108 protein-coding genes and 6 pseudogenes (2 of these 114 only partly in view) are annotated in these 113,517 nt (G+C 71.0%); 67 read left to right on the forward strand and 47 right to left on the reverse strand.

Annotated features, from left to right (window positions below):
* Together DNK56_RS20690 and DNK56_RS35050 are read right to left on the reverse strand one after the other, a co-directional pair.
* Positions 1–5, reverse strand: the beginning of a protein-coding gene (locus DNK56_RS20690) for a hypothetical protein (protein WP_111336926.1). 1,411 nt of this gene lie to the left of the window's left edge; only the first 5 of its 1,416 coding nucleotides appear in the window; it begins with the start codon at positions 3–5; its stop codon lies beyond the left edge, outside the window.
* A gap of 69 nt (positions 6–74) precedes the next feature.
* Positions 75–224 carry a hypothetical protein gene (locus DNK56_RS35050; protein WP_158558496.1) on the reverse strand — a complete coding sequence of 50 codons (150 nt, stop codon included), beginning with the start codon at positions 222–224 and terminating at the stop codon, positions 75–77.
* Between the two features lie 516 nt (positions 225–740).
* Here DNK56_RS35050 and DNK56_RS20695 point away from each other — a divergent pair.
* A complete protein-coding gene (locus DNK56_RS20695; RefSeq protein WP_111336936.1) occupies positions 741–1,322 on the forward strand; it encodes a Uma2 family endonuclease in 582 nt (193 codons plus the stop codon).
* A gap of 29 nt (positions 1,323–1,351) precedes the next feature.
* Here the strand turns inward: DNK56_RS20695 and DNK56_RS20700 are convergent, their stop codons facing one another.
* Positions 1,352–1,765, reverse strand: coding sequence for a MerR family transcriptional regulator (locus DNK56_RS20700; protein WP_111336938.1), 414 nt, complete (start codon positions 1,763–1,765; stop codon positions 1,352–1,354).
* Between the two features lie 55 nt (positions 1,766–1,820).
* On the opposite strand from DNK56_RS20700, the gene DNK56_RS20705 reads away from it, so the two are divergent.
* Entirely contained in the window at positions 1,821–2,786 is a 966-nt protein-coding gene (locus DNK56_RS20705) for an oxidoreductase (RefSeq protein ID WP_111336940.1), read from the forward strand.
* Between the two features lie 23 nt (positions 2,787–2,809).
* Here DNK56_RS20705 and DNK56_RS20710 read toward each other — a convergent pair.
* From DNK56_RS20710 to DNK56_RS20720, 3 genes and pseudogenes are all read right to left on the reverse strand, one after another.
* Positions 2,810–3,956 (reverse strand): annotated as a pseudogene (locus DNK56_RS20710) (radical SAM protein).
* A gap of 67 nt (positions 3,957–4,023) precedes the next feature.
* The gene (locus tag DNK56_RS20715; RefSeq protein WP_111336942.1) at positions 4,024–4,563 is read right to left on the reverse strand and encodes a CYTH domain-containing protein; all 540 of its coding nucleotides are present in this window, start codon (positions 4,561–4,563) and stop codon (positions 4,024–4,026) included.
* Positions 4,564–4,600: 37 nt separating this feature from the next.
* The gene (locus tag DNK56_RS20720; RefSeq protein ID WP_111336944.1) at positions 4,601–5,062 is read right to left on the reverse strand and encodes an ATP-binding protein; all 462 of its coding nucleotides are present in this window, start codon (positions 5,060–5,062) and stop codon (positions 4,601–4,603) included.
* A gap of 251 nt (positions 5,063–5,313) precedes the next feature.
* Here DNK56_RS20720 and DNK56_RS20725 point away from each other — a divergent pair, with 251 nt between their 5' ends.
* Positions 5,314–6,201, forward strand: a complete 888-nt coding sequence (locus DNK56_RS20725) for a helix-turn-helix domain-containing protein (RefSeq protein WP_111336946.1) — start codon at positions 5,314–5,316, stop codon at positions 6,199–6,201.
* A complete protein-coding gene (locus DNK56_RS20730; protein ID WP_111336948.1) occupies positions 6,188–6,379 on the forward strand; it encodes a DUF397 domain-containing protein in 192 nt (63 codons plus the stop codon). The genes DNK56_RS20725 and DNK56_RS20730 overlap by 14 nt, the downstream gene beginning before the upstream one ends.
* Positions 6,380–6,402: 23 nt before the next feature.
* Here the strand turns inward: DNK56_RS20730 and DNK56_RS20735 are convergent, their stop codons facing one another.
* A complete protein-coding gene (locus DNK56_RS20735) occupies positions 6,403–7,020 on the reverse strand; it encodes a LysE family translocator (RefSeq protein ID WP_111336950.1) in 618 nt (205 codons plus the stop codon).
* 28 nt (positions 7,021–7,048) lie between these two features.
* Positions 7,049–7,789 (reverse strand): metallophosphoesterase, encoded by a 741-nt coding sequence (locus DNK56_RS20740; RefSeq protein WP_111336952.1) that lies wholly within the window; start codon positions 7,787–7,789, stop codon positions 7,049–7,051.
* Between the two features lie 149 nt (positions 7,790–7,938).
* Here DNK56_RS20740 and DNK56_RS20745 point away from each other — a divergent pair, with 149 nt between their 5' ends.
* The 7 genes from DNK56_RS20745 (at position 7,939) to DNK56_RS20775 (ending at position 13,068) form a co-directional block, all read left to right on the forward strand.
* The gene (locus DNK56_RS20745; protein WP_111336955.1) at positions 7,939–8,562 is read left to right on the forward strand and encodes an ABATE domain-containing protein; all 624 of its coding nucleotides are present in this window, start codon (positions 7,939–7,941) and stop codon (positions 8,560–8,562) included.
* Between the two features lie 49 nt (positions 8,563–8,611).
* A complete protein-coding gene (locus tag DNK56_RS20750; protein ID WP_111336958.1) occupies positions 8,612–9,169 on the forward strand; it encodes a GNAT family N-acetyltransferase in 558 nt (185 codons plus the stop codon).
* Between the two features lie 185 nt (positions 9,170–9,354).
* Positions 9,355–9,543, forward strand: coding sequence for a hypothetical protein (locus tag DNK56_RS20755; RefSeq protein WP_111336960.1), 189 nt, complete (start codon positions 9,355–9,357; stop codon positions 9,541–9,543).
* Between the two features lie 150 nt (positions 9,544–9,693).
* Positions 9,694–10,152, forward strand: a complete 459-nt coding sequence (locus DNK56_RS20760) for a type II toxin-antitoxin system Phd/YefM family antitoxin (protein ID WP_111336963.1) — start codon at positions 9,694–9,696, stop codon at positions 10,150–10,152.
* 2 nt (positions 10,153–10,154) lie between these two features.
* Complete coding sequence (locus DNK56_RS20765) at positions 10,155–10,508, forward strand: hypothetical protein (protein WP_111336965.1); 354 nt, start codon at positions 10,155–10,157, stop codon at positions 10,506–10,508.
* A gap of 166 nt (positions 10,509–10,674) precedes the next feature.
* Positions 10,675–12,375, forward strand: a complete 1,701-nt coding sequence (locus DNK56_RS20770; RefSeq protein ID WP_111336967.1) for a hypothetical protein — start codon at positions 10,675–10,677, stop codon at positions 12,373–12,375.
* Between the two features lie 174 nt (positions 12,376–12,549).
* Entirely contained in the window at positions 12,550–13,068 is a 519-nt protein-coding gene (locus DNK56_RS20775; protein ID WP_241990029.1) for a hypothetical protein, read from the forward strand.
* Here the strand turns inward: DNK56_RS20775 and DNK56_RS20780 are convergent.
* Positions 13,044–14,174, reverse strand: a complete 1,131-nt coding sequence (locus tag DNK56_RS20780) for a DUF4037 domain-containing protein (RefSeq protein ID WP_111336969.1) — start codon at positions 14,172–14,174, stop codon at positions 13,044–13,046. The genes DNK56_RS20775 and DNK56_RS20780 overlap by 25 nt on opposite strands.
* Positions 14,175–14,346: 172 nt before the next feature.
* On the opposite strand from DNK56_RS20780, the gene DNK56_RS20785 reads away from it, so the two are divergent.
* Together DNK56_RS20785 and DNK56_RS20790 are read left to right on the forward strand one after the other, a co-directional pair.
* Entirely contained in the window at positions 14,347–15,084 is a 738-nt protein-coding gene (locus tag DNK56_RS20785; RefSeq protein WP_111336971.1) for an enoyl-CoA hydratase family protein, read from the forward strand.
* Positions 15,072–15,668: a TetR/AcrR family transcriptional regulator gene (locus DNK56_RS20790; RefSeq protein ID WP_111336973.1), complete on the forward strand. Its 597-nt coding sequence runs from the start codon at positions 15,072–15,074 to the stop codon at positions 15,666–15,668. Before DNK56_RS20785 ends, DNK56_RS20790 begins: the two co-directional genes overlap by 13 nt.
* A 25-nt stretch (positions 15,669–15,693) precedes the next feature.
* On the opposite strand, the gene DNK56_RS20795 is transcribed toward DNK56_RS20790, so the two are convergent.
* Entirely contained in the window at positions 15,694–16,272 is a 579-nt protein-coding gene (locus DNK56_RS20795; RefSeq protein WP_241990030.1) for a hypothetical protein, read from the reverse strand.
* Between the two features lie 108 nt (positions 16,273–16,380).
* Between DNK56_RS20795 and DNK56_RS20800 the strand changes: the two genes are divergently transcribed.
* Together DNK56_RS20800 and DNK56_RS20805 are read left to right on the forward strand one after the other, a co-directional pair.
* The gene (locus DNK56_RS20800) at positions 16,381–16,932 is read left to right on the forward strand and encodes a GNAT family N-acetyltransferase (RefSeq protein ID WP_111336975.1); all 552 of its coding nucleotides are present in this window, start codon (positions 16,381–16,383) and stop codon (positions 16,930–16,932) included.
* 25 nt (positions 16,933–16,957) lie between these two features.
* Complete coding sequence (locus DNK56_RS20805) at positions 16,958–17,545, forward strand: hypothetical protein (RefSeq protein WP_111336977.1); 588 nt, start codon at positions 16,958–16,960, stop codon at positions 17,543–17,545.
* Between the two features lie 6 nt (positions 17,546–17,551).
* On the opposite strand, the gene DNK56_RS20810 is transcribed toward DNK56_RS20805, so the two are convergent.
* Together DNK56_RS20810 and DNK56_RS20815 are read right to left on the reverse strand one after the other, a co-directional pair.
* Positions 17,552–18,313: a thioesterase II family protein gene (locus tag DNK56_RS20810; RefSeq protein WP_111336979.1), complete on the reverse strand. Its 762-nt coding sequence runs from the start codon at positions 18,311–18,313 to the stop codon at positions 17,552–17,554.
* 116 nt (positions 18,314–18,429) lie between these two features.
* Positions 18,430–19,536 carry a citrate synthase 2 gene (locus tag DNK56_RS20815; protein ID WP_111336981.1) on the reverse strand — a complete coding sequence of 369 codons (1,107 nt, stop codon included), beginning with the start codon at positions 19,534–19,536 and terminating at the stop codon, positions 18,430–18,432.
* Positions 19,537–19,659: 123 nt separating this feature from the next.
* Here DNK56_RS20815 and pdxH point away from each other — a divergent pair, with 123 nt between their 5' ends.
* Positions 19,660–20,295, forward strand: coding sequence for a pyridoxamine 5'-phosphate oxidase (pdxH, locus tag DNK56_RS20820; protein ID WP_111339432.1), 636 nt, complete (start codon positions 19,660–19,662; stop codon positions 20,293–20,295).
* Positions 20,296–20,596: 301 nt separating this feature from the next.
* On the opposite strand, the gene DNK56_RS20825 is transcribed toward pdxH, so the two are convergent.
* Positions 20,597–21,352, reverse strand: coding sequence for an SIS domain-containing protein (locus tag DNK56_RS20825; RefSeq protein ID WP_111336983.1), 756 nt, complete (start codon positions 21,350–21,352; stop codon positions 20,597–20,599).
* A gap of 184 nt (positions 21,353–21,536) precedes the next feature.
* On the opposite strand from DNK56_RS20825, the gene DNK56_RS20830 reads away from it, so the two are divergent.
* Positions 21,537–22,229, forward strand: coding sequence for a metal-dependent transcriptional regulator (locus tag DNK56_RS20830; protein ID WP_111336985.1), 693 nt, complete (start codon positions 21,537–21,539; stop codon positions 22,227–22,229).
* A gap of 501 nt (positions 22,230–22,730) precedes the next feature.
* Positions 22,731–23,624, forward strand: a complete 894-nt coding sequence (locus DNK56_RS20835; protein WP_111336987.1) for an alpha/beta fold hydrolase — start codon at positions 22,731–22,733, stop codon at positions 23,622–23,624.
* A gap of 43 nt (positions 23,625–23,667) precedes the next feature.
* Here DNK56_RS20835 and DNK56_RS20840 read toward each other — a convergent pair whose 3' ends face one another.
* Genes DNK56_RS20840 through DNK56_RS20850 form a run of 3 tightly spaced genes read right to left on the reverse strand, consistent with a single transcriptional unit; the run spans position 23,668 to position 26,879 of the window.
* Entirely contained in the window at positions 23,668–25,329 is a 1,662-nt protein-coding gene (locus DNK56_RS20840; RefSeq protein WP_111336990.1) for a transporter, read from the reverse strand.
* Positions 25,326–26,156 carry an ABC transporter ATP-binding protein gene (locus tag DNK56_RS20845; protein WP_111336992.1) on the reverse strand — a complete coding sequence of 277 codons (831 nt, stop codon included), beginning with the start codon at positions 26,154–26,156 and terminating at the stop codon, positions 25,326–25,328. Before DNK56_RS20845 ends, DNK56_RS20840 begins: the two co-directional genes overlap by 4 nt.
* A gap of 45 nt (positions 26,157–26,201) precedes the next feature.
* Positions 26,202–26,879 carry a bifunctional DNA primase/polymerase gene (locus tag DNK56_RS20850; RefSeq protein ID WP_111336994.1) on the reverse strand — a complete coding sequence of 226 codons (678 nt, stop codon included), beginning with the start codon at positions 26,877–26,879 and terminating at the stop codon, positions 26,202–26,204.
* A gap of 293 nt (positions 26,880–27,172) precedes the next feature.
* On the opposite strand from DNK56_RS20850, the gene DNK56_RS20855 reads away from it, so the two are divergent.
* Positions 27,173–28,555, forward strand: coding sequence for a transcriptional regulator (locus DNK56_RS20855; RefSeq protein WP_111336996.1), 1,383 nt, complete (start codon positions 27,173–27,175; stop codon positions 28,553–28,555).
* A 121-nt stretch (positions 28,556–28,676) separates the two neighbouring features.
* Positions 28,677–30,050: a hypothetical protein gene (locus tag DNK56_RS20860; protein WP_111336998.1), complete on the forward strand. Its 1,374-nt coding sequence runs from the start codon at positions 28,677–28,679 to the stop codon at positions 30,048–30,050.
* An 81-nt stretch (positions 30,051–30,131) separates the two neighbouring features.
* On the opposite strand, the gene DNK56_RS20865 is transcribed toward DNK56_RS20860, so the two are convergent.
* Positions 30,132–31,415: an ABC transporter substrate-binding protein gene (locus DNK56_RS20865; RefSeq protein WP_111337000.1), complete on the reverse strand. Its 1,284-nt coding sequence runs from the start codon at positions 31,413–31,415 to the stop codon at positions 30,132–30,134.
* Between the two features lie 174 nt (positions 31,416–31,589).
* Here DNK56_RS20865 and DNK56_RS20870 point away from each other — a divergent pair, with 174 nt between their 5' ends.
* Entirely contained in the window at positions 31,590–32,036 is a 447-nt protein-coding gene (locus DNK56_RS20870) for an SCO4402 family protein (RefSeq protein ID WP_111337002.1), read from the forward strand.
* 28 nt (positions 32,037–32,064) lie between these two features.
* On the forward strand, positions 32,065–32,937 hold the full coding sequence (gene purU, locus DNK56_RS20875; protein WP_111337004.1) for a formyltetrahydrofolate deformylase: 873 nt from the start codon (positions 32,065–32,067) through the stop codon (positions 32,935–32,937).
* Between the two features lie 9 nt (positions 32,938–32,946).
* On the opposite strand, the gene DNK56_RS20880 is transcribed toward purU, so the two are convergent.
* Together DNK56_RS20880 and DNK56_RS20885 are read right to left on the reverse strand one after the other, a co-directional pair.
* Entirely contained in the window at positions 32,947–34,233 is a 1,287-nt protein-coding gene (locus DNK56_RS20880) for a zf-HC2 domain-containing protein (RefSeq protein WP_111337006.1), read from the reverse strand.
* Positions 34,230–34,796 carry an RNA polymerase sigma factor gene (locus tag DNK56_RS20885; protein WP_111337008.1) on the reverse strand — a complete coding sequence of 189 codons (567 nt, stop codon included), beginning with the start codon at positions 34,794–34,796 and terminating at the stop codon, positions 34,230–34,232. Before DNK56_RS20885 ends, DNK56_RS20880 begins: the two co-directional genes overlap by 4 nt.
* A gap of 312 nt (positions 34,797–35,108) precedes the next feature.
* Here DNK56_RS20885 and DNK56_RS20890 point away from each other — a divergent pair, with 312 nt between their 5' ends.
* From DNK56_RS20890 to DNK56_RS20900, 3 genes are all read left to right on the forward strand, one after another.
* Positions 35,109–35,483 carry an STAS domain-containing protein gene (locus DNK56_RS20890; protein WP_111337010.1) on the forward strand — a complete coding sequence of 125 codons (375 nt, stop codon included), beginning with the start codon at positions 35,109–35,111 and terminating at the stop codon, positions 35,481–35,483.
* 92 nt (positions 35,484–35,575) lie between these two features.
* Positions 35,576–36,097, forward strand: coding sequence for an EF-hand domain-containing protein (locus tag DNK56_RS20895; RefSeq protein ID WP_111337012.1), 522 nt, complete (start codon positions 35,576–35,578; stop codon positions 36,095–36,097).
* A gap of 473 nt (positions 36,098–36,570) precedes the next feature.
* Complete coding sequence (locus DNK56_RS20900) at positions 36,571–37,065, forward strand: ATP-binding protein (protein ID WP_111337014.1); 495 nt, start codon at positions 36,571–36,573, stop codon at positions 37,063–37,065.
* A 48-nt stretch (positions 37,066–37,113) separates the two neighbouring features.
* On the opposite strand, the gene DNK56_RS20905 is transcribed toward DNK56_RS20900, so the two are convergent.
* Positions 37,114–38,139 carry a GlxA family transcriptional regulator gene (locus tag DNK56_RS20905; protein WP_111337015.1) on the reverse strand — a complete coding sequence of 342 codons (1,026 nt, stop codon included), beginning with the start codon at positions 38,137–38,139 and terminating at the stop codon, positions 37,114–37,116.
* Positions 38,140–38,243: 104 nt separating this feature from the next.
* On the opposite strand from DNK56_RS20905, the gene DNK56_RS20910 reads away from it, so the two are divergent.
* Positions 38,244–39,509: an MFS transporter gene (locus DNK56_RS20910; protein WP_111337016.1), complete on the forward strand. Its 1,266-nt coding sequence runs from the start codon at positions 38,244–38,246 to the stop codon at positions 39,507–39,509.
* Positions 39,510–39,564: 55 nt separating this feature from the next.
* Here the strand turns inward: DNK56_RS20910 and DNK56_RS20915 are convergent, their stop codons facing one another.
* Positions 39,565–40,002 carry an HIT family protein gene (locus tag DNK56_RS20915; RefSeq protein WP_241990032.1) on the reverse strand — a complete coding sequence of 146 codons (438 nt, stop codon included), beginning with the start codon at positions 40,000–40,002 and terminating at the stop codon, positions 39,565–39,567.
* Between the two features lie 246 nt (positions 40,003–40,248).
* Here DNK56_RS20915 and DNK56_RS20920 point away from each other — a divergent pair, with 246 nt between their 5' ends.
* Positions 40,249–40,761 carry a DUF6879 family protein gene (locus DNK56_RS20920; RefSeq protein WP_111337018.1) on the forward strand — a complete coding sequence of 171 codons (513 nt, stop codon included), beginning with the start codon at positions 40,249–40,251 and terminating at the stop codon, positions 40,759–40,761.
* A gap of 65 nt (positions 40,762–40,826) precedes the next feature.
* On the opposite strand, the gene DNK56_RS20925 is transcribed toward DNK56_RS20920, so the two are convergent.
* Entirely contained in the window at positions 40,827–42,182 is a 1,356-nt protein-coding gene (locus DNK56_RS20925; protein ID WP_241990033.1) for an XRE family transcriptional regulator, read from the reverse strand.
* Positions 42,183–42,472: 290 nt separating this feature from the next.
* On the opposite strand from DNK56_RS20925, the gene DNK56_RS20930 reads away from it, so the two are divergent.
* The 11 genes from DNK56_RS20930 (at position 42,473) to DNK56_RS20980 (ending at position 53,112) form a co-directional block, all read left to right on the forward strand.
* Complete coding sequence (locus tag DNK56_RS20930; RefSeq protein ID WP_111337019.1) at positions 42,473–43,699, forward strand: Sir2 family NAD-dependent protein deacetylase; 1,227 nt, start codon at positions 42,473–42,475, stop codon at positions 43,697–43,699.
* Between the two features lie 55 nt (positions 43,700–43,754).
* Complete coding sequence (locus tag DNK56_RS20935; RefSeq protein ID WP_111337020.1) at positions 43,755–44,666, forward strand: aminotransferase class IV; 912 nt, start codon at positions 43,755–43,757, stop codon at positions 44,664–44,666.
* Positions 44,566–45,333 carry an HAD family hydrolase gene (locus DNK56_RS36490; RefSeq protein ID WP_111337021.1) on the forward strand — a complete coding sequence of 256 codons (768 nt, stop codon included), beginning with the start codon at positions 44,566–44,568 and terminating at the stop codon, positions 45,331–45,333. The genes DNK56_RS20935 and DNK56_RS36490 overlap by 101 nt, the downstream gene beginning before the upstream one ends.
* Positions 45,334–45,363: 30 nt before the next feature.
* Complete coding sequence (locus tag DNK56_RS20945) at positions 45,364–46,548, forward strand: glycosyltransferase family 4 protein (RefSeq protein WP_111337022.1); 1,185 nt, start codon at positions 45,364–45,366, stop codon at positions 46,546–46,548.
* Positions 46,541–47,641, forward strand: a complete 1,101-nt coding sequence (locus DNK56_RS20950) for a hypothetical protein (protein WP_111337023.1) — start codon at positions 46,541–46,543, stop codon at positions 47,639–47,641. The genes DNK56_RS20945 and DNK56_RS20950 overlap by 8 nt, the downstream gene beginning before the upstream one ends.
* Entirely contained in the window at positions 47,641–48,438 is a 798-nt protein-coding gene (locus DNK56_RS20955; protein WP_111337024.1) for an inositol monophosphatase family protein, read from the forward strand. Before DNK56_RS20950 ends, DNK56_RS20955 begins: the two co-directional genes overlap by 1 nt.
* A complete protein-coding gene (locus tag DNK56_RS36495) occupies positions 48,435–49,193 on the forward strand; it encodes a class I SAM-dependent methyltransferase (RefSeq protein ID WP_111337025.1) in 759 nt (252 codons plus the stop codon). Before DNK56_RS20955 ends, DNK56_RS36495 begins: the two co-directional genes overlap by 4 nt.
* Positions 49,190–50,137, forward strand: a complete 948-nt coding sequence (locus DNK56_RS20965) for a phosphotransferase family protein (RefSeq protein ID WP_111337026.1) — start codon at positions 49,190–49,192, stop codon at positions 50,135–50,137. Before DNK56_RS36495 ends, DNK56_RS20965 begins: the two co-directional genes overlap by 4 nt.
* Positions 50,134–50,685, forward strand: coding sequence for an NUDIX domain-containing protein (locus DNK56_RS20970; protein WP_158558494.1), 552 nt, complete (start codon positions 50,134–50,136; stop codon positions 50,683–50,685). The genes DNK56_RS20965 and DNK56_RS20970 overlap by 4 nt, the downstream gene beginning before the upstream one ends.
* 161 nt (positions 50,686–50,846) lie before the next feature.
* Positions 50,847–52,166, forward strand: a complete 1,320-nt coding sequence (locus DNK56_RS20975) for an MFS transporter (RefSeq protein ID WP_446750409.1) — start codon at positions 50,847–50,849, stop codon at positions 52,164–52,166.
* Positions 52,167–52,188: 22 nt separating this feature from the next.
* A complete protein-coding gene (locus DNK56_RS20980) occupies positions 52,189–53,112 on the forward strand; it encodes a hypothetical protein (protein WP_111337028.1) in 924 nt (307 codons plus the stop codon).
* A 3-nt stretch (positions 53,113–53,115) separates the two neighbouring features.
* Here the strand turns inward: DNK56_RS20980 and DNK56_RS20985 are convergent, their stop codons facing one another.
* Together DNK56_RS20985 and DNK56_RS20990 are read right to left on the reverse strand one after the other, a co-directional pair.
* Positions 53,116–54,294, reverse strand: coding sequence for a flavin-containing monooxygenase (locus DNK56_RS20985; RefSeq protein WP_111337030.1), 1,179 nt, complete (start codon positions 54,292–54,294; stop codon positions 53,116–53,118).
* A 284-nt stretch (positions 54,295–54,578) separates the two neighbouring features.
* On the reverse strand, positions 54,579–55,736 hold the full coding sequence (locus tag DNK56_RS20990) for an RNA-guided endonuclease InsQ/TnpB family protein (protein ID WP_111337032.1): 1,158 nt from the start codon (positions 55,734–55,736) through the stop codon (positions 54,579–54,581).
* Positions 55,737–55,760: 24 nt separating this feature from the next.
* Between DNK56_RS20990 and tnpA the strand changes: the two are divergent.
* Positions 55,761–56,114, forward strand: a pseudogene (gene tnpA / locus DNK56_RS20995) (IS200/IS605 family transposase); the annotation flags it as partial.
* Between the two features lie 19 nt (positions 56,115–56,133).
* On the opposite strand, the gene DNK56_RS21000 reads toward tnpA, so the two are convergent.
* From DNK56_RS21000 to DNK56_RS21015, 4 genes are all read right to left on the reverse strand, one after another.
* Complete coding sequence (locus tag DNK56_RS21000) at positions 56,134–58,320, reverse strand: ATP-binding protein (protein ID WP_111337033.1); 2,187 nt, start codon at positions 58,318–58,320, stop codon at positions 56,134–56,136.
* A 37-nt stretch (positions 58,321–58,357) separates the two neighbouring features.
* On the reverse strand, positions 58,358–59,086 hold the full coding sequence (locus DNK56_RS21005) for a DUF4255 domain-containing protein (RefSeq protein WP_111337035.1): 729 nt from the start codon (positions 59,084–59,086) through the stop codon (positions 58,358–58,360).
* Positions 59,083–62,274, reverse strand: a complete 3,192-nt coding sequence (locus DNK56_RS21010; RefSeq protein WP_111337037.1) for a DUF11 domain-containing protein — start codon at positions 62,272–62,274, stop codon at positions 59,083–59,085. The genes DNK56_RS21005 and DNK56_RS21010 overlap by 4 nt, the downstream gene beginning before the upstream one ends.
* 188 nt (positions 62,275–62,462) lie before the next feature.
* A complete protein-coding gene (locus tag DNK56_RS21015; protein ID WP_111339437.1) occupies positions 62,463–63,185 on the reverse strand; it encodes a helix-turn-helix transcriptional regulator in 723 nt (240 codons plus the stop codon).
* Positions 63,186–63,409: 224 nt separating this feature from the next.
* Here DNK56_RS21015 and DNK56_RS21020 point away from each other — a divergent pair, with 224 nt between their 5' ends.
* The 18 genes and pseudogenes from DNK56_RS21020 to DNK56_RS36820 all read left to right on the forward strand — a co-directional run.
* A complete protein-coding gene (locus DNK56_RS21020) occupies positions 63,410–64,738 on the forward strand; it encodes a COG1470 family protein (RefSeq protein WP_111337038.1) in 1,329 nt (442 codons plus the stop codon).
* Positions 64,739–65,217: 479 nt separating this feature from the next.
* Entirely contained in the window at positions 65,218–66,735 is a 1,518-nt protein-coding gene (locus tag DNK56_RS21025; RefSeq protein WP_111337040.1) for a phage tail sheath family protein, read from the forward strand.
* Positions 66,736–66,800: 65 nt separating this feature from the next.
* Complete coding sequence (locus DNK56_RS21030) at positions 66,801–67,241, forward strand: phage tail protein (RefSeq protein WP_111337042.1); 441 nt, start codon at positions 66,801–66,803, stop codon at positions 67,239–67,241.
* Positions 67,238–67,738, forward strand: a complete 501-nt coding sequence (locus tag DNK56_RS21035) for a hypothetical protein (RefSeq protein ID WP_111337043.1) — start codon at positions 67,238–67,240, stop codon at positions 67,736–67,738. Before DNK56_RS21030 ends, DNK56_RS21035 begins: the two co-directional genes overlap by 4 nt.
* Positions 67,735–67,893, forward strand: a complete 159-nt coding sequence (locus DNK56_RS35495; RefSeq protein WP_018553076.1) for a DUF6760 family protein — start codon at positions 67,735–67,737, stop codon at positions 67,891–67,893. The genes DNK56_RS21035 and DNK56_RS35495 overlap by 4 nt, the downstream gene beginning before the upstream one ends.
* 4 nt (positions 67,894–67,897) lie before the next feature.
* Positions 67,898–70,876, forward strand: coding sequence for a hypothetical protein (locus DNK56_RS21040; protein ID WP_111337045.1), 2,979 nt, complete (start codon positions 67,898–67,900; stop codon positions 70,874–70,876).
* A 17-nt stretch (positions 70,877–70,893) separates the two neighbouring features.
* On the forward strand, positions 70,894–71,319 hold the full coding sequence (locus DNK56_RS21045) for a phage tail protein (protein WP_111337046.1): 426 nt from the start codon (positions 70,894–70,896) through the stop codon (positions 71,317–71,319).
* A 112-nt stretch (positions 71,320–71,431) separates the two neighbouring features.
* A complete protein-coding gene (locus DNK56_RS21050; RefSeq protein WP_443064331.1) occupies positions 71,432–72,121 on the forward strand; it encodes a CIS tube protein in 690 nt (229 codons plus the stop codon).
* Positions 72,118–73,890 (forward strand): VgrG-related protein, encoded by a 1,773-nt coding sequence (locus DNK56_RS21055; protein WP_111337049.1) that lies wholly within the window; start codon positions 72,118–72,120, stop codon positions 73,888–73,890. The genes DNK56_RS21050 and DNK56_RS21055 overlap by 4 nt, the downstream gene beginning before the upstream one ends.
* Positions 73,891–73,961: 71 nt before the next feature.
* On the forward strand, positions 73,962–74,270 hold the full coding sequence (locus tag DNK56_RS21060) for a PAAR domain-containing protein (protein WP_111337051.1): 309 nt from the start codon (positions 73,962–73,964) through the stop codon (positions 74,268–74,270).
* Positions 74,267–74,671 (forward strand): GPW/gp25 family protein, encoded by a 405-nt coding sequence (locus DNK56_RS21065; RefSeq protein WP_111337054.1) that lies wholly within the window; start codon positions 74,267–74,269, stop codon positions 74,669–74,671. The genes DNK56_RS21060 and DNK56_RS21065 overlap by 4 nt, the downstream gene beginning before the upstream one ends.
* Positions 74,671–76,632, forward strand: a complete 1,962-nt coding sequence (locus DNK56_RS21070) for a putative baseplate assembly protein (RefSeq protein ID WP_111337057.1) — start codon at positions 74,671–74,673, stop codon at positions 76,630–76,632. Before DNK56_RS21065 ends, DNK56_RS21070 begins: the two co-directional genes overlap by 1 nt.
* Complete coding sequence (locus DNK56_RS21075) at positions 76,629–77,189, forward strand: phage tail protein (protein ID WP_111337059.1); 561 nt, start codon at positions 76,629–76,631, stop codon at positions 77,187–77,189. Before DNK56_RS21070 ends, DNK56_RS21075 begins: the two co-directional genes overlap by 4 nt.
* Positions 77,186–78,487 carry a zinc ribbon domain-containing protein gene (locus DNK56_RS36815; RefSeq protein WP_111337061.1) on the forward strand — a complete coding sequence of 434 codons (1,302 nt, stop codon included), beginning with the start codon at positions 77,186–77,188 and terminating at the stop codon, positions 78,485–78,487. The genes DNK56_RS21075 and DNK56_RS36815 overlap by 4 nt, the downstream gene beginning before the upstream one ends.
* Before the next feature lie 214 nt (positions 78,488–78,701).
* Positions 78,702–79,075, forward strand: a pseudogene (locus DNK56_RS36600) (replication initiator).
* Positions 79,076–79,234: 159 nt separating this feature from the next.
* Positions 79,235–80,611, forward strand: coding sequence for an IS1380 family transposase (locus tag DNK56_RS21090; RefSeq protein ID WP_111329981.1), 1,377 nt, complete (start codon positions 79,235–79,237; stop codon positions 80,609–80,611).
* Between the two features lie 188 nt (positions 80,612–80,799).
* A pseudogene (locus DNK56_RS36160) lies at positions 80,800–80,962 on the forward strand (site-specific integrase); the annotation flags it as partial.
* Positions 80,963–81,124: 162 nt separating this feature from the next.
* Positions 81,125–81,675, forward strand: a pseudogene (locus DNK56_RS36820) (tyrosine-type recombinase/integrase); the annotation flags it as partial.
* A gap of 166 nt (positions 81,676–81,841) precedes the next feature.
* Here the strand turns inward: DNK56_RS36820 and DNK56_RS21105 are convergent.
* The 5 genes from DNK56_RS21105 to DNK56_RS21125 all read right to left on the reverse strand — a co-directional run bounded on the left by DNK56_RS21105 (position 81,842) and on the right by DNK56_RS21125 (position 94,718).
* The gene (locus DNK56_RS21105) at positions 81,842–82,093 is read right to left on the reverse strand and encodes a hypothetical protein (protein WP_241990038.1); all 252 of its coding nucleotides are present in this window, start codon (positions 82,091–82,093) and stop codon (positions 81,842–81,844) included.
* A gap of 4 nt (positions 82,094–82,097) precedes the next feature.
* Positions 82,098–88,931, reverse strand: a complete 6,834-nt coding sequence (locus tag DNK56_RS21110) for a polymorphic toxin-type HINT domain-containing protein (RefSeq protein ID WP_111337067.1) — start codon at positions 88,929–88,931, stop codon at positions 82,098–82,100.
* 136 nt (positions 88,932–89,067) lie between these two features.
* Positions 89,068–92,562: a LamG-like jellyroll fold domain-containing protein gene (locus DNK56_RS21115; protein ID WP_241990039.1), complete on the reverse strand. Its 3,495-nt coding sequence runs from the start codon at positions 92,560–92,562 to the stop codon at positions 89,068–89,070.
* Positions 92,563–92,834: 272 nt separating this feature from the next.
* A complete protein-coding gene (locus DNK56_RS21120; RefSeq protein ID WP_111329449.1) occupies positions 92,835–93,998 on the reverse strand; it encodes an IS4 family transposase in 1,164 nt (387 codons plus the stop codon).
* 75 nt (positions 93,999–94,073) lie between these two features.
* Entirely contained in the window at positions 94,074–94,718 is a 645-nt protein-coding gene (locus tag DNK56_RS21125; protein ID WP_199563662.1) for a hypothetical protein, read from the reverse strand.
* Between the two features lie 601 nt (positions 94,719–95,319).
* Here DNK56_RS21125 and DNK56_RS21130 point away from each other — a divergent pair.
* The 3 genes from DNK56_RS21130 to DNK56_RS21140 all read left to right on the forward strand — a co-directional run bounded on the left by DNK56_RS21130 (position 95,320) and on the right by DNK56_RS21140 (position 96,153).
* Positions 95,320–95,472, forward strand: coding sequence for a hypothetical protein (locus tag DNK56_RS21130; protein ID WP_241990040.1), 153 nt, complete (start codon positions 95,320–95,322; stop codon positions 95,470–95,472).
* Positions 95,473–95,641: 169 nt separating this feature from the next.
* Positions 95,642–95,899 carry a type II toxin-antitoxin system Phd/YefM family antitoxin gene (locus tag DNK56_RS21135; protein ID WP_111337069.1) on the forward strand — a complete coding sequence of 86 codons (258 nt, stop codon included), beginning with the start codon at positions 95,642–95,644 and terminating at the stop codon, positions 95,897–95,899.
* Positions 95,896–96,153 carry a Txe/YoeB family addiction module toxin gene (locus DNK56_RS21140; RefSeq protein ID WP_111337071.1) on the forward strand — a complete coding sequence of 86 codons (258 nt, stop codon included), beginning with the start codon at positions 95,896–95,898 and terminating at the stop codon, positions 96,151–96,153. Before DNK56_RS21135 ends, DNK56_RS21140 begins: the two co-directional genes overlap by 4 nt.
* 151 nt (positions 96,154–96,304) lie before the next feature.
* Here the strand turns inward: DNK56_RS21140 and DNK56_RS21145 are convergent, their stop codons facing one another.
* From DNK56_RS21145 to DNK56_RS21155, 3 genes are read right to left on the reverse strand one after another with little or no spacing between them, the layout of a single operon-like run.
* The gene (locus tag DNK56_RS21145; RefSeq protein ID WP_241990041.1) at positions 96,305–96,556 is read right to left on the reverse strand and encodes a helix-turn-helix domain-containing protein; all 252 of its coding nucleotides are present in this window, start codon (positions 96,554–96,556) and stop codon (positions 96,305–96,307) included.
* A complete protein-coding gene (locus DNK56_RS21150; RefSeq protein ID WP_111337075.1) occupies positions 96,556–96,894 on the reverse strand; it encodes a helix-turn-helix domain-containing protein in 339 nt (112 codons plus the stop codon). The genes DNK56_RS21145 and DNK56_RS21150 overlap by 1 nt, the downstream gene beginning before the upstream one ends.
* On the reverse strand, positions 96,891–97,274 hold the full coding sequence (locus DNK56_RS21155; protein WP_111337077.1) for a type II toxin-antitoxin system RelE/ParE family toxin: 384 nt from the start codon (positions 97,272–97,274) through the stop codon (positions 96,891–96,893). Before DNK56_RS21155 ends, DNK56_RS21150 begins: the two co-directional genes overlap by 4 nt.
* A gap of 173 nt (positions 97,275–97,447) precedes the next feature.
* On the opposite strand from DNK56_RS21155, the gene DNK56_RS21160 reads away from it, so the two are divergent.
* Positions 97,448–98,536: a barstar family protein gene (locus DNK56_RS21160; protein ID WP_241990042.1), complete on the forward strand. Its 1,089-nt coding sequence runs from the start codon at positions 97,448–97,450 to the stop codon at positions 98,534–98,536.
* A 128-nt stretch (positions 98,537–98,664) separates the two neighbouring features.
* Here DNK56_RS21160 and DNK56_RS36500 read toward each other — a convergent pair whose 3' ends face one another.
* The 3 genes from DNK56_RS36500 to DNK56_RS34765 are packed head-to-tail and all read right to left on the reverse strand — an operon-like array spanning position 98,665 to position 99,566.
* Complete coding sequence (locus DNK56_RS36500) at positions 98,665–98,799, reverse strand: Imm7 family immunity protein (RefSeq protein ID WP_199563661.1); 135 nt, start codon at positions 98,797–98,799, stop codon at positions 98,665–98,667.
* A gap of 60 nt (positions 98,800–98,859) precedes the next feature.
* Positions 98,860–99,348: a hypothetical protein gene (locus DNK56_RS21170; protein WP_111337079.1), complete on the reverse strand. Its 489-nt coding sequence runs from the start codon at positions 99,346–99,348 to the stop codon at positions 98,860–98,862.
* Positions 99,349–99,368: 20 nt separating this feature from the next.
* Positions 99,369–99,566 carry a hypothetical protein gene (locus DNK56_RS34765; protein ID WP_146610446.1) on the reverse strand — a complete coding sequence of 66 codons (198 nt, stop codon included), beginning with the start codon at positions 99,564–99,566 and terminating at the stop codon, positions 99,369–99,371.
* Between the two features lie 296 nt (positions 99,567–99,862).
* Between DNK56_RS34765 and DNK56_RS21175 the strand changes: the two genes are divergently transcribed.
* A complete protein-coding gene (locus tag DNK56_RS21175; RefSeq protein ID WP_111337081.1) occupies positions 99,863–100,537 on the forward strand; it encodes a transposase family protein in 675 nt (224 codons plus the stop codon).
* Between the two features lie 281 nt (positions 100,538–100,818).
* Here the strand turns inward: DNK56_RS21175 and DNK56_RS21180 are convergent, their stop codons facing one another.
* From DNK56_RS21180 to DNK56_RS21210, 7 genes and pseudogenes are all read right to left on the reverse strand, one after another.
* A complete protein-coding gene (locus tag DNK56_RS21180) occupies positions 100,819–101,382 on the reverse strand; it encodes a hypothetical protein (protein ID WP_111337083.1) in 564 nt (187 codons plus the stop codon).
* Between the two features lie 10 nt (positions 101,383–101,392).
* Positions 101,393–106,177, reverse strand: coding sequence for a putative T7SS-secreted protein (locus DNK56_RS21185; protein WP_111337085.1), 4,785 nt, complete (start codon positions 106,175–106,177; stop codon positions 101,393–101,395).
* A gap of 3 nt (positions 106,178–106,180) precedes the next feature.
* Positions 106,181–106,831, reverse strand: coding sequence for a hypothetical protein (locus tag DNK56_RS21190; RefSeq protein ID WP_111337087.1), 651 nt, complete (start codon positions 106,829–106,831; stop codon positions 106,181–106,183).
* Complete coding sequence (locus tag DNK56_RS21195; RefSeq protein WP_111339442.1) at positions 106,828–107,277, reverse strand: hypothetical protein; 450 nt, start codon at positions 107,275–107,277, stop codon at positions 106,828–106,830. Before DNK56_RS21195 ends, DNK56_RS21190 begins: the two co-directional genes overlap by 4 nt.
* A 190-nt stretch (positions 107,278–107,467) precedes the next feature.
* Positions 107,468–108,033: pseudogene (locus tag DNK56_RS21200) on the reverse strand (transposase); the annotation flags it as partial.
* 179 nt (positions 108,034–108,212) lie between these two features.
* Entirely contained in the window at positions 108,213–108,815 is a 603-nt protein-coding gene (locus DNK56_RS21205; RefSeq protein WP_111337089.1) for a 3'-5' exonuclease, read from the reverse strand.
* 69 nt (positions 108,816–108,884) lie between these two features.
* Positions 108,885–109,289, reverse strand: coding sequence for a hypothetical protein (locus DNK56_RS21210; RefSeq protein ID WP_111337091.1), 405 nt, complete (start codon positions 109,287–109,289; stop codon positions 108,885–108,887).
* A 135-nt stretch (positions 109,290–109,424) separates the two neighbouring features.
* On the opposite strand from DNK56_RS21210, the gene DNK56_RS21215 reads away from it, so the two are divergent.
* Together DNK56_RS21215 and DNK56_RS21220 are read left to right on the forward strand one after the other, a co-directional pair.
* Complete coding sequence (locus tag DNK56_RS21215) at positions 109,425–110,189, forward strand: DUF5753 domain-containing protein (protein ID WP_111339444.1); 765 nt, start codon at positions 109,425–109,427, stop codon at positions 110,187–110,189.
* Positions 110,186–110,434, forward strand: coding sequence for a DUF397 domain-containing protein (locus DNK56_RS21220; protein WP_446750408.1), 249 nt, complete (start codon positions 110,186–110,188; stop codon positions 110,432–110,434). Before DNK56_RS21215 ends, DNK56_RS21220 begins: the two co-directional genes overlap by 4 nt.
* A gap of 82 nt (positions 110,435–110,516) precedes the next feature.
* Here DNK56_RS21220 and DNK56_RS21225 read toward each other — a convergent pair whose 3' ends face one another.
* Entirely contained in the window at positions 110,517–112,124 is a 1,608-nt protein-coding gene (locus tag DNK56_RS21225) for a transcriptional regulator (RefSeq protein ID WP_241990043.1), read from the reverse strand.
* A gap of 130 nt (positions 112,125–112,254) precedes the next feature.
* Between DNK56_RS21225 and tgmA the strand changes: the two genes are divergently transcribed.
* The 3 genes in view from tgmA to tgmC are tightly spaced (at most 11 nt apart) and all read left to right on the forward strand, a layout consistent with a single transcriptional unit that may run on beyond the window.
* The gene (gene tgmA / locus DNK56_RS21230) at positions 112,255–112,527 is read left to right on the forward strand and encodes a putative ATP-grasp-modified RiPP (RefSeq protein ID WP_274543559.1); all 273 of its coding nucleotides are present in this window, start codon (positions 112,255–112,257) and stop codon (positions 112,525–112,527) included.
* An 11-nt stretch (positions 112,528–112,538) separates the two neighbouring features.
* Complete coding sequence (gene tgmB, locus DNK56_RS21235; RefSeq protein WP_111337096.1) at positions 112,539–113,498, forward strand: ATP-grasp ribosomal peptide maturase; 960 nt, start codon at positions 112,539–112,541, stop codon at positions 113,496–113,498.
* On the forward strand, positions 113,491–113,517 hold the start of the coding sequence (gene tgmC, locus DNK56_RS21240) for an ATP-grasp peptide maturase system methyltransferase (RefSeq protein ID WP_111337098.1). 1,095 nt of this gene lie beyond the right edge of the window; 27 of the gene's 1,122 nt are visible here — the first part of the coding sequence; the start codon lies at positions 113,491–113,493; its stop codon lies off the right edge, out of view. Before tgmB ends, tgmC begins: the two co-directional genes overlap by 8 nt.

Consider the following 113,517-nt stretch of genomic DNA (forward strand, 5'->3'; position numbering starts at 1 on the left):
TCCAATTTGGCTCCCGGGAGCTACTTGGTAAGAAATGATGAGGGGCCGCCGCAGGGCGGCGGCCCCTCATCGCGCTACTGGTCGATGTTGTTAGACTTGAGGTGCTTTACGCAGACCTCGGTGACCACGGCGCAAATAATCGCCCATCCGAATTCTGCGGAGAAGGCGAAGGAAAGGGAAACCATCGTCACGAGGGTGATGATGGCGGTCCACTTGTCGTTCATAACGTACTCCAATGTCTGAAGGGATTTGGAGTGCGGATGTGAACGATGCGCGCTGCGAGTGGCGTGATGAGGGCTGAATGATGGATATGTTGAGAGATGATATTCGGAAGGATGTGCGATGCGTGATGCGCGGCGAAGCGATGGAAGATGAGGGCGGGAGGCTCCCGCCGTGCCGAAGTTTAAAGGCACATCGCTACGGTGAACAAGAGCGTCTAGCAATTTATCTGACTGGCAGTTAGTGACTCAGGTGGTGATCACTTACGGAGGAGGATCGCAGCCTTGTTGTGGAGCCACTTGGGCTTGCCATGGGCTGCCCCGCAATCGCAGGAAGCTGAAGGCCACCCGGGCGGGCAGCTCTGCTCCACAGGATGGGGAACAGGTCACCTCATCCTGATGGCTAGGGGAATTCCGGCCCCACGGCCCGCCCAGGGCATTTGACCTGTTCGGTCGAGGGTTCCCAGTTCCGCCGGGGCCGATCTCGTGGCCCGGACCCGGCTGAGTCGATACGGTTGAGGCATGACCGCACTGCCCGACTGGATGCGCCCGCCCCGCGCGGAAGGCTGGTACGCGGAGGATCTGGACCGCCTCCCGGAAGCGCCGCGCCACACCGAGCTGATCGACGGAGCACTCGTCTTCATGATGTCCCCGCAGCGGTGGTGGCACGGCCATCTCGTCACGATGCTCACCGTGGCTCTCATGGAGCAGGCACCGGCCGATGTGCGGGTCGGACGGGAGATGACCATCAAACTCGACCAGCGCAATCGGCCCGAGCCGGATCTGCTGGTGACGACGGCCGACTTCGACGGCGACCGCACCTGGTTCGCACCGGACGAAGTGCGACTGGCCGTAGAGGTCGTCTCCCCCGAGTCCGCACACAGGGACCGCACGGTGAAGCTACGGAAGTACGCGGAGGCCGGCATCCCGCACTACTGGTGCATCGAGGACGAGGACGGGGCACCCGTCGTGCACGTCTACGAGTTGGACGGACCGACCGCGACCTACGTACCCGTTGGCATCTTCAGGGGCTCACTCACCCGGCCGGTGCCCTTTGAGATCGTCCTCGACCTGGCGAAGCTCGCCCCGCCCCGCCGCGGCTGAGGCGACAGGGGCCCCGGGCGTGATCGCCGTCACGCCGTCGGGTCCCAGAGGCCGGTCGCCTCGCCCCGCGCCAGGTGGTCCGCGTAGACGCCGACCTTCCAGGTGATGACCGAGCGGCACTCCTCCAGGGCCGCGATTTGGGCGTCGACGCGCTGGCGGTGGGTGTCCAGGAGCCGGAGGCGTTCGGCCTCGTTGCCCGGGCCCTGGCGCACGAGTTCGGCGAACCGTTTCAGTTCGGCCAGGGGCATACCGGATTCCCGCAGCTTCACGCAGATGAGCAGCCATTCGACATCCGGCACGCTGTACCGGCGCCTGCCGCCGGAGGTGCGGTGCACCGGGCCCACGAGCAGGCCCTCGCGTTCGTAGAAGCGGAGGGCGTGGACGCTGAGGCCGGTGCGGTCGGACACCTCGCCGATACTCAGCGTGTCCGTGGTGGTTGCCATGCGGGGATGCGTAGGACTTGATCTAGAACGAGGTCCAGATCGTAGCTTCGCATCCATGACCGCCACTGAACAGCAGCCTCTCGGCTCTCCCTTTTCCGTCGCCAGCACCGCCCAGGACGTCATCGCGGGCCTCGACCTCTCCGGCCGGAACGCCGTCGTGACCGGCGGCTACTCCGGGCTCGGGCTCGAAACCACCCGGGCGCTCGTCGGCGCCGGGGCGCGGGTAGTCGTTCCGGCGCGGCGGCCCGACGCCGCCCGTGCCGCGCTCGCCGGGCTGGGCGGTGACGTGGAGGTCGTCCCCATGGACCTGTGCGACCTCGGAACCGTACGGGCGGCGGCCGCGCACCTGGGTGCGTCGCTGACCGCGCTCGACCTGCTCTTCGCCACCGCCGGAGTCATGGCCACCCCGGAGCGGCGCGTCGGGCCCGGGTGGGAGAGCCAGTTGGCTGCCAACCACTTCGGGCACTTTACCCTCGCCTGCGAGCTGTACCCGCTCCTGGCCGCCGCCGACGGAGCGCGGGTTGTGGCCTACAGCTCCGCCGGGCACGGGATCACCGGCATCCGCTGGCACGGCCCCCATTTCCGTACCGGATACGACAAGTGGCACGCGTACGGCCAGTCCAAGACCGCCAACGCGCTCTTCGCCGTCCACCTCGACGCCCTCGGCCGCGAGGACGGCGTCCGGGCCTTCTCGCTCCACCCGGGCAAGATCATCACCGCGCTGCAGCGGGAGATGACGCTCCAGGAGCAGATGGACAACGGATGGGTGGACGAGCACGGCAACGTGATCGGCGAGGACTTCAAGACCGCCTCGCAGGGCGCCGCCACCGGCCTGTGGGCAGCCACGTCACCGCTGTTGGCGGACCGGGGCGGCGTGTATCTGGAGGACTGCGAGATCGCCCCCGTCACCGGGCCCGAGGACGAAGCGGGCGTCCGTGCCTACGCGGTCGACCCCGACGCGGCGGCCCGCCTGTGGGACCTGTCCGTCGCGGCCACGGGGGTGGGGCCGGTCGGGGGGTAGGACGCGGGCGCGCCCTCTCGCATTCACCCCGCAGTAATCCCTCTGGGCGTTGTCGCGGAGTGCAGTCTCACGAGGCGCGCGGCTTCGTCGTCGCGGAAGGCCGCCACCTCGCGGCAGCGCGGGCTCATCACGAACTCGCCGAGGCTCATAACAGAGGTCCATGCGCTGGATGCACACCCCGACCATGAACGGCCCGTTCGTGGCCCGGTACAGCCGGACGCCGTAGTACCCCTCCTGGCAGTCCCGGTCGTTGTTGAAGCGGCACCCGGCGCAGGTCTCGGGCAGACGTACGGGCCGGATGCTCTTGGCGTACAGGGTGCGTCCGTCCGGGAGGCGGTAGCGCACGCGCTGGTCGGACGCACCGGCCGTGACGATACGGCGTACGGGGACGGCGCCCAGGTGGTCCACGACGGCCTGCATGGCGTCGAGGGACGCACCACCCGTCTCAAGGGACACGAGCATGCGGACGACGACGGAGTGCCCGTGCCGCTCGATGATGCGGAGCACGCGCTCGACGTGGCTCTGGTCCGGGATGACGATGTTCGCCGACACCTTCACCCCGTGCGCGACGGCGGTCTCGATCGTGGCGTCGAGCGCGGCCAGCTTGCGTGCGGCCAGCTTCGGGGACGCCAGGCGGGGCCCTTGGACGGCGGTCAGCTCCTCGGGTGTCGTACCGAAGACCGACAGGTTGATGCGGTCGAGCCCGGCGGCAGCGGCGGCGGGCAGCACCTCGGCGCTGGCCTCCCCGTTCGACGTGATGCCCACAGCGAGGCCCATGCGGCAGGCGATCGAGACAAGGCCCGGCAGGTCCGGATGGAGCGTGGGTTCGCCTCCCGTGAAGTGAACCTCGTTGGTCGGCAGAGCACCCCGTACGGCGGCGAGTGCCAGGGCGAAGTCGGCGTCGGCGGCGAGTGCCAGGGCGAAGTCGGCGTCGGCGGCGATCTGGGCGGGGATGAAGTCGGCGCCGTTGGTGCGCAGAAAGATGGAGACGCGCCCGGAGCGGCCGGGCGTACCCGTGAACGCCGCAGCAGGGCGATTCACGTTGTCGGTCGCCACAGGTGTGCCCTCGTTGTGGCAGAAGGAGCAAGCGAGTCCGCATGCGTCGATGATCTTCACGCGTAGCGTCCGGTCCGGTCGTACTTCGACCGGCAGGTTCGACAGGTCGTGCATGGGTGGGTGTCCCCTCTTCGAGGGGCCGGGGCCGCTGCCCCGGCCAGGAGGCGCAGGTGGCTTCGGCCTACTTGAACCGGAGGTCCGTGATCGTTTCGAGGTCGATGCCGTACAGGGCGTACACCTTCGTCGTGTTCAGCGACGTCAGCCGCTCGCGGTCCAGCCCGAGCGCTGCCGCCGCCTCCCATACCTGGCCCGCCTCGTCCGCCTCGATCTCCAGGTACGGCGGGATACCCGGCCACTCGTCGATCTCCAGGCGGGCCGCGCCGAGCGAGTAGGACGTGCGGCGGTTCTCCTGGTACCCGCGCGGCACGAGCCCGGCGAGGCGCAGCAGGGCGGCGGCCTCGCCGAAGTCGTCCACCGTCACCTCCGTCTCACGCGTGCCGTCGACGGCGTCGGTGGTGATCTCCTTGACGCACAGCGTGGTGGAGTCGCCCGTATCCCGCAGACGAACCCAGCGGCTGGGCACGGGCGGGACGGTGTCGTAGACGAAGCGGCGCATGAGCCGTCGGGGCGACACCTCGATGCCGCCCGCGTCGCAGATCCTGCGGGTGATGTCCTGCACGTCGATGTCGAGGGCCTTCGCCTCGTACTCGATGCTCGTCACAGCGATTGCTCCTTGCTCTTGGGGCCGGTCAGTTGGTTCAGCAGTCGTACGGCACCTCTGCCCAAACGAACTTGCCGAATGGCCGGTCACCGACGCCCCACCGCTGCGGGCAGAGCACGTCGAGGATGAGCAGGCCGCGTCCACGCGTGCGTTCGTGGCCGCATTCCTCCACGCCCGACCGTCGCCGGGGCGCACGCCGCACGGGGTCGTGCACCTCGATGCGGGTCCGGCCGCTGTCGATGTCCAGGACGACGGAGATCAGGTCACCGGGTTCGGTTCCGTACCGGTAGGCGTTGGTGACGAGTTCGCTGGTGATCAGGATGGCGATGTCCGTGTGGTGCTCCGTCGCGTGCGGGGCGTGGTGGGCGATGTGCTCACGGGTGAACGTCCGCGCATGGCGCACGGATTGCGGCTCGCTGGCGAGCAGCAGGGAGCGCGGCGGGCCGGCGGGGGGTGCGCAGGGGGTGGGGTCAAGGGGGGCCTGGGGGAGGTCGAGCACGAGTTGTCCTTACGGGAATGGCCGTACACGGCAGGCGAAGCGTGCGCGTCGGCACGGCTGCTTCACCCACTCGACGCTCACGGAGAGTGGTTCTCAGACTGCACAGCGATGCAATTTCCATGCAAGACTTCATGGCGATGTATCGCTGCTAAAGCATCGAACGGATGTCTTGTGCTGCGTAACGAGCATCAGCCTGCTTTCATCGCGAGGGGCAAAAGTCCTTCATACTGGGGCGTGTAAGGGGAGTTGAGATGGCTGAGGGTCCGACTGGATCGACCGTTCCGAGGCGTCAGCTGGGGAGAAACCTTCGAGAGTTGCGCAACCGCGCCCGCCTGACCGTGCGTGCGGCGGCGGCGAAGCTTGAGTGGTCCGAGGCGAAGATGTGGCGCATCGAGACGGGGCAGACGGCGTTAAGAAGTCTCGACGTCCAGGCCATGTGCCTTGTGTACGGAGCGCCCGCAGATCTCACTCAGGCATTGATGGGGCTGGCCAAGGAGACCAAGGCGCGCGGCTGGTGGCACGCCTATGGCGACCTGATCCCGGAAGGGTTCGACGTCTACGTGGGCCTGGAAGAGGCGGCCTCGTCGCTGTCGATGTACGAGAGCGACATCGTTCCGGGGCTGCTGCAGACGGAGGGGTACGCGCGCGAGGTCACCCGTACGCACATCCGTGACATCGGCGAGGCGGATCTCGACGGGCGTGTGAGGCTGCGCATCGAACGGCAGGCGCTGCTCACTCGCGTGACCGATCCGCCAGTGTTGCGAACGGTCCTGGGCGAAGCGGTGCTACGACGGCCTGTTGGCGGGCGCGACGTGATGGCACAGCAACTCGCGCACCTGATCTACGTCTCAGAGCGGGCGAACATCTCCATCAGGGTGGTCCCCTTCGAGGCCGGTATGCACGCCGGGGTGGTGACGGGATCGTTCGTCATCCTGCGATTCCCTTTGACAGGCGAGGGAGTTGCCACAGAGCCGCCGACGGTCTACGCGGACGGGTATACCGGCGGACTATATTTGGACAAGGAGCGGGAGGTGCAACAGTACGACGCAGCCTTCGACGACGTCTGGAACACATCGTTGGATGAGCAGGCGTCACGGCGCCTGATCGGTGAGGTAGCAGGGAGCTATGGAAAAGGTTGACGAAGCCCAGTGGTTCAAATCGAGCCACAGTAATGGAAACGGCAACTGCGTCGAAGTCGCGCACCTCGGTGCGGCGGTCGGCGTGCGGGACAGCAAGGTGCAGGCCGGTCCGGTGCTGACCTGTGCTGTACGCGGATGGCGCGCGTTCGTCGGAAGTGTGGTCCGGGACGCGCGGTAGTGCAGGACCAGGGCGGCCTTCGGTCAGGTCACTGCGGCTCGGATGCCGAGGGTTATCAGGATTGCCGAAGTCGCCCTGGTGGCCGTCCGCTTGAAGCGGGGGGTGTGCAGGAAGTGTGAGGCTCGGGCCAGGAGGAATGTCCAGGCGGTGAGCCAGAGGGTGATCAGGAGGGCGTGGGCGGTGGCCAGGGTGAGGATCTGGCCGCCCAACGGGTGTGCGGGCGTGATGAATTGAGGGACCAGCGTCAGGTAGATGGCGGCGGCCTTCGGGTTGAGGACGTTCGCGAGGAACGCCTGGGCGTACACGGAGTCCGTTCCCCTCGGGCGGCGGCGGGACGGGGCCGCCGCGCGCGGGGTCGCGGAGCGCCAGGTCCACAGGCCGAGACCGATCAGATAGACGGCGCCGACGAGTTTGATCACCGTGAAGGCCACGCTGGAGTGCATCACCAGGGCCGACAGGCCGGCGACGGCCAGGGCGGCGTGGACGTACAGGCCGGTGACCGTGCCCAGGACGACGGGGAGCGCCCGGCGGCGGCCGCCGCCGGTGACGTGCTGGACCAGCAGGGCCAGGCTCGCCCCGGGGGTGGCGATCAGCGGAAGGATCGCCACCAGGAAACCGGCGACGGCTACGGGATGGACCACGGTGCCTCCGGTGCGTACGGGCGGGGGATCAGAGCACGACCCGGTAGTGGGTGGTCAGGCGCCGGTCGTCGGACAGGACGTGGAACGCGAGGCCGGGCGGCTGGTCGCGGTCGGCGGCCTGGTCGCCTTCCCACGGCATGCGCAGGGTCCAGGTGATCGCCGGGCCGACGACCAGGGGGCGCCCGGCGAACACCGAGGCGGCCGCGGTGTGGGCGTGGCCGGTCAGGACGGCGACGACCTGCGGGTGCGCGGCGATCAAGTCGGCCAGGTCCCCCGGCTGTTCGAGCATGTGGGCGTCGGGCAGCGGGTGGTGGAGCTCGACGGGCGGCTGGTGGAAGGCGATCAGCGCGGCGGCGTCCTGCGGCAGCGCGGCCAGTGTGGCGTCGATCCAGGCGAGCGTTTCGGCGTCGAGCCGGCCCTCGTCGCGGCCGGGAACGGTGGAGTCGCACATCAGGACGGTGGTGCCGCCGACGCGGTGCACCCGGTTCACGGGGCCGTCGCCGGGCGCCTCACCGAGGAGGGCCTTGCGGTACGCCGGTCGCGCGTCGTGGTTGCCGGGGCACGTCAGTACGGGGAAGGGGGCGGCCAGGATCTGGGCCGCCTCCTCGTACTCGGCCTCCGCGCCGTGATCGGCGATGTCCCCGGTGACCAGGAGCGCGTCGACCGGGCGGGGCAGGGCGCGCAGGCAGTCCATGACGCGGATGGCGCGCCGGGTCGCCCGCGCGCTGCCGTCCAGGTGCAGATCGCTGATCTGTGCGAGCAGGGTCATTCCGCAGTCGCCTCCCCTGGCGGGGTCACCCGCCTCAGTCTCTAACGGAAGTTTTCAGTTTTACCGTTAGGGACTTTAGGGTGTGCGGAGCGGTGTGATCAAGTGGGTGGCGGCGGGGGGCCGGGCATCGAGAGGGGAAGGGGCGCGTTGTGGAACGCTGGCTGGCGCTGGAACTGGCGAGCACGATCCGCCACGACGGAGACGGCGGCGTCGCGGACGACCTCGCCACGGTCCAGGGGGTGACGCGCTGGCTCCGGGAACAGGCCGATCTGCTCACGGGCGTCGTCCCGGCCGAGGGTGAGGCCGAGGGCCTGGTCGCGGACGAACGCCTCCGGCTCGGCATCATCGAGCTGCGCCAGGCGGTCCGGGCCCTGTTCGCCCGAGCGGTCAGCCCCGCACCCGCCAGCCCGGCGGACGCCCACCGCCTGCTGCCGGCCCCCGAGGCGCTGGCCCGCGTCAACGCGGCTGCCGCGCGCGAACCGGTCGCCCCGCAGCTCGACTGGCCCGAGGGCGGCGACCCCGCCGCCGGTCCGCTGTCCGCCGAGAACGATCCGTACGTACGCCTGACGGCGGCCCTGGCCCGCGCCGCGATCGACTTCCTCACCGGCCCGCAACGCGCCCAGCTGCGCTCCTGCACGGCCCCCCGCTGCGTGCGCTACTTCGTCAAGAGCCACGGCCGCCAGGAATGGTGCAAACCCTCCTGCGGCAACCGCGCCCGCGCGGCCCGCCACTACCGGCGCAGCCAGGCGCGGGGCGAGGAGGTGGACGGCTGATCTCCGGTACCGGCCCGCTCCGGCCGGGCCCGGACGCTACAGTGCGCGCGTGGAAACAGAGGTCACCTACACGCGCTTCGAACCCGCCACCGACGCGGACGAGTTGGTCGCCTTTCTCTCCGGTGACACCTGGCCCTTTCACGGGCGCGATGTCGTCGAACCGGGCGTGGCCCGGCAGTGGGTCGACGAGGGGCGGTTCTGGGGCGAGGACAACCGGGCGTTCTGGGTCATGTGCTCAGGGGAACGCGTCGGGCTGGTACGCCTGATGGACCTGGGCGACAACGCGCCCCTCTTCGACCTGCGCATCCGCTCCGGGCACCGGGGCCGCGGCCTCGGCGGACAGGCTCTCGCCTGGCTCACGCGGTACGTGTACGACGCGTTCCCCGAGGTCCGGCGGATCGAGGGCCACACCCGGCAGGACAACGCGGCGATGCGCCGTACGTTCGAGCGGTGCGGCTACGTGAAGGAGGCGCACCACCGCGACGCCTGGCCGGCCGCCGACGGCACGGTCCACGACGCCGTGGGGTACGCGATCCTGCGCCGCGACTGGGCCTCGGGCACGACGACGATCCCGGACTGGAACGACGAGAACCTCGCGCGGCGCTGACCGCCCGGGTGGTCAGGCGAACGGGGTTTCCGGGAAGTCCAGTTCGTCCAGCAGCGCGGCGAACCGGTTCACCGTCAATCTCACACAGTAAGAGGTGAGCGAGCCGGCGTTCTGATGCACTGAGAGGGTGAGGGGCCGACCCGCACGGGTCGGCCCCTCACCCGGCGATCGGAGGGAGAAGCCCCGTGGGCTTTCTTTACCTGGCCTTCTTCGGCCTACTTCTCTACCTGGGCCCCGCGGTCCTGCTCTGCAGGAAGGTGGCGGCCAGGACGATCAAGCGGTTGGGCTGGCTGATGGCGGGCGCGCTGATCGCGGTTCCCGCCGTTCTTCTTATCGTTGGGGGATTGATCGACGCCCGGAATGCCGCGTCTTGACCCGTCCGTGATCAACTGCGACTTCGCTCAGCTCGACCGGCCGCCGGTCAGGTGAACGGAGTCTCCCAGGCTGGGCGCCGCCGCTGGCATCATCGCCCCTGACCGCGCCCTCCGCTGGACTTCCGAACACGTTCCGAATACGATCGATGCATGAGTATCACGGCTGACCTCTCCGCTGCCGTCCGGCGCTCCTCGGACCTGAGTAAGCACCCGGCCGAGGTCTTCGCCGAGGCGGAAAATCACCCCGTCACGGTGACCCGCCGCGACGGGGCGGCGCTGGTGCTGATGTCCCAGCGCGAGGCGGAGGGCCGCGCCCATCTGCTGGACTTCGCCGCTCAGCTCATCACCGTGACGCTCGACGAGAGCGGCACGCTGGCCGCTCGCATGGCCAAGGCGTTCCCCTGGATGCTCGCGCTGTCACCGTCCGACAGGGAGTCCTGCGCACGGGACCTCGTCGATGCCGCGCGCGCGTCGTTCTCCACCAACCAGCCGCATCTGGCGCTCGCCGAGCTGCGGTCCTGGCGGGAGACGGCGACAGCGCTGGCCGCCGGGCTCGGCAGCGCGGACGTCGAGTGGCTCGACGAGGACGAGACCGTGGAGCGTCCCTGACCGTGGTACCCGCGAAGAAGAAGGGTGAGTTGGTCCCCCGGCCGCCGAGGAAGGCCGAGTACGAGATCCGTTTCGCCACCACCGACGCGCAAAAGGGGTGGCGGGATCTCGTCGCCACGATCCGTAACCCGATGACGGAGACCTGGGACTTCCTCACCCGGACGCCCTTGTCCGCGACGTCCACCAACTACCGGCTGCGGGGCGCGCTCGGGACGATCCGGCGCGGTGAGGCGACGCACGACCGCTGGCAGCACAAGCCGACCGCGAAGGGTACCGCCCGCATCTGGTACTTCGTGGACGAGCGCACGGTGTACCTGGAGCAGGTGCACACGAGCCATCCGAACGAGACGAAGTAGCCACGCTCGCGGCGTCCGCGTGCAGGGGAGCGCACCGCCTCCGTCGACCCCGTACCTCAGCCCCCAGCCCCCCAGCCACAGCGAGTCGCTCGTCTCCGCGGACCCCCGTGTGTGGGCGGATTCGGGCGGGGGATCATGGGGTGTCGGGTTCTGCGGAGGGGCGTACGTGTTCGGCAAGGTGGCGCGGATGGTGGGGCATCTGGAGGCGACCGGGGTCGGGTTGGTGCCCGATCACGCGGTGGTGGTCGACGCGCCGGACGCGCGGGCCGTGGAAGCGTTGGCGGGGGTGCGCAGGGGCGCGTACGAGCAGGCCCGCAAGCTCCTCGCGGTCACCCGTGAGGAGGCCGACTGGGTGCTGCGCGACGAGCTCGTCGGCGCCCTCGCCAGGCACGCCGTGGACGACGCGGCCTGGCTGGAGGCATGGCTCGCCGAGGCGCCGGAGGACCCCGACGCCCTGGTCGTGGAGGCGTTCCGGCGGGTCAAGGAGGCGTGGGAGGTCCGTACGGCCGCGGCCGCGAAGGACGTGGGCCAGGAGCGGTTCCGCGCCTTCCACGCCCTGCTGGACGACGCGCTGCCGGTCATCGAGGCGGCCGTCACGGCGGACCCCGCCGACCCCGTGCCCTGGTCCGCCGCCCTCACGCACTGCCTCGGGGCCGCCGCCCCGCGCGACGTCTTCGACGGCTGCCTGCGCCGGGCGCTCGCCTGCGCGCCGCACCACCCGCCGACCCACCTGGACGCCCTCCAGTACGTCAGCGCCAAGTGGTACGGCAGCAACGAGGAGATGCTCGGCTACGCGGCCCGTGTCGCCGCCGAAGCGCCGGAGGACTCACCGCTGCGCGCCCTGGAGATCGTGGCGCTGACGGAGGCCGGGCTCGCCGCGCAGCGCCGCCCGCGCGGCAAGGGCGGCAGCGGCGCCCCCGACGACGCCCGGACCGACGAGATCATCGCCACCGCGCAGGCGTACTCCGTGTCGCGCCCGCCCGAGGACCGCGCCGCGCGGCTCGTCCGCAACCACCTGGTGTGGGCGCTGAACCGGCGGGAGCGCTGGGCCGAATCGCTGGACGTGTACCGGTCCATCGGCCGGTACGCCTCCGCGTACCCGTGGGCGTACGCGGAGGAGCCGCTGGAGGCGTTCGTGCGGTTCCGGGACCACGCCCGGTCGCGGCTCGCCGCCTCCATACCCCGTAACGGCACCGTCCCCGCCCCCGCCGTGCCGCTGCCCGAAGCGGCGCGGGAGCGGGCGGCCCACGAGATCGCGTACGTCCCCGCCCCGCCGCAGCGCGCCTCGCAGGAGTTGCTGCTGTGCGGCGCCACCGTCCGGCTCGCCCCGGCCGGGCGCTGGACGCTGATGGAGTCGGCGCCCTCGCAGGCGCCGCCCGGCAAACGCGGCCGCCGGGCCACGGTGCTGCGCCTCGGCGACCTGGCGAACGTAGCCGAGACGGCATTCGACGCCCCCGGCCTCACCACGCTGGTCGCCCGCTGCGAGGGCGGCGACGCCCGCGTCCTCGCCGTCGTGTCCAAGGGCCGCACGACCGCACGGCACCGGTGGGCGGGGCCCGGCTCGACGCCCGCCCAGGAGGCCGCCCGCCGGGACGCGGAGCTGCTGGTCGAGGCGGCCGGCGGCGGCGACGCCCACGAGGTGGCCCGGCTGCTGCGCGACCCGGGCGACCCCGCCGAACTCCTGGTCCGCACCCTGCACACGCTGGGCCTCCCGCCGCTCCCGCCCGGCTTCGGCGAGCGCCCGGAAGTCCTGGCGGACGCCCGCGGCGCCACCGTCCACCGCGCCCGCTCGCTGTGGCAGGGCATGAAGGACTTCATGAACGAGGACAACGACCCCAACCCGCCGCTGGAGCTGAACGGCCGGTGAACCCGCTCGCCCCCGAGGCGAGTTGACCGGAACGGCTCGGCTCCCGGGGGTTGCGGGTATACCCGTCACCGTGCCACTCTTTCGATAGTTCGCGGGGCGGGGAGCCCTGGGTATACGGCTATGCGGCCATTCGGTTGTTCAGGCCGTCCGGCATTCGTTCATTGGGGGCAGATCATGATTCACATCACCCTGGGCGCACGGCGTTACGTGAACCCGCAGGAGGACCAACTCGGGCGCAACATCGTCGGCTTCGACCCGGTCATGGACGACGACGCCCTCTTCCACGCCAACCGGGGCTGCTGGGTACTGGGCGAGCGTGCCGAGAAGGAGCGGTACGCGCTCCTCACGCACGAGGGCGAGGTCCGCATGGCCATCGAGATCGACCGGCTCGTCCCGGTCGCCGGTGGGCGCAAGGCGATCGAGGGGCGGTACCTCACGGCGGGTGAGGAGATCCACGACGCGTACGTGGGCAAGCCCACGCCCGTCGAGACGACCCGTAACCCGGTCACGTACTACGACTCCCCGCTGGGCGCCCGCACCTGTTACTGCGGCTGCGGCGAGACGGTGAACGGCGGCTGGTTCGTCATCGGCCACGACCAGCGCGCGCTGCACGCCCGGATCGCGAAGGTCGGCTCCGTACGGGAGTTCATCGACTGGTTCGACAGCGTCTACGTCGAGGAGCCGGGGGAGTAGCCGCCCACGCCGCCCCCCGCGCCCTCTACGCCGCCCCCTACGCCGTCCCCCGCGTCCGGGCCCAGCAGCCCCGCCGCCGCGCGGCAGCGGTCCGGCCGGGTCAGGATCTCCACCGAGTCCACGGCCTGGTCGATCGCGCCCGGCAGCGTGAGGCGGCCGTTGCCGAGGCGGACGACCAGAGCACGGACCGCGGGGTCGGTGACGCGGTCGGCCAGGGCGGCGGTGAAGCGGTCACCGAAGAGGACCCGGAGGTCGCGGGTGTGGAAGCGGCGCGGCTCCGGGTCCACCGCGTCGGCCAGGCCCAGCCGGTTGGTGGCCACCGCCAGCTCCCGCTGGGCGGCGCAGAGGGCGGCCTCGCGCTCGCGCCAGGCCGTCGCCCGCACGGCCGCCGTGAGATGCGGGCCGACCCGCCCGGCGAGCGGCAGACGGGCGAAGGCACTGCCGAGCCATTTGCTGTACGGGGCCCAGCGCCGCTCCACGAGGAAGGCGAGGCGGACCAGGTCGCGCGCGACCCGTGCCGTCACCAGGGCGCTGCCCAGGTCGTCGCCCACGGAGCCGGTCCGGCCCACGAACGCCTCCTCCTGCGACACGCGCAGCCAGGCCGCCGCCAGTACGTAGCGCCAGACGTCGTCCGGGTACCACTCCAGGGCCGTGCGGCGGGTCGCCAGGGCGCCCTCCGGGTCGTGGAAGACGGCGCCGCCGGTCAGGGTGGCCAGGCGCTGGGTCGGGGTGGTCAGCCAGTCCGTGACGGTCATGCCGTCCGCCGGGTCGCGGCCCATCAGGTCCGTGAAGAACCGGGGTGCCGTGACCACCTCCACCTGGTGGTGCGCGGCCCCGCCGTGAAGCGTGCCGCGCGTGAACGCGACGGGGAAGTCCTCGAAGCGGGGCGGCAGTTGCTCCAGGGCCCGGTGCGCGCGCTCCGCGTCCGCCGCCGCGGCCACGAACACCTGCGCGCGCGGCCCGAAGTCGTGGTCCGGGGAGACCGCGTCGTCGAAGCCGAGCACCTCGGAGCCGTCCCCGAGCAGACCGGCCGCATGCGGGACGCCGGTCAGCAGCGGGGCGACGGCCCGGTCGTAGAAGCGGTGGCAGAGCTGGAGTCCGGTCATGGTCACCAGGCTACGAAGCGCCTCAACCGGATTTTCGCCGCGTGCCGGGAGCCGCGTGCCGGGAGCCGGGCGCCGGGAGCCGCGTAAAATCATGCAAGCGTGCTTGATTGTTCTTGGGGCGGCTGCCACGCTCGATGCGTCCGCCGGCCCACCGCAGTCAGGAGCGCCTCCCATGAGCCAGCTCGCCCCGCCCGTCCACGCGCGCGGCATCACCACCCTGACGCTCGACTCGCCCGTGAACCGCAACGCCCTGAGCGCCGGGCTCGTCGCCGAACTGGCGGCGGCGCTGGACCACTGCGCGGCCGACGCGCGCGTACGGGCGGTCGTCCTCACCCACACCGGCACCACCTTCTGCGCCGGTGCCGACCTCCGGGCGCCCGCCGACCCGCACGACTTCGTCGCCCTGATGCGGCGCGTCGTCGCCCTGCCCAAGCCCGTCGTCGCGCGGGTCGACGGGCACGTCCGGGCCGGCGGGTTCGGGCTGCTCGGGGCGTGCGACATCGCCGCGGCCGGGCCGGGCGCCACCTTCGCCCTGACCGAGTCGCGGCTCGGGCTCGCCCCCGCCGTGATCTCGATGCCGCTGCTGCCCCGCATCGACCCCCGCGCCGCCGCCCGCTACTACCTCACCGGCGAGCGGTTCGACGCGGCGGAGGCCGCCCGCATCGGGCTGGTCACCCTGGCCGCCGAGGACGTGGACGCGGCCCTCGAACCCGTCCTGGACGGGCTGCGCCGGGCCTCCCCGCAGGGGCTGGCCGCGTCCAAGGCCCTGGTCACGGCTACTGTGCTCCAGAGCTTCGACCAGCACGCCGAAGACCTCGTCGCCCGCTCCGCCCGGCTGTTCGCCTCCGCCGAGGCCCGCGAGGGGATGACGGCCTTCCTCGAACGACGGGACCCCGCATGGGCGTTGTGAGTACGGGCAGCGGCAGCCCCGGCCCCAAGCAGGACCGCAGCCGCGCCACCCGGCGGCGCCTCCTGGAGGCCGCGGTGGCCTGCCTCGCCGAGCACGGCTGGGCCGGGTCCACCGTCGCCGTCGTCGCGGAACGGGCCGGCGTCTCGCGGGGGGCCGCCCAGCACCACTTCCCCACCCGCGAGGACCTGTTCACCGCCGCCGTCGAGTACGTCGCCGAGGAGCGCTCCGCCGCCCTGCGCGCCGTGCCCGACCAGGACCGGGCCGCCGTCGTCGCCGCCCTGGTCGACCTCTACACCGGACCCCTCTTCCGCGCCGCGCTCCAGCTCTGGGTGGCCGCGTCCAACGAGGAGCAACTGCGGCCCCGCGTCACGGAACTGGAGGCGCGGGTGGGCCGCGAGACGCATCGCATCGCCGTGCACCTCCTGCGCGCCGACGAGACGAGGCCCGGGGTGCGCGAGACCGTGCAGGGGCTGCTCGACATGGCCCGCGGGCTGGGCCTCGCCAACGTGCTCACCGACGACACCGCGCGCCGCCGCCGGGTGGTGTCCCAGTGGGCGGCGCTGGTCGACGCCGCGCTGGGGTAGGACCCACCCCTCGGGCCCGTGCCTCTCAGGCCCGTACCGCCGTGATCAGCAGCCCGTCCGCCGCCTCGATCCGCAGCTTTCCGCCGTCCCACACCACCGGCATCGGGGTGGCCGTCGTGTCGACCGGGGAGCCGGGATCGACCTCGCCGGACTCCGCGCTCAGCCCCCACCGAAGCGTCAGCGAGGCCCGCTTGCCGACCGTGGCGGGCAGTCCGGAGGCCGCCCACACGTTGTCCGTGTCCCGGCCGTCGAACCGGACCACCAGACCGCTCCCGTCCAGCTCGTACGACCCCGTCTCGTCGTCGCCGTCCAGGCTCCAGCGGCGGCCGGTGAACTCGATCCGCCGGTACTCGTCGTTGACCTGGCCCCGCGGCTCGTACGAGAGGTTCCAGGCGCCGCTCACGAACGCTTCGAGCGCCGCGCCCGTGACGGTCGGCTTGGCCGCCGGGCGGCCTGCCGAGCCCGGCGCCTCCAGCGAACCGTCCGCGCGCTTCTTGTCCCTGCCGCAGGCCGCCGGCGCGACCGTGAGCAGGCCGATGCCCCCGTATCTGAGCACGTCCCGTCTTCGGACGATCTTCCGCAACTGCCGTATGTCGTTGAGCATGTGTATGCCGTCTTCCCTGATACGACCCGGTCTGTCATGGTCCGGGAGCCAGAGTGTGGCGCAGGAAACGCCTTGGTGTCAGCCGATCGCGCGGATAGGGTCCGCGCCATGACGACGAGCGCCACACCTCCTTTTCCCGAGCACATCGAACTCACCGGAGAGGGGCTCGTGCTGCGCGACTGGCGCGAGGACGACACCGCCGCGATGCCGGCCCTGTTCGACCACCCGGACATCGCGTACTGGACGCCGATCGTCTCGCCCTTCGACGACGCGGCCGCCCGCCACCGCCTGGTCCGGGCCCGCCGGCTGCGGGCCGAGGGGACGGCCGTCCTGCTCGCCATCACCCTGGACGGCGGGGCGCCGCTCGGCGAGGTGATGCTGCGGCGCTCACCCGAGGGCACCGAGCTGGGTTACGCGGTCGGGCCCGCCCACCGCGGACAGGGGCTCGCCGGGCGCGCGGTACGGGTGATGGCCGCGTACGCCTTCGGGGAACTGGGCGCGGACCGGGTCATCCTGGAGCTGGAGGCCGAGAACGCGGCCAGCGTCGCCGTGGCCACCGCAACCGGCTTCCGGCTGCTCGGCGTCCCCCTCATCGAGGGCGAGGAGAAGGGGCGCTCGTACGCCCTCCAGACCTGGGCGCTCGACCGCCCCGGCGCCTGACGGACCGAGGGGGAGCGGAGCGGACATGGGTGACTGGTTCCAGACCGTCGTCGATCTCGACGCCACCGAGCAGGAGGCGGCCGGGCTCGCCGACCGCGTCCTGGACCGGCTGATCGCCGACGGCATCGTGGCGGCCGACGCGACGGACTGCGTCCTGGGCGGCGGCGGACAGGGGCACGCGCCCGGCCCGCACTACGCGAAGGCCGTCGACGACCCCGCCCCCGTCGACCTCTGGACCAACGGCCTGCACATCCTGACCGGGCGCACCGTCTTCGACAGCGGCCAGGGGGACCCGGCCGCCGCCGGCTGCCCGCTGTGCGCGGCGGAGGTCCGGCTGCTGGACGAGGACACCTGGGAGGAGATCGACGGGGCCTGGGAGCCGTTCGCCGGGAAGTTCGACGCGTGGGCGGAGGGCGGCGAGGACCTCGTGCGCTGCCCGGCCTGCGCCCGCGAGAGCTCCATCGCGCGGTGGAGCTGGGAGGACGACTACTTCGCCTGCGGCCTGCTCGGCCTCACCTTCTGGAACTGGGCGGAGCTGACCCCGGCCTTCGTCCGCGACCTCGGCCGGCACCTCGGCGGCCACCGCACGGCGGTACTGCGGGGAAAGCTGTAGTACCGGTTACGGGGTCGGCGCCAGGGCGTTCGTCAGCGCGGCCACCATGGCGGCCGGGTCCTCGTGCGGATAGTTGTGGCCGCCGGGCAGCAGCGTCAGCGAGAACGACGCCCCCGCGCAGTCCCGCCACCCCGGCAGCACGTCGGCCCGCGTCACTTGGTCGTCCGCGCCGCCGAACACGTGCAACGGGCCGGGCAGCGGGTCGGGCGCGGCGAGCAGATAGCTCTCCGCCAGCCGCAGATCGGCGCGCATGACCCGCATGATCTGCTCCAGGAACGTGCGGAACGCCAGCAGTTCGTCGGGCAGGCCCCCGTTGCGCCGCAGCCAGTCGACCAGTTCGGCGTCGGAGGCCAGACCCATCGGCGAGGTGGGCGCGACGTGCGGGGGCCGGAAGCCGGAGACGACGGTCGCGACCGGGGCGGGCAGCCCCCGCGTCGCGATCCGGCGGCTCAGCTCGTAGACCAGCGCCCCGCCGAAGCTGTGCCCGAACAGGACGTACGGCATGGAGAATTCGGGGGTCAGCCCGGCCAGCAGCCGGCCGGCCAGCGCGTCGAAACCGTCCGGCATCGGCTCGGCCTCCCGGGCGCCCCGGCCGGGCAGTTCGACGGGGGCCAGCTCCCAGCCCGCCGGTATGTGCTTGCGCCACCCCGCGAAGGCCCCGGCCCCGGCACCCGCCTGCGGGACGCAGATCAGCCGCGTGCGCACCGCGCCCACCGGCAGCCGGCCGAAGACCCAGCGTTCCTCCTGCGGCTGTGCCGTCGCACCCATGCGCTCCCCCTCTGCTCCGCCGCCGGACCTGGCGGCCTCCTGCCCGGACACGGTCGGACAGGATTGTGGCAGCCGCGCACCCGCCCCCGCGAGGCCCTGCGCGGGGGCGGGCCCGCTCAGGGCCTGTCCGGCAGCTCCCCGTACCCGTCGATCTCCTCCGGGCCGCGCGCGGCCGGGCCCACGTACCGCGCCGACGGGCGCACCAGGCGGCCCGTCCGCTTCTGCTCCAGGATGTGCGCGGACCAGCCCGCCGTCCGGGCGCAGGTGAACATCGACGTGAACATGTGCGCCGGGACCTCGGCGAAGTCCAGCATGATCGCCGCCCAGAACTCGACGTTCGTCGCCAGGACCCGGTCCGGGCGGCGCGCGTGCAGCTCCTCCAGGGCGGCCACCTCCAGCGCCCGCGCCACCTCGTAGCGGGGCGCGCCCAGCTCCTCGGCGGTGCGCCGCAGCACCCGGGCACGCGGGTCCTCGGCGCGGTAGACGCGGTGGCCGAAGCCCATCAGCCGCTCGCCCCGGTCCAGGGTCCGCCGCACGTACGCCGCGGCGTCGCCGGTCCGCTCGATCTCCTCGATCATGCCGAGGACGCGGGACGGGGCGCCGCCGTGCAGCGGGCCCGACATCGCGCCCACCGCGCCGGACAGCGCGGCGGCCACGTCGGCGCCGGTCGAGGCGATGACGCGGGCGGTGAACGTCGAGGCGTTCATGCCGTGCTCGGCGGCCGACGTCCAGTACGCGTCCACGGCCTTCACATGCCGGGGGTCCGGCTCGCCGCGCCAGCGGATCATGAACCGCTCCACGACGGACTCCGCCCGGTCGATCTCGCGCTGCGGGACCATCGGCACCCCCTGCCCGCGCGCCGACTGCGCCACGTACGACAGCGCCATCACGGCGGCCCGCGCCAGATTCTCGCGGGCCGTCGCCGCGTCGATGTCCAGCAGCGGTTTCAGCCCCCACACCGGGGCGAGCATCGCCAGCGCGGCCTGCACGTCGACGCGGACGTCACCGGAGTGCACCGGGATCGGGAACGGCTCGGCCGGCGGCAGACCGGGCTCGAACGCCCCGTCCACCAGCAGCCCCCACACATTGCCGAACGAGACGTGACCGACCAGCTCCTCGATGTCGACGCCCCGGTACCGGAGCGAACCGCCCTCCTTGTCGGGCTCGGCGATTTCCGTCTCGAACGCGACGACTCCTTCGAGTCCGGGTACGAAGTCGGACATCAGGCGGCTCCCTCGGATCGACGGTTGCGCCGGGCGGGCCTCCTGCCCGTCCGGCCACTGCGGCAGGATGGCACCGTGCCCACCCCAGACTCCTCCTTCGATTCCACCACCGATCCGGCCGCGATGCGCGAGCAATACCGATCCGAGAGCTTCACCGAGGACTCGCTCGCGCCCGATCCCATGGACCAGTTCGCGCTCTGGTTCCGTCAGGTCGCCGCCGGCGGCACGCTCCACGAGCCGAACGCCATGGTGGTGTCCACGGCGACCCCGGACGGCCGCCCCTCCTCCCGTACGGTGCTGCTGAAGATGTACGACGCGCGCGGCTTCGTCTTCTTCACCAACTACGGCTCCCGCAAGGGCCGCGAACTGGCCGCCAACCCGTACGTCTCGCTGCTCTTCCCCTGGCACCCGCTGGCCCGCCAGGTCATCGTCACCGGCACCGCGTCGCGGGTCGCCCGCGAGGAGACCGTCGCCTACTTCCGTACCCGCCCGCACGGCTCCCAGCTCGGAGCCTGGGCCAGCGACCAGTCGGCGGTGGTCACCGGCCGCGACGAGCTGGTCCGGCGTTACGAGGAGTTGTCGGCCCGCTACCCGGAGGGCGAGAAGGTCCCGGCCCCGCCGCACTGGGGCGGCTTCCGCGTCGTCCCCGACACGATCGAGTTCTGGCAGGGCCACGAGAACCGCCTCCACGACCGGCTGCGTTACGTCCGCGAGGGCGGCGACGACACCGGGTGGCGGGTGGAGCGGCTCTGCCCGTGACGCGGTACGCGTAGTACGGGGCCCGTGCGCGTACGGGCCCCGTACACGCGGAAACCCGCAGGCTCTGGGTCCCCCCTCGCGGAGGGAGCCGGCCGGATTCACCGGCGAGCCTGCGGGTCGGTGGCTGCTTGGGTTTCGGCGGACAGCCCGCCGAGGTGCACGAAGTGCGACGACGGGCTGTCAGCCCGCAGCCACCTCACGAATCCGATAAGACTGCACTTTTCGGATCACCTCCTTTCGCGTGTGACACCAGCGTAGGAATCGGCCGGAGCCCGTACAAGCGAATTATTGGGAGACGGGGTCAGTGCCGGTAGAAGATGCGGTCCGCGTACTGGGTCATCACGCGGCCGTTCCACTCGTGGCCGCCGTCCACGTTGCCGGAGCGCAGCAGCGGCGGCTCGATGCCGCGGGCCAGCAGGTTCTCGGCGGCGGCGGCCATCACGCCCTGCATGATCGCGCTGGTGACCACGGTGGACGCGGGGGCGAACGGCGCCTCGATGCCGTCCACCTCCAACTCCGCGTCGCCGATGGCGATCTTGCTGTCCAGGACGATGTCGCAGTGGTCGCGCAGGAACCCGCCCGAGCTGTGCCGGGAACGGGTGTTCTCCGCGTACGCGACCGAGGTGACGCCGATGACCTTGAGGCCCAGCGCACGGGCGTTGAGCGCCATCTCGACGGGCAGCGCGTTGCGCCCGGAGAGCGAGATGATCACGAGGACGTCGCCGGCCTTCGCGGGGCTGGAGTCGAGGACCGCGCCCGCCAGGCCGTCCACCCGCTCCAGCGCCGAGCCGAGCGTCGCCGGCATGACGTCCACACCGAGGGCGCCGGGCACGACCATCAGGTTCATCAGGGCCAGGCCGCCCGCCCGGTAGACGACGTCCTGGGCGGGGAGCGAGGAGTGTCCCGCGCCGAAGGCGAAGAGCCTGCCGCCCGCCTCGACGGTGTCGGCGATCGCGGCGCCGGCGGCCGCGATGTTCCCGGCCTCCTCGTCGCGTACTCGCCCCAGCAGGCCGATCGCCGCGTCGAAGAACTGACCGGCCAGCTTGCTTTCGCTCATCGATGAGGGCCTTTCCGGCGGGGGTGAGATGTCCAGGGGGCGTCCGTACCGCGATCACGGTGCGGTCTGGACCTGTGACCTGTCAATACCGCGGCGTGCACGGCGCGACCGGCGAGGCACGGTTCTCGCCACGATGAGTCAGAATTGGTTGAGGGCCAGCGCACGACTGCATCGAGGGGCACGAATGTCCGGACTGATCGACACCACGGAGATGTATCTCCGCACCATCCTCGAACTCGAAGAGGAAGGTGTGGTCCCCATGCGCGCCCGGATCGCGGAGCGGCTGGACCAGAGCGGTCCGACCGTGAGCCAGACGGTGGCGCGCATGGAGCGCGACGGCCTGGTCCAGGTCGCGGGCGACCGCCACCTGGAGCTGACGGAGGAGGGCCGCCGGCTGGCGACCCGCGTGATGCGCAAGCACCGGCTGGCCGAGTGCCTGCTGGTGGACGTGATCGGCCTGGAATGGGAGCAGGTCCACGCCGAGGCGTGCCGGTGGGAGCACGTCATGAGTGAGGCGGTCGAACGCCGGGTGATGGAGCTGCTGCGCCACCCGACGGAGTCGCCGTACGGGAACCCGATTCCGGGGCTGGAGGAGCTGGGCGAGAACGCCGAAGCCGATCCGTTCCTGGACGAGGGCATGGTGAGCCTGTCCGAGCTCGACCCGGGCAGCGACGGGAAGACGGTGGTGGTCCGCCGGATCGGGGAGCCGATCCAGACGGACGCCCAGCTGATGTACACGCTGCGGCGGGCGGGCGTGCAGCCCGGTTCGGTGGTCAGCGTGACCCAGTCGCCCGGTGGCGTGCTCGTCGGCAGCAGCGGCGAGGCGGCGGAGCTGGACTCCGAGATCGCCTCGCACGTCTTCGTCGCCAAGCGGTAGACACCGGACGTCCAGAGCTAGGACGTCTTTTCGAAGGCCGGGTGTCGGCGGTCGAGGCCGCGGACGTCCGGTCTTCGCCTTTTCCGGTCGGAACCGCAGCGCTCCGCCGCCGTACGTGCCACGCTGTGGCGGAAGGGTAGCCGTGCGTGTCGGCCGCCGGTCCGTCCGGCCGGGGAGGGGAGTGCGATGCGCCCGTCGTACGGGAGCGCGGCCGTCGTCCGTGAACATGCGGGCGGCCCCGGCGCCGCAAGGCACCGGGGCCTGTCCTCCCCTGTGTCCGACCTGGAGCCCCGAGCTCTCGAGGTCGGTCCCGCGGGCCCTCATCCCCGAGTGGCCCGCCTCCCGGTGAACATCTCCCCGCGGCTGCCGCCGTCAATCCTGGGAAGCAGTCACTCGTACGAGCGGTGTTGTCCGCCGCACCCCGGTGTTCGAATAGGAGTTCGATAGTCTGGCCGAGATGACCGACCGGTGACCCAGGGAGAGAAGGGGGTGCCAGCAGCTATGGCGCGGCGCATCGATGTGACCGGAACGGACGGCGTACGCCTCGCGGCCTGGGAGTTCGCCGGGCCGCCCGAGGCGGGCGCGGACGGCCCTCGGGCCCCCGCCGTCTTACTGCTGCACGGCCTGATGGGCCGGGCCTCGCACTGGGCGTCCACCGCCGCCTGGCTCGCCGGGCGCCACCGCACGGTCGGCCTCGACCAGCGCGGCCACGGCGACAGCGGGAAGCCCGCCGACGGCCCCTACACCCGTGACGCCTACGTGGCGGACGCGGAAGCGGTGATCGAACAACTGGACCTCGGGCCGGTCACCCTCGTCGGCCACTCCATGGGCGCGCTCACCGCCTGGCAGCTCGCCGCCAAGCGCCCCGACCTGGTCCGCGCCCTGGTCATCTGCGACATGCGCGCCTCCGCGCTCGGCGCGGCCTCGCAGCGCGAGTGGGAGGACTGGTTCCGGACCTGGCCGCTCCCGTTCGAGTCCCGGGAGGCCGCCCGGCGCTGGTTCGGCGAGGAGGACCCCTGGGTGGAGCAGCCCAACCCCTCGCGCGGCGCCTTCTACGCCGCGGTGATGGAGGAGGCGGCGGACGGCTGGCGGCCGGTGTTCTCCCGCCGCCAGATGCTCGCGTCCCGCGCCACCTGGGTGTACGACGCGCACTGGGAGGAGCTGGCCCAGGTCCGCTGCCCGACGCTCGTGCTGCGCGGGCTCGACGGCGAGCTGGGGCGGGCGGAGGCGCAGGAGATGGTCCGGGTGCTGCCGCGCGGGCAGTACGCGGAGGTGGCCGACGCCGGCCACCTCGTGCACTTCGACCGGCCGGAGGACTGGCGCGCCGCGGTCGAACCGTTCCTGGAGCAGTCGGCGGAGGACAGCCGGGACGACCGCGAACCGGTCGCCCCGTAACGGCCCCGCCTCCGCCTCCCCGTAAAAGCCCGCCGCCCGGCGGTCAGCCCTTGCTGACCGCCCACAGGATCTCCGGCAGCCGTCCCGCCATGCGTGGGGCCGCCAGCCGCAGCCCGGCCCAGGCGATCAGCGCGCCGTACCCGCCGCCCACCGGCAGCAGCACCCACAGCCAGTCCGTGCGCCCCGTCACGTGCAGCGTGACGGTCAGCGCGATCACCGGCGCGCTCAGCACCGCCGCCGAGACCATCCCGCCCAGGATCGAGATCCAGGCGATCCCGGCCTGCCCCGGCGCCACGTTCTTGAACGCGCCCTCCTGCGGCACCGAGTACGGGAAGCTCACCGACGCCAGCGCGCCCGTCGCCAGCATCGCGCCGAGCAGCGCGAACGACAGCCCCACCACCCCCGGCAGCACCGGCCAGTCCGCGAGCAGCGCCGCCGTCACCACCGCCACCAGCACCGTGTACGGCAGCGTGATCAGCAGCAGCGCCAGCGCCCGCGCCCGCAGCTCCAGATACGCGTCCCGCGTCGAGGACACCGTCTGCGCCACCATCCAGAACGCCGAGGTGTCCTGGCCGAACTGGTTGTACATCTGGATGCCGAGCATCCCGGACGCGAAGCAGGCGAAGTACACCGAGCCCTGCCCCTGCACGGCGTTGATCAGCGGCACGATCAGCCCGACCGCCAGCGCGGTCACCCAGGCCGCCTTGGTCTTCGGATCGCGCGCCACATAGCGCAGGGACCGCTGCATCACCGTGCCGGTCCGGCCCTGCGGGAGCAGCGCCCACAGCCCGGCCCCGGTCCGGCCGGTCCGCTCGCGGCCCGGCTCGGCGGCGGCGGTCGTGGAACCGTCCGGCGCGGTCATCAGCCGGGTCAGCGTGCGCTGCCACAGCCACAGCAGCGCCACCAGCGCCGCCGCCGCGAGCAGCAGTTGGGCGGCGGCCCGTCCATACGCCTCCTCGGCGGCGGAGCCCACCGCGCCCACGGCCGACGCGGGCGGCAGCCAGCGCACCACGTCCGCCGCCGGTTCGAGCGCGGACAGCCCGCCGGCCCGGCCGAGCCGCTGGATGCCGAAGTTGACGACCTGGATGCCCACCGCGATCAGCAGGCCGCTCAGGACCGCCAGGTCGCGGCCCTTGCGCGAGGTGAGCAGCCGGGTGTTGGCGGCGGCGACCGTACGCGCCAGCGCCACGCAGACCAGCAGCGTCAGCGGCACCGCGAGCACCGCGCAGAACACCGTGGCCGCCCCGCCCGCCAGCGCCGCCACCCCGCCGGCCGCCAGGCACAGCGTGAACAGGGGACCCAGCCCGATCAGCGACGACACCAGCAGCGCGGTGATCAGCGGCCGGGGCCGCAGCGGCAGCATGACGAGCCGGGTCGGGTCCAGGGTCTCGTCCCCGGCCGCGAAGAACAGCGGCATCACCGCCCAGCCCACCGCCACCACGGCGACGAGCAGCACCACCAGCGCCTCGGCGTGCGCGTGTCCGCGCAGCAGGACCAGCCCGAACACCTGGCCCGCCGCGACCAGCAGCGCGGCGACGACCGACACCACGTAGACGGCCCGGCGCCCGGCGGACTGGCGCAGCCCGTTGCGCAGCAGCGCCAGTTTGAGCCGCGCGAAGACGGGAACCAGCGCCGCGGCCCCGCCCGCCCCACCGGCAACCCTCGTGCCACCGGCTCCCCCCGCCGGGGCGTCGAGCACGCTCATCGGTCGCCGCCCAGCCAGTCAAGCCCCTCACCGGTGTCGCGGTCGCCCGCGCCCACCAGCTCCAGGAAGGCGCTCTGCAACGACGGCGCCTGACCGCGCACCTCGGCCAGCGGGCCCTGCGCCCGGATAATGCCGGCGGCCATCACGGCCACCCAGTCGCACAGCGACTCCACCAGCTCCATCACATGGCTGGAGAACACCACGGTCGCCCCGGACCGCGTATAGCGCTCCAGGACCTTGCGGATGGTCTGCGCCGAGACCGGGTCCACGCCCTCGAACGGCTCGTCCAGGAAGAGGACTTCGGGATTGTGCAGCAGCGCGGCGGCCAGCCCGATCTTCTTCCGCATCCCGGTCGAGTAGTCGATGACGAGCTTGTGCTGCGAGCCCGCCAGATCCAGCACGTCGAGCAGCTGGGTGGCCCTGCTGTCCACCTCCTGCCCCGGCAGCCCGCGCAACCGGCCGGTGTACGCGAGGAGTTCGCGGCCGGAGAGCCGTTCGAACAGCCGCAGCCCCTCCGGCAGCACCCCGATCCGGGACTTCACCGCGACCGGGTCGCGCCAGACGTCGCGCCCGCCGATCTCGATGCTGCCCCCGTCCGGCCGGAGCAGCCCGGTGACCATGGACAACGTGGTGGTCTTCCCCGCCCCGTTGGGCCCCACGAGCCCGACGAACCGGCCCGCCGGCAACACCAGATCGATGCCGGCGACCGCCGTCTGCTCACCGAACCGCTTCCACAACCCCTCGACGCGCACCGCGGGCGGCGTCGCCCGCGGTGCGCCGGCCTCCGCGTCCCGGCCCGTCTCCCCGTGTGCTGCCCGGTCCGCCATGTACACGCCCTTCGAAGCCGGCCCCGTACGTACGTGGGGACCAGCCTACGAAAGGCCGTCGCGGGCGTCCGCCGCCACCCGGCCGCAGGCGTACGCCAGCGGGCCGATCAGCTCCTCCACCTCGGGCAGCCAGCGGTTGGCGGTGGTGGGGCAGCGGGCCCACTGCACCGCGCCCGCGCCGCCGATCCGGGTGGGCGGCGCCACCACGTACGCGCCCTCGCCGACCCCGCGCAGCCCGATCGCCGGCGCGTTCCAGCCGACCCGGCGCGCCAGGTCCTCCGTCTTGGCGGCGGCGCCCGGCAGCACGAAGAACTGCATCCGGCGGTCCGGGGTGCGGGTGACCGGGCCCAGCGGCAGGCTCATCCGCTCCAGCCGGGCGAGCGCCAGGAAGCCCGCCGACTCCGGCACGTCCACCGCGTCGAAGGCGCGCCCGGTCGGCAGCAGCACGGCCGCGTCCGGCTGCCGCGACCACATCCGGCGGGCCGCCGCGCCACTGCCGGTGGCCCCGCCCGCCCAGTCGTCCCCGACGGGATGGCCGCCCGGCGCGGCGCACCCGTCGTCGCCGCACGAGCACCGCCGGCCGGAGCCGGCCGGCTCCAGCCAGGTGCCGGGGCAGACCTCCCAGTGCCGCTCCTCCGCGTACCGCACGGCGGCTTCGAGTAACGATTCGGCGCGCTGGCGCGGGACCTGCGCCGCTTCCCTGACTCCGATGGGCTCTTCCACGCCCGGCTCAACTACGGGCTTCACGAAGAGTTACGGCCCGGTCTCCCACGGTTCCGCACGCGGGGCGCACGGATGCATGGGCGGGGGCGCGCGGGAGAGGGCCGCCCTCCGGGTGGGTAGCTGGATACGGGACATCCGGGCGGGGGCGATGCGGCGCGGCATTTTAGTGACCGCACGTGACGAATCGAGGCGAGTCGCGCGGAAAGTGACCAACACGATGAATCAGCGCATTTCTCAGTCATATGTCGGGCAGTGATCCGCCATCGATCACCGCGGCCCCAGGGGGATACACCATGGCAGCCAGGCCACTTGTCGCACGCCAGCCGAACGAACGGCTCCAGGCGCTCATCCAGGAAGCCGGATGCTCCAACGCGGGCCTCGCCCGCCGCGTCAACATGGTCGGGGCCGAACGCGGCCTCGACCTGCGCTACGACAAGACGTCCGTCGCCCGCTGGCTGCGCGGCCAGCAGCCGCGCGGCCGGGCCCCCGGCACCATCGCCGAGGCGCTGGGCCGCAAGCTCGGCCGTACGGTCACGATCGACGAGATCGGCATGGCCAACGGCAAGAACCTCGCCTCCGGCGTCGGCCTCCAGTTCGCCCCCACGGTCATCGGGGCGATCGAGCAGGTCTGCGAACTGTGGCGCAGCGACGTCGGCCGCCGCGACTTCCTGACCGGCTCCTCCGTCGCCTCCTCCGCACTGGTGGAACCCAGCCGTGACTGGCTCATCACCGGCGCCGACCCGCAGGTCGAGCGCACGGCCGGCTCCCGCGTCGGCATGCCCGACGTCGAGGCGGTGCGCGCGACGACCGCCGCGCTGGTCGACCTCGACCACCGCTTCGGCAGCGGCCATGTGCGCCCGGTCCTCGTCCACTACCTCAACAGCGTGGTCTCCGGCCTGCTTTCGGGCGCCTACCGCGAATCGACCGGCCGTCAGCTCTTCGGGGCCGTCGCGCGGCTCACCGAACTCGCCGGATACATGGCCGTCGACACCGGTCAGCCCGGCCTCGCCCAGCGCTACTACATCCAGGCGCTGCGCCTGGCGCAGGCGGCCGGCGACCGCGCCTACGGCGGTTATGTGCTGGCCGCCTCGATGAGCCATCTCGCCGCCCAGCTCGGCAATCCGCGCGAGATCGCCCAGCTCGCCCGCGCCGCCCAGGAGGGTGCCCGCGGCCGGGTCACCCCGCGCGCCGAGGCGATGTTCTACGCGGCGGAGGCGCGCGGCCACGCGCTCCTCGGGGACGCGCGGACCTGCCTGGAGGCGGCCGGTCGGGCCGAGGCCGCCCTCGACCGGGCCGACCCGGACAGCGGGGACGACCCCGACTGGATCGCCCACTTCGACCACGCCTACCTCGCGGACGAACTGGCCCACTGCCACCGCGACCTCGGGCAGGCGGAGGCCGCCGCGCGCCGGGCGAAGGAGTCCCTGGACGGCCACCCGGAGTCCCGCGCCCGCCGCCGGGGCATCGGCCTCGCGCTCCTGGCCACGGCCCAGGTGCAGATGCGCGAGGTGGAGCAGGCATGCCACACGGGGACGCGGGCGATGGAGCTGCTGGGCACGGTGCGTTCCAGCCGGGGCGCGGAGTATCTGGAGGACCTCCAGCAGCGTCTGCTGCCGTACGGGGACGAGCCCGCGGTACGGGAGTTCGGCGCCCGGCTGGAACTCCAGGCGGCCTGAGAGCAGTCGCCTTGTCACACCTGTGTCACGGGCCGGTGAAGGACAACGGGCGCTTGGCAAGCGTCCGCTGCCACCCGATAGCGTGAGCCGACGATTCCGTAGTTGACGTGTAGGAGTCCCGGTGACACAGAGCGGACAGGGCGACGAGCAGCAGCCCCCTGCTGTACGGCCCCCGGACGGCGGTCAGCCGTGGGGCCCCGGGCCCGACGCCGGTCGGCCCCCGTCGTACCAGCCGGGTCAGCCCCCGCAGCCGCCGTACGACGGCGGGCCCGCCTACGGCCAGGCGCCCCAGCAGCCCGCGCCCTACGGCCAGGGCGGACAGCCGGCGTACGGCCAACAGCCCCCCGCGTACGGCCAGGGGCAGCCGCTGCCGCCCGCGCAGCCCCAGCCGTACGCGCAGCCCCTGCCGCCCGAGGCCGGGCCCGCCGCCGCGCCCGGCGGCGACGCCGACGCCACGCAGTTCATCGCGCCGATATCCGGCGGGCTGCCGCCCGAGAGCCCGGCGGAGTCCACCCAGTTCCTCGGGCGCGCCCCGCAGTACCCGCAGTCGCCGCAGCCCGGTTTCCCGCCGGGCGGGCCGGACGCCGAGGCGACGCAGTACATCCCGCCCGTGCCCGGCGGCGGCGCCCCGTACGGCGAGCGGCAGCCGCCCGCCGAGTTCGACAACCTCTTCCGCAGCGACGTGCCCGAGGGCGCGACGCAGCAGATGCCCCGGATCGACCCGGCCCCGCAGGCCCCGCGGCAGCCGGGCCACCCGCAGCAGCAGGGCCACCCGCAGCAGGGTTTCCGGCAGCAGCCGCCCCCGCCCCCGTACAACGGGCCGGCGCACGACGACGAGGACCGCGGCGGGCGGCGCAGGAAGTCCGGCGCGGTGCCCCTGATCGCGGCCGTCGTCGTCGGCTGCGCGGTCATCGGGCTCGGCGCGGGCGCGCTGATGAGCGGCGGCGACGAGGACGACAAGGCCAAGGAGCCGGTCGCGTCCGCCAGTACGCCGGGCGCGAGCGAGCCCGCGAAGGAGAAGGAGCAGCCCCCGGCCGACCCGGCGAAGCCGCAGGCCGAGGCGCTGGACAAGCTGCTCGCGGTCAGCAACAACAGCCGGGCGGCGGTCGTCGGAGCGGTCGAGAAGACCAAGACCTGCACCGACCTGGACAAGGCGGTCTCCGACCTCAAGGGCGCCGCCAAGCAGCGCCGCGACCTGGTCACCCGGCTCCAGGGCCTGTCCCTGGACAAGCTGCCGAACCACGAGCGGCTGAGCGCCTCGCTGACCAAGGCGTGGCAGGCGTCGGCGTCGGCCGACGACCACTACGCCGCCTGGGCCGCGCAGGCCAAGAGCAAGAAGGTCTGCAAGCACGGCCACGCCCGCGCGACCTCGCACACGCGGGCGGCGACCGCGAAGAGCGGCGAGGCCAGCGCGGCGAAGCGGCAGGCGTCCGCGCAGTGGAACAAGATCGCGGAGAAGTACGGGCTCACCAAGCATCAGGCGACCGAGCTCTGAGCACCCGGCGCCCGGTACGCCGCGCGGCCCGCACCACCCCCCACCGGTGGTGCGGGCCGCGGGCGGCCCCGGACGGCCGGCTCAGCGGCCGGCGCTGGCGTCGACCAGGGTCTCGGTGACGTCCACGAAGCCCTTCCGCGTGGCGACCAGCCGCCCGTTCCGCACCACCTGGAGCGTCACCTTGGTGTTGACGATCCGGGGGTACGACTTCGAGCCGATCATGTCCTCGTAGTGCCAGCGCAGCGCGGGCGTGAGGCCGCCGGTGTCCACCCTGGCGCCCTGCTGGAGCGCCGCGGTGACCTTCCCGGCGGTGATGTCGGGCTCCCGCATCGCCTCGACGAGCGACCGCAGCACGGTGTACGCGATCCAGGTCGTCTGCACGCCCGTGTCGTCCGGGTCGATCCGGTTGTCGCCGAAGGCGTGCTCGCGGATCACCCGGCGCATCTCGTCCCACCGCGCGTCGCCCGGCGGCGGGTACCAGCCCGTGACGTACGCCCCCTCGAACGGGCTGTTCCGGCCGCCGGTGCGGTCGATGAGCGGCTGGTCGACGCTGCCGAGCACCGAGGCCACCCGCACCCGGGTGCCCTCCGGTTCCAGCCGCCGGAACGAGTCGAAGAACGTCTCCGTGCGGTCCCCGAGCACGGACGTCACACAGCCGCCGCCCGTACCGGCCACGGACAGGGCCCGTTCCGCCTCCCGGCCGTACGAGGTGGCGTCCTCGGCCGCCGGTATGTCGAGCGGCTCCGGGCGCCCCGCGCCGTCGAGACCGGTGGTCAGCAGCCACGCCTGGCTCCAGCCGGCCAGCGTGTCCGGCCGCACCAGCGAGACCCGCTCGCAGCCCCGGGCGAGCTGCACGGCGGTCCCGGCGAGCAGCGCGGGCTGGCCGCCGGTCAGCGGATAGGAGCTGTAGCTGCTGTACTCCTCCTCGGAGGCGCCGTAGCCGCCGATGTACGGGATGCCGGCGACCTGGAGCGGCGCCATGAACGCCTGCCCGTGCCGGCTGTACGAGCCGAGGACCGCGACCGCCTTCTCCTTGACGGCCCGCCGGGCGCAGTCGCCGGCCCCGGTCGCGGTGTCCTGTTCGTCACAGGTGACGACGCGCAGCCTGTGCCCGTCGATGCCGCCGGACTCGTTGACCCAGCGCCCGTACGCCTGGGCCATGGCGGTCATCCCCGCCATGTTGGCCGCGTCCGGGCCCGTGGCGCCGCTCGGCGCCCACGTCATGACCGTGACGGGCTTCCCGGAGGCCCCCGATCCGCCGGGGAGCGCGCCACAGCCGGTCAGCAGCAGCGCCCCCGCCGCCACCGCGCCGGTGAGCGTTCTGAAGGGGCGGGTGGGGGAAGAGGGGCGTCGCCGTCCGGTCATGGGCCCTGAGCCTTCCGCGTGCCGGGTAACACCGCGCTGTGGACTCGTCAACGCTCGGTGACGTCACGGTGAACGCCAGGGGCCGGTCGGGACCGCCGGGAAGGGAACGTACGATCGACAACCGTGCAGCAAGGTTCCGAGAACTCTTCCCGTCGCGGCCGTCGCTCCTCCACCATGGGCGGCATGCCGCTCAACGACCTTCCGTGGTGGCGCTGGCGCAGCAATGTGCGTTCGGCGCTGCACATGCTCTCCGACCCCGTCTTCCACCGCGAGTACTGGCTGGCCGGCCGCGAGGGGTACGGCGACGTCACCGACGCCGTGTACCGCCTCGTCGAGGACACCTGGCTCGACAACTGGTCCGCCGAGAAGTACGTCGGCACGATCTTCCGGGACGCCACCGAGGCCGCGCTCGTGGACGCCGCGGTGCTGCGGGTGCTGCGCATCCTGCACCAGGTCGGGGCGGACGCCCACGTCTCCGTCTATCTGGACCATCCGGGCTGGCCGGAGGCCGTCACGGCCGCGCGCGAGGCCCACGTCCTGCTCTCCACCAACGACGGCGAGGACCCCGACGTCGCGCCCCGGTCCCTGGACGTGCTCCGCATTTTGACGAGGACGCCATGACCGGCCGACGGTGTGGCACGCTACGGGGATGACCGCTCCGCAGCCCACCGCCTCCGAACAGTACGTCCTCACCCTGTCCTGCCCCGACAAACAGGGCATCGTGCACGCCGTGTCGAGCTATCTCTTCATGACCGGCTGCAACATCGAGGACAGCCAGCAGTTCGGTGACCACGACACGGGACTGTTCTTCATGCGGGTCCACTTCTCGGCGGGCTCCCCGGTCACCGTGGACAAGCTGCGGGCCAGCTTCGCCGCGATCGGCGACTCCTTCGCCATGGACTGGCAGATCCACCGCTCCTCGGAGCGGATGCGGATCGTGCTCATGGTCAGCAAGTTCGGCCACTGCCTCAACGACCTGCTGTTCCGGTCCCGCAGCGGCGCCCTGCCCGTCGAGATCGCCGCCGTCGTCTCCAACCACCCGGACTTCGCCGAGCTCGTCGCCTCCTACGACGTGCCGTTCCGGCACATCCCGGTGACCCGGGACAACAAGCCGCAGGCCGAGGCAGAGCTGCTGGAGCTGGTGCGCGCCGAGAACGTGGAACTGGTCGTCCTGGCCCGCTACATGCAGGTCCTCTCGGACGACCTGTGCAAGCAGCTGAGCGGCCGGATCATCAACATCCACCACTCGTTCCTGCCGAGCTTCAAGGGCGCCAAGCCCTACCACCAGGCGCACGCGCGCGGCGTGAAGCTCATCGGCGCCACCGCCCACTACGTGACCGCCGACCTCGACGAGGGCCCGATCATCGAGCAGGAGGTCGAGCGCGTCGGCCATGGCGTCACCCCCGACCAGCTCGTCGCCATCGGCCGCGACGTCGAGTGCCAGGCGCTGGCCCGCGCGGTGAAGTGGCACGCGGAACGCCGCATCCTGCTCAACGGCCGCCGCACGGTGGTCTTCGACTGAGCCGGACCGTCACAACCGGCTGAGCGAGGCGGCCGCGAACAGCACGTCGCGGATCGCCTCGCGGTCCCCGCGCTGACCGGCCGCCGCCTCCACCGGCTGCACCCGCCCCGCCACCAGCCGGCAGAACTCCACCCCGTCGAGCGCGACCTGCGCCACGCTGTGCTCGGCGGAGCCCAGGGCGGCGGGGGAGTCCAGCGCGACGTACCAGTCGCCGCCGCCCGAGCCCTCGATCTCCAGATGCAGCGAGCGCCCCGGCGAACCGGCCGTCACCAGCTGCCGGGCCGGGCCCGCCAGCCCCGACCTGCGCCGTACCGCGAGGGCGGCGGGCAGCATCCGCACCGCGAGGTCGATCATCCGGTGCAGATGCCCGGCGGACGGCGGTTCGTACGGATAGTCCACCGCCTTCGCGATGTCCCAGGCGTGCACCCAGCACTCGAAGGCCCGGTCCAGCAGGGCGTCCTGCAACGGCAGCGCGAAGTCCCCGTACGACACGGACAGCTCCGCCACCCCGCGCCCCGCGAACGACACCGTCCGGATCAGCGTGTGGCTCTGCTCGCGCCACGGGCCCCGGACGGCGCGGGTGGGCGGGACGCGGGTCGAGGCCCAGTACGCCTCGGTGCGCGCGGTGGGCGTGAGTGGGGCGCCGGGCAGCGGGTCGCCGAGCCCCAGGGCGGCGCCGATCAGCGCGTCCACGGTCGTCAGATGGCCGATCACCCCGGCGACCGTGGTCCGGCGGCTCGCCGGGCGCTCGCCCTCGAACCACTGGAGCCGCACCGGGGCGTGCCACTCGGCGTCCGCGATGTCCCGCAGCAGCGCGTCGAGCCGGGCCGTCTCGGCGTCGTACGGGGCGGCCCAGTCGGGCACCGGGATCTTCGCGGGCCGCCGGTTCAGACAGGTCTCCAGCACGCGGGCCCGCAGCAGCGGATCGAGGTCCAGGCTGCGGTCGGTGTGCAGCAGCCCCACGGCGTCCCGCAGCCGCAGCGCCTCCTCGGCGCAGGGCGAGCAGTCGGTGAGGTGCGCGTCGACCGCGGCGGCCTCCTCCGGGGAGCAGGCGGCGAGCGCCCATGCCCCGAGCAGCGCCTGGAGCACGCGGTGCGGCAGTACGGGGGCGGGTGGTGCGGACGGTGCGGGCACGGCCGCCTCCGGTGGTGGCTGGGGCTGCGCCGGTGGCGGCAGCGGTACGCGGCTCAGGTCGCCGAAGTCGTCGGCGGGCGGCCGCGGGCCCGGTATGCGGCGGGCGCCGCGTACCTCCTCCTCGCGGCCCTCCTCGTCCCGGCTGTCCGTACCACCGCTCACAGCGCCCTCCCGTACCCCGGCGGCGGGGCGCCCTCCGGCGGGCGGGTCCGGGCGGTGGCCAGCAGTTGCAGCCCGAGCCGCAGCCGGCGCCGCGCCTCGTCCTCGGTGACCCCGAGGTCCGCGGCGGCCTGCCGGTAGTCCCGGCGCTGCGCGTACGCCAGCTCCAGGGCGGCCCGCAGCGGGGCGGGCATGGACGCGACGATGTAGTCGGCACGGGCGGCCGAGGTGGCCCGGCGCACCCGTTCGTCCAGCTCGTCCGGGGCGTCGGGGCCACCGTCGGCGTCGGCGCGCAGCCGGCGGACGGACTCGCGGTGGGTGAGATGGGCCACCCAGGCCCGCATGGAGCCCTGCTTCGGGTCGTACGCCTCCGGATGCTCCCAGACGTATCCGAAGACCTCGCGGGTGACCAGGTCGGCGGCGTCCTCGTCGTCCAGCATCCGGTTGGCCTGGCTGTGGACGAGCGCGGCGAACCGGTCGTACATCTCGCCGAGGGCGGCCGCCTCGCCGCGTGCCAGCCGCTGCTGAATCCTGCGATCCCAGCGGGGTGGTGCGATTTTGGCCATCTGACCTCCCGCCTCCGGCCGCGGAAACCTGGTGTCCGTCCTCGTCGTTCCGTCCGAATGTAGTCGGCCACCCCCACTGAACACGCCCCTTTACGGCAAGTACGTCCCTCGGGGCGTCCTGGATGGTAGGGAATGCGACCCCGCCGTCTGACGGAATCGGACCCGAAGCGATCATTTCTGCCGGAATCGTTTCCGGACCGGTCCTTCGTGGCCGGTGTTTCGCGAGAGGCCCATGGGGGCAGCGGCGAAAGGAGGAACGCAAACTTCCGGATCACCGGGCTCGCCGGAATCCCCGGAGCGAGAGGCCCAGTCGTGACCCTGAAAGTCTCGGAGACCGAGCGGGGCGGATGGACCGTGCTGCACATAGCCGGTGAACTGGACCTCCTCACCTCCGCCACCGTCCGCCAGTCCGTGCACGACGCGGTCGCCGCGGGCCGCCACGACGTGGTGCTCGACCTGTCCGGGGTCCGGTTCTGCGACTCCAGCGGGGTCGGCGTGCTGATCGCCTCGCGCCGCCTGATGCGGTCCTGCGGGGGCCGGCTGCGGCTGATCCTTCCGGCGCGGGGCGCCGAGGAGGGCTCGCACGTCAACCGGGTGCTGGCCGCGCTCGGGGTGCGCCGGCTGTTCGACGTGTATCCGGACTGGGATGCGGCCGTCGATGAGGAGTCCGAGCCGCTGACGGCCTGAAACAGCCGTATCCGGGGGTGCGGACGCGAGCTGTCACGGGGCTGAATCAGGTAAGTGACACGTGACGCCCCGGGGCGTCGTACTCTCCCCGCATGGACAGCGCAGAGTATGAGCGCAAGATCGCCTTCCGCTTCGCCGCCTTCGACCAGGACGGCAGTGGATACATCGATCGCGCGGATTTCAACGCCGCCGCGGCCCGGCTGCTCACCGAGTTCGGTACGACGGCCCGCTGCGACAGGGGTCAGGCGCTCTACAGCGGCGCCGAGGCGTTCTGGCAGGGCATGGCCGGCATCGCCGATGTGGACGGGGACCAGCGGGTCACCCGTGAGGAGTTCGTCGGGGGCGCGGTGAAGCGGCTCCGGGACAACCCGGAGCGGTTCGCGGAGATCGCCCGCCCGTTCCTGCGGGCGGCGCTCGCGGTGGCGGCCGGGCCCATGGGCGACGGCGGGGCGCCGGTGGCCGCGGTCGAGCGGGCGCTGCGGGTGCTCGGGGCCGGGCCGGAGGCGGCGGCGTTCGCCGCGCAGAGCCTGGACGTGGACCGGGACGGCGGGGTCGTCGAGGACGACGCGGTGGCCGCGCTCGCCGCGTACTTCACGGTGATCGAGCCCGAGTAGCGGGGCGGTCGCGGGGGAACGTCACGCCCGGGGGCATTCCGCCCCTGGGCGTGACGCAGCGCGACCATCGACGGGCGATCACGGCTTGTGCCGTTTGCGTGCTTCGTCACGGGGTGGAGTCGGTGCCCGACTCAGGTACCCTCCGAGGCATGCGAGTGGATCTGGAACCTGGCGGTCCGGGTGTGGCCTGTGCGGCGCGTCGGGTCCGCGAGGGGTGCTCCGCCCGTGGTCGGAGCGGTGTGGCCGGGTCTGCGGGGGAGACGATTCTCCGGCCGACGCGGTGCCGTTGTTCGACTCTCCGCGATGTGCGTCGCACAGTATGCACCACGCGTACTCCTTCGCGCTGGAATATGCCCGAAGCGCTTGTTGCGGTGACTGTACGTCAACCATGCTGTGGTGCAAGGGAATCACGTTCCGTGACCCTGATGAGGAGGCGCGAGGCGATGTGTCCGCCGGTTCGGATGGTGTGAGCGGTGCAGGTGCTTCAGGTTCAGTTGGAGGTCGGGCCCGACCCCTCCGAGGTCGGACGGGCCCGCAGATGGGCGCGCTCACGGCTCGCCGGGTCCGGTCTGGCGGATGACGAGCCGCTGGCCGAGACCCTGATCCTGCTCATCTCGGAGCTGGTCACCAACGCGGTCGTGCACACCGGCTGCCCCGCCGTGCTGCGCATGCTGTTCGGCTCGCCGGGCGGGCCGGGGAGCGTCGGGACGGTCCGGGTCGAGGTCGCCGACGCCAGCTGCCGCCCGCCCCAGCAGCGGCACGCACGCGGTGAGGACACCGGCGGCCGCGGCCTGGAACTGGTGGACGGCCTGGCCGACCGCTGGGGCTGGCAGCCGGAGGGCGCGGGCAAGCGGATCTGGTGCGAAGTGGACCGCGCTGTCCCGCTCGTCCAGGTGCGGCTCCAGCCCGGCACGCACGGGGTCGTCCAGGGCGCCGAACCGTCCCACGCGGTCCCGCGGGGCGGCTGAGGCGGCTGCGCCGGGCGGCCCTTCGAGCCCTTTGACGCCGCCGGGCCCTCAGAACCGGTTCCCGGCCGCCGGGCTGCCCGCGGCCGGGCTGCCCGCCGTCGCGCGGAACGTACGGCGGTACACCATGGGCGAGACGCCCAGGGCCGCCCGGAGATGCTGCCGCAGGGACGTGGAGGTGCCGAACCCCGCGTCCCTGGCCACCTGGTCGATGGACAGGTCGGTGGACTCCAGCAGCCGGCGCGCCAGCTCCACCCGCTGCCGGGTCAGCCACTGCACCGGGCTGACGCCGACCTCCTCGCGGAACCGCCGGGTGAACGTCCGTACGCTCATCGACTCCTGCTGGGCCATGTCCCGCAGCAGGATCGGCCGCTCCAGCCGGGCCAGCGCCCAGGCCCGCGCGGTGGTCGTCGTGGCGAACTGGGTGTCCGGGACGGGCCGCTGGATGTACTGCGCCTGGCCGCCCTCGCGGTGCGGCGGCACCACCGTGCGCCGGGCGACATCGTTGGCGATGGCCGTGCCGTGGTCGCGGCGCACCATGTGCAGGCAGAGGTCGATCCCGGCGGCGACCCCGGCGGACGTCAGGACGTCCCCGTCGTCGATGAACAGGACGTCCGGGTCGACGCGCACGGCGGGGAAGACCCGCTGGAAGTGGTCGGCGTAGGCCCAGTGCGTGGTGGCGGGGCGCCCGTCGAGATAGCCGGCGGCGGCCAGCACGTAGCTGCCGGTGCAGATGGACACCATCCGGGTGCCCGGCCGTACGTACGCGAAGGCGGCGGCCAGCCCCTCGGTCAGCCGGCCCTCGCTGTGCACGGGCCCCAGCTCGTAACTGGCCGGGACGACGACGGTGTCGGCGGTGGCGAGCGCCTCGGGGCCCTGGCCGACCATGATCGTGAAGTCCGCGTCGGTACGGACCGGGCCCGGCGGACGTATGGAACAGGTCACGACGTCGTACAGCTTGCGACTGCTCCGGCCCTGGGTCCCCAGAGGGCGGGCGAGCCCGAAAATCCTCTGGGGAATGCCCAGTTCGAAGGGGAGAAGCCCATCAAGGGCGAGAACGACGACCCGGTGCGGCACAGCGGACTCCCTTCGGCCCGGCCCGGCCCAGCAAAAAGGCCCTAGCTGGTATAGACCATAAGCTGATACATGTCCTCGGTGTGAAGGAAAAGTCAGCAGATCCCGTGTGCGTTCCCGCCGCGGGCCCCCCGGCCGCCCCCGGCGGCCCACCCTCGCTCCCGCACGTCGAAGAACCGGGCCGGCAACTCTGGAACCGTGGATTCCGGCTGTTCTTCGTCGCCCGGACCGCCGCCGTCTTCGGCGACGGAATGATCCCCGTGGCGCTCACCGCCGGCCTGCTCGACGCGGGCCGCCCCGCCTCCTCGGTCGGCTACGCGCTGGCCTGCTGGATGGGCCCACTCGCCCTGTTCGTGCTCTTCGGCGGCGTCCTCGCGGACCGGTTCACACCCCGCCGCATGATGCTCATCGCCGACGCGCTGCGCCTGGTCGGCGCCGCGGTGCTCGCCGTCTCCTTCTCCACCGGCAACCCGCCGCTGTGGACGGTGTACGCGCTCAGCTCGGTGGCCGGCGTCGGGGCGGCGCTGTTCCAGCCGGGCGTCGCCTCCACCGTGCCGCGCGTGGCGCCGGACGTGCAGCGCGCCAACGCCGTACTGCGGGTCTCCGAGGCGCTGATGACCATGGCGGGCCCGGCCTTCGCCGGCATCCTCGTCGGCCTGGCGAGCGCCGGCGCGGTGTACGCGGCCAACGCCTCCACCTTCCTGGTCTCCGGAGCCTGCCTCTTCCTGCTCCGGCTGGCCCCGGCCCCCTCGGACGACGCGCCGCGCGGCTCCTTCGCCGCCGAACTGATCGGCGGCTGGAAGGAGTTCACCGCCCGCAGCTGGCTGTGGGGCGTGATCGCCGTCTGGACGGTCTACGGCTTCGCCGTCCTCGGCCCGATGCTCCCGCTCACCGCCGTCCGGGTCACCGAGGCGCACGGCTCCGGCACGTACGGCGCGATGATGGCGGTGAACGGGGCCGGCAGCGTCGTCGGCGGCCTCCTCGCCCTGCGGCTGCGCCCCCGCCGCCCGCTCGCGGCGGGCGCCGTCGCCCTCACCGGCGTCTGCGTCAACCTGGTCGTCCTGGGCCTTGGCCTCTCCGTACCGGCCCTGGCCGTCGGCCAGATCGTCGCCGGCGCGTCCGCCGCCTTCTGGCTCGTGATGTGGTCCACCACCGTCCAGACCCACATCCCCCCCGAATCCCTCAACCGCCTCCACGCCTACGACGTGGCCGGCTCCCTCCTCATGGTCGCCGCGGGCCGTGCCCTGGCCGGCCCGGCAGCCGACCGACTGGGCACGGCGGAGGTCCTGATAGCCGGCGCGGTGATCAACCTCGCGGTGGTGGCCGTACTCCTGGCATCCCGCCCCATCCGCAACCTGGAACGCATCCCCTGACGGGGCCGCGGGAGCCCGCCGCGACCGCCGGCGAAGCGGTCGCGGATCAGCCGGGTCAGGGCGTCTCCAGAGCGCGGAGGCCCGCGCGCACGGCGGCCGCGGCCTCGTCGAGCTCCCGGCGGTCCCGCTCCCGCCAGTCGGCATCGATCCTGAAGCCATCGCCGGCGAAGCGGGGAAAGACATGCAGATGGACGTGGAAGACCTCCTGGAAGGCGGCCTCCCCATCGGCGAGGAACAGATTGACCCCGTCACACTCCAGCCCCGACCGACGCAGCGCCCGCCCCAGCCGATGGGCCACCCTCCACATCCGGACCCCGACCTCCTCCTCCAGATCCTGCAACCCCACCGCGTGTGCCCTCGGGACGACGAGCAGATGGCCCGGGGTCACCGGCTGAAGGTCCATGAAGGCCACCACCGACTCGTCCTCGTGGACCAGACTCCCCTCGGCCTGCCCCCGCACAATCCCGCAGAAGACACATCCCCCGCCTGTCACGACCCGGCTCCTCCCCACGCAAGTTGCCCACCGCTCCAACGGAACCGGAAACGCGCCGAACCACGCAAACGAGTTACGCCCGGCCCGGGCCGGCATCGGCCAGTTCATGCGACAACGCGCATACCCGCGTCCCCGCATGGACGCGGCGCCCCACCCCCCTCTAGCGTCGTCGGACAGCCGGCCCGACCGGGGCCGACAGTGAGGGGCTCGTGGAAATCCCCGAGTCGGTTCTCAGGGAGGCGTTTCGTGCACTTGGCTGGTGACGCGTGGAACGACTGCTTCGATTCGATGGAGCGTGAGGCGTGGCGGCTGGAGACGCTGCCCGTCTACACGATGCCCCAGGAAGCGGAGAAGCTGACGCGGTTTCTCGCGGGGGAGAAGTCGCCGGACGATTACACCTCGGCGTGGATGGACGAGGTCCGGCAATGGACGTCGGAGGGAAAGAGCGTCGGCCGGGTGCACATCGTGACCCGCCCGCTCTCGGATTACCTCCGGTTCGAGTTCGAGTACTACTACCGGCACCACGTCCGGGCGGGTGAGGACATCAGAATCCTCGACCTGACCGACGGCGAGAAGCCCGCCCTGCCGGACCAGGACTTCTGGATGTTCGACGAGTCCACGGTGGTCCTGATGAACTACCGGCCGGACGGCACGCAGATCAGCCGGGAACTGTACGAGGGCGACCCGGAACCGTACCGGCGGTGGAAGCGAACCGCCGTCGCCGCATCGGTTCCGTTCCTGGAGTACGTGAGCGGGTGACGATCGATGCCCGGTGTTGCACGGAACGGGCCCGGGGCTCGTCGGAACAGGTGGATCAAGAACCGTCACCCGGCGTGGGGCAGGTCTGTGAGCAGGTCCCGAACGGCGGAGTGAGATCCATGCTGGTGGCGGAGCGTGGCGGTCACCTGCGTCAGGTGGTGATGAACGCGGTGGGAACCGACCTGTCCTGCCAGCGCAAGGGCTTTGCGGGCTGCGTCGACGGCTCCGGTGATGTCGCCGGTCTGGGCTCGGGCATTGGCCAGCTCACTGGCGAAGAGCATTCTGTCGCGAGGGTAGCCCTCGGGGTCGTCGACAGTGCGGCCACCGAGGTAGGGCTCGGCGAGCTCGGGGTGGTGGGCGGCGAGCAGGGCCCTCCCGGTTTGGGCGTCGACGGCCGACGGGTTGAGCCACAAGGTCCACCAGGGCTCTGCGCCGTCGCGAGCCGAGGCCAGGTGGGCGCGGGTCTGCCCATCGGCTCGGTGCAGGGCCTCGGTGTCGCCCATCCTTCCTGCCAGGGCGATGCGGCGCATTTCCACGACGGCCCGCAGACGCGGGGTGAGCGCCTGGGGGCGACGATTCTCCGCGACATCCAGGAGCGTTGAGGCTTCGTGGTATTGGCCGAGCCAGGACTCCTGATACGAGGCTGAGGCGAGGAGGTTTACGGTGGCACGGTGAATTTCGGCGGCGTCCGCAGCCTCACGGGCAAGACGCAGGCCGGTCTGGTAGACGCGTTGAGCCTGCGGGTGATGGCCGGCGTCGAAGAGCATCCAGCCGTAGGTCTCCGACATTTCGATGTACGCGGTATGCAGACGCAAACCTTCAGCGGCCCCATAGCGGCACTCCGTGGTCAACTTGCCGAGGTTCTGCCAGACCCCGCCGGCCCAGAGCAGGGTGGAAGCACTGCCTTCGCTGTCGTCGAGTTCCCGAGCTTGCTGTACGGCGCGCTCGACGGTGGTCGTCAACTGCGGAGACACACGGTCGCCGTCCTGAGCCGCGCGCAGTAGTGGTGCTCCGCTCATCAGCAGGTCCAGGGCAGGTGCGGTGGCGACAGCCCCCGACAGCAGGATGAAGGAGCGTCGCTGCATGGGGACCTCTCCCTGGATGTCGCGGAGTAGTTCGGTGGCGGTGGCGTCGTAGGGGTGATCCAGCGGGCGGTGGCGGCGCGGCCGGGGACGGTCCCAGCCCAGCAGAGCCGGCGTCAGCGCACGGCCGGTGTATTGCGAGAGCACGGCGAGGACATCGGCCCCCACCTCGGCGGAGGGCCGCCCTCCACGCATCCACGGATAGCCGGTCTTGCGGTGAAGAGGTAATGAGCCGCGCTTTGCACGGTGCTGGTTGACACGAGCAAGGAGTTGTTCGGGACTCCATCCGAGCCCGGTCAGCAGTTCACGGAGCGGGCTGGGTTGTGGTGTGTGGCTCACCGGACTCCCTTTGCTGCGGGGCTGCCCTCAAGTGGACGTTAGCACCGAGGGAGCTCCGCAGGCAGGGCCGCTCACGGGCTTCGGGTGTAGTTACACCAGGTGGTGCAGCACACGATGTCCGTGTGCTGCACCGGGTCCACCGCTTTCACCGCCGCCTTCTCTTTTCAAGTGTCGGGCGTGTGGGCTGTGATCGATCTCCAGGGGACCTCGGCGCAGCACCGTGAGTGCTGCGAATTACGGGAGTTCACACGGCATTCAATACTGCGGACATCAAGGGCAGGGAGAGCACCATGCACTTCCCGTACGAGGCACTGGAACTTTCGCCGACTCTGGCAATGCGGTGGGAGCGCTACGTCAGCCGGCGCGACCGCCCCCGCGACCAGGAAGAGGGGCTGTGGCGGCGCACCCAGGACCCCCGCAACGCGGTGGAATCGGGCTGGACCGGCCCAAAGGACGGCCGCCGCCGCATCCTGCATTACCGCTACCGCTACCGCTACGACACCAAGCGGACCGGCGGCGGGACGGTGCTGACCGTCCCCGAGCTGTACGTCTTCCACAGCGCCTCGTACCCGGCGGCGGAGTTGGCGTTCCACTTCGACCTGGTGCGCAAGGCGCTCGCGGACGGCGGGTGGCAGCCGGGGGCTCGGGCCCGGTGGCGGCGCGGGGGCCTGGAGTGCACGGTGGTGCCGAACCGCGTGCACCCGCAGGACGAGCTTGCCGGGCGCACGCTTCCGTCCGGGTACGAGAGCCTGGACGTGACGATCACCTCCGCCGGACACATGCCCGCGCTGCGTGACCAGGACATGCCGTGGACGGTGTTGGCGGCCGGCATGCGGATCAAGGAGGAGCGGGGTAACCCGACGCTGATCCCGGACCTGTCCCGGATGGTTGACTTCCTGCCGTTCCAGGTCGAGGTGGGGTGCGGCATGTCGGTGGAGGCCGGGGTGCCGCCGCTGCACCGGCTGCACGAGGTCTACCGCGTGACGAACATGGACGACCACCGGTTCGTGCTGTCGCCCGGAAAGGACACGTTCCTGCCGGAGATCCTCGGTGCGCCGGAGTCGAAGATGCCGGAGCTGACCGAGATGACCCGGGCATGCCTCCAGGCGGAGCCGACCATCGGGCACCGGACCCTGCGCGGCCTGGCGGACTCCGGGCACTTGGTGGGGCCGGTGATCACCAACAACTTCGACGGTCTGACGGCACGGGCGGGGTTGGACGAGCACTACGTCCGCCGCTACCACGAGCAGATCCCCGACATCCCGCTCCTTCCGGGGGCAAAGTCGCTGCTGGTGATCGGCAGCCACGCCGACCGCCGCCGGGTGCAGACCCGTGCCCGCGAGCGCGGCATGAAGGTGTTCTTCCTGGACCGTGAGGGCTTCGAGGAGGGGTCGGTGTTCCGCCCGTACCTGGTCGAGGGCGCGCGGGACGAGGACTTCATGTGCCGCCGCGAGGCGACCCCCGCGCTGCTCGAACTCGCCGCCCACCTGGACGTCAAGGTGCCGGCCGCGGCCTGACGCCCCTCCCCGCGCGGTGCCGGGTGGCCGGCTCGAACCGGAAGAGAGAAGGACGATGAGTAACGTCCCCGAGTTGATTTGGCGCAACGGGAAGGTGCGGCCGTGGGAGGAAGCCACGGTCCACGTCACCGCCGAGACCGCGATGCGGGCGGTGAACGTCTTCGAGGGCCTGCGCGGCTACCGGCAGCCGGACGGCCGCCTCGCCGTCGTCCGGCTGGACGCCCACCTGGAGCGTTTGGAAACCTCCGCCGCCCTGATGCATATCCCCCACCCCGGCCTCGCCGCCGAACTGCGCGACGGCATCGTGCAGTTGCTGGCTGCGCTCGCCCCCCAGGGCGACGTGTACGTGCGTCCGTCGGTGTACGTGGACACCGGCCGCTACACCGCGGACCGCACCGAGATGACCACCGGCACGATCGTCACCTGCTTCCCCGCCCCAGCGCGGCCGGTGGAGCCGATGCGGTGCATCGTCAGCAGTCGGCAGCGGATCGCGGACGACGCGCTGCCGACCGCCGCGAAGACCGGCGCCGCGTACTCCGGATTCCGCCTGGCCCGCCTGGAGGCGCTGGAGAAGGGCGCGGACGAGGCGATCCTGCTCAACCAGCACGGCAACGTCGCCGAGACGGGCGGCGCCGCCGTGTTCGCCGTACGGCACGGCCGGATCAGCACGCCGCCGCTCACGGACGGCATCCTGCCCAGCATCACCCGCGCCACCGTGCTGGCGCTGGCGGAGCGGCTCGGTATCCCGGCCGCCGAGCAGTCTCTGACCCCCGGCGACCTGCACGGCGCCGACGAGGTCTTCGTCACCGGCACCCTGGACGAGGTCCGCATCGTCGGCCAGGTCGACGGCTACCGCCCTCGCCACGATGACCACCCGATCGGCAGCGCGCTGCGCGAGGAGTACCTGGCGATGTGCACCGGCACCCGGCCCGCGCTCGACGCCTCTTTCCTGGAGGTGCTCGCGTGACGACCCCGAAGGCCGTGCTGTTCGACATCGGGATGACCTTCATCCATCCCAGCGGACAGGTGATGAGCGAGGAACTCGCCGCCGTCGGCGCACCCGGCGTCGGCGCGAAGATCGCCGAAGCCGCGCTCGCCACCGCCGCCGAGGCCCACCACCTCGATTTCCCGCAGGGACTGAGCCGGCCGGAGAAGGTCGGCGCGGTCTGGGGGAGCTGCTGGGTGTCGGAGCGGAGACCGGCCGCCGCGCCTGGCGGCGCTGCACCGACCGCACCGACCTGTACCGCGACCTCGACCCGGACGCGGTCGCGGTACTCCGCGAGATCTGCGGGCGGGGCCTGGCGGTGGCGGCGGTCTCCAACTCGGACGGCACCCTCACGGAGGAACTCGCCCGCTTCGGCCTGCTCGACTTCTTCGACGTGGTCGCGGACTCGACCCTCACCGGCGTCGAGAAGCCGGAGCCCGGGATTTTCGCCTCCGCCCTCGGCCGGCTCGGCTGCGCGCCCGCAGACGCCCTGTTCGTCGGGGACGGCCTGATCAACGACATCTTCGGCGCGCTGCGGGCCGGCATCGCCTCCACCGTCCTCTACGACCGCCATCAGGTGTACCGCGAACTGCCCGTCCCGGTGATCACCGCCCTGCCCCAGCTCCTGGACCACCTGCCCGCAGCCTGAGCAACTTCCGCAAGAAGGAGGAGGTACAGCATGCATGTCGGCCTGGTCAGCACCACCTACCGCCCGCGCCGCGGCGGTATGGAGACCCACGTCATCACCCTCGCCGAACACCTCACCGCAGCCGGCCACGAGGTGACCGTCCTCACCAACCGCGACTCGCCGGACCAGCCCGCCACCACCTTGGAAAACGGAGTGCGGGTCCTGCGCGGCGGCGCGCTGCTCCAGCCGCCGGACCCCAACGCGGTGCCGTGGGAGCGCGGCCTGTTCGCCGCCCTGGACGACTTCGCCCCGCTCCTCGACGCACCGCCGGACGTCGTCCACACCCACACACAGGCCGCGTTGCTGCTGACGCACATGTCCGGCCTCGCCCAGACGGCGCCCGTCGTCGCTTCCTTCCATGAGACCCGGCCCGAGACGGAGCCGGGCGGGTGGCCCCGCTCCCGCTTCGTCGCCAGGACCTGCACGCCCACGCTGGTCCTCGCCGGCAGTCGTGCCTTCGCCCGGCAGGCCGAGGGCTTCGGCTACCCCGCCGAGCGCATCCGCACCGTTCACCTCGGCGTACGCCACCGGCCGCGCGTCCACGACCGCCGAGTGGCCCGGCACTTCCTCGCGCAGGCCGCGGGCGTGCCCACCGACGGCCTGCTGATCGCCCTCACCGGCCGCTACACCCCCCGCAAGGCCCAGCACCGGCTCCTGGACGCCTTCGAGCTGATGGCCACCCGCGCCGACTGCCGAGTGGTCCTGTTCGGCTCCACCAACGGCTCCGACGCCGCCTACCTCCGGTACACCGCCGAACGCGCCGCCCGGCACGGCGACCACGTCACCCTCCTGACCGACCGGAGTGACGAGGTACGCGACCTGCTCGCCGAGGCCACCGACCTGGTCACCCAGCCCAGCACCGCCGAAGGACTCGGGCTCGCCGTCATCGAGTTCATGCAGCACGGCGCCCCGGCCGTCGTCAGCGACATCGACGGCCTCGACGAGGTGGTCACCCCCGACACCGGCCGACTCGTCGACACCACCGACCCCGCCACCTACGCCACCGCGCTGGACGAACTCGCCGCCTTCCCCACCCTGCGGGCCCACACCGGCCGGGCCGCCGCCGACCGCGCCACCCACAACTTCGGCATGGCACGCTGCGTCGCCCACACCGTCTCCGCATACAGCGAGGCGATCAACACCGCCCGCCCCCTCGTCGGAGCGGCCCATGTCTGAGCAGCGGCTGCCCACCCTCGGAGTCTGGGGCCCAGCCCCGCGCGACAAGAGCGGCGTCGCCGGGTACATCACCCAGTCCCTGCCCCACCTCGCCCCGCACTTCACCACCCGCCGGATCGCCGACCCCGGCACCGACCCGGCCGCCTTCGACCACGTCCTCTACCACCTGGGCAACAACACCCTCCACCACGGCGCCTTCCGCGCGCTGGCCGCCCGGCCCGGAACGATCCTGCTCCACGAGTACAACAACCTCGACTACTACTACGAGGCGTGGGACCTGCTGCCCGCCGCCGAGCAGCGGGCCGTCCTGACTCGGATCTCCACCGCCGTCGGCGCCCGCCTGGACACCCGGGCGGCCATGGAGCGGTACTTCGCCGACCACCCGCACGTCGACCGATACAGCCTCAACGCCCACATCGAGGACCTGGCGATCGAAGCGGCCACCCGCGTCCTGGTCCACTCCCCGCTGCTGGCCGAGCACCTCGCCGACCGCCATCCGGCCGCCGACATCCGCCACCTGCCCTTCCCCGTGCACCCGCTCACCCCCGTGCCCGGCACCAGGGCCCGCCACGGCCTGCCCGAGCAGGCGTTCATCTTCGCGACCTTCGGATTCCTCGGCGCATACAAGCGAATTCCCGTGATCCTCGACGCCTGGCGGAGCTGGACCGACCGCCCCGCCGACGCCGTGCTCCTGCTCGCCGGTGAGGCCCGTGACGGCCTCACCGTCCCGGACGACCCCACTGTCCGTCACACCGGATACCTCACTGACGCCGAGTTCGACGCTCTGTTGCTCGCCGCGGACTGCGGCATTCAGCTGCGCGGACCCTGGTTGGGCGAGACCTCCGGCCCGGCCAGCGCACTGATCGCCCACGGGCGCCCGACGATCCTCAGCGACATCCCGGGCATGCATCCACGCCGCCCCGCACAGATTCACCTGACCGTCGGCCAGAGCGAACGCGAGAGAGCCGACCTGATCGACGCGATGCGCACCCAGTACCGCCGGCCGCGCGCACCAGCCGCCTACGACCCCGCGTTCTCCTGGCTCACGTGGGGCGAGCACATCGCTGCCGCGCTGACGGGAAGCCCCCGGTGATGCTCCTGGGCGGGGCCCCGTACTGGTCGCGCGGCCTCGTCCCCGCCGTGGACCAGGCCGCCGCCCGCCTGCTGAGCACCTGGCCCGGCACCGGCATGGCCTGCCCGGAAAACGTACGGCGCAAGGCGGACGGCACGCTCGTCTCCGCCGCCGACACCGACGCCGAACAGATCCTCGTCAAGGCGATCACCCACCTCGACCCCACCGGCGTGATCCTCACCGAGGAGGACCCCGCCACCCACCAGGCCAACCCCAATCACCGCGCACTGACCTGGTACATCGACCCCCTCGACGGCACCCGTCAGTACCTCGACGGTTCCGCCGACTTCGCCATCCTCGTCAGCGCCTGGCGCGGTCAGGTGCCGGAGTTCTCCATCGCCTCCTTCCCCGCCGCGGGCGTCCTCGCCATCGCCGACCGCGACCAGGCGACGTTCCGGCCCGCCCCGCAACCGCCCGACCAGCCACCCGTCCACGCCTGCTACTTCGAGCCGGCCGCACTGCGCGAGCGCCTGCCCGCCCGGCACCCGCTGCTGGTCGACGCCTTCGAGTCCACCCGAGCCCTCACCGAAGTGGCCCGGGGCACCGCCGCCGGAGCCGTCGCCGAGATGTGCGGTCACCGGGCGTGGGACATCGCCGCCCTGTGCCACCTGATCACCGCCACCGGCTGCCACATCACCGACGAGCACGGCCGTCCGGTCCGCTTCGAGGGCCCCGACGTCACCGCTCGCTACCTCGTCGCCGCCGACACCCGAGACCTGCACTCCCTCCTGCTGAACACCTTGGAGTCCACGCTGTGAACGACACCGCCCTCGTAGCCGCTCCCGACGACTGGGCCGACCGCTTCTTCGACCCCGGCTTCGAAGCGACCTTCCGCGCCCTCGGCAAGTACGACAGCACCGAAGCCGACCTCGACGTCCTCTGCGCGAAGGAGTTCATGACCCCGGGCACTCGGGTCCTCGACATCCCCTGCGGCTTCGGCCGGCACACCGGCCCCCTTGCCGTCCGCGGACTCCACGTCACCGGCGTCGATGCGTCGCCCCATCAGATCGCCCGCGCCCGCGTTCTTCACCCCGGCGCAGACTTCCACCAGGCCGACATGCGCAACCCGCCGCCCGGCAAGTTCGATGTCGTCCTCAACCTGTGGACCAGCTTCGGCTACCTCGACACCGACGCCGACGACCTCGCCGCCCTCACCGCCTGGGCAGGCGCCCTCAAGCCCGGCGGCCACCTCGTCATGGAGCTGACCACCCGCGAGCGCGCCGAGCACGAGAACCGGCACGGCACGGAACCCATCAGCACCAAATCCGTTACGCAGGGCGGAGTCACCGAGAGCGCCTGGTACGACTGGGAGGCCAAGTACGCCCACGTCACTTACACCCGGCCCGGCTGGGCCGCAACCTGCCGCACCCGCATGTACTCCCGACCCGAACTCGAAGATCTCCTGCACCAGGCCGGATTCGCCGCCGTCTCCTTCGCCGGGGACTTCACCGGCGGCCCCGTCCGGGCCGAGAACCGCACCGTCGTCACCGCCATCACCCGGAGCACGCCGTGATCACCCGCCGAGACGCCAGCAGTATCACCGCCGACGCCGAGAACCAGCTCCTCGCCGCCCGCGGACTCACCCCCGCCGACCTGATCGCCGCCGGCACCGAGGCCCGCGTCTACGCCCTCGGCCACGACCGAGTCCTCAAGGTCTACGCCGATCCCGACCAGCTCGGTGCGCTGGGGACCATCGCCGACCTCTACCGGCGCTTCGACCGCACCAGCGTCCCCTTTGCCCTGCCCGATATCCAGAACATCGAGCAGCACGGCCCCCTGCTGGCCGTCACCGAGACCCGCCTGCCCGGCACCCCCATGGGCGAGGCCCTCGACCTCACCGACCCGACCACCGAACACACCTACCTCGGCGCCGTTCGCGACTTCACCGGCCTGCGTCTGAGCACCCCACTCGATCGGCGCATGCTCCTCGCCCCCGACCCGGCCCACCGGAACGAGGACTGGAACGCCTTCCTGCTCCGCCTCCTCCTGCACAAGCTCCCGAAAGTCCTCACCCATCTGCGTCACGACGTCCCGGCCGTCGACAGAACCACCGACCTGCTCACCGCGCGACTCGCCCGCCCCTACGACGGCCCCGAAGGCGTCATCCACGGCGACCTCTACCCGGACAACATCCTTGTCGCAGACGGCCACATCTCCGGCATCATCGACTTCGGCACCTTCACCCTGCTCGGAGACCCGCTCTACGACCTCGCCGGAGCCTGCGCGTACTACCGGATGTACGACGACGACCGCGTCGAGGTTCGAAACCGCCTGCTGGCCGCCGCCGCCCAAGAACTCCCCGCCGACCGGCGCGACGACCTCGCCGACTACCTGCACACGATCGCCCTGCTCAGCTGCGACCTCTACCCCGAGCAGGACAAGCACATCCGCGACACCGGCCACTGCCAATGGGCCGCCAACGTGCTCAACACCCCCACCGACTGGAGGGACCGATGACCAGCTTCCTCCCCGAACCCGATCCGGAGGCCGGCAACTGGCTCCCGCCCGCAGAGTTCATCGCCACCCTCCCCCGGGCAACCGTGTACGCCTCCCTCTACATCACCGACCAGCACGGTCGGCCGGTGCTGCTCAACTCCTCGGTCTACAAGCCCGACAAGGGCCAGATCTGGCAGTTCCCCGGCGGCCAGATGGACCCGCATGAGACCCCACGCCAGGCTGCGATGCGCGAGACCATACAGGAGACCGGCCTGACGCTGCAGTGTGGCCGACTGCTGGCCGTTCACTACCTCCCGCCCGAACCGACCTGGCCCGCGAACAAGTTCGGCCTTGTCTTCGACGGCGGCCCACTCAGCCCCGAGCAGCTCGCGGCGATTCGTCTGGACCCTGCCGAGCACAGCGAATGGGACGCCCGCCCGGTGGAGGACTGGAGCGACGTGCTCAACCCCCGAAGCCTCGACCGCCTCCGCCAGGTCGCCGCTTCCGCCGGCTCCGGCACGACGGCCTACATCGAGCACGGCGAATGCGGGTTCGTCGACTACATCTGACGGCCGAGAGACGGAGTTGTCCGAGCGCCTGGCCCCCGGAACGTGGACGGTACGGCGTCGCGCGTCGTACGCGTACGCGGGCGGGTGGCGTGGCCCGAATCTTGCGGAGGGTGGCCCTTGGGCCACTCGTGAGGGAGTGGGGGCGGTCCGATGCTGAAGGAGTGAATCCGACGATCGAGAGCACCCGCGCCGCCGCCACCGGGCGGCCCAACGCCCCGGACGCGCCCAGCCGTTGGCGTATTCACCGGGCCTGGATCGTCGCCGCCGTCACCTTTGTGACGATCATCGGCGGCGCCGCCTTCAACTCGCTGCCCGGCCTGCTCTTCGACCCGCTCCAGGACGACTTCGGCTGGTCGCGCGGGGAGATCGGGTTCGCCGTCTCCATCGACATGGCGCTGTACGGGCTCACCGCGCCGTTCGCCGCCGCGCTGATGGACCGGTTCGGTATCCGCCGGGTCGTCGCGGTGGCGCTCACCGCGATCGCGGCCGGGGCGCTGGCCAGCGTGTGGATGACGGCCGCGTGGCAGCTGATGCTCTACTGGGGGGTCCTGGTCGGCCTCGGCACCGGATCGATGGCGCTGGCGTTCTCCGCGACCGTCACCGACCGCTGGTTCACCACCCGGCGCGGCCTGGTCACCGGGATTCTGACCGCCGCCGGGGCCTCCGGGCAGCTGGTCTTCCTGCCGCTGTGCGCGTGGATCGTGGAGGAGCACGGCTGGCGTCCCGCGTCGGTGACCGTGGCGCTCGCGGCCCTGGTCGTCGTCCCGTTCGTGTGGCTGCTGATGCGCGACCACCCGGCCGACGTGGGGCTCGCCCCGTACGGCGGGGAGTACGTCGAGAAGCCCGCGCCCGCGCGCGGCGCGGCCGGCCGGGCCGTACGGGTCCTGTTCGACGCGGCGCGCGGCGGACCGTTCTGGCTGCTGGCCGGGTCCTTCGCGATCTGCGGCGCCTCCACCAACGGCCTCATCCGTACGCACTTCGTGCCCTCGGCGCACGACCACCACATGCCCGCCACCGTCGCGGCCTCGCTCCTCGCGGTCATCGGGATCTTCGACATCATCGGCACGGTCTTCTCCGGCTGGCTCACCGACCGCTTCGACGCCCGTCGGCTGCTGGCGGTCTACTACGCGCTGCGCGGCGTCTCGCTGCTGTTCCTGCCGATCCTGATGCAGGCCACCGTCGAGCCCCCGATGGTCTTCTTCATCGTCTTCTACGGCCTGGACTGGGTCGCCACCGTCCCGCCCACCCTGGCCCTGTGCCGGGAGCAGTACGGCGAGGACAGCGCGGTCGTCTTCGGCTGGGTGCTGGCCTCGCACCAGGTGGGCGCCGCGCTGGTGGCCTTCCTGGGCGGCGTGGCGCGGGACGTCTTCGGGACGTACGACGTCGTCTGGTACGCGGCCGGCGCGCTGTGCGCGGTCGCCGCGCTGATGGCCCTGGTCATCCGCCACCCCCGCCCGCAGGCCGCCGCCGCGCGCGAGTGAGAACGCGTGCGAGGGGGCTCGCATGACGAAGAACACCGCGGGGGACGCGCGCGAGCCGTCCGTCTGGTCGGGGCGCTCGATCGTCGCCGGGGCCGCCGCGCTGTTCGTGGGAACCGCCCTCGCCGCAGAGGTGGCCGGCTTCGCCCAGCTTGCCGCCGAGACGCCCGCGCCGCCGGACGGGTTCGGCGGGATGCTGCTCGTCCTGCCGTTCCTGTCCTGCTTCGGGGTGCCGTTCGCGTTGCTGGCGAGCCTGCTGGTGGTGCTGCCCGTGGTGTGGGCGGCCCGCCGGGTGGGCGACCGGGCGGCCGGGCGGGACGCCTGGTGGTGGGTGCCCGCCGTCGCCGTGCTCCCCGCGGTCCTGGTCACGGCCGCCGCCGGCCTCGCCCCGCGTCCGGGCCCCGGCGACCTGGCGCTGGTCTGGCTGACGGCCCAGTCGCTGCTCACCGGCGCCGCCCTCTGCGCGCGCGACGCCGCACTGCACGGCGGCCGGCTTCTGCGCGTCCTGGGGTACGGAGGGCCGGCCGCGACGGCCGTCTTCGGCGTCGGCGCCCTCGCGTACGGGACCGGGCTGGTCACCGAGTACAGCCCGCCGAAGGCGACCGCCGCCCAGCTCGCCGGAACCTGGCGCGACGGACACGGCGGCACGCTGTGGCTGTCCGCAGACGGCACCGCCCGCGCCGAACGGCTGACGGACCACGACGCCGCGTACGAGGACCACGAGGACCACGCGGACACCGGCTCCGACCGCTACCGCTGCACGGGAACCGGCCGGTGGACGTACGAGCCCGGCGACTCGAACACCTGGGACCAGCGCCTGGAACTGACCGTCGGGGAGTGTGCGTTCAACGCCGACGCGTGGTCGATCGGCGGTACTCCGGGCCACCTGAAGCTCCTTCAGGAGTACGGGGACATCGACGACCCCCACTGGTACACCCTCACCCGCTGACGGTCAGCGGCCGGACCGGGCCGAGCGCCGGGCTATCCGCTTCGCGATCTTCCGCGCGTCCCGGGCCAGTTCGCGCAGCATGCCGCTGATCGGGTTGGTGAAGCCGGTGAAGTAGAGGCCGGGGGCCTGCTTCGGGGCGCGGGTGCCGCGCACCCGCGGGCGGCCCCGCTCGTCCAGCACCCCGAGGTGGCCGACCAGCGGTTCGAGGCCCCGCAGATAGCCGGTCGCCGCGATCACGACGTCCGGGGTGGCGCGCGTGCCGTCCGCCAGGACCACCGCGTCCCCGTCGAACGACTCGACGGCCGCCACCGGTTCGACCCGGCCGCGCTTCACGGCGTCCACCAGGCCGACGTCCAGGACCGGCACCGCGCCCTGCCTGATCCGCGCGTGCAGGGCCGTGTCCGGCCGGGGCAGGCCGTACGCCGACAGGTCGGGCGTGGCGACCCGGGCCATCAGACGCCCGGCCCGGTTCACCAGGAACGCGGGCATCCGGCGTATCAGGATGCCGTTGGCCTGCGAGGGCCAGCCCAGCGTGGAGCGCCGTACGACGAACGGCGCGGTGCGCACCGCGAGCCGTACCCGCTCCGCCCCGCCCTCCACCAGATCGACGGCGATCTCCGCACCCGTGTTGCCGACGCCGACGACCAGCACGTCGCGCCCGGCGTACGGGGCGGGGGAGCGGTACTGCGCGGCGTGCAGCAGCTCGCCGGTGAACTTCTCGCGGCCCGGCCAGTCCGGCAGCTTCGGGGTGTGGTTGAACCCGGTGGCCACGACGACGGCCCGGCCGGTCAGCTCACGGCCGCCGCTCGCGCTCAGCCGCCACCCGCTGCCGTCCGCCGCCGGGTCCACGCGGGAGACCTCGACGCCGGTCACGACCTCCAGCTCATGGTGCTCGGCGTACTTCTCCAGGTAGCGCACCACGTTGTCGCGGGCGACCCAGCGGCCGAACTTCCTGGGCATCGGGAGGCCGGGGAGCGCGGACCAGCGCCGGGTGGTGTGCAGGCGCAGCCGGTCGTAGTGGTTGCGCCAGGACGCGCCGACGTCCCCGGACTTCTCCAGCACGACGGCCCGGACGCCCCGCGCGCGCAGGGCGGCGGCGGTGGCCAGTCCGCCGGGGCCGCCGCCGATGACGTAGACGGGGCGGTCCTCGGTGAGGTCGGTGGGGGTTGCGCTGTCGGCCATGCTTCGGAGCGTAATCGCGTGACTCCTTGATGGGTATCGGTCAAGACCTGAATCGGTTGCGAATTGGTCACGCCGGGCGGCGGGCGCGGTACGTGCGGACCGGACCGGGGCGGTACGTACGTGTGGCAGGGGTCACCCCGCCGCCCGGCGCGGCCGGTGGCACGCTGGGAGCTCCTGATCCGTACGGCCGCGAGGGACGCATCCGGTCAACTACCCGGCTCTGAAGGGCCGGGCTTGGAGGTAGAGCCCGACTGGCTGCCGGGTGGACTCCTCCGTCCAGCACCCTATGAGGGTGCGGGGGCGTGTGACTCCGCCCCGCTTCGCCACAACTCCAGCGCTCGCGCGCGGACGTTGCGGGAGGCATTGCGGTCGGCGTGATCAACGAATCCGCACGACCGGCACGCGAACCGTCCCTGAGAGACACGGTTCAGCTTGTCCGTGTACCCGCACTCCGCGCACATGCGGGAGGTGTGGGCGGGGTCGACGAACAGCACGGGTACCCCGGCGCGACGCGCCTTGTACTCGACAAACTGTCCGAGCTGGGCGAAGGCCCAGGAGTGCAGCGCGACCCGTTGGGGCTTTCTCAGCCGTACCCGTTGGCGGATACCGGCAAGGTCTTCCATGCCGATCCCGCGCCCGGTGCGTTCGGCCTCGGTCACGATGCGCTTGGCGATGATGTGGTTGGCCTCGGTCGCCTTGCGCCGCTCCTTGCGGCACTGCCGCTTGAGGACCCGCTTGGCTGACTTGGTGCCTTTCTTCTGGAGCTTGGCCCGCAGGGCGAGCTGACGCTTGCGGTAGCGGTTCAGCTCACGTCCGGCGTGGATCTTCCCGTCGGATGTGGTGGCGATGTTGACGATGCCGAGGTCCACACCGAGGAAGTCGGTCGGCTCGTACCGCTCGGCCTCGGGAATCTCGCACGTGGCGATGAGGAACCACATGCCGTCGCGGTGGACAAGATCGGACTCACCCTTGCGGTGCTCGGCCAGGAGCTTGCGGGCCTGCCCGGAACAGGCGAACCGCACCCCGCGCACGCGCCCGGACGTGGTCCAGATGGACACGGTCTGCTCGTCCACCTGCCAGGACAGACACCGGTCGTCGTACGGCTGCGCGGCACCGGGCCGGAAGACGACCTGCTTCGATTCGGCCCCGGCCCGGCGCTTCGACCCCGGCTTGCCGAGATTCCCCGCCCGGATGTTCGCCCGCAGGGCACTGTAGGCATCGGCGACCTTCCGCAGCACGTGCAGCGCGGGCTGAGCCGACAGGCCCCGGTCTTTCAAGTCGCGGTAGGCAAAGCCCTGCAACGCCTTACGCGAGGTCTCGCCCCGCCGGTGCGCCTCACCGGAAAGCCAGTTCGCCGCATCGTTCGCCGTGCGCAGGGTCACCTCAAGCGCCGACGCCACCTCCGGCGACGGTATGAGCCTGACCTGCACCACGACCTTCACGCGGATCACCGTAGCAGCGTGTCTATGTCACCGAGATGGGAATCAGACCCGGACATCCGCAAGGGTCGTAGTGTTGTCCACACCCTCCACGTGCATCTGGTCTTCGTCCCGAAGTACCGGCGCGGTGTCTTCACCGACGAGATCCTGGCCAGGTGCGAAGAGATCATGCGGGAGGTGTGCGCCAAGGCGAACGCCGAGCTGCGCGAGTTCAACGGGGAACGCGACCACGTGCACCTGCTGATCCACTACCTGCCGCAGGTCAGGTTGTCCGCCCTGGTCGGCTCCCTCAAGGGCGTCTCCGCGCACTACCTGCGCAAGGAGTATGCCGACCACATCCGAAAGCATCTGTGGGGCGAGCACTTCTGGTCCCCGCCTCACCGTCCGCCCCCTCTGAACCTCACCGTCCGCCGCTGCCGGGGTTCCGCGTCCGCCGCAGCCACGGGCCGAACTCGCTGTCCAGGACCAGCCGTCCGAGCTTGCGGTACTCCGCCAGCACCGCGGTGACCAGCTGGTCCGTGTCCAGCGGGCGGCCCGAGTCCGCCGCCTGGTACGCGGCGGTCACCGCGCACGCCCGGATCGAGCCGCCCGTCAGCTCGAACCGCTCCGCGCACGTCGGCAGGTCCAGGTCCGGGGCGCGGGGGATCTCCGTACCGAGGCAGCGTTCCCACAGGGCGAGCCGCTGTTCGGCGTTGGGCACGGGGAAGTCCGCGACCACGTCCAGCCGGCGGGTGAACGCCTCGTCCAGGTTGGCCCGCAGGTTCGTCGTGAGGACGGCGATGCCGTCGAAGGACTCGATGCGCTGGAGCAGATAGGCCGACTCCACGTTGGCGTGCCGGTCCTGCGCGTCCTTGACCTGCGAGCGCTTCCCGAAGACGGCGTCCGCCTCGTCGAACAGCAGCACCGCGTTGACGTCGGACGCCTCCGTGAAGATCCGCTCCAGGTTCTTCTCGGTCTCCCCGACGTACTTGTCCACCACGGACGACAGGTCCACGACGTACAGCTCCATGCCCAGGTCCGCCGCGATCACCTCCGCCGACATGGTCTTGCCCGTCCCGGACTCCCCGGCGAACAGTGCGACGATCCCGCGCCCCCGGCCGCCGCCCGGCCGCATCCGCCACCGGCCCAGCACCTGGTCGCGGTGGCGGGCGCGCAGCGCCAGGTCGGACAGCTGGCGGCGGGTCGCCGGGGGCAGCACCAGGTCGTCCCAGCCGACCGCGGGCTCGATGCGGCGGGCGAGCCGGGCCAGCCCGGCCCCGTTCTGCGCGCGTACGGCCGTGCGCAGGTCGCCCGCGGCGACCGGGCGGCCCTCCAGGGCGGCCAGCCGGGACGCCACGGTGGCGGCGCGGCGGATCTGCGCACTGTCCAGCCGGTACGCGCGGATGGCGTCCACCAGTTCGGCGTCGTCGCCGGCGGACCCGGTGCCGACAGCCGTCCCGTCGTCGGCACCCGCGCCCACCCCCGCGCCCATGCCCATGCCCGCGCCCGCGTCGGCGAGTGCGCCGCGCCAGCGCCGTATCGCGTCGGCCGGGTCCGCCGGGGCGACCGGGATCGTCACCGGGCTCTCGGCCGCCCACAGCGGGTCCCAGTTCTTCTTCCCGTACAGCAGCAGCGGCGCCCCGCCGCCGGCCGCCGCGCACAGGGCGCCGAGCAGCGCGGCGCCCTTGGGCCGCTCCGGGGCGAGGGTCTCCAGCGGGCCCAGGACGAGCCCGGCGCCGCTCAGCCGCGCCTCGGTCGCCAGGACGCGCACGGCCAGGTCCGGTTCGGACGCCGCCGCCAGCGCGGCCGCGTCCACGACGAGCGGGCGCAGCCCGGCCGCGGCGAGCGCGCCCGCGGCGAGGCGGGCCGGGTCGCCGCCCCGGTCCAGGAGGTGCACGAGACCGCTGCCGGTGCCGGCCGCCGCCGCGACGCGCCGGGTCACCGGGCAGCCGCCGGGCCCGTCCGGCCCGTCCGGCGGCGCGGCCACCCGCACCAGGCCGTGCGCCCGCGCGTCCACCTCGTCGTCGCCGAGCAGATGCGCGGTGACCCGGTCCGGGACGCGCAGCACCCGCGACAGCAGCGGGCGTTCGGGCTCCAGGATCTCCACCAGACCGGCCGCGACGAGCGGCGCGGACGGCGAGAACCGGAACCGGCCGGGGCCCGCGCCGGGCAGGCCGCACAGTTCGAGGGCCAGGCCGATCGTGGCCCGGCGCCGGGTCAGGTCGTCGTTGAGATAGCCGTACAGCCGCTCGAACCGGGCGTCGATGTCCGGGGCCATGGCGACCAGCAGGAGATCGACGTCGGGCCCGGCCAGACCGAACCGGGCCACCAGCGCGCCGATTCGGCCACCCTCCGGCGACGGCCCCGGGTCCTGCGGCCCGTATCCGGGGACGGGCCGGAACGCGTCGCGCGAGTCCAGCACCCGTTCGGCGGCGGCGGGCGTGAGGTACTGCCCCAGGAACGGATCGTCCGGCTCCGGATCGACCTCGCGGCGCAGGGCGACCGCGATCCGCACCCGCCGCTCGACCTCCCCGAGCCGCGCCCAGAGTTCGGCGACGGCCGCGTCCGGCCCGTCGAGCCCGGCGGGCGTCTGCTGTACGGCGGTCACCGGGTGCCGCCTCCGTACAGGTCGCCGCGTACGGTCCTCATCGCAACCCGCTCCCGCTCCCGCTTCCGCCCCCGCGCCTGCGCCGGCCCGGCGGCAACTGCCGTTCGCGTTCGGCCGCGAAACCCTCGCCCCGCCGGTCCGGCGCGCCGTTCTCGTAGCGCAGCCGGCGGCCCGGGTCGGTCGCCTCGCCGTCCACGGCGGCGGCCGTGCGCACCACCAGGCCCTCCGTGACCGGCGGCCCGACCGGTTCCAGCTCGCCGGAGAGCGGCGCCCAGACCCGCAGGTCGATGGCGGCCTTCAGCTCGCCGCCCAGCGCCGACCACACGTCCACCGTGGAGGGGCGGTCGCCCGAACCGGCCGACGCGGCCTCCATCTCGACCGTGAGGCCGAGTTCGGCGAGGCTGCCCGTGAGCATCCGCTCGGGAAGCGCGCTCGTCCGGATCAGACAGCGCAACACCTCGGAGAGCAGCCGGTGTTCGTCCTGGGGGCGGTTGGTCCAGGCGGTCACCAGGTACGTCAGCTCGAACCAGCGGGCGGGTGCGCGGCGGCCGGTGACGACGCCCTCCCCGTCGTACTCCTCGGCCGTGCCGCTGCGGCGGCGCGCCGCGTCCTCGCGGATGCCGTACAGGAACACGCTCACCGTGGGGGCGTTGCGCCGCGCCGACCAGTCCTTTGTCGGGGCGTCGAAGACCAGCTCGACGCCGCTGTCCTGGAGTCCGGCGTCGACCAGCAGCAGCCGCAGCCCCTCGTCGACCTCGTGGATCACCGGCGCCCCATCTCGTCCGGCGGCACCAGGTTGCCCGTGACCACCAGGAAGTCCGTGTCCACCGGCGAGAAGCCGGGGCCGGACGCGATGATGGTGCGCGGCCCGGTCCGGTCCTTGACCATGATCAGCAGCTGGGCGATGAACGTCCCGTCACCGGCCGGCCGGGTGGGCGCGGCGGCGGCCGTGATGCCGGGCTTCCAGGTGAGTTTCACCGGCACACCGGGCGGGAAGTCCTTGCCGCGCACCGAGGTCACGAAGCCGGGCTTGCCGACCTCGGGCACGGACACGATGCGCGGCTGGAGGATGCGCAGCGGGATGCGCGAGACGTTGTCGCCCCGGTCCGCGTCGGTGCCGCTGGTGGTCAGGGTCGCGGTGATGGTGGTGCGCAGGGCGCGGTCCGGGGCGAGCACCACCCGCAGCACCGACGAGGCGCCCGGCGCCAGGTCGGCCAGCCCGCACACCCCGCCCGAGCAGCCGGCCGGGAGCGTGTCCACGGGGATGCGGGCGGGCAGCCCGAGCCGCAGCCGCAACCCGGTCGCCACGGCGTTCTTCCCGTTGCGCACGGTGTACGTCACCACGACGCGTCCGCCGACGTAGCCGGGGCTCGGCTGCGCCCGTACGACGACGCCGGGTCCGGCCTCGGGTTCGGGCGCGGGCGGTTCGGCGGGCGGCTGGGGGGCGGGCGGCCGGGGTGTCGGGAACGTGGGCGGGTCGGCCGGTCCGGGGGTGGGCGCGGGCGGCCGGGGTGTGGTGCGGACCCGGACGTCCGTGCCGGTGGCGTTGTCGGTGGGGTTCGGGTCGAGGACGGTGCCGGTGACGGACCAGCCGAGCTGCCAGGGGCCGTCCGTGACGCCGGTGAGCCGTGCGGTGATCTCCACCCGGGCGCCGGGTTCGAGGAGCCCCAGGTCGCAGGTCGGCGTCCCCGCGTCGCAGGTGCCCCGGGTGCTGGTCAGCTCCTCCAGGCGGACGCCCGGCGGGAGGTCGGCGACGAACGTGGTGCCGGGCGAGGGGGCCGGGCCCCGGTTGGTGACGGTGACGGTGACGTCCACCGATGAGCCGCTCTCCACGGCGGGGAGGGTGGGCGGCGCGGTGACCGTCAGGTCCACCTTCCACTGGAACGCCGGCTCCTTCTGGCGGCCGGGCAGCTCCGCGGTGAGCGGGGTCAGGGTGCCGGTCGCCAGGTCGAGCTGGGACAGCTGCTCGGGGGAGTTCGGCGCCCTGCCCCGGCGGTGGCTGAGGACCAGCCGGGAGGCGTCCGGCGACCAGGCCACGTCACGCGGCTGGTACGGGCCGGTCGTCTCGACGTCCGGGATCTTCGCGCCGCACGCGGCGGGGTCGTCGCGCCGGTCGGACGGCAGCACGACCCGGCAGTTCTCGCCCTTGGGCGAGGTGACGACGACACTGGCCCGCTGGTTGATCTGGTCGGCGCGGTCCTTGCGGTTGAAGGCGATGGAGGCGCCGTCCGGCGAGAACGCGGGGCTGTCGTCGATGACCTTGCACTCGCCGGGGCAGGCGGTGGCGCTGAGGTCGTGCTGGTCGGCCAGGTCGCCCACCGGGGCCGTCCAGACGTGCTTGATGCCGCCGAGGCCCCGGATCACCTGGTTGCGGGTGAAGGCGATCAGGGTGCCGTCCGAGGACCAGGCGGGCTGCGCGTCGGAGCCCTGCACCTGGTCCGCGGGCGGGACGACCCGGCCGGTGACGCGGCCGGTGGCCCGACCGGTGTCGACGTCCGCGATCAGTACCCGGCTCGTGCGGACGCCGTCCGCGCCTGGTGTGGAGCGCGTGAACACCAGCCGGGTGCCGTCGGGTGAGAACGCGGGGTCGGTGTCCCAGTCGCTCGGGCCCCGCCCCAGGTCCAGCGCCTTCGCGTGCTCGCCCTCGGTGTCGGTGAGCCAGATCCGCTGGATGCGCTGCCCGTTGTCCGTCTCGAACCGGGTCACGGCGATCTGCCGTCCGTCCGGGGTGTACGTCTGCCGCTCGGTCCAGGGGTCGTAGCCCTCGCCCGGATGGAACAGCGGGTCGTCGGCGGGGTCGTCGCTGGTGTTGTCCTTGGCCTTCGGGTCCTCGCGCAGCACGTCGAGCCGGAGGTCGCGGGGGTCGGAGCCGTCCTGCCGCATGTCCTGGAGGGTGACGAGCGCGGCGTCCTTCGTGGTACGGCGGGTGACGACCGGGACCGGGGCGCCGGCCGGCCCGAGCACCGCCGGCGGCCCGACCTCGCGGTCCTCGTCGAGGACCATCTTCGGGTCGGGGCCGCCGATGGACGTGAGCCGGTAGACGTGGTCGTAGACGGAGCACCCGCAGTCCGTGTTCGGGCTGAGGAAGTACAGCCCCTCGCCGTCCGGCAGCCAGGCCGCCGACCGGGTGCCCCAGTCGGCGCCGAGGCCGGCGAAGACCTCACGCCCCTTCCCCGCCTCGTCCGAGACCCGCAGCCGGTGGCCGGTGTCCGTGTCGGAGGTCGGCTCGACGTGCAGCGTGTAGACGACGCGGGACCGGTGGGCGGCGTCGTTCAGCGGGTTCCACTCGGGCTCGTCCGCGTCGCCCTGCGTGCTGTCGCTGAGGCAGGTCACCGGGCCGCCGGCCAGGTCGCGTGCGTAGACCTGGGTACCGGGCTCGGGGCCGCCGTCGCTCGCGTACGCGATCCGCTTGCCGTCCGGGGAGAGCGTCGGGGACGTCTCGTTCGCGGCCGTGTCCGTCAACCGCTGCGGCTCGCCGCCGGTCACCTTCACCGACCACAGGTCCCGCTGCCCGGTGTCGTCGGCGGAGTCGAACACCACCGTCTGCCCGTCCACCGACAGTTCGGGGTGCGCGGCGTCCATGCCGGAGGTCAGCCTGCGTACGTCGCCCTTCGCGTCGCGTACGTACACCTGCGGCCGCAGTTCGTCGCGCAGGCTGGTGAAGACGAGTACGTCCCCGCGCCCGTACGGGTCCTGGTCGTAGTGGGCGGGCCCGGAGGTGAACAGGTCCTCGGTCACCTTCTCCGGCGTGGCCTTGCCCAGGCTGCGGTGGCCGGTCCCGGCGAACACGATCCGTCCGGTGTCCGGAGCCTTCGTGTCCGACGCGGCGGCGGCCGGCTGCGCGGCCTGCGGTGCGGATACGGACCCCGCCACGAGCAGCGGCGTCAGCAGCACCAGCGCACCCCCGAGCCGCCGCCACCGGGCACTCCTCGCCGGGCCAGCAGGACCGCCCACGGTCCACCTCGCAGTCTGTGTCGATGGATCTCCACATCGAGCATCACCCCCAAGGGGGCGAGGGAACAGGGCCCGCGGTACCGGGGACGGGGAAGAACGGCTGCCCTTTGCGGCTCCGCGCCTCCCCGCCCCGGCCACCGAGGGGGCAACGACGGCTGCCTCCCCGGTGCCCCGGTCCGGTGTGTGTGTCAGATGAGGCCGTGGCGCATCGCGTAGCCCACCGCGTGTGCCCGGTTGCGCAGGTTGAGTCTGGTCGCGACCTCGTGCAGCACGTTCTTGACGGTGCGTTCGGAGTACGAGGTCTTCTGGGCGATCTCCGCCGTGCCGTAGCCCTCCGACACCAGCCGGATCATCTCCGCCTCACGCGTCGTGAGCGTGGACAGGGAGAGCCCCCTCGGGTCCAGGACCGAGCGGTGCAGGCTGCTGACGTGGTCGATGAGCTTGCCGAGGAGGTCGCCGGGAAGGACCCCCTCGCCCTTCGCGACGGCCGTCACGAGATGCACGAGGCGGTCCTGGTCGGCCTCGCCGCGCCGCAGCACGGCCGCGACCCCGTACTCGATCAGGGTCTGCAGGGCGCCCGCCTCGAAGTAGCCGACGACCAGGCCGGTGCGGGTCGCGGTGTTGCGCTGGAGGCGGTGCAGGAGCTGCACGGCCGGTTCGTTCACCATGTCCACCACGACGAGGGAGACCTGGGCGCGGTCCGCCTCCTCGTCCGGTACCAGCTCGATCTCCGGGCGCTGGCGCAGCTGCTGCACCACCCCGGTCCGCAGTATCAGGTCCTCCGCGTACACCGCGACCGCGATCCGGCCGAGTGCGGGGGCGTGCGGGGCGGGTGCGGGGAGTTCGGGCGGCGAGAGGGCGCGCAGGCCCGCCGCCTCCTTCGTCGTCATGTCTGTCGTGATGGTCGTCATGTGCTCGTCCTTCTGGGCCGCTTCCGTCGCTGTCCGTTCCGTCCGGTGCCGTACGCGTTCGTCCGGTGTGCGCAGGGCGACCGGGCCCGGGGATGCGGTGCGGGCATCCGGCGCGGGTGTGCCGCCGGGGCACCGCGCGTGCCCGCACATTGCCCTCGCGCCCCTGCTGCCGGGAGCGCGGTGCGGCCTAGCGTCGCATCGTGACCACATCTGCCGAACTCGACATGCCCACGGTGACGGTGTCGCCCGGCGCCGAAGCGACGACCACGCTGACCGTGCGCAACGACGGCGACATCGTCGAGGCGTACTCCCTCGACGTGGTCGGCGACTGCGCGGCATGGACCACGGTGGAACCGGCACGGGTCTCGCTCTATCCGGGCACCTCGGAGACCGTCACGGTGCGGTTCGCGCCGCCCCGGTCGCACGAGGTGCGGGCAGGCGAACTGCCCCTGGGGATAAAGGTGCTGCCCGCCGAGCACCCCGAGGCGGTGGCCGTCCCCGAGATGACGGTGGTCGTCGAGCCGTTCCACGAGCTGCGCGCGAGCCTGGAACCGGGCCGCCGCCGGGGCTGGCTGGGCGCCCGCTTCCGTACGGCGGTGCAGAACCGGGGGAACGCTCCCGTCGACATCGCGTTCGCCGGGCGGCAGCAGGGCGAGGAGCTGCGGCTCGCGTTCACGCCGGAGCGGCGGCGCCTGGAGCCCGGCGAGTCGGCGGAGTCGGGGCTCAAGGTCCGGGCCCGCAAGCTGATCTGGTTCGGCGCCCCGGCGGACTGGCCGTTCGAGGTCGTCGTCGGGGAGCCGGAGGCCGAGGGTGGCGCGCCCGTCGAGGACGCGCGGGCCGACCGGGCGCGGGCCGAGACCCTGCAGGGCGAGTTCGCCCAGCTCCCGCTGCTGCCGCGCTGGCTGCTGATCCTGCTCGCGGCGATCCTGGCGCTGCTGCTCGCCTGGTTCGCGCTGGTGCGGCCGGCCATCCGGTCCACCGCCGAGGAGGCGGGCGCCAAGGCCGCGCAGGAGGAGAACCGGCAGGCCCGGCAGGAGGGCGGAGCCGCGTCCGGCGGTGCCACCGGGGGCGGCCAGGGCCGGCCGAAGGGGCAGGGGCAGGGGAGCACGGCGGGCGCGGACGGGACCGGCGGAGGCGGCGGCACGGGCGGCTCGGGCGCGACCGGGTCCACCGGCGGAGCCGGCGAGCAGCAGAGCTCCGCGACGATCGACGTGCAGACGCGTCCGGGGGGCAAGGAAACCCGCACCTATGTGGTCCCGCAAGGCAAGACTTTCGGTGTCACGGACATCGTCGTGGCCAATTTCCAGGGCGACGAGGGGCTGCTGACCATCTCCTTCGGCGAGCGGAAGATCACCACGATCGCGCTGGAGACGTTCAGGAACCAGGACTATCACTGGGTCACCCCCATTCAGATTCCGGAGAACGCGGCGGTCACCGCTTTTGTGACCTGTGCCAAGCCCGGGACTCCGGCCACCGGCAGGCAGGCTTCCCGGTGCCACCAAGTAGTCAATGTCAGCGGTGTGCTGACCGATGTCTCGCGGGATGAACGATAGCGCCGGGCGCTCGTACTTCTGTTCCGGTGATGGGAACGGCAGCCGGTGCTACCTGCGCTGATGATCCATCGGGCGTTCATCCGGATGTGTCCCTTCCCACATCAGGACACACGCGCAAGTGCTGGACGCGTAAATGCGCGGAGTACGGGCAGCCGGTGAATGAAGCCGTTCCCGGGGCGATTCCCGGTCATTTCCGGTCGCATTGAATGGACTGGACCACTCCGGTGTGCGCAGGCCGGAGCGGATTCGGCTTCCTCCGGTTGCTCCGGACCACGGTGGAAATCCGGCCGATCTCGCTGCTTCGGCCGATAATTTCTGGCTGAAATTCATCCCTTGCGGCGGTGTCGGCGTGTGACCGGCCCCACAGGCCCGGAAAGGCAGCGGCCCTGCCCCCCGGCCAGGACTTTGGGGCCTACTGCCCGCGCGCACCCGCTGGGAAGACTGGGCGGGCGAACGACTGACCAGCCGAAGGAGCGAGCATGCCGTCGTACCTCACCCCAGGTGTTTACGTGGAGGAGGTGCAGTCCGGAGCACGGCCCATCGAGGGAGTCGGCACCGCGGTCGCCGCCTTCGTCGGCTTCGCCGAGACCGGCCCGTTCCACCGGCCGACGCTGGTGACCAGCTGGGACCAGTACGTTTCGACCTTCGGCACCTTCACCCCGGACACGTACCTCACGCTCGCCGTCCACGGGTTCTTCAGCAACGGCGGCGGCGCCGCGTACATCGTGCGCGTCGGCGGCCCCGCCGAGGGCGCCCCGCAGGAGATCGCCCCGGCGCCCTCCGTGGCCATCGGCGGCTTCCTGGTCTCCGCCCGGCCCGGCGCCGGCGACGGCATCTCCATCGAGGTCGCCGACGCCGAGGGCGAGAACCCGCCGGAGGACCGGTTCCGGCTGCTGGTGAGGCAGGGCGGCAAGGTCGCGGAGACCTTCGACACCTCCGTACGCAAGAACGTCAAGGGCTACCTGGTCACCCAGGCCCGCCAGTCCAAGCTCATCGAGGTCACCGAGCAGCCCGGCGCCGCCCAGAGCCGCCCCGAGAAGCAGAGCCTCACCCTCGCCCCCGCCACCCCGGGCACCGCCACCGGCCGCACCGGCGCCGTCGAGTTCGTCGGCGACGCGGCGGAGCGCACGGGCATCGCGGCCCTGGAGGCGATCGACGAGATCACCATGGTGGCCGTCCCCGACCTGATGAGCGCCCACCAGCGCGGCGACCTGGACGACGAGGGCGTCCGCGCCGTGCAGCTCGCCGTCATCGCGCACTGCGAGCAGATGGGCGACCGGGTCGCCGTCCTGGACACCCCGCCCGGCATGAACGCCCAGCGTGTACGCACCTGGCGCAACGACGACGCCGGCTACGACTCCCGCTACGCCACGGTCTACTACCCCTGGCTCAAGGTCCTCGACCCGGCGTCCGGCCGGCAGACCCTGATGCCGCCCAGCGGCCACGTCGCCGGTGTCTGGGCGCGCAGCGACGGCGAGCGCGGAGTCCACAAGGCGCCCGCCAACGAGGTCATCCGGGGCGCCCTGGACCTCGAACTCCGGCTCAGCCGGGGCGAGCAGGACCTCCTCAACCCGATCGGCGTCAACTGCGTGCGCGCCTTCCCCGGCCGGGGCATCCGGATCTGGGGCGCCCGCACCCTCTCCTCCGACCCGGCCTGGCGCTACCTCAACGTCCGCCGGCTCTTCAACTACCTGGAGGAGTCCATCCTCCTGGGCACCCAGTGGGTCGTCTTCGAGCCCAACGACGACCGCCTCTGGTCGAGCATCCGGCGCAACGTCACCGCGTTCCTCTCCGAGGAGTGGCGCCGGGGCGCGCTCTTCGGCCGTACGGCGGAGGAGGCGTTCTACGTCAAGTGCGACCGGGACAACAACCCGCAGGAGTCCATCGACCTCGGCCAGGTCGTGTGCGAGATCGGCGTCGCCCCGGTGAAGCCCGCCGAGTTCGTCGTCTTCCGCCTCTCGCAGTTCTCGGACAGCACCAGCCTCGTGGACGAGTGACCCACCCCTTCCCAGGGGTGACCCGGCAGGCAACAGACAACGAACGGAACAGGTGACACACAGTCATGGCAGAGGGCGATGCTCTTTCCACCCACGTCTTCGGCGTGCAGCTCGGCGGCTACCTCGTGGAGTCCATCCAGGAGATCAGCGGGCTGACGGTCGAGGAAGAGGTGGTCGAGGTCCGGCAGGTGACCTCCACCGGCAAGCAGATCATCCGCAAGCAGCCCGGCGCGCGCCAGGCCGGCGAGGTGACGATCACCCGAGGGCTCGACAAGAGCAGCGAGTTCACCAAGTGGATCAAGGAGACGCTGAACAACGGCGCCGTCGACACCGCTCGGCAGAACCTCACCATCGAGATCAAGGACTCCAAGGGCGAGACCGTCCGCCGCATCCAGCTGATGCAGGGCTGGGCCAGCCGCTGGGAGGGCCCCTCCCTCAAGGCCGGCGAGTCCAGCGCGGCCACCGAGACGGTCACCATCACCTTCGAGGAGATCGTCGTCGAATGAGGCGCAGGACCGTTTCCGGCGGCGGCCTCGAAGAGGTCCTGGACTCCCTGGCCGCCGCCGCGCCCGCGCAGCGCGAGGCCGCCCCGGCGGCGGCCCCCGCGCCCACCCCGGCCGCCCCGCCCGTCCGCCGGCCCGACGAGTTCGACTTCGAGCTGCCGCGCGGCTACGTGGACGACGAGGGCCGGGTCCACCGGACCGGCACCATGCGGCTGGCCACCGCCCGCGACGAACTGCGCCCGCAGATCGACCTGCGGGTCAAGGAGAACCCGGCCTACCTCAGCGTCGTGCTCCTCAGCCAGGTCATCACCCGGCTCGGCACGATCACCGATGTGCACGCCGGGGTGGTGGAGCGGATGTACGCCACCGACGTGGCGTTCCTCCAGGACTTCTACCGCCGCATCAACAGCGAGGGCCACACCCACGCGGCCGTCACCTGCCCGCTGTGCCAGGGCACGTTCGAGGTGGACCTGTCGGGTGAGCGCCTGGGGGAATCGTGACGTACGCGCCTTCCCGGCTGCGGGAGGAGCTCGCGTACATCGCCTACCACTTCCACTGGCAGCGTGAGGAGATCCTCGACCTCACCCACGGTGAGCGGCAGGAATGGGTGAGGGAGATAGCGCGGATCAACACCCGCGTCAACGAGAGCGGGTGAGGGCGTGGAGTTGAAGGGTTGGTTCCGGCGGAGCACCGCCCGCGCGGAGCGTACGCCGGTGCCCGAACCGGTCGCGCCCGAGCCCGCGACCGCGCCGCCCTCCCCGCGCCCCGGCGCGGACTGGGACGGCGGCTGGCGCCGCGTCGCGCCCCCGGTGGTCACGGTCGCCCGCTCCTCGATCGGCGTCAGCGACGGCCTCCGCTTCCGCTCCCGCCTGGCCTCGTGGCAGAACGTGGCCTACAGCGACGGCGAACTGGGCCACGCCGTCCTGCCGACGGCCCCGGTGGGCCGCATCCACGGCGTGACCCACACCCCGGGCACGCCACGCACGGCCCCGGAAGGCACCCCGTTGGTGCTCCGCACGGTACCGGCGGCGGAGCCCGCGCCTGCGGACGGCGTTACGGGTACGAGCCCGGCGCCCCGGACCGGTCGGGGCGCGGACGCGCCCAGGCGCGCGGTCCGGGTGGTGTCCGGCTCGGCGCGGGCCGCCGGGACGACGGCGGGGACTCCCCGGACGAGCGATGCCCCGGTACGGGCCCGGCGCACGGCGCCCCCGTTGATCGTCGCCCGTCGCCCGATGACGGCCCCGCGCACGGTGCCCGCGATCGCGGCGAGCGCGGTTCCGGCGCCTGCGCCGGGGTCGGGGTCGGCCCCGGTGGTGCAGCGGTCGGCGGAGGCGCCGGTGGTACGCCCCGCGCTGGGCGAGCCGGTGACCGAACTGCCTTCCGGGCCGCCCGTTTCGGCCCCCGCGGCCGGGGGCGAGCCGGCCCCTGCGGCGGAGCGGGAGCTGCCGGTGGTGCAGCGCCGGGCGGACGGGCCGGTGGCGCCGGTGTCGGGGGCGGCCCCGGAGCCGGTCCCGCCGGTGGTGCAACGGCACGTGCGGGCGTCCGCGCCTTCCGTGCCTTCCGTGCCGGAACGGTCCGCCGAGGGGCCGGCTGTCCAGCGCCCGGCGGACGCTGCTCCGGTGCGTCCTGTGCTGGGTGAGGCGCCGTCCGGCGCGGAGCCGGTGGTGCAGCGGCAGTTGGCCGCACCGGGGGAGGCTTCGGAGCCGGTCCTGCCGGTGGTTCAGCGGAAGGCGGAGGCGCCTGCGGTGCGTCCCGAGCCGGTCGTCCGGGACGCGCCTGCGGGGCCCGTCGTGCAGCGGCGGACCGAAGCACCCATGGCCCCCGTGCTGGGCGCAGGCCCGGAGCCTCGTCCGGTCACCGCTGGGGCGTCCGACGTACCTGTGGTGCGTCCCGAGCCCACCGCACCGGAGACGCCCGCCGGCGCGGGTCCGGCGCTGCCGGTGGTGCAACGCCAGACCGACGACGCGTCCACCGTGCCGGAACGGCCCGGCAGTGGCCCCGCGTCCACGAGCCCGGTCCCGCCGGTGGTGCAGCGCGAGGTGAACGCGCCCGCGCGCCCCGCGCCGGAGCGGTCCAGCAACAGCCCCGCCCCGACGAGCCCGGTCCTGCCCGTGGTGCAGCGCCACGCAGACGCGCCCGCGCACCCCGCGCCGGAGCGGGCCGGCAACAGCCCCGCGCCAACGAGCCCGATCCCGCCGGTGGTGCAGCGCCAGGCGAGCACGCCCGCGCGCCCCGCGCCGGAGCGGTCCAGCAACGGCCTCGCGCCAACGAGCCCGATCCCGTCGGTGGTGCAGCGCCAGGCGAGCACGCCCGCGCGCCCCAGCAGCGGCCCCGCGCGCCCCGCGCCGGGTGTGGCCGACGCGCCCAGCGCCGCACCCGCCCCTCCCGCTCCCGCCGTTCAGCGGCGTACATCCGACGCGCCGCCGGTCCGGCCCGCCCTGGGGGCGCCGCTCGGCGAACTGCCCGCCACCGCGCGCCCCTTGGGCGCACCCGCACCCGCACCCGCGCCCCAGCCCGCCACCGAGGGCGGCCCCGCGCTGCCCGTCGTACAGCGGCAGGCCGACGCACCCGCGCCCGCGAGCCCCGACGCACCCCCGGCGCCCCAGCGGCCCTCCACCCGGCCCGCGTTGGGCAAGCCGATGCGGGCCATGCCGTCCGCAGCGGCCCCGTTCGCCGGTCCCCTGCCCGTCGTGCAGCGGCAGGTGCTCGACGCCCCCGCCCCGCACCCGGCACCGGGCGCCGCACCCGACTCCGCGCCCCCCGCCGGCCCCGGCGCGCAGGCGCGTACCCGAGGCGGGCTCGGCGCGCCCATGTCCGCCCTTCCGCCCACCGCCGGCACTCCGAGCGGCCCCGCGCCGACGCCCCCGGCCATGCCCCTGCGCAGCACGCCCGCCCCGCAGCCCCCCGCCGTACAGCGCACCGCCATCGCCCCCGTCCGCATCCGCAGCGTCCGCACGCCCTCCGCCGGCACCGCGCCGACCCCCGCCCCCGTGCAGCGGGCCCGCGCGCTGCTCACCCGGCGCACACTCGCCGTGCGTACCGGCGCCGCCGAGGGGTTCACCGCACGTCCGTCCGCCGCGCCCACCCGGCCCGTCGTCCCGGCGACCTGGCCGCGCCAGCAGGCTCAGCAGCCACAGCAACCCCAGCAATCACAGCAACCCCAACAGTCACCACAGCCACATCACCCCCAGGCGGCCCCCGTCGCCCACCCCGCCCCCCTGCAACGCGTCGCCGTCCACCCCGCTGCCCCGCCCGCACCCCACGCGCCCCTTCCCGCGCGTCCCACGCCGCACTTCGGGCAGGAGCCGCCGCCCCCGGAGAACCTGGTCGCGCCGCACGAACCCCGCGTACCGCAGAAACCGCAGAAGCTGTCCGCGCGACCGGCGACGGGCCGGGCGCCCGGCGCGGTGCCCGTGCAGCGGCTTGTCGCGGGGGTGCCGGTCACCGTGGTGCAGCGGCAGCCCGCGCCGGGGGCCGCCCCCGCGCCTGAGCGGGACGCGGCCGAGCGCCCCGCGCCCCCGGACGTGGACGTCGAGGACCTGGCCCGCCGGCTCATCGACCCCGTCGCCCGGCTGCTCCGGGCGGACCTGCGGCGGGGCAGGGAACGTACCGGACGCCCGTACGACGGCCGCCGCTGACAAGGGAAAGCAAGCAGATGACGGACAACATCTTCGCGACGAGCGTGTTCTTCACGCTCGCCATCGGCGGAAACGACCTCGGCGCGTTCCACACCTGTTCCGGCCTGGGGGCCGAGGTGGAGGTGGAGCAGTACGCCGAGGGCGGCAACAACGGCTTCGCCTGGCAGCTGCCGGGCCGGATCACGTGGACGAACATCACGCTCACCCGCCCGGTCACCGCCGACACGCTCAAGATCGCGCGCTGGCTGAACGAGACGACGCAGCGGGTCGAGCGCAAGGACGGCGAGATCGTCGCCCTGCGCCCCGACCTGACGCGGATCATCAGCTGGCAGATCCAGGGCATCGTGCCGGTCCGCTGGCAGGGCCCGTCGTTCGACCCGGCCAGCTCGCAGGCCGCGATCGAGACGCTGGAGATCGCGCACGAGGGCCTGGTGCCGTCCTGATGCCCCGCAGCGCCCCGTACGTACGCGCCCCGTACGCCCACCACGCCCCGGAAGGAGGGACACCGTGGCCGCCGCTGCCCGCACGAGCCGTGCCCGCGCCCAACTGACCATCATGGAGCCGCCGTCGGACGTCGGCGCCAAGCCCGGCGGCACGCTCGCCCGGCTCACGCTCCAGTTCAACCCGGCCTCGCTCTCCCTGAGCAAGACCACCGAGTGGCGCCGCACCCCGTCCCGTACGGCGGGCGAGTCCGCGCTGCCCGAATTCGTGGGCAGCGGGCCGCGCTCGCTCTCCCTCGACGTGTTCCTGGACGCCACCGCCACCCACGACAACTCCGTGGAGAAGGCGGTCGAGCAGCTGATGACGGCCTGCGTGCCGACGCCGACCAGCCTGGGCCGGAAGAAGCCGTCGAGCCCCTGGGTGCGGTTCGACTGGGGCACGTCCACGACCACGTCGTTCGACGGCGTGCTGGCCGGCCTCTCCGTCTCGTACACGCTGTTCGACGTGGACGGGAAGCCGCTGCGCGCCACCTGCTCGCTGTCCATCGAGGAGGCGAGCGTCGACCCGGCCGGGCAGAACCCGACGTCCGGCTCGCGGGAGGCCCGCCGTACGCACACGGTCGTCGCCGGGGACAGCCTGCCGCTGCTGGCCTGGCGGGAGTACGGGGACGCCACGGCCTGGCGCACGATCGCCGAGGCCAACGACATCGACGACCCGATGCAGCTCGCCCCCGGCAGCGAACTCCTCGTGCCCGCCCTGGAGGACGACGCGGCGGAAGCGGGCGTACGGGAGGCGGCCCGGTGACCGGCCCCGCCCGCTCCTTCGCCGCCGACCCGATCGTGGAGGCCCCCGCCGAGCTGCCCGCGGCCTGGGCCGCCCAGCTGGTCAGCTGCGCGGTCGACGAGAACGTCGGACTCCCCGACAGCGCCGTACTCACGTACCGCGACCCGTACCACACGCTGCTCACCGCCACCGGGATCACCATCGGGACGCCGCTGAAGATATCCGTGGTCACCGTCCAGGAACGGGCGCGCGAGCGGCTGTTCACGGGCGAGGTGACCGCGCTGGAACTCGACAGCGACACCACCGGATCGTTCACCGTCGTCCGCGCCTACTCCAAGGCGCACCGGCTGCGGCGCGGCCGGAAGGTGGTCGCGTTCCGCAACATGAAGGCCGCCGACATCGTCCGCAAGGTCGCCGCCGGCGCCGGGCTGCCGTGCGGGAAGGTCGAGGCGGCGCCCGTCATGTACAAGCAGCTCACCCAGCCGAACATCTCCGACTGGGACTTCCTCCAGTACCTGGCGGGGGAGTGCGGGGCGCATGTGCGCGTCGACGAGAACGGCGTGCTCCAGTTCGTGAAGCCGAAGCCCGCCGCCTCGGCGCCCGCCCCGTCCACCTCCGCGTCCAAGCACCCGATGGTGCTGGAGTACGGGCGCAACCTGCTGGCGCTGCGGGCCGTGCTGACCGGCGCGGACGGGGCGGACAGCGTCGAGGTGCGCGGCTGGGACGTGGAGACGAAGACCCGTCTCGTCGCCCGCGAGCAGTCGATCCGGTCCACCACCGTGGTGCCCGGCGCCAGCCCGGCCGCCGCGGCCGGGGCCTTCGGCCCGAAGGCCCGGATGACCGTCGCGGACACCCCGTACCGGACGCAGGCCGAGGCGCGCGCGGTCGCCGGGGCGGTCGCCGCGCGGGTCTCCTCCGGCTTCGGCGAGATCGAGGCCGTCGCCGAGGGCAACCCGCGCCTGCGCGCCGGGGAGCCGGTCGCGCTCGGCAACGTGGGCCCCGCGTTCGCCGGGCGCTACACCGCGACCGCCGCCCACCACACCCTGGACCCGCAGGGCGGCTACCGTACGACGCTCCTGGTCAGCACCGACCCGGACCGCTCGCTGGCCGGGCTCACCGGCGCCGGACCGGCGCCCGTGCCGGGGCCACGCATGCCCGGCCTCGCCATCGGCGTCGTCACCGACATCCGCGAGGGGCGGGGCGGCGGCGAACGCGGCTCGGTGCGGCTCAAGTTCCCCTGGCTGGACGACACGTACGTCACCGACTGGGTCCGCACCGTGCAGTGGGGCGGCCAGGGCGGCGGCGGGGTGTTCAGCCCCGAGGTCAACGACGAGGTCCTGGTCGGCTTCGAGCAGGGCATGCTCGACAGCCCGTACGTGCTCGGCGGCCTGTACAACGGCGTCGACAAGCCGTCCCCGCACGACGTACCGCTGGTGGACCCGACCAGCGGCAAGGTCAACCGCCGCTCCCTGGTGTCCCGTTCCGGCAACCGGATCGAACTGCTCGACACCCCGCGCGGCCCGTCCGGGGTGCGGCTCGCCACCGGCGACGAGCAGCTGGAGATCACGCTGGACGAGCGGCGCGGCGAGATCGCGCTCAAGGTGTACGCGCGCGGCACCTCCCGCGTCCTCAGCTCCCTGTCGCTCGACCGCTCCGGCATCACGCTCGACGCGGGCACCGGCGACGTCCGGATCAAGGGCCGGCAGGTGAACGTCAACGGCAAGACCGGCGTCACCGTCGACGGCGGACTGCTCGCCGTCCTCAAGGCCGCACTCGTCCGCATCAATTGACGCCGTCAACTGACGCCACCCACTGACGCCCACCGACGCCCCGAACCGCATCACCGAGGAGAGCAACCGTCATGCCCCAGGCAGCCCGAACGGGCGACCCCACCGTCCACGGGGGCGTCATCGGCACCCCGCCGCCGGGCGCGGTGGCCGTGGCCACCGTCCTCATCGGCGGCAAGCCGGCCGCCGTCACCGGCAGCCTGCACGTGTGCGTGGTGCCGCCGCACGCCCTGCTCGGACCGGGCAACGTCATCATGCCGAACCCGGCCGCCGGCACCGTCCTCATCGGCGGGCTGCCCGCCGCCCGCATGGGCGACACCACCAGCTGCGGCGCGAAGATCATCATGGGCGCGCCGAACGTCCTCATCGGAGGCCCGGTATGAGCGAGGGATTCATCGGCCGGGGCTGGGGCTTCCCGATGCGCGTCGGCGCCACCGGCGGCATCGGCATGGTCGAACGCGAGCAGGAGATCGAGGAGGCCATCGGCCTGATCCTCGGCACCGCGCCCGGCGAACGGCCCATGCGGCCCGAATTCGGCTGCGGCATCCACGAGTACGTCTTCGCGCCCGGCGACGGCGCGACCGCCGGACGCATCGCGCACGAGGTGCGGATCTCGCTGGAGCGCTGGGAGCCGCGCATCGAAGTCCGGGACGTCGTCGTCGCGTTCGACACCGTCGAGGAGGGCACCCTCTACATCGACGTGCACTACACCGTGCGGTCCACCAACGACCTGCGCAACCTCGTCTTCCCCTTCTACACCATCCCGGAAGCGGGAGCCCGCTGATGTCCCTTCCCCCGCCCAACCTGGACGACCGCCGCTTCCAGCAGCTCGTGGACGAGGCCAAGCGGTACGTCCAGCAGCGCACCCCCGAGTGGACCGACCACAACGTCTCCGACCCCGGAGTCACGCTGATCGAGACATTCGCGTACATGGTCGACCAACTGCTGTACCGGCTCAACCGGGTGCCCGACCGCAACTACCACGCCTTCCTCGACCTCCTCGGCATCCAGCTCTACCCGCCCGCCGCCGCCCGCGCCGACGTCGACTTCTGGCTGTCCGCGCCACAGCCGGACACCGTGCGCCTGCCCGCCGGTACGGAGGTGGCGACCGCGCGCGGCGAGACCGAGGAGGCGGTCGTCTTCTCCACCGACGAGGACCTGGCCATCGTGCCCAGCTCCCTGGTCCGCCTCGTCACCGTCCCGGCCGGCGGCGAGCAGACCGACCGCACCGGGCCGCTCGGCGAGGGCCGCGACATCCCCTGCTTCCAGACCCGCCCGCAGCCCGGCGACGCCCTGCTGTTCGGGCTGCCCACCGCCGTGCCCCGCTGCATCGTCGCCGTACGCCTGGACAGCCGGGTGGAGGGCGTCGGCGTCGACCCCCGGCAGCCGCCGCTCGCCTGGGAGGCGTGGGACGGCGCCCGCTGGGTGACCTGCGCGACCGGCACCGACTCCACCGGCGGGCTCAACAAGCCCGGCGAGATCACCGTGTTCGTGCCCGCCGGACACACCATGTCCGTCGCCGCCGGCACCCGCGCCGGCTGGCTGCGCTGCCGCGTCACCGAGGCAGAACCCGGCCAGCCCTTCTACTCCGAGTCCCCGACGATCCGCGAGGCCGAGGTGTTCACCGTCGGCGGCACGATCGGCGTCGAACACGCGGAGACCGTCCACGACGTGCCCCTCGGCACCTCCGAAGGCGTCGCGGGCCAGACCTTCGCCGCCCCCCGCACCCCCGTCCTGCTCGACGGCGAACCCCCGCTCGTCGAGGTGTCCTCGGACGACGGCTGGCAGACCTGGACGCCCGTCGAGCACTTCGGCGCCTCCGGCCCCGGCGACCGGCACGTGCGCGTGGACCCCGTCGCCGGCCGGTTCGCCTTCCCGCCGGAGGTCCGCGAACAGGACGGCACCATGCGGGCGTACGGGGCGGTGCCCGCCAAGGGCGCCCACATCCGCCTCGCCCGCTACCGCACGGGCGGCGGCGCCGCCGGCAACGTGGCGCGCGGCGCGATCCGCGTCCTGCGCAGCTCCGTCCCGTACGTCGCCGGCGTCACCAACCGCGAGGCCGCGCGCGGCGGCGTGGACGGCGAGACCGTCGAGAACGCCAAGCTCCGCGCCCCGCAGATCCTCCGCGTCCAGGAACGGGCCGTCACCGCCCAGGACTACGAGGCCATCGCCCGCGAGGCCGCGCCCTCGCTGCGCCGGGTCCGCTGCCTGCCCGCCGCCCCCGGCGAAGGCGGCGCGGTCCGCGTCCTCGTCGTCCCCGACGCCGTCCCCGACGACGGCGGCCGGCTCCGCTTCGAACAGCTCGTCCCGCCCGACCCGGTCCTCGCGGCCGTGGCCGCCCGGCTCGACGAACGGCGGCTCGTCGGCACCCGCCTGGTCGTCGAACCCCCCGCCTACCAGGGCGTCACCGTTGTCGCCGGACTCGTCGCCGACGAGGGCGAGACGGACCGGGTGCGGGCCGCCGCGCTCGACGCCCTCTTCGCCCACATCGACCCGCTGCGGGGCGGCGCCGACGGCACCGGCTGGGCGTTCGGCAGACCCGTGCAGTACGGCGAGGTCTTCGCCGTCCTCCAGGCCGTGCCCGGCGTCCGCCTGGTCGAGGAGGTCCGCCTCTTCCCCGCCGACCCGCTCACCGGCAGGCGCGGCGGGGCGGTCGACCGGATCGACGTCGCCGCCAACGCGCTCGTCTTCTCCCACCAGCACCAGATCGCTGTCACCGCCACCGGGCCCGGTGAGCGCCCATGACCAGGGCCGCCGTCCCCGGACTCCCCAGCCGCTACCCGATCGGTGCGCAACTGCCCGCGATGTACGCGGACGACGACTTCGCGCAGCGCTTCACGGCGGGCCTGGACACCGTCCTCGCCCCGGTCCTGTCCACCCTGGACAACCTCCCCGCCTACTTCGACCCGGAGCTGACCCCGGAGGACTTCCTGCCCTGGCTGTCCTCCTGGGTCGGGGCCGGCATCGACCCGGCCTGGCCCGTCGAGCAGCGCCGCGCCGCGGTCGCCCGAGCCGTCGAACTCCACCGCCGCCGGGGCACCCGCCAGGGCCTGGCGGACCTGCTGCGCCTCTGCTTCGGCGGGGAGGCGGAGATCGTGGACGGCGGCGGCGTGACCTGGTCGCCGGAACCGGACTCCCCGCTGCCGCCCGCCCCGACCGGGGAACTCCTGGTACGCCTGCGCCCCGCGCACCCGGTGGACGAGTCCCGCGTGCTGACGGTGGTCCGCGCCTCGTGCCCGGCGCACCTCACCTGCCGGGTGGAGATCCTGCCGCCCCACGACACCCCAGGGAGCCCGACATGACCCGCCCGTGCCCGGCCTGCGGCGCCGCGAACGCGGAGGACGAGGACTTCTGCGGAAGCTGCGGTACGTATCTGGGCTGGTCGTCCCGACCGGGAGGCGGGGGACCGCGGACGACCCGAACCCCGGACCCGGAACCGGCACCGGAACCGCCGGCGCCCGCCGTACCGGAGGGGGAGCGGCGTAGGGCCCCGGAACCGGCGGCCCCGGCCCCGGAACCGTCGGTACCGGAACCGGAGCCGGAGCCGGAAGCCAGGCCGGAGCGGCGGCCGGAGCCGAGCCCCCGCCCCGAGCGGCGTACGCCGCGAACCCCGGCACCGCGCCCGGCCCCGACACCGGCGCCTGCGCCGGAGCCCTCCCCGGCACCGCGGCCGGAGGCACGCCCCGCGCCGCCGCAGAGCCCCGCGCCGACCCCGACCCCAGCGCCGCCCCCGGAGCCGCCGCGCCCCGCGCCCGCCCCGGTACGGCCGGCGCGGCCGGAACCGCCGCGCCGGGAGCCGGCGCGCCCGGAGCCGGAGGAGGAGCCGATCGGGGCCGTGCGCCCCGGCGTACCGGTCGCCGCGCGCCCCACCGTGCGTACGGTGGCGGCCGAGGAGGAGGCGGACGGTGAGCCCTGCCCGTCGTGCGGGACGAAGAACCGGCCGGGCCGCACGTTCTGCCGGAACTGCGCCGAGCCGCTCAAGCCACGGGCGCAGGCGGCCGCGTTGCCGTGGTGGCGGACCCGCTGGCCGTTCAACCGCAGGGTGCGGGCGGGCTCGGGCCGGCTGCTGCGGGGCACCCTGATCGCGCTGGTGGTCGCGGGGCTCCTGGTGGGGGGCTTCCTGCTGTTCCCGGCCGGGCGCTACGTCGTGGAGGACGTACGCGACAAGCTCGGCGGCACGGGCGAGGTGAGCCCCGCCCACGTCACCGCGAGCGCGTCGGCCGCGGGCCACCCCGCGAAGGAGGCGGTGGACACCCTGACGAACACGTACTGGGGCGCGCCCAAGGTCGGCGACGCGCTGACGGCGGAGTTCGAGAACCCGTTCCGCCTGGTCGGCGTCACGGTCTACACGGGCATCTCGAAGAAGCCGGAGAACTTCCGAAAGGGAGCCCGCCCGACGAGCGCGAACCTGCTCATCAAGACGAAGGACGGAAAGACCCACGAAAAGAAGATGCCCCTGGCCGACAAACCAGGCGAACAAACCCTGCGCATGGGCATCAGCAACGTCATATCCATCACCTTCGTGATACGCGAGGCCACAGGCCAACAAGACGGCCACCCGATAGCCCTGGGCGAAATCGAGTACTACAAACGAACGTGAGACCCCGCCCCCAAGACCGTCCCCGACACCGTCCACACCCCACGTCTTCGTCACCCTCACGCCCCTCCTTCGGGCCCATCGCAACCGCCCCGACACCCAGCCCTGCCGCCGCGGAACCCTCCACGAACCACGGACTCCGTGCTCGGTACGCCGCTGAACCCGGCGACGTACGACTAGGCGGGGCGCGGTCCTCGTCAACGCCCACGCCGGGGCCTTGTGGGACCGCTTCACCACCTACCTGCACCGCCAACTCGCCGCCCGGCTCCGTTTCACCCGCAAGGCCGCTCGCACAGTTCTGCGGGTGTCCTTCGCCAAGGTTGCCGAGCATCAGAAGCGCGGCCGGGGCAACTTCCACGCCGTGATCCTGCTCGACGGCCCCGACGGCAGCACCCAGCCTCCTACGCCACCGTCGGCGTGCTCACCGAAGCCATCCGGGCTGCCGCACCCCGCGCCTGTCACTCAGTCGTCTCAGACGCGGTCGGGGAGCGCGAACTCGTCTGGGGCCAACAGTTCGATGTACGCGAGATCGCCGCCTACGGCACCGACGCCGAACTGACCGACCAGGCAGTCGCCGCGTACGTGGCGTAGTGCGCCACCAAGTCTGCCGACGCCTCCGGCACTCTAGCCTCGGGCTTTCATGAGGTGGGCTGTCCGAAGCGTGATCGAAAACGTGAGAAGTGCTCCTGACCTGCAACGATGGGACTTGTCGAAGGTCCAGATCGTGCCGTGGAAAGAAGCACTTCTCAGGTGAAGAAGCGTATCGGGTCGTACCCGCGTATCCGCATCGAGGGCGGCGGCCGGGCGGTGGTCTCCCAGGCCGGGGGCGTGCTGCTGGTCGAGACGGTCCGCAAGGCCGGGCTGGACACCGCGATATCCGCGGCGCTGGCGCCGTGGCGGAAGGCTCGGGCGGTGCACGACCCGGGCAAGATCCTGCTGGACGTGGCCCTCGCGGTCGCGCTGGGCGGCGACTGCCTGGCCGATGCCGGGATGCTGCGGGCCGAGCCGGCCGTGTTCGGCCCGGTGGCCTCCGACCCGACCGTCTCCCGCCTCGTCGACACCCTGGCCGAGTCCGGCCCGAAGGCTCTGAACGCGATCCGGTCCGCGCGGGCCGAAGTACGCGAACGAATATGGAAGTTGGCGGGATCCTCGTCGCCGGACGCCTCCGGGCAGGTGATCGTCGACCTGGACGGGGTGCTGGTACTGGCCCACTCCGACAAGCAGGACGCGGCCGCGACCTGGAAGAAGACCTTCGGACATCACCCGCTGGTGGGCTTCGTCGACCACGGAAGCGGCGGCACCGGCGAGCCGGTGGCCGCGCTGCTGCGGCCCGGGAACGCGGGCAGCAACACCGCCGCCGACCACATCACCACGGCCCGACTCGCCCTGGCCCAACTGCCGAACAAGTACCGGCGCGGACGCCAGACGCTCATTCGTACCGACTCCGGCGGTGGCACCCACGAGTTCGTCGCCTGGCTCGCCCAGCGGGGCAGGTGGCTGTCGTACTCGGTCGGCATGACCATCACCGACGCCATCCACCAGGCCGTCCTCAAGATCCCGCCCGCCGCCTGGACAGTGGCCGTCGAACCGGAAGGTGAGATCCGTGACGGCGCCTGGGTCGCCGAACTCGACGGTGACGTCCTCAAGGGCTGGCCGCAGGGGATGCGGCTGATCGTCCGCAAGGAACGCCCGCACCCCGGCGCCCAGTTGCGCCTCACCGATGCCGACGGACTGCGGCTCACGGCGTTCGCGACCAACACCACCGGCGTTCCGATCGCCGCACTCGAACTCCGGCACCGCCAACGCGCGAGAGCCGAGGACCGCATCCGAAACGCCCGCGCCACCGGCCTGCGCAACCTGCCACTCCACGACGCCGCACAGAACCAGATCTGGCTGGAGATCGTCCAAATCGCCCTCGACCTGCTGGCCTGGATGCCCATGCTCGCCCTCACCGGGCAAACCCGCAGGTGGGAGCCCCGGCGGCTGAGGCTCCGACTGTTTTCCGCCGCCGCTCAGCTCGTCACCACCGCCCGCCGCCGACACCTGAGATTCGCAGGCCACTGGCCCTGGACCGACCTGATCACCGACGCCATCGCCCGACTCGAAGCTCTCCCGAACCCCGGCTGACCAGCACGTCCCCGCCCCTGCGAGCAGCACCACCCCGACCGGAGCCGTGGAACCCGGCGCCCACCCGACGCGACAGCCGGGCCATCAGCCTGCCCGCCACCCGCCCGAACAGCCGAAACGGCCCGCCGGAGGAACCGACGGACCGTCACGAAAGATCGAGGCTAGGTCGCTCCGCCGTCTACGACCTGCTCCGCACCGGCGCACTCCGCCCCCGCCGCTTCGAACCCCTCACCGCTGACGAAGCGCGCAACTTCCTGACCGCCACCAGCGGTCACCGGTTGCAGACGTTGTTCGAACTTGCCCTGTACACCGGGCTCCGCAAAGGCGAAATCCTCGGCCTGCGCTGGAGAACCTAAGGGCTGTCCCGTAATCCCCGGCGGGCGCACGACGACAGCTACGGCACCTCGCTGCGTTGTCGGAACGTCCGAATACGTCCAGTATGCGAACGCCCCTCCGCCTTGCGATGCACCGCATCTGACGCCGCGCGCTGATCCACCGGGGATTACGGGACAGCCCTTAGACTTTGCCTGCGGAACCGCCAGCATCCGACGCACCCTCCAACGCACCAACTCCAGCGGCCTGACCCTTCTCCCGACCAAAGCCCAGAGCTCTGAACGACGCATCGCCCTACCGACACCGTGCCTACACTCTCTCGAACAGCACCGAGGCCGGCAGCGCAAGGAACGCGAGACGGCGGGGACGGGCTGGAAAGACAGTGGCTACGTCTTCACCCGTCCCTGCGGCACCCCGATCGAAGGGCCCGCCTCACCCGGCACTTCAACATCCTGCTCCGCCGGGCCAGATTTCGCCGCATCCGGTTCCACGACCTCCGCCACTCGACCGCGACCCTCCTCCTGGAGCAAGGAGTGAAACTCGTCGTTATCAAGGAGCTGTTGGGTCACGGCCACATCAGTGTCACCGCCACCGTGTAGGCCCACGTCCGACTCCGCCTCCAACGCGACGCCATCGACCTCCTTGGACACGCTCTCCGCAACCCCGCCGAGATCACTGGCAAGCCCGATGACGGCGACGAACCACCCTTCACCGGAGCCGCCGTCCGCTGACGCTGCCATCAATTACTGCCGTCAGACCACGCTGAAGCCCTGCCAGATGAAACTGGCAGGGCTTCAGATCTGCATCCGTGGATTCCTCCAGGTGCTGCTGACTGTGCGTTCTCGCCGGAAATGTCGAAACGCATCCACAGCGGCCCTCTTCCCTTACGGGAGAGAATTAGAGTGTATCGATTTCATTCCCCTTTGAGTCAATGATCGCGTAGTCGCCGGGATAGGGGACCCAAACCCCAATCCCGTTGGGCCACGAGACAATCTCAAGCGAGGCCACGTTCGAGATTGCGGTCCGGAGAAATACGGCCTCGCCGTCGCTCAGGGAGAAGGTGGTTCCTACCGGTTCGAAGCACACCTCGACGCTTTCCCCCCGCGCCGCCGCAAATTTCAGGTCTACGACCTTTCCTCCCTCGTTCACCTGGCTATCTCCAAGCATCGATAATCTCCTGAGTCAGTGTCACGCGCGCCGGTGCGGTCTTGCCGCCCTTTCCTGCGAGCGCTGCACTCTGGTAGAAGTCCTGCAATTTCTCCGCGTCACCCCTACTTGCCAACCCTCGCAATTCAGTCGGAGAGCGTGTCCCTATAAGGTGAGAGGGATCTCCGGAACCCCAGACGCGCCCGCCCACTTCCTGTAGAGTGCCACCTTCAAGTTTCGGGACGCCGACCCTGCCGCCCGGATTGGCGAGATCGGTGGCATTCCCCCTGGAGTCGACCGAGAAACGAGGGTCACAGTTGCTGTTGTGAACGAGTACCGGAGTCTGACCAGCGAGTACGTAGTACGTGTGCAGACCCTCGACGGTCAGGTTGTAGGTGCGTACCGAGTCCTCGTAGTGCCTAGAGTGTACGACCTCGACGGTGCGACCGTCCGGTGTGCGCAAAGCAGCACCGGGCCTAAGGCTGCCGGCCTCGATCCACTTCTTCTCAGCAGCAGACCAGAAAGGATGCTCACTCGTGGCCACAAGGCGCTCTTCACCTGCGCCCGTCGCGATCGTCAACTCAGTGAACTTTTTGTCACTTTCCGTGACAATTGTTGCGGTGACTTCACTCGCGACAGTTTTGCCCGTTTCTGGATCAGTAGCAAGAACCTTATCGCCGAGTTTGACATCTTCTATGGGCTTCGCGGTGCCGTCACCCATGCGAACACCCGTTCCGGCCGGGAAGCAGCGGCATCCAGCGAGCGTCCTATTAAGCTCTGTCCCCTTCAGTGGCCCAACCTTGGGTCCACTCCCTTCATACAATCCAGCTTTCGCCCCGAAGGCCATGTCGACAGCCCAGGTGTAATCCACCATAGCCTTCGAGCAAATGCCCACATAGAAGCAAATGTTCACGGCAGTCGCGATAACGTCTTCGACGTCATCGCCATACTTCTTCCAATTCTTCTGCATTTCGACGCGATATCTCGTCATCCAGGCCTCGTACTGCTCTGGAGTGGATCGCGCCTCGACGGCCCGGTAAATGAGAAGACGCGTCGCCCGTGCTTCGTTGCGGGTAGCGGTGGGGTAGCCCACTTCGAAAGGATCGACACTTCCCTGATCGCAGGTGTAGTAGCAGCCGTTCGTCCCGGTACCCCCAGGCGCCTTGCCGGCGCCCTTGCGCTGTTTCCCTGTGCGCCGCTCACTGTGGCCGGTACCGTCGTCCAGGTACAGGCCAGTGGGATCGGAGAACGTAGCGGGGTTGTTGTTGCTGTAGGTGTAGCCGTTCATCTGTTGGGGGTCGGTGAGGTCGAGGACCGGGTCGACGGAGATGAAGCGGCCGAGGCCGGCGTCGTATTCGCGGGCGCCGAGGTGGGTGAGGCCGGTGGCCTTGGTGTCGTCGGTGCCGCCCACGAAGCCCTTGGTCCCGGGCCAGGCCGTGGGTGCAGTTCCGCGCTCTCCGCCGAACGGGAGGGAGCGGCGCTGCGAGATGGCGAGGCTGGACGCCTGGATGGACAGTTCGCCGGTGCCGTGGTGGTCGGCGATCGTGAAGGCGAAGGTGCCGTCGTTGCTGCGGATGGCCATGTTGCCGCCGCCGAGGTCGAAGTACCGGGTGGCACGCGGCGTGGTGGTGCCGGTGGGGAGGGTCACTTCGGTATGACCCAGATAGAGGGTGGTCTCGGTCGGGGTTCGGCCGATGAGGCGGTTGCCGGAGGCGTCGTAGAGGTAGCTGGTGGTCTCGCCGTTCTTGGCGACGCTTGCCAGGTGGCCTTCGGCGTCCCAGGTCAGTGACTGGCCGGGACGGCTGATCATGTTCCCGCTGGGGTCGTAGGTGTAGGTGTCAGTGGTGGACCCGGCAGGTTCAGTGGTGGTGCGGGAGCTCAGGCTGTGTGCTTGGGCCGTACCGGGTGTCGGGTAGGTGTAGGTGTCCTTGATGTCCTTGGCTGTGTCACCCGTGATGTCGTGCTGTGTCCGCGTCGTGCGGTTGCCGGATTTGTCGTAGGTGAAGCTGTGCCAGTACGGGGCGGGGCCTCCGACCTGGGATGCTGCTGGTGCGGCGGCGCAGGTTGTTGTGGGCTGTGCCCAGGCTTCGGTGAGTCGGCCGAGGTAGTCGTAGGTGTAGCACTGGTTGTCCGTACCGGTCCGGGACGTGTCCGAGATCGAGCGGACGTTGTCGGCCTCGTCGTAGTGGTAGGTGGCGTACCGGTCGACTCCGGGCTGGTCCTGGCGGTCGACGCGGGAGGTGGCCAGGCGCTGGGTGCCCCACTCGTAGGTGTTGGTGACCTGGGTGATCTTGCCGCCCGAGGTCAGGCTCATCTGGTACTGGAGCGGCTTGCCGGTGAGGCTGTAGCTGACGCTGGAGGTCATGCCCTCGCCGTAGACCGTGGCGGGGCGGAGCGTTGCGTTGTCGTAGGTGTAGTTGGCGGAACCGCCCGGCAGGGAGCCGGCCGCGGAGTAGCTCACGCCTCCGGTGAGGCCGGAGGGGAGGAAAGTGGTCACGGTCTGGTAGGTGCCCTGGAGGGCGCCCTCGGCGGCGGGGATGACGACCGCGGTCCGGACAGGACGGTAGAGCCTGTCGTAGGCGGTGATCTTGGAAGTGTATGCCTGGCCGTTCACGTACCGGGTGGATTCGGCGAGCTGCCCCTTGGCGCCCGTGACCGTGTCGTAGACCTGCTTGGTCCGCAGGGGTCCGGTGGCGGAGCCCTCACGCACCTCGGTCTGGCGGCCGAGGCCGTCGTACAGGTACGCCAGTCCGGGCACGTCGGTGCGCGATCCCTGGGTGAACGTGACCTGGCCGCGGTCGTCGTACGTGGTGGTGGTCGTGCCCTGGTCCGGGTCGGTCGAGGAGATCTTCCGGCCGAGCTGGTCGTAGGTGTACGTCCAGTGGTTCCCGGCGGGATCGGTGACCCTGTCCAGCTCGTTGCGCGGTGTGTAGTGGTACGTGGTGCTGTCGTAGGCCGCGTCGGCCGAGCGGGTGTGGTGCTGCCGCAGCTCCGTGGTGTTGCCGCGAACATCGGTCAGGGTTGTAGTGGCTGTTCCGCCGACCGGAGGAATGACGGTGACGCGGTCGCCGCCGTAAGTCGTTTCCGTGGTGCGGAGGACCTGGCCGCCGTCACCGTTGCCGGCTATCTGCCGGGTCTGTACGGCGCGGTTCAGTCCGTCGTACGTCGTACGGGTCTGGGTCTCGACGGACAGTGCGTTTTCCGGCTTGAACAGCTCGGTGCTGGGCGCGTCCGTGACGTAGTAGGGGGCGAAGGTCTTGGTGACGAGGCCGCGTTCGTCGTAGAAGGTGTCGGTGATGACGCTGCCGCCGTCGGGCCCGGGTTCCTGGGCCTGACGGCTTCGCAGGAATCCGTCGAACAGTTCGTACGACGTGATCTGCCCGCCGGTGTTGTTCAGCGACTTGGTCGCGACCGCGACCGGCTTGCCCTCGACGATCGTGTAGACGAACTGCTTGGTCGGTGTCTGGGTGTTGCGGCGATCGGCGGCCCAGACTTTGGTCGTCCGGCCGAGTGCGTCGTAGGCGTACTCGGTGACCTTGTCGTTCGTGTCGCTCTGCTTGGCGACCAGCCCTCGCACAGGGGCATAGCTCGTGGTTGTGACCTGGGCCGTTGTCGCGTCGGATGCCTTGGCCGGTGGGGTGGTCACCTTCATCTGGGTGGCGAAGCCGGTAGCGGGTGTGTAGGCGGTTGTGGTTGTGCGGCCGTCCGTGCGGGCAGTGCGGACAGGGGTGCCGTCGTCCGTAACCGTCACATCGGCGGTCAGGTCGGTGGCGGTCAGCTGCCTGCCGTAGATGTCGAAGGTAGCCCCGGCTTCCAAGTACGTGGCCTTGGCGCCGTCATGGTTCTTGAGAGAGGCGACCGCGGTGACGTTCCCCTTCGTGGGGGCGGCTCCGTAGGCGCCATTGTCGTAGACCGAGCGGATGTCGCTCAGAACGTCCTTGGTCCGGTCGACCGGCGCGTCACATGCTTTCGCGACCGTCTCCGTGCGCACCGACTTGCTGAGGATCGCGGTGGTTGCGTCACCCGCATAGGTGGTACGCGTGCATGTGTTGTCGGCAGAGGTGGAAGTGTCGCCGAAGTCGTCGGCTTCGATCACTCTGCCAGCGATGTTGTCATGCTTGGTGGCCGTTGAGTTGGTACGCCATTCCGTGCCTGCGCCCGCGTCCAGTGATGTCCAGGTCTTACTGCTGGAAGTACCGGTGAAGTTCGAGGTTACGGTGCCCCAGTCCCGGACCTTTTCTCCAGTCTGCTGGTACCAGGGACGGCTGACAGTTTTACTGAGAACCTTGCCGCCGGGTTTGTCGAAGGAAACTGTTTTGTAGCCGAAGCCGGGAACGGCCTCGTGGTCGGTGATGGGGTCGCCCTCACCCTCGCCCAGGGTCACGGAGACGGACTTGGTGCCTCCAGTGGTGTTGAGGCGGTCACCGTTCATACCCCGCAGGAAGTAGCTGTCCTGCTGGGTCTTCATCGAGGTGGCGCCGCCCTGGCCGCCGGTCCTGACCCTGACGTGCCCGTAACCGCGCCACTGGGACCAAGTCTTCTCCTTCTCCTTGGTCAGCCCGTCGTCATCGTCGTAGTGCCAGGCGGCGCCGCCCAGGTAGTCGTACAGGGTGACCTGGTCCGGCGACCCGCCGGTGCGATCCGTCGCGGTCACGGACGTGGTGACGTACTTGTTGAACCACTGCAGGTCCGCGTCAGCGGTATTGTCCCCGCCGATGTACTGGGGGAAGCACCTTGTGGTGTTCGTTTCGGGAGTCGGCAGGTCGCTCCAGTCGCATGCGGGAGCGGAGTAGTTGGCGTCGATCTGCCCACCCGACTCGTCGGCAACGGTCGAGAGCCGGGCCTTGATGAACGGGGCGTAGCCGTCTCCGGTCTTGTCGAGGCGGTTCTGCAGCTGTGTGTAGTCGAAGGTGGTCTTGGGGAGGGTGATGGCAGGGGTCGCCGATTCACCGGTGTGCTGGATGCTGTCCAGCAGGAGCTGGTAGTCGGTGTCGGCGGTGCCCCAGTGGTGCTCAAGCTTCCAGGAGTCGGCCTTGTCGTAGGTGCCCGCGGTGTTGAGTACCTGGGTGGTGATGCCGGTCAGGCGTTTGCGGGTCCAGAAAGACGGGGACAGCCGGCCGTTGTCGCAGCTGGTGCCGGCCTCGCAATTCAGGTCCCAGGGTGTGTCGTACCAGTAGGCGGACTTGGAGTCGATCGTGTCGGACTCGCAGGTCACGCCGGTCTGGGGCAGGCAGCGTTCCTTGCTGTCGAAGACGACCTGGGCGAGCGGCTTGGCGTAGTAGTCGCTGGACCGCAGGCCGTAGTTGATCTTCTTGAGGTACCCGCCGCGAACGTATGACGTGTCGTCGTCGGCCTCGAGGTTACGGCCGTAGGAGTTGTTCTCCTTGCCGTAGTGGTAGGTGATGGCGTTGCCGTGCGTGTCGACGACGACGTCGAGGTTCCACCGCCAGCCCTGCTGGCACCAGGACTGGGCGAACGTCGCGCCGTGGCACTTCTCGCCGCTGTCGTTCCCGTAGACCGGGACCGTCCAGACCGAGTCTGCGGACTCCTTACCTTCAGCCCAGCCACTCGGCCGGTTGATACCGTAGTAATACTTCGTGCCGTCCGGAGTGGTAACACGCCAGTACTCGCCGTCGTTGTCCCCATTGGCGTTACTGGTACTGAAGAAGCGGGAGATCTTCGTCCCGTCGTCGTTCTTCAGCTTGAAGTTGTTGGTGCTCGTCTGTACGAGTTCGCCGCTTGCACCGTTGAACGAGAGGTAGGCGTTGTCATACGCCCAGCACAGGTCGCCGGGCTTGTTGCCGTCGGCGTGCTCCTCACCGTCGTCGGCACACGGCTTGTAGCTGCGCTCGATGGAGCCGGGCCACAGGCTGAACCCGTCACCGGCCCAGGAACCCTGGTTGTTCGTGTTTCCGGTGCGCCCGTCGATGGCACCCGACGAGTACGAGAGACCGACGCTCGGCTTCAGCCCGCCCGGTACTTCCGGGGTCTGGAAGTCGTAGGACCAGGTGAAGTCACCGGTGTTGAGGCTCGTGACCCAGGTAGAGGAAGGCGAGAGGGAAGTGGCCTTGTAGTCGCCCTTGTCCCCTTCTGCTGCCGCCGTGGCAGCCAGGACCGTGGGGGTGCCCGCCTGGAGAGACACGGCGTTGGCGGTCAGCGTCTGCTGGTCCGTGTCGTTGACCGCCGCGACCGGCCGTGCCTCGCGGCACTTGTCCTGCTCCGGCGTGGTCAGCGCACAGGCGGGCAGTTCGACCAGTTGGATACGGGAGGCGTAGGAGCCGCCGAAGGACTGGGCGAAGGAGGAGTAGTCGACGGCGACGTCGACGGGCGCCGTGCCCTTGTCAGAGGAGCCGTTGGCCTTCGGGGTGAGGGCGAAGAGCAGTCCCTTCACACCCGCCCGCTTGGCGTGCGTGGCATCGAGTACGCGGGAGGTGACGCCGTTCAGCGCCAGAGCGTCGCTGGCTACGCTGCTCTTCGCCTTGCTCCGGCCAGCCGCAGGCTTCGTGGCGCGTGCGATCCCGATCGGCTGCCCCTTCGGCGAGGCGAACCGTTTCGCACCCTTTGTTCCTGGGGCCGGAAGCGTTGTGGTGGCCTCGGTAGCCTTCGGTAGCGTGTCGTGCGGGGCAGTTTTCGGAACGCGGGACCCCGTGTGCTGTGCGCGCGGCTTGATCTTCGCGTTCTTCGAGCCGGCGACCGGTTTCTCTGAGGCGGGCAGTCCGGGCAGGCTGGACGCGGCAGCCGCGACAGGAGCAGCCACCCCTTGTAGCAGACTGCCTATGAGGACCGTGGACAGTACAAGTGACATTTTGCGGAGCGATCTTGCCCCGGGGGCGGCTTTCATACGTGAGATGCCCTTCAAGTTGGGCGCCTGACCACCTATATGGGTCAAACATGGAAATTGATGAAAATTCCGCAGGTGGTTCCTGCGTGCCGGGTGGACGGACCATCGACAGGTCCGCCCACCCGCCGCTTGTGGATCAGCTTTGGTTGCCGCTGGGGACATCCGTGGGGAAGTCAGGACCTGCCCCGGTCAGTTGCTGCACCTGGCTCTCGTTCAGGGCGCCCTGGAAGGCCCAGACGTCGTCGATGACGCCGGGAAAGTACTGCCCGAAGGCGTCACCCACCTTGGCGCGGCCGACCTGCAGGGTGCCGCCTGCCTTGAACGCGAGGACGTTGTCGGCCCAGGCGATCAGGTCCTGGCAGGAGGCGTCATCCGCGTCACCGTTCCCGTCGGCGTCGGCGCAGGCGACCTCCTGCAGCGTGCCGTTGACATACAGGCTGGCTTCCTTGGCGAAGCCGTCATAGACCAGGGCCAGGTGGTTCCAGTCCGTTGCGCTGTAAAACGTGGTACTCGCGACGCTGTCGGTGGCCGCACCGACAGCGTCGCTGGAACGGATGTCCACGCTGTAGCTGCCCATCCCGTCGGTGTTCGCGACATCCGGGGTGAAGTGCAGGTCAAAGGCGCTGGTGTGAGTTCCGTCGGCGGAGACGACAGTCGTGTTCTGGGTGGGGAGAGCCGCGGCTTGCGCCCAGGCCGTGACGGTGAAGCTGGTGGAGGTGTCCAGTGGCTGGCTGTTGGCGGTGGCGTAGTCGGCCACGCCATCAAGCTGCAGGCCGTTGAGGTCGATCTGGCCCGAGCCCTGCTGGGCCTGGCCGCCCAGGGTCATCGTGTTGGCGTTGTCGGAGGAGTCCGGGCTGGTGGCCGGGGTTCCGGTGGTGACGGTTTCGAAGTTCCAGCGGGCCTTGACCAGCGGGCGCTGGCGGAACATCTGCGCGACCTCTTCGGCGGAGACGGGCCGGTCCATGATCCGGACGTCGTCGATGGTGCCGGGGAAGTAGGAGCCCATGGCTCCGCTGTAGTTGGACGCACCGATGTACATCGACTGGTTCGCGTAGAAGGCCCCCGACAGCGTCGTCGAGCCGGCCTTGGCCCCGTTCACGTACAGGGTGAGGGTGTTGGCGACGACGTCGTGCACACCTACCAGGTGCACCCACTCACCCGTCCGGGCGGTGGTTCCGTTCGGCTGCATCGCGCGGACGGGAGTGCCGTTCGTGCTGTCGCTGGAGTACTGGTTGAACACCCACCGGTCGTAGGCGGCCGAGTAGTACAGCTCGAAGCCGGGGGCGACCTGGCCGGCCTGGGCGGTGATCACTGCGGCGCTGGTCGGCTTCGTGTCGAGCTTGGCCCAGGCCGAGACGGTGAAGCTGCGCTCGGTGTTGACGTGCGGGCCGCTGGTCTGGCCGATCTTCGCGTAACCGTTGGTGCCGTTGAACTTGGCGGCCTTGCCCGCGATGCCTGCCACGCCGGTGGTGACGGTGCCGTTGTACTTGGCGGGCAGAACGCCGCCGTGTCCGCTCAGCACGGTTTCATCGGCCGCGTCGTCCATGTCGAAGATGGCGATGGCCGGACGGCCGGGGTCGCCCACGCTCTGCTTGACCTTGAGCTTGTCGACCTCGTCCTGCGCGAGCGGCTTGTCGAAGATCTGCAGATCATCGATGGTGCCGGGAAAGAGGGCGCTTGGAGTGCCGGTGAAGTTCTTGCCGCCCACCAGCAGGCCGCGCCGCGCGGTCCACGGCGTGTCGTAGGGCACCGTCTGGACCAGCACGCCGTCCACGAACAGCTGCAACTGTTGGGTCGAGGCACTGTTCGTGTAGGAGCCAACGAGGTGGGTCCAGGTACCGGCCTGCACCTGGCTGGTGTCACCCTGGGCGGCACGCGCCAGACCGGCCGAGGCGCTATCGGACCTGTACTGGTTGAACGACCAGCCGTACGTTGTGGAGTAGTACAGCTCCATACCGGGTGCGTTGTTGCCCGGAATCAGGGCGACGTCCGCGGTCGCGGTCGGAATCGTATCGAGCTTCACCCACGCCGAGACGGCGAAGCCTCTGCTGGTGTCGACGGGCGAGAGGTCGGTGGAGGCGTAGGCGTCGGTGCCGTTGAAATGCACCGCCGTACCATCCGCCCCTGCCACACCCGGAGTCGCGCCGCCGTGCAGGGCCAGCGCGCGCTCCGGTGTGGAGCCCTTGGCCTCGCTCGCGCCGGCGCCCTCGTCCAGCTGCCACGTCGCACGGGCCGGCTGGCCCGCCTTCACCCGGAACTGGTAGGTCCGGATCTCACTGCCGTTGCCGACCGAGTCGAATGCCTGGGCCGTCACGAAGTTCACGCCGGGCTTGGACGGCAGCACCTTCGCGATCTCAGCGGCCCCGCCCGACGTCGTGATCTTGTTCTTGGACGACGGGTCCGTGTTGATGCCGTACCAGTATGTGGTCACATCCGTGCTGGCCGAGTCGATCGTGAACGACCCGTACTGCCCCACCCCGTCGTACCACGGGTCCTGCGGGTCCTCCGGGTCGGAGGCCGGGTACTCATTCGAAGACACGGTCGGCGCCTTGGGCACGGCCGTGTCGTAGATGAAGTAGCAGGCTTGCGCGTCACCAGCGTACGACCACGGTGAGTACTGCCCGCCGTCATAGACGCGGGCGTACCAGTTGACTGTCTTGTTGGTCGGGATCGACGAGGGCAGGCTGATCGTGAAGTCGGAACCCGACTTCTTGGCACTGGTCCTGGCCGGGCTCCACGTACCCCCGTCCCAGTGCGCCTGGAACTGCACCGAGACGCTGTCGCCGTCCGGGTCCGTCACATTGTTCGCTGTGATCTTGCCGAGGGTGCGTACCCGAGCAGGCTTCGAGGCGGGTTTGCAGGTGCCGCCGTACTCCATCGTCAGCTGCGAGGACTTCAGCCGTGACGGAGGCCGGTTGTACTTCACCCGCAGGAACGCCTCGTCCGAGAACCGCTTCCACCCGTAGCCGTCACTCTCGCTGCCCGCCCGCAGACCGAACGTCATGGCGGAGTCGTGCGCGTTCGCCGCCGCCTGCACGGCCGACTTCACACTGAACTCGGCATCCTTGGCACTGCAACCCGAGAAGCCGTACGCGAACGAATCCGAGGCCAGCTTCTTGACCCAGAACCCGGACGCGTTCTGTGAGTTCCACGTCGTCGACGACGAGATACCCTTCGTCTCCCACAGCTCCACCGAGCGCGCCGAGCACGACGCTGACCAGGTGTTACGCACCACGAACTCTGCCGACAGGATCGACTTACCCGCAAACCTGGAAACGGGTATACGGTAGAAAAGCCTCTTGGTGTCATGGGGCTGGCAATACGCCCAATTGCAGTAGCCCATGCCGGCGTCCGATTCGCCGTTGAACTTCCACTGCGGCGACGACGCCCAGTACTTCGACGCCATCGTCCACGCCGACGCACGCGGCGAATACCACTGCGGATCGATGAACACTGGATAAGCGGTGTTCTCTCCCTTGAGCACATCAGTGTCCGGGGTCAGCACCAACTCATCGTCCGGGGTGACCTCCACACCGACCGGCGCCAACTGCCCCGACTCGGCCGCGCCCGGCTCCTCGCGCCCGCCGCTGGCACCGTCGTCGTCACCGGTCGCACTCAGGGGCTGCGCCAACGTCGCTCTATTAGATGGCCGTCGCCATGTCTTTGAGTGTCGGTGACGTCGTTTCCTGCGGGGCGAGTTGCAGGGGTCTCGGCTTCGCCCGCGGCTTGCGTGGTCGTCGTTCTTCGGGGAAGAGCGAGAGGCTGATCGTGTGGGTGACCTTGGTGGTGGCGGGCTCGTCCGGTTTGAGGGTGCGGTATCCGGTGGTGCTGCGTTTGGTGGCGCGGGGTGCGGCACGTCCGGGGCGGGGACGGACGGCCTCGCGGGTCAGGTCGGCCTGGATGTCACGGATCCTGGCGGCCAGTTGCCGAGGGGGGAAAGTCCGCGCCGACGGAACGTCGGGCGGCGGCGAGGGTGTTCTTGAAGCTGATGTGCGAGACGGGGAGGTTCGCGTGGTGGGCGGCGTCCACGGCCAGGTCGTGTACGGCCTGGTAGACGCAGAGCATGGCCCACAGTTCCTGCTCGACCATGGCGGGACTGTTGGACCGGAGGGTCGCGGTGCGTCCTCCCCGCTGTTCGATCTTGATGTGCTTGAAGATCGTCTCGCTGGTCCAGCGGGCGGTGTACAGCTCTGCCAGCTCTGCGGCGGGTGCCGCCTCGGGGTCCAGGAGCGTGGTGATCAGGCAGAACAGCTCCGAGGTCTCCTCACTGTCGCCGTCCGCGCCGATCGTGGTGGTGACCACGGTGTACTCCACGGCGCGCACGGTGATCCGGGCGCCGCGCGGCCCGTTCAGGCGGGTGAGGAAGGTGCCGTCGGCCAGAACCTCATGCGGCCGCAGGGTGAAGGAATCCGAGACCCGCCACAGGAGTTCGGCCCCGGTGACCGCGGCTGCCCGCCACAGCTCATAGGCTGGAAAGCCCCGGTCGGCCATCAACAGGATGCCTTCCCGCAGGTGCACCAGGAGGCGGGCGGCCAAGGTGCGCTCGCCGACGGCGAAGGAGTCGAAGACCGCACCGATCAACGCCTTCGTGCCGCACTCCACCAGCGCGAGGAGCCTCACCTGCGGGTACGGTCCAGGCCGATTTCCGTTGGAGGCACGGGTGTAGGCGGCAGCGTTCGCCTCGCTGTCAGGAACGTCCAGCAGTGTGCCGTCCATGGAGGTCAGCCGCAGCCCGCGCCAGAAAGCCCCCGGCGTGGCCGCAGTGCCGGTGCAACCGGCGACCCGGTCGAAGAGCAGTCGCAGCGGCCCCGCACCCAGCCGGGCCCGCGCCGTTGTCAGAGACCCCGTGCGCGCCGGACGCCACACCTCCCGCGCCCGGCGCGGCCAGTGCTCCACCAACTCCCGCAGCACCAGGCCGTATCCGTCACCGCTGAACAGCCACATCGTCAGGACGAAATACACCATCAGCCGGGCCGGCAACGACCGGGTCCGCTCCTCGCGCGCCCCCGCCTCATCGACCACGAAGTCGACCAGCTCGGGCGTGAACGTACGCGACAGCACCCCCATCCGGACCCGCTCCGGGTACGTCTCACCAACTATGTGATCTCTCGGCACAAGACCGAGACTCTACGCGATCATGAACTAAGCGAGCGACGTTGGGGGCTGCGCTGTCTGCGCATCGCCCTCACTGGAGTCCCACATCAGCGGCTGCGGCGCCTCGAAAACGGTGCCACCCGCACCACTGTCAACCGCGCGCAAACCGCCCTGGCTTGTCTCCTCGACATCCAGGCCTTCGGTACCGAGCTTGAGCCGCAGCTCAGCCAGCTCCTCGCTCTGCGCCGCCTCGGCCGTCTTGACCACCAACAGCTGCGAGAAGCCGTCCTCCTGCGCCGTCATCCGCAGATCCACGCCCGGCAGCACCGACGGATAGGTAGCCACCGCGCCGTCCAATACCGGTGCCGGCAGCGACGCCGGCCAGGTCAGGCTCGCCGCACGGCCTGCTCGCTCCATACGCACCAGCGGCTCCTCGGCCCCGCCACCGGAGAACGCCAACTTCACCGTGGTCGCGGCCGGGGCGATCGTGCCGTCACCCTGTCGCGCCAGCGTGGTGTCGACGTGCTCCCAGCCCTCGCCCGACCGAGTCCAGACCGGACGCAGGTACTCCCGCGTCTCCAGATTCCCGTCCGCCGTGGCGAAGACCTCCCGCGCCTCACCCCGTTGGGCAAGCACCTCCACCGGCTTGCCCGACTTCTTCGCCTGAGCCAGCGCCTCGGTCTCCGATGCCACTCCGGCCGGAGTGGCACCGCTGTCCGGAGCCGTGTCACCAGACGCGGCAGCTGCCGGAGCAGACGCCGCCATCGACAGGCCCGGCAACACCCCAGCCCCCAGCGCAACCGTTAGAGCCACCCCCAACCAACGCTGCTTTCTGTGATGCCTTCTTCGCATACTCTTCCCGCCCCACTCACAACGTGCCTTTGTTTGCGGTGTGAACTTAAGTGATCTTTAGGAAGGCTGGCCAGTCGCTATCAGGGCAGAAATTTCGCCGTATGCGCGAATCCGTCAGGAAGCTCCATCTGTGATTTTCGTTGCATGATGAAAAGGTTTACCTTCGAGTGTGTTTCTGGTCACATGCTCGACTGCCGGCCGTGAGGTTAGGGGTATCCGCGAGCGCCCGCACTCGCCAGGAAGTGCTTGACCACACCCGCTGTTCTTGGAGTGATCCGGCTCGAATCCACGTGGTTGCGGAACATTCGGGTCCACCTGCATCTATCGGTCTTTCCAGGGCGATCTTCATGCCAGTCCGGCGCCGGTCGGGCCCGGCAATCTGCCGGCCGTCAAGGGAAATGGCTTATTGCCGCGACGGAGGATGGGGAGTCATTTGGCGAAGATGATGCCCCTGGCTGACAAACCGGGCGAACAAACCCTGCGGATGGGCATCAGCGACGTCGTAGCCATCACCTTCGTCATCCGAGAGGCCACAGGCCAACAGGCCGGTCACCCGATAGCCCTGGGCGAGATCGAGTACTACAAACGGACGTGAAACGTCCCTGTCGTCGCGGGAGTCAAGCCAGGCCGCACATCGGAGCACGGCCGGTGGCGGTGGGCTGAGGCAGGCGTAAGGCCGCAATCTTCATGTACCGAATTTCGTACAAGAGTGGTACTGTTTTAAGTACGTTCTAGGAGCCTGGCGACATGCGCAGGAGGAGCTCATGACCATCAACGCAAGCGAAGCGCGGAAGGACTTCTTCGGTCTGATCCGTCGCGTCACCGAAGACCACGCGCCCGAGCGGGTCACGTCGAAGGCGGGCACCGTCGTGATCATGTCCGAGGAGGACTACAACGCCTGGGAGGAGACGATGTACCTGATGCGCTCCCCCCGCAACGCCGCCCGCCTCATGCGCTCCATCGAGCAGATGGACGCCGGCCGCGGCACCGTACGAGACCTGATCGACACGGAGGACGAGTGAAGACGTCGTTCTCGGACGACGGGTGGGAGGACTACACCCACTGGGCGGACACCGACCGCAAGACGCTCCGCAGGGTCAACGACTTCATCAAGGAGGTCAAGCGGACCCCTTTCGAGGGCAGGGGTAAGCCCGAGGCGCTGAAAGGGAACCTGTCCGGCTGGTGGTCCCGCCGCATCACGCAGGAACACCGGCTGGTCTACCGCGTCACCGACTCCGGCGGCCTGGAGATCATCCAGGCCCGCGACCACTACTGACCGACCCGGGCAGGAAGAGGCTCGGCAAGCGCACCGAGAACCGCCCCAGGCTTGTCCCTGGTCCGGTGGACGGTGTTCTCGATGATCCCGTCGCCTCAGCCGGGCCGGGGTGGGGGCACAGCGTTCCGGTGGCGCGCGACATCGGCGCGGCTCAGGCGGCTTTGTCGTGCGGGGCGAGGCTGATGGTCAGGTCGGCGCCGAGAGCCTGAGCCAGGCGGCGCAGGAGGGGAAGCGTGGGCACGGTCCCGCCGCCTTCGAAGCGGGAGATCTGCGGCTGCTTCATCCCGCACCGCTCGGCCAGCTCGGCCTGGGACAGCCCGAGCTCGATGCGCCGGTCGTGGACGAGCTGTCCGAGCTCACGGGCGAGAGTGGAAGGCGGGTCCTGCATGGTGCCTCCCCGCATCAGGCCGCTGGCGCGACGATGGTGACGGTGGGCTCGTCTCCACCGGCGAGGTGCACATCCACCGTGAGGTCCAGCGCGCGGGCCAGGCGCATGATGACCGCCATGGGCGGCAGCTCGGTGGCCGTCTCGATGCCTTCGATGTCATCGACGTCGACGTGCATACGCTCGGCGAGAGCGGCCTCGCTCAGGCCCAGCTGCTTGCGCCGGTTGTAGACGGCCTTGCCCAACGTCATGGCGAGGCCGGCCTCCTCGTAGACCCGGTCGTACTCGGGGTCGGCGTCCAGGTGCTCGCCCAGCAGCCGGCGGTGGCGACGGGTCCTCCATTCGCTGTGGTTCATCGGTTCTCCTTGAGGTTGCGGCTGTATAGGTCGTGCTCGGCGGCGGCTTCATGCTCTGCCTCGCACAATCGCTGTGCGGCGTGGGCGCGGTCCACTTCGGCCTGCTCGCGCATCTTGGTCTTGCGGAACACGGTGAGCAGCACGACACGTCGGCCGGGCGCCAGCCAGTAGGTGATCCGCTGATGGGCATCGCCGAGGCGGAAGCGCAGCTCGCGAAGCTTGCCGCCCAGATGGCGGGAGTGCGGTTCGTCGAGCGTGGTGGGCTGCTCGGCGAGGAGATCGGCAATGCGTTCGGCCTGCTTGTAGTGATGGGCGGGAATGTTCTCCAGCCAGAGCCGTACCTCCGACTCGATCTCGATCGAGTAGCGCCCGCCGTCCATAACGTCGATGATATATCGCGCCGGGTACGAGTGCAGCCGCGCTGCCGGGGGTCCGTATCGTTGGCGCGACGGTTGCTCGCATGTTCGGGGGTTGGGTGCGCGTCGCAGAGCACGCCGCGTGGGGCCGGGGTTTTCCGGTGAAGTACCTCCTGGTTCAGGAGGACGAAGACGGCGTGGAACAGCTCTGGGGGAGGTGCGCGGGGGTCGAAGGGCTCTTCGCCGACCCGGTCCCGCCGCCGCGAGAGGTCTTCACCCTCCGCGGGTGTCGCCCCGACGGCCTTCTGAGCGAGGTATTGGCCGAGCCCGGTGTCTCGCTACGGGGTCCGGGCGACGTGTGTGTCGAGGTCTGGGACGGCGAGCAGCCCGTGCAGTGGTGGACTCTTGTCGATGCGGTCGTGCTGGCCTGCCAGCCCCACCCGGCCGATCCGGAACGGTACGACATCGTGCTCGGCGCCGGCGTCAGGAACGAGGAGGGCTTCTTCGAGCCACCCGCGAGGCCGCGCTTCGAACTGTTCGCGGGAACAGCGAGTGCGGGCCGGTGCTCCGGCGTGGACGGCCTGTTCAGGGCGAGAGTGGACCCGGCCCCCGTTCCGATGGAGCTGATCGGCTGCGAGCCTGCGGAGCCCCTGCTCGCGGCGCTGCGACGACCCCGTCGATCGGAGCGGGACTGGGCAGACCTCCTGGTCCTGGACCGTCATGGTGCCGTGATGGCCTCCCGCCCCGTGGGCCTGGCCATCACCGGAGCGCGACCGTCCGTGCTCGGCGGCGCTCTCGTCGACATCACCCTCACCGACGGCGGTGACGACCGGCCGTCCCCGGCGGTCCGCCCGGTCTGGGCGGAGTGGTACCAGGGCCCGCCTGCCCACCCCAACCTGTGGGCGCCGTACGACTCGCGGGGCAGGGACGCGTGGCTGGACCTCACCACCCGTGCCTGGCGGATGCCCGCGCCCCGGCCGGACCGGTCCGGCGGTGAGCACCACCTCGACGGCCGGTTCGTCACGGACGCCGCCGGACTGCACTGCGCGATCGCCGAGGCCCTGCTCGGACCCGGCCGCTACTTCGGCCGGGAGTGGAACTCGTTCAAGGACTGCCTGCACGGAGGATTCGGAGTAACCCCTCCCTTCACCCTGACCTGGCACAACTCCGAAATCGCGCGCCGAGCCCTGGCGAACGTCGTGGATGATCCGAAGGACGGACGTTCCTACTTCGAGGACATCGTGCGACTCCTCGAACAACGCGGCGCCACGGTCAACCTCCGGTAAGCCGCAGGCGCCCGAACGCGCGCGGCGCGCGAGCTGACCGGCGTCCGGCGGCGGCCACCGTCATGCCCGCCATCGACCCGAACAACCGAGACGGCTCGACGAAGAAACCGATGGACTGTCACGAGAGATCAAGGCCAGTCCTCGATGACTCGGCGGGCCGGTGATAGGAACGGATCCAAGCGACTGTGCAGCTTGCCCCTGGCCATCACTCGAACGTGGAATTTTCCCTGGCATTGCGCACTTTTAGTGCGACCTGGGCTCATTCTTCTGGCAAGCGACCGCTCTCGTCTAGTATCGCCCGGCCACGCTAAACCCAAGAGCTCTCAGGCCCAAGCTGAAAAGTCCTCCAGCGTGATCTCCGCGACGGCTGTGTCCGTAACGGCCTCGATATTCGGAATGTAGGGGCGAACACCGGGAAGCGGGGTGCAGAAGGTGACGTTCGAGGTGGGAAGGGCCTCTTCAGTATCAGCGAAGGAGAGGGATACATATGCCTTCACCTGAGTGTCACCGAAATGCTCATGTGCCTTCCGGAGGCAGGCGCACACATATGCCATGCACCGCCGGGTGAGGAGGGGAGTGCGTTCGTCTGGTGCGGCAGGGAGGTCATAGTCGGTCATCCCCCTCCCGTTGATCGTTGCTTCCTCAGCGAGTCGGTCGGCATAGGTATTGGATGTCTCCGGACGGAGGTCGGTCAGCACCCTCCCCCCAGACGGAGTGACGGACCAACCGCGTTCAGCGACCTCGCGGAACATCGGAGGAATTTCCTCATCCGTCAGGTCGGAGACCTCCGTCGTCCGTAGGATCTCCCGCATCCTGGGATTGCTTCGCATACCTATCCCTCGCCGAGTGCGGCGAGCCCCTTTCTGATCCCTGCGATGAAGCCCGGACTGCTTCCGACAGCCTTCTCGATGCTGCGTGGAAGCCCTTCGAACTTTCCTGTCTCGAAGTCGTACTGGTGCTTCGCACCCTTGTTGCTCTGATCCTGGAAGTGGAGCTGCCCCGCTCGCCCGCCAGGGTCTGGGTTCTCCACGTCGATCCGGTACGGCCCATGGTTCCACGAGGTCTTGCTGTGATTTGTGTGCTGTTGGCCCCGATCATCCCCTTGGCGTCTGGGTCCTTGACACCGTAGAGCTCGCGATTCGCCTCGATTCGGCTCTCGACGACGTCAGGGTGGTAAGGGTCTTTCTTGAAGTCTGGGGAGGAGGTGTAGCCCTCACGAAGCGGTTCGCAGGGCAGCCACGAGTTGGACGCTCCTGCGCAACGACGAAGCTCCTGGTAGACGGTGTCACGACCAAGATCCACCGTGCTGCCAGGAGCTTCGCGTGCTTGTCTCCGTCGTCGATCGACCTGTCCAGTCGCGCCCTGCGATATCTGGCCGGACATCTCACCTCCCGGCGGCAGGAGATCGGCACGCGGTGGCGACGACTGGCACCAGGGCGCCAGGCTCTGCTCGCCCTCGCCCACCTGTGGTGTGGTGACACCTACGCCCAGCTTGCCGCTGGATTCGGCATCGGGATCGCGACCGCCTTCCGGTACATACGCGAGGCCGTCGACGTACTGGCCGCCCTCGCCCCATCCCCGGCCGAGGCGATGAAGAGGATCCAGATGAAACACAAACGCCACGGCATGAACGTCCAGGTCCCCACCGACCCGTTCGGACACCTGCTTCGGGCCTCACCGGCTCTGCCCGGCTCGACTCACGACCTGACCGCCGCACGCCACCATGGGATCACCAAAGCCCTCGCTGAGGCGGACCTCAAATGCTGGGCGGACAAGGCGTACCAGGGAACCGGCGGGCCTGTCCGGGTGCCCTTTCGTGGCCGCCGCCTCAAGCGATGGAAGCGTCGTCACAACACCACCCACGCCACAATCCGCTGCCCCGGCGAACGCGCCATGGCCACCCTCAAGGGCTGGCGCCTCCTCCGGAAGCTCCGCTGCAGCACGAACCGGATCACGGACGTGGTGAAGGCGGTCGTCGTCCTTCACCACGTTTCGACGTGAGGTTGGAAAAGGCTCACTGTGCCGTGCTCAGGGCCGGTGAGCTTCGAGAGTGCTGCCGTTGCGCGCCGGGCAAATTTGGCGCGGCGGAGATCGGAAATGCTGGGCTGTGATGCCTTACGTCGATTCGGGCTCCGAGCTTGGGAATCAATGCGGTCCATGAACGGCTAAAGCGGCTATTACCTGCATGTTTGGCTGAAACGGTCGGGGTGAGGAGTTCCTCTTGGATATCGGCAATGGAGAAGAAGACAGGTGTCTTCACCCGAATGGCACCGAAACCGGGCTCAACGTGCCGGTCCTGCCTCCGCCGACCACACCGTGGATTTCTGGAGGGTGGGGCCGTCGACCCGAACCGCGCCGGCCACGTACGCGGCCCAGAGGAATTCCTGACAGCCGAAGAAGGATTCTCCCCAGCTGTCCACCCAGATGTGGATGCGGGACGGTCCGACTGGTGTGGCGTCCCACCACTCCCAGCCCCGGGAGTCCTCCTCGGGGTCGAAGCGGTACAGCCAGTCCTGCGTTTCCCACGGCCGGCCGCCCCTCGTGTGCGCCAGGTATTCCTCGCGGCCGGCCCTGGCGAACTGCGGGACGCGCTCCTCGTGACCGGAGCCAACAGCGGCGAACCAGGCCGGAACGTCGTTGACTGCCAGGCTTTCCTGCTCGAAATCCGCAGTGGCCCCCAAGTGGACGGCAGGCGAAAGGACCGAACGCAGACGCTGCTCGTACTCTGCGGCGTCGCCGGAGACATCGACGGCGAAGAGAGAGAGGACAGGCGGCGCGGATCCGGCATCCGGGCGAACCTGAAGTCGCTGGAACTCTGCCGCCAGGCTGTCGCTGTTGTGCATCATTTCAGGATGTTCACCCTTCTCGAACCACGCGCCCGGATCCGGGGATAATAGCATCCCTCAGGCCGTCGAGCATTTTATCGGGAATCCCGTAGAGGTGTGGACCCTTTGTTGGGTCCGAAATCTCGGGATATTCTTTGAGGAGCGCCTTCCATTCCTGTCGGGTGAACGCTGAGCCGTCGGGGTGATCGGCCTTGTTTTGTGGAAGTGCATTCTCGTGAATGAAATCCCGATAGGACTTCGGGATCTCGTACGAAACAATCTGCCCGCTGTCGGAGCGAAACTCTATGGTGTGTTTCATGTCGCCGCTCATATTAAGGTATAGCTTGCCGTGGCCGGTGATCGTCACCTCTCCGTTCTCACCGATATGAATGCGCTGGCTCAGTGGATGGTCCGTCTGCTTGCGGTAGACCGTCACCGTTGAATCCGGGCAATCGACGGGGGCGAGCCCGAGGGGGTCGGAGGCCGTGTGCGGGTTGTTGACGTAGGTCGCGGGATTCGGGGCGGGTGCGAGCCCGAGGGGGTCCGGTGTCAGATAACGGGCGGTCTCGGGGTCGTAATAGCGGAAATAGTTGTAGTGCAGACCCGTTTCCGGATCGAAGTACTGACCCGGGAAGCGTAACGGTGTATACGCGGTGGAGGTGCGTGACCAAGTGGTGGTCCCCCACAGCGTGGTGCGGGTGTGCCAAGCAATACGGCCGGACTCGTCGACGAGTTCGGTCGGCGTACCGACGAGATCGGTGACGATGGCGAAGAAGCGCTGGCCGACTTCCTCTTGAGAGGCGTCGGATGCAGTGATGCGTTCGGTCTGCGCCAACGGGCGCATCCCGAGGTGGTCCCAGGTGAGAATGACCGGGTTCGGGAGGTCGGTGGAGGTGGTGGTCTCTTCGCAGAGAGTGCTGCCGTCCCACGTGAAGCTCACCTGCTCGGCCAGAGTGACACCGTCTGCAGCGATTCGCTGCTTCGAGGTTCGGCGGCCGAGCGGATCGTAGAGGTAGCGCCATCGGGAGCCGTCCGGGGTGGTGACGGCGGTAAGGCGGTCCTCGGCGTCCCAGGTGAAGCTCCAGGTGTCGGGCTTGCGGGAGAGCCTGGTCTTCTGGCGCAGGATGATGCGGCCGGCGGCGTCGTGCTCGTAACGGACGTTACCCGCGCGGGTTATGCGGGTCCCCGCGTACGTGCGCGGGCCGATTGCCTCCTGACCAGGCATGGACGCGGGCCACGAGGCCGCCGTCTGATTGCCCGCCTCGTCGTAGGCATACGTTTCAGTCCAGTTGGTCGCATGGACCGCGGTGACGCGACCGGCCGGGTCGAGATCGAATCGCCGGGACCCGGAGAGTGCGTCATCGACACCGGTCAGTATTCCGTCGGAGCGATAACTGTACGTACGGTGACTGAGGCTGCGCCCGCCGGACGAGGTCTCCTGTCCGGCGACGCGTCCGGCAGTGTCCCACTCGGTCGTGAACGTGAGCATCTCGCCGAACGTACGGGTCAGTTCACGGCCGTTGGCGTCGCGGTCGAAGGTCACATCCTGTCCGCCACTGGTCTGCCGTACGAGGTTCCCGGCTATGTCGTAGGTGTAGTCGGTGACCTGCCCGGTGGGGGTCATCCGGCGGGTGCGGCGACCCAAGGCGTCGTAGGCGTACGTGGTGGCCCGTCCGTCGACCAGCTCCGTCTTGATCCGCCCGACACGGTCGTACTGATAGCTGATTTCCCCGTCCGGACCGGACGCGTGCAGCAGTTGGCCGCCGGAGGTGTACGCGTAGGTGGTGGTCCGGCCGGACGCGACCTTGCGGGTTACCCGGCCACCGATGTCGCGTTCGTAGTGGATGGTCTCGCCCGTCGGCGTGATGCGGCGGATCACTTGGCCGACGGGGTCGAGCCCGTAGCGGAGCGTGCGTCCGTCGAAGTCGGTCTCGGCGATCACCAGGCCCGCGGAATCGTACTCGTAACTCCAGGTCAGTCCCTGAGGGTTGGTTACCCGTGTCAGGCGCAGCTCGGCGTCGTGGCCGAATGTGTAACGACACCCGTCCGGGCCGGTTCGCGCCGTGAGAAGGTCGAAGTGGGTGTACTCGTAGTGACTGGTGCGGCCCGAGAGGTCGCTGTGGGTGAGGCAGTTGCCCTCGCCGTCCCAGGTCCAGGATTCGGTGGCGCCGTTGGGCGCGGTCCGTCGGGCGAGTAGACCGTCGGCGTTCCACTCGTAGCCGGTGACCGCTCCCAGGGCGTCCGTCACGCGCAGAAGGCGCCCGCAGACGTCACGCTGGTAGCCGGTGGTGCCGCCGAGCGGGTCGGTCATTTCCAATGGCAGGCCGGCCGGGTCGCAGCGCAAGGTCGTCACCTCGCCGGCGGCGTCGATAACGGTGTGGAGGCGGCCGTGGGCATCGTAGGTATAGCGCGTGGTCTGCCCCCCAGGGTCGGTGAGGGAGGTTCGGTTACCGCGGTCGTCGAATGTCTGCTGCCATCGGGTACCGCCGGGAGCGATGATTTCCGTCGCCTGACCCAAGGAGTCGCGCTCGGCGCGGATGGTGCTTCCGTCGGGGCGGGTAAGGGTGGAGAGCCGGCCATCCTCGTCGTAGGAGAAGAGAGTTGTCCGCCCGAGCGCGTCCGTGCGGCTGAGCCGGTTTCCTTGAGTGTCGTAGGTGAAGCGGGTGGTGTGGCCGAGCGGGTCGGTGGTCGCGAGGACACGGCTGCCCAGGCCGATGACGTGGCGGGTGGTGTGTCCCTCGGCGGTAGTCAGGGTGGTGGTGCGGTGGCCCGTCGCCGGGTCGGGTTCGCCGTAGTCGAGGGTGACGTGGAAATGCCCGGCCGCGCCGCCCTCCGAGGTCACCCGATGCCGTTCGTCGTACGTGTAGGCGTAGCCGCAACCGTTGGAGTCGACCCAGCCGGTCACCCTGCGGTGGTTGTCATACGTGAGGGTGAGGGTGGCGCCGGAGGGTTTTGTGACCTCGGTGAGATTGCCATCCGTGTAGCCGTAGGCCATGACGGGGCGGGCCGGTCGGCCGTCTGCCCCGTCGTCCGGCCCGGTGAGCGTCAGAGCTGTGACACGGCGGTCGGTCGTCGTCAGGGACAGGTGGTAGCCGGCGGAGTGGACGAGTGCGAGGGGTGTGCCGTCGTCGGTGCGGTCGAAGGTGATGGTGTTGTTGTTGCGGTCGGCGATCTCGCCGAGCCAGGCGGTGCCGTCTTCGCCGGGGCTGGTTCCGCGAGGGGCGTCGAAGTGGCGGGTGAGGCCGGTGTCGGGGTCGGTGAGCCGGTAGTCGCCGGACGCCTCGCGTTCCAGGACGCTGCGTGAGGTGCCGGTTTCGGGCCGGGTGGCCAGTCCTGGGGCGGGGTGGGGGTAGGGGATGAGGCGGCCGTCGTCGGTGACGTGGATGACGCCGTTGGCGTCGATTTCCAGGTGTTCGTCGACGGTGGAGGACCAGGAGGGGCCGAAGAAGCGGCCTGCGGTGTAGCCGGACTCGACGCGGCGGGTGAAGGCGAGCGGCAGCACGCCGGGCAGGACCACATCGGTCTGGGGCAGGAACATGCGGCCGGAGGCGAGGTCGACCGGGTCGGTGCCCTTGGTGGTGCGTTCCTCGGGGGTGCGGTTGTGGGTGCCTTCGGGGGCGTCGTCGACGAGGCGGCGGGCCTTGTTCGCGTCCTGGGCGAGGTCGGCGAGTTCCTTCGCGGTCCTGGCTCCCTTGACCGCGGCGCCTCCGCCGCCGGTGGCGGCGGTGAGGACGAGGTCGGGGACGAGGCGGCCGAGCCCTTCGGCCGGGTCCTTCATGAACTCGGTGACCATCTGCCTGCCCGTGCCCCAGGGGTCGTTGGCGACCTGGACGAGCCCGGCGGCGGTGTTGCTCAGCGCGAGACCGTACTCGGCGGGGTGCGTGATGTTGTACGGGTCCATCGGGTTGACGGTGCGCACGAAGTTGAGGAGCCCGGCCGTGCCCTTGGCGACCCCGCCGACGAAGTGGGTGTTCATCAACTGAGTCTCGGCGAGCCAGTCGGCGACCTGGTCGGCGTACTTCGGCTTCGCCGACGCGGCGTCCCGTGCGGCGGCCACCGCGGTGCGGGCGGTCTCCGCCGCGGTGTTGCGCTGCGTACGGGCCTCCGCGAGGAGCTGCTGCGCCTCCTCCATGCGCGCCTTGCCCGGGTCGGTGAACTCACCGGGCCGGGGCGGCAGCGTGGACGGGTCGCGTTTGTCGGCGGGCAGGGCGTTGTACGTGTCGACGGCCTTGTTGAAGGTGTCGCACCTCTCTTTGTGGGCGTCCATCGCCTCTTCGGAGGCCTTGGTGCCCGCCTTCCACTTGTCGATCGCCAACTGGGCCTGGCCCTGGGCCCATTCGACCGTACCGGCGAACGACTCCAGCGCGCCCGCGGCCTTCTCGAAGGCGTCGGCGGCCTTGAACCACTGGGGCGGCTCCACGGACACCGACTCCCGGAACGCGTCCGCCGTCTGCCCCTTGAGCTCGGAGGCGTCCAGCCCCTTGAGCCCGTCGCCGACCTTGTCGAGCGAGCTCCGCAGGTTCTTCAGGTGCGTGGCGGTCGAGCGGATCTCGGACGGGCTGCCATAGACCAGCTTCTTCTTGTCCTCCGTCTGACCGAGGTCCATCTCCTCGGCCTCGGCGCCCATCCGGTTCGCCACCGAGCGCGACTGTTCGCGCACCCAGTCGGCGCCGGAGTCCCAGCCCACGTCCTCCAGCCGGTCGGCCGTCCAGTCCCCGGCGTCCTCGACCCGGTCACCCACCCACTTCTTACCGCCGTCGACGGCATCCTCGATGAAGTCCGGTGTCAGATCGCCGACAAGATCCCCGAGCCCCATGGATCAGTTCCCCCCGTCGTCAGGCCGCTGCTGCCGGGCCCGCTCCTCGGCGGAAGGGCCGAACGCTTCGTCCACGTCCCGGTCGAAGGTCTCCTGGTCGCGGCCGAGCAGGCTGTTCATCACGTCGTTGTGCAGGCCCCCGACGCCCTCGGTCATCACCGCCCGACCGGTGTCATTCCAGGTCTGCCCGGCCTCGTCCCCGGCCCGCTCGAACGACTCCACGCTGTAGTCCGGGCTCAGGTAGTCCGGGGTAAGCACCTCGCCCCACCCCTGGTTGACGATGTCGTCATCGGACGCGTTCGGATTGCCCACACCCGCGTTGACCACGATCTTCAACGTGCCCTCGATGTACCGCTCCTCCTCCCACAGCACCCCCGCCGACAGACCCAGCTTCGCAGCGATGGCGTTGGCGTCCTGGACCAGCGCCCGCACCCCCCACTCCCACCGCTCACAGAAGTCCCCGAAGGTCACCGACAACCCGTAATGCCCGGCCTCCATACCGGTCATCGACAGCCCCGACACGCCCTTGCCCAGCGCCGCCCCCGTACCGGAACCGATCTCCTCCAGCTCGTCCACCGTCGCGCGCAGCCCACTGGTGATCTTCTGGACACTCCCTGGATCAACGTGCAGATCCCCCGTACCGCCACCGCTCACAGCCCACGCCCCATGCCTTCACTCGGCGCCACCACGGTGCCTTCCTGGCCGACGGCAACGGCGTCCGGCACGATCCCCGCCACAGGCGGGAAGAACATCGACCCCTCGGGATCAGCGATGTTCACCGCGATCCCGGCCGGCACCCCCATCGCCGGTACGACCTCGTCCAGCAGCCGCGCTCCCCGCAACTCCGCGAACTCCCACGACCGCCCAGCCGCCTCAGCGCCATCAACGGAACCCCGCCCCTGCGCGAACCGAGCCAGTGCCGTCTCGTCCGTGAACCCGCACACCCAGCGCACCCCGCCGAACTCCGCAGTCCACAACCCGCCGTCAACCAGCGGCACCAACACCAGAGCCCGCCGGAACTCCCCCAGCAACGCCCGCGGATCACCCACCCCGGCCCGCTGATCGGCAATCCGATCCGCCAGCGTTGACCCCTCAGCCATGGCCCCCCGTTCGCATTCGCTATCGACCTCGAACACCGTAGGACACCACGCCCGCCACCATCAGCGGTTCCACGACCCTGACTGCTTTCGACCGGTGAGGCGTACGGGGCGGCGGCATGGGAGCGAGCGCAACCGCGCGAAAGGAGGGTCGAGCAAGCGAAAATCCCGCGGTCAACCACCAAGGTCTTCATTAGCCTTGATCTTCTGTGACGGGCCGTCGGTTCCTTCGGCGGGTTGTTTTGGCTGTTCGGGTCGGTGGCGGGCATATGGAGGGCCCGTCTGTCCGCCGGGTGGGTGCCGGGTTCCACGGGTCCGGTCGGGCGGTGGTGACGATCTGGGCGGCGGCGGAGGGAAAGCGGACCCGGAGATGGCGGGGCTCCTGCCTGCGGATTTCGCTGGTCAAAGCGAGCATCGGCATCCAGGCCGGCAGGTCCAGGGCGAGCTGGACGATCTCCGGCCAGACTTGGTTCTCAGCGGTGTCATGCAGGGGCGGGTTGCGCAAGCCGGTATCCTGCGCGGTCCGGATGCGGGTTCGGCCCGTGCCCGCTGGCGGTGCCGCAACTCCAGTGTCGCTATCGGCATGCCGGTGGTGTTGGTGGCGAAGCGGGTCAGCCGCAGTCCGTCGGCGCTGGTGATCTGCAACTGGGCGACAGGAACGGGCCGTACCTTCCATGCGATCAGCCGCGTGCCCTTCGGGCAGTCGCCGGGCGGTTCGGCGGCCCAGGGTCCGTCCCGGATCTTTCCGCCGGGCTTCATGGTGTGGTGCTGCATCTTGGGCAGTGGTACGAGCGCAGCGCGTCGGCCGAGATGGCCCGTGCGCTGGACGGGGATGTCGAGTCCGCGCAGTTCCATTTCGATGCGGCGCATCAGGAGGCTCTTGCCGGTGGAGTGGGCTCCCATCAGGCCTACGCGGACGCGTTTGTTCGGGGTTGTCGTCACCACAGCGTGGGCTCCTGTTCTGGTTCGGGGGCGCCGGGAAGGCCCGGCGGGACGGCGGCGACCACGAGCTGTTCCCAGCTGTCGTAGCGGTCGGCCATGACGATCAGGAGCTGAGCGGTCGCGTAGGCGTCGAAGGTCGCGCGGTGACGCTGTCCGGGCGCCTCGCTCAGGTCCGGCGCCGCGTGCTTGAGCAAGGCGTCGAGGCTGTACCTGGGCAAGACCGGGTAGGTGGCCTTGGCCAGCCGGAGCGTGTCGATGACTCCGGCCGGCTGCCACTGCGGCAGGTGTGCGGAGAGTACGCGGTAGTCGACGTGGGCGTGGTGGGCGACGATCCACGCGGTGCCGAGCAGTCCGTGGACCGCGCCCTTGATCTCATCCCAGCCCGGCTTGTCCGCGAGGACCTGGTTGGTGAGGCCGTGCACACGGGCGGCGAACGACGTGACGGGCCGCTTCGGCCTGGTCAGCCACGCACCGGCGGTGCCCGTGTCGGGCCGCCCGTCGCGTACGGGGAGCGCGGCCACCTCGACCAAGTCGGGCGGATGGCCGCCATTGCCCTCGACGTCGACAACGAACAGCGCGGGCCAGGAGGAGAAGTCCATGGGGGTTGATGTTCCGCCCCCAATCGTCCAGCCGCCGCCCGGCACGCCGCGGCGAGCGGGTGTGAACGGCTACTCGCCGGCTACTAGTTGGGCGGTCACTACGCCGTGCAGTAGTTCGGCGTCCACGAAGTCGCCTTCCTCCGGGGGGCCGCAGCGCCAGCTCAACGGGTAGGTGTTGCCCTCGGCTGCCGGGATTCCGACGTACTGGTCCCATGCCGCCGGTCCGAAGCACTTGGCGCCCGGGGGCCAGTCGAAGTCCTGGCTGGTGCCGGGCTCCAGCAGGAAGTAGGTCCACCGCGCCCCGGAGATCTCCCGTACGACCGGCCCCGGATCACCGTCCGTGAGGGTCATCAGGTGGTGCACGGTCGCCTCGCCCCGTACGCCCCGCATCCGGATGGCGTCGAAGTGGATGCCGGTCAGGTGGAGTTGATGCCCCGAGGAGGGAACCCATTCGGGGAGTTTCTTCTGCTTCATGGCTATGAGCATTCCGCCATATGCGTAGCGTGACCAGAAGGACGCGATCCACATCAAGGCGATGTGGGGAAGGGGTGGTGAGCTGTGGGGTCGAGCGAAGAGGTGAGTCACGGGCGGAGGCTCGTAGGCGAGTTGATGCGCATTCACCGGGTGCGGGCGAGGTTCACGCAGAAGGCGGCCTCCGAGAAGCTGCTCGTCTCGGAATCGCTGCTGGGCGCGGTGGAGCGCGCGGAACGCATCCCGTCGCTGGAACTGCTGACGGACTCCGAAGTGCTGTACCAGGCGAACGGGGCGTTGAAGGCGTGCTGCGACTTGGTGGACGAGGAGAAGTACGCCCCCAAGTTCCTGAACTGGGCCAAGCTGGAGCGGACGGCTCGGGTCATCAGCGCCTACGAGACGATGCTGATTCCGGGGCTGCTGCAGACGGAGGCGTACGCCCTCGCGCTGTACCGCGCACGCGTCCCGGCGTACACGGAAGCCGAGATCATCCAGCACGTTGAAGCGCGATTGGAACGGCAGGCCGTGCTGGATCGCACGCCGCCGCCGCGCGTGGGCTTCGTCATCGAGGAATCGGTGCTCGACCGAACACTGGGCGGCCCGGAGGTGCTCAAGGAGCAACTGCGGCATCTGCTGGACTGCATTGAGCGGTACAACCACCTGACGGTTCAGGTGATGCCGTCCTCACAGCACACGCACGCGGGGTTGAACGGCCCGATGCAGCTGATGACCACGGCGGAAGGCCGCGCTCTGCTGTTCGCGGAGGGGCAGGGCGGCGATAGGTTGATCTCGAAGCCGGAACAGGTGGGCGACATGATCGACCTCTTCGGCATCCTGCGGGCTCAGGCGCTCAATCCTTGGAAGTCCGTAGAGGTCATCGAGACGAAGGTGAGACAACTGTGAGCCACGTGTCCGGGCTGGCCTGGTTCAAGTCCAGTTACAGCGGCAACGAGGGCGAAGCCTGCATCGAAGTCGCCTACGACTGGCACAAGTCCAGTTACAGCAACAACGAGGGAGGGGCCTGCGTAGAGGTCGCCACCTGCCCCCACACCGTCCACGTCCGGGACTCCAAGGTCACCGACGGTCCGACCTTCGCCGTCGCCCCGGATGCCTGGGTCGCGTTCCTGGGTCACGCGACGGCGGGCTGACCGCCGAAGGCGGTGATGCGCCCCGCACAAAGATGGCTCTGGAGAACGGCTAGGCCGCTCTCCAGACAGCCTGTGCCTTCGGCTACACCACTGTGGCAGCGGCGATGAGTTCTCGCAGCCTTCCGCCGCTTCGTCCGCCGGCGAAGGGCTTCGCCTCGTCATGGAGCTCCACGAGGCGGTCGGCCACACGGCGGGATTCGATGACGCCGAAGAGGTCGAGCGCGCGCTCGGTTTCCAGCAGTGCGCCGTCGAGTTCTTCGGCCACGAGATAGGTGCGGGCCAGGCCGAGATGGTCGAAGGCTTTGCTGCGTACGCGGTGCTCGGGCCGGTTGTCGAGCGCGTGACTGATCAGCGAGACGGACTTCTCGGCGCGCCTTGCGCGATGCGCGGCAGTGCTGTGCTTGGCAGCGATCTGGTGCGCTACTCCGATGGTGGCGGACAGCTCCGCGGTGTCGAAGAACGTCATGTGCGCGGGTTCGGCGCCGGGCGTTACGCGAGTGAACGCCTCTTGGGCGTGGTCGGCTGCCCGCTCGCTCTCGTCGACGTTGCCCAAGATGGCGTGGAAGCGGGCTTCGAGGGCGGCGAGCATCGAAACAGTAGCGGGCGACATGCGGCGGCGGGCGCCGAACCGGGCAAGCGCGATCAGATCGAGTGCGTCCTCGTAGCGTTCCAGGTGGGACATCTGCCGGGCCATGCATTGCAGGATGTGAGCACCCAGGGCCTTGTCTCCGCCTTCGGAGGCGGCGTGCAGGGCGGTGACGAACAGCCGTTGTGCGGCGGCGTGGCGGCCGGCGTCGAAGGTCATCCATCCGGCCACGGACCCGAGGTCGGCGACGGCGGAGAAGAGGGCCTGGCCGGTCGCTGTGGTGTAGGAGCACGAGTTCAGCATGGCGACGGCGTCGTCCAGCTGTCCGAGGACGGCTTTGCGGGAGAGGGCTCCGCCGTGGCGATTGTCCAGGTCGCGGAAGGTAGCCGTGGCGGCTCGGATGCCTTCGACCTGAGCGGCTCCAATGTGCCCTGAGCGTCTGGCCCCCACTTCGGTTCTGTCGCCGGTGGGGGTGGCCGAGACCCAGTGCTGGAGGGGCGCGAGCAGGTCGTCGCCGGCGTGTACGCCTTGAGCGTCGGAGCCGGTGCGGGTTGTCGGCAGCATGAATTCGCTCCGGGTGATGTCCGCCAGGGCGTCGATGGTGCTGGGGGCCTTCCACGGGAAATCCGGATGGCGGCGGGCGCCTTCGGCATCTCGGGGGCCGGGGAAGCCGAGGTCTGCGCAGGTGAGACGCAGGCCGAGGCGGGCGTTGATGACGTCCGTGATGAGCTGCGGTACAGGTGGCCGGGGTGTCTCGCCATTGAGCCAGCGGCGTACGCGGCTTTCGTCCGTGCCGATGCCCCGGTGTCCGAGGGCGACGGCACGGTCGGTGACGGCGCGCGCCAGTCCTACGCGGGACATGCCGGTGCGGGTGAACCAGTGAGCCAATAGCGCGTTGGGTCGCCGGCCGGTCGGGGGCCTTGCCATGGACGCCTCCGGGTGCTGAATCCGACCAGCGTAGAAGCTGAGTGGGCGGCACGGAGCAAGGCTGAGCAATTCGCCGGAATTCGCCGAGATCGCCACCGTTGCGCGCCGGGCCCTTCGCCGTTCTTCGCCACCGTTCGCCGAGTCCCGGTCATCGGTGATCAGTGGTGATCTGTTCATGGCCGCAGTGAACAGGCGCTACGGCAAGACGTACTGCCGGGCATGCAAGCGGCAGATCTGCCTGTGAAGACTCCGCCCCCTGCCGGGGCGGGTCCTGCACGACACCGTAGGAAGCGACCAAGGAGGAGACTTGCAGACAAGCGCCACAGGTACGCAGACGACCGCACAGGCCCCGTGGGGGCTGCGCCGTATGGCTCCGTTGCGCAACGGTTCTCCCTCGCCGTGGCGATACGCGGGCATTGACCCGGCCACGCAGACCGGCCGATGGGTCGGGGAGGGCGGAGCGATGACGCCGGCCGAACTCGGCAAGCACGGCACGTCCGTCAACACCTATCCGCCCACACAGGTCGGCAAGGACGGCAGGATGGACGCCGATTCCGGTCACGACGCGACACAGGACTAGGGGGTAGAGCCATGGACGGGCACCCGGTGCTGGTCTGCACGGAGTACGAGGACGCCACCGCTGATCTGGTCATCGCAGAACTGAACCGGCGCCGGGTGCCTGTCCTCCGGTTCGATCCTGGGCGCGACTTCCCGGCACCCGCGGTGCTTGCCGCGCACATGGGGGCGGACGGATGGGGCGGGCGGCTCACGGTCGGGGAGCGTACGGCCGACTTGGCCGCAGTGCGCGCCCTGTACCACCGTCGCCCGAGTCCTTACCCCACGGGGAGCGGCGAGCAGGCGGCCCGGTTCGCCACGCAGGAGAACCGGCGCGGCCTGGGTGGCGTGCTGGGCGCGCTGCCGGGGTGCCTGTACCTGAGCCACCCGCAAGCCATCGCGCGAGCGGAGTACAAGCCCGCGCAGTTGGACGCGGCGACACGGGTCGGGCTCACGGTTCCCGCCACCCTGATCACGAACGACCCGATGGAGGGCAAGGCGTTCTGCGCCGAACGGCCGACCATCTACAAGCCCCTGCACGCCGGGGCGTACGACGTCGAGGGTGAGCCGGCCGGAATCTGGGCGGCCCCGGTCGAGGCGGGCGAGATCGACGGAGCGGTGAGGCACAGCGCGCACCTGTTCCAGGAGCGGGTGCCGAAGGTGGCGGACGTGCGGACGGTCGTCGTCGGCGAGCAGGTGTTCAGCGCGCGCATCACCGCGCCGCCCGGGGTCGTGGACTGGAGAGCCGAATACCGGAGCCTCACCTATGAGCCGGTCGCCTGCCCGGACGGGATACGCGGGGCGCTGGCGAGGTTCCTCGCCGACTTCGGGCTGAACTTCGGCGCCTTCGACTTCTCCGTGACCGCTGACGGCGCATGGTGGTTCCTGGAGTGCAACCCCAACGGCCAGTGGGCGTGGCTCGAAGACGCGGCCGGACTGCCCATCACACACGCAATCGCAGACCTGTTGGAGAACGGAGCGAGTCAGCATGACTGACCCCCTGCCCTCGGAACAC

It is taken from the genome of Streptomyces sp. AC1-42W (assembly GCF_003248355.1).
In the GTDB taxonomy this organism is placed as follows: Bacteria; Actinomycetota; Actinomycetes; order Streptomycetales; family Streptomycetaceae; genus Streptomyces.

Coding starts and splice junctions, on each gene's coding strand:
- DNK56_RS35050 (WP_158558496.1), bottom strand. CDS start 224: ATGAACGACAAGTGGACCGCCATCATCACCCTCGTGACGATGGTTTCC.
- DNK56_RS20695 (WP_111336936.1), top strand. CDS start 741: ATGACCGCACTGCCCGACTGGATGCGCCCGCCCCGCGCGGAAGGCTGG.
- DNK56_RS20700 (WP_111336938.1), bottom strand. CDS start 1,765: ATGGCAACCACCACGGACACGCTGAGTATCGGCGAGGTGTCCGACCGC.
- DNK56_RS20705 (WP_111336940.1), top strand. CDS start 1,821: ATGACCGCCACTGAACAGCAGCCTCTCGGCTCTCCCTTTTCCGTCGCC.
- DNK56_RS20725 (WP_111336946.1), top strand. CDS start 5,314: ATGGCTGAGGGTCCGACTGGATCGACCGTTCCGAGGCGTCAGCTGGGG.
- DNK56_RS20730 (WP_111336948.1), top strand. CDS start 6,188: ATGGAAAAGGTTGACGAAGCCCAGTGGTTCAAATCGAGCCACAGTAAT.
- DNK56_RS20740 (WP_111336952.1), bottom strand. CDS start 7,789: ATGACCCTGCTCGCACAGATCAGCGATCTGCACCTGGACGGCAGCGCG.
- DNK56_RS20760 (WP_111336963.1), top strand. CDS start 9,694: ATGAGTATCACGGCTGACCTCTCCGCTGCCGTCCGGCGCTCCTCGGAC.
- DNK56_RS20775 (WP_241990029.1), top strand. CDS start 12,550: ATGATTCACATCACCCTGGGCGCACGGCGTTACGTGAACCCGCAGGAG.
- DNK56_RS20780 (WP_111336969.1), bottom strand. CDS start 14,174: ATGACCGGACTCCAGCTCTGCCACCGCTTCTACGACCGGGCCGTCGCC.
- DNK56_RS20785 (WP_111336971.1), top strand. CDS start 14,347: ATGAGCCAGCTCGCCCCGCCCGTCCACGCGCGCGGCATCACCACCCTG.
- DNK56_RS20790 (WP_111336973.1), top strand. CDS start 15,072: ATGGGCGTTGTGAGTACGGGCAGCGGCAGCCCCGGCCCCAAGCAGGAC.
- DNK56_RS20795 (WP_241990030.1), bottom strand. CDS start 16,272: ATGCTCAACGACATACGGCAGTTGCGGAAGATCGTCCGAAGACGGGAC.
- DNK56_RS20800 (WP_111336975.1), top strand. CDS start 16,381: ATGACGACGAGCGCCACACCTCCTTTTCCCGAGCACATCGAACTCACC.
- DNK56_RS20805 (WP_111336977.1), top strand. CDS start 16,958: ATGGGTGACTGGTTCCAGACCGTCGTCGATCTCGACGCCACCGAGCAG.
- DNK56_RS20810 (WP_111336979.1), bottom strand. CDS start 18,313: ATGGGTGCGACGGCACAGCCGCAGGAGGAACGCTGGGTCTTCGGCCGG.
- DNK56_RS20815 (WP_111336981.1), bottom strand. CDS start 19,536: ATGTCCGACTTCGTACCCGGACTCGAAGGAGTCGTCGCGTTCGAGACG.
- pdxH (WP_111339432.1), top strand. CDS start 19,660: ATGCGCGAGCAATACCGATCCGAGAGCTTCACCGAGGACTCGCTCGCG.
- DNK56_RS20825 (WP_111336983.1), bottom strand. CDS start 21,352: ATGAGCGAAAGCAAGCTGGCCGGTCAGTTCTTCGACGCGGCGATCGGC.
- DNK56_RS20830 (WP_111336985.1), top strand. CDS start 21,537: ATGTCCGGACTGATCGACACCACGGAGATGTATCTCCGCACCATCCTC.
- DNK56_RS20835 (WP_111336987.1), top strand. CDS start 22,731: ATGGCGCGGCGCATCGATGTGACCGGAACGGACGGCGTACGCCTCGCG.
- DNK56_RS20840 (WP_111336990.1), bottom strand. CDS start 25,329: ATGAGCGTGCTCGACGCCCCGGCGGGGGGAGCCGGTGGCACGAGGGTT.
- DNK56_RS20845 (WP_111336992.1), bottom strand. CDS start 26,156: ATGGCGGACCGGGCAGCACACGGGGAGACGGGCCGGGACGCGGAGGCC.
- DNK56_RS20855 (WP_111336996.1), top strand. CDS start 27,173: ATGGCAGCCAGGCCACTTGTCGCACGCCAGCCGAACGAACGGCTCCAG.
- DNK56_RS20865 (WP_111337000.1), bottom strand. CDS start 31,415: ATGACCGGACGGCGACGCCCCTCTTCCCCCACCCGCCCCTTCAGAACG.
- DNK56_RS20870 (WP_111337002.1), top strand. CDS start 31,590: ATGGGCGGCATGCCGCTCAACGACCTTCCGTGGTGGCGCTGGCGCAGC.
- purU (WP_111337004.1), top strand. CDS start 32,065: ATGACCGCTCCGCAGCCCACCGCCTCCGAACAGTACGTCCTCACCCTG.
- DNK56_RS20885 (WP_111337008.1), bottom strand. CDS start 34,796: ATGGCCAAAATCGCACCACCCCGCTGGGATCGCAGGATTCAGCAGCGG.
- DNK56_RS20895 (WP_111337012.1), top strand. CDS start 35,576: ATGGACAGCGCAGAGTATGAGCGCAAGATCGCCTTCCGCTTCGCCGCC.
- DNK56_RS20930 (WP_111337019.1), top strand. CDS start 42,473: ATGCACTTCCCGTACGAGGCACTGGAACTTTCGCCGACTCTGGCAATG.
- DNK56_RS20935 (WP_111337020.1), top strand. CDS start 43,755: ATGAGTAACGTCCCCGAGTTGATTTGGCGCAACGGGAAGGTGCGGCCG.
- DNK56_RS36490 (WP_111337021.1), top strand. CDS start 44,566: ATGACCACCCGATCGGCAGCGCGCTGCGCGAGGAGTACCTGGCGATGT.
- DNK56_RS20945 (WP_111337022.1), top strand. CDS start 45,364: ATGCATGTCGGCCTGGTCAGCACCACCTACCGCCCGCGCCGCGGCGGT.
- DNK56_RS20950 (WP_111337023.1), top strand. CDS start 46,541: ATGTCTGAGCAGCGGCTGCCCACCCTCGGAGTCTGGGGCCCAGCCCCG.
- DNK56_RS20955 (WP_111337024.1), top strand. CDS start 47,641: ATGCTCCTGGGCGGGGCCCCGTACTGGTCGCGCGGCCTCGTCCCCGCC.
- DNK56_RS20970 (WP_158558494.1), top strand. CDS start 50,134: ATGACCAGCTTCCTCCCCGAACCCGATCCGGAGGCCGGCAACTGGCTC.
- DNK56_RS20980 (WP_111337028.1), top strand. CDS start 52,189: ATGACGAAGAACACCGCGGGGGACGCGCGCGAGCCGTCCGTCTGGTCG.
- DNK56_RS20985 (WP_111337030.1), bottom strand. CDS start 54,294: ATGGCCGACAGCGCAACCCCCACCGACCTCACCGAGGACCGCCCCGTC.
- DNK56_RS21015 (WP_111339437.1), bottom strand. CDS start 63,185: ATGACGACCATCACGACAGACATGACGACGAAGGAGGCGGCGGGCCTG.
- DNK56_RS21020 (WP_111337038.1), top strand. CDS start 63,410: ATGCCCACGGTGACGGTGTCGCCCGGCGCCGAAGCGACGACCACGCTG.
- DNK56_RS21025 (WP_111337040.1), top strand. CDS start 65,218: ATGCCGTCGTACCTCACCCCAGGTGTTTACGTGGAGGAGGTGCAGTCC.
- DNK56_RS21030 (WP_111337042.1), top strand. CDS start 66,801: ATGGCAGAGGGCGATGCTCTTTCCACCCACGTCTTCGGCGTGCAGCTC.
- DNK56_RS21035 (WP_111337043.1), top strand. CDS start 67,238: ATGAGGCGCAGGACCGTTTCCGGCGGCGGCCTCGAAGAGGTCCTGGAC.
- DNK56_RS21045 (WP_111337046.1), top strand. CDS start 70,894: ATGACGGACAACATCTTCGCGACGAGCGTGTTCTTCACGCTCGCCATC.
- DNK56_RS21050 (WP_443064331.1), top strand. CDS start 71,432: ATGGAGCCGCCGTCGGACGTCGGCGCCAAGCCCGGCGGCACGCTCGCC.
- DNK56_RS21060 (WP_111337051.1), top strand. CDS start 73,962: ATGCCCCAGGCAGCCCGAACGGGCGACCCCACCGTCCACGGGGGCGTC.
- DNK56_RS21065 (WP_111337054.1), top strand. CDS start 74,267: ATGAGCGAGGGATTCATCGGCCGGGGCTGGGGCTTCCCGATGCGCGTC.
- DNK56_RS21070 (WP_111337057.1), top strand. CDS start 74,671: ATGTCCCTTCCCCCGCCCAACCTGGACGACCGCCGCTTCCAGCAGCTC.
- DNK56_RS21075 (WP_111337059.1), top strand. CDS start 76,629: ATGACCAGGGCCGCCGTCCCCGGACTCCCCAGCCGCTACCCGATCGGT.
- DNK56_RS36815 (WP_111337061.1), top strand. CDS start 77,186: ATGACCCGCCCGTGCCCGGCCTGCGGCGCCGCGAACGCGGAGGACGAG.
- DNK56_RS21110 (WP_111337067.1), bottom strand. CDS start 88,931: ATGAAAGCCGCCCCCGGGGCAAGATCGCTCCGCAAAATGTCACTTGTA.
- DNK56_RS21120 (WP_111329449.1), bottom strand. CDS start 93,998: ATGGGGGTGCTGTCGCGTACGTTCACGCCCGAGCTGGTCGACTTCGTG.
- DNK56_RS21130 (WP_241990040.1), top strand. CDS start 95,320: ATGATGCCCCTGGCTGACAAACCGGGCGAACAAACCCTGCGGATGGGC.
- DNK56_RS21135 (WP_111337069.1), top strand. CDS start 95,642: ATGACCATCAACGCAAGCGAAGCGCGGAAGGACTTCTTCGGTCTGATC.
- DNK56_RS21145 (WP_241990041.1), bottom strand. CDS start 96,556: ATGCGGGGAGGCACCATGCAGGACCCGCCTTCCACTCTCGCCCGTGAG.
- DNK56_RS21150 (WP_111337075.1), bottom strand. CDS start 96,894: ATGAACCACAGCGAATGGAGGACCCGTCGCCACCGCCGGCTGCTGGGC.
- DNK56_RS21155 (WP_111337077.1), bottom strand. CDS start 97,274: ATGGACGGCGGGCGCTACTCGATCGAGATCGAGTCGGAGGTACGGCTC.
- DNK56_RS36500 (WP_199563661.1), bottom strand. CDS start 98,799: ATGAGCCCAGGTCGCACTAAAAGTGCGCAATGCCAGGGAAAATTCCAC.
- DNK56_RS21170 (WP_111337079.1), bottom strand. CDS start 99,348: ATGCGGGAGATCCTACGGACGACGGAGGTCTCCGACCTGACGGATGAG.
- DNK56_RS21180 (WP_111337083.1), bottom strand. CDS start 101,382: ATGATGCACAACAGCGACAGCCTGGCGGCAGAGTTCCAGCGACTTCAG.
- DNK56_RS21185 (WP_111337085.1), bottom strand. CDS start 106,177: ATGGGGCTCGGGGATCTTGTCGGCGATCTGACACCGGACTTCATCGAG.
- DNK56_RS21195 (WP_111339442.1), bottom strand. CDS start 107,277: ATGGCTGAGGGGTCAACGCTGGCGGATCGGATTGCCGATCAGCGGGCC.
- DNK56_RS21205 (WP_111337089.1), bottom strand. CDS start 108,815: ATGGACTTCTCCTCCTGGCCCGCGCTGTTCGTTGTCGACGTCGAGGGC.
- DNK56_RS21210 (WP_111337091.1), bottom strand. CDS start 109,289: ATGAAGCAGAAGAAACTCCCCGAATGGGTTCCCTCCTCGGGGCATCAA.
- DNK56_RS21215 (WP_111339444.1), top strand. CDS start 109,425: ATGCGCATTCACCGGGTGCGGGCGAGGTTCACGCAGAAGGCGGCCTCC.
- DNK56_RS21225 (WP_241990043.1), bottom strand. CDS start 112,124: ATGAACAGATCACCACTGATCACCGATGACCGGGACTCGGCGAACGGT.
- tgmB (WP_111337096.1), top strand. CDS start 112,539: ATGGACGGGCACCCGGTGCTGGTCTGCACGGAGTACGAGGACGCCACC.